The sequence below is a fragment of the Pseudomonas sp. LSJ-87 genome, from assembly GCF_032971465.1.
Taxonomy (GTDB): Bacteria; Pseudomonadota; Gammaproteobacteria; order Pseudomonadales; family Pseudomonadaceae; genus Aquipseudomonas; species Aquipseudomonas putida_Z.
Genome location: NZ_JAWJYQ010000021.1, coordinates 56,091 through 170,126 on the forward strand (window position 1 = coordinate 56,091; position 114,036 = coordinate 170,126).

A 114,036-nucleotide genomic window follows, 5' to 3' on the forward strand; every position below is an offset into this window, starting at 1 on the left:
TTACGGGACCCAGCCGCGGGTGGTGCGGCGGGTGACCCTGGCGGGTGAGGTGCCGGTCGGGGTGGATGGGCAACTCAGCCGCACTACGCGTAAAGGCTGATATCGCCGGGGCCGCTTTGCGGCCCTATCGCCGGCAAGCCAGCTCCCACAGGTACATCACAGGCCAGAAGGCAGCGGTGATCTTGTGGGAGCTGGCTTGCCGGCGATTCGGGGGCAAAGCCCCCGCCAGCTACAACTCGGTATCGCAGGCAATCAACTGCCTGACCAGCCCCTGAGCCAACGGCGATAGCCCATACCCCACCCGGCTCACCACCCCATAACGGGTATAGAACGCTTCTTCCTGCTCCACCGTCAGGTCGGCCAGCTGCAATGCCACCAATCCCCCGTCACGCTGATACGGCCGCAAGTTGGCATTGCAGGCAATGCCGATGGTGTCCGAATGCATCACCACATTCAGCAGTGCATAGCCATGCTCACACTCCACCGTCGGCAGAAAATCCTGCCGCCCGCTGAGGTCGCTGAGGATCTTGCGGATGTTCGGCGGGCGGAAGGTGGTGGCCAGGGGGTAGTCGAACAGGTCGCGCGCCCGCACGCTCTCGCGCTCGGTCAACGGGTGCCCGACGCGGCAGCAGAAATGCCAGCGCTGCGGCGTCAGCTTGTGCACCTGGTAGTCCGGGTCGGACTCGAACTGGCGGGTGTCAGCGACGAAGAACTCGATCTCCTCGGCAACCAGCTTGCGGTTCAGCGCCTGCCAGTTATCCACCTGGAAGCAGGTACGCGCCGCGGGGTATTCGGCGACGAAGCGTGCCACCGCCCGCGGTACCAAACCCCCTGCCGGCGCCGGGCCGGAGCCGAAACGTACCACGCCGGTAGTGGCACCGTTGAACTGGTGGATCTCGTTGACCAGGTTGTGCGCCCCATGCACCAGCCGCCGCGAATGCTCCAGCACCAGCAGGCCCTGGCGAGTCGGCGCCAGCTCCTTGCTGGCGCGGTCCACCAGGCGGCAGCCGATGTTGTGCTCGAGGGTCTGGATGCTGCGGCTGAACGCTGATTGCGACAGGTTCACCGCAGCCGCCGCAGCAACGAAGCTGCGGTGCTCGACAAGGGCAATGTAGTGGCGCAGCTGACGGAGATCGATATGCATTTTTTACATTGAAACTTTCGGTCGAATGCAATTGCTGACAAGGGTTAGCCCCCTTATAAAGGGAGTCACTTATTCCACAAAATATGAATTACAAATATTTATATCACCTAAAAGAATATAAGCCCGACTGACCGCGATTCGGTTCCGCCAACGGAAATGCTCGCCAGGGCCCATGCCTCAAGGAGCATTTGCATGTCCGGAGTTTCCCGTTGGCCTGCGCGCGCGTCGCGTTTCACCTTGCAACCCTTGGCTGCCGGCGTGCTGCTGGCGGCGTCCTCTGCCAGCTTCGCCGAAGAGCCAGTCAGCGCCACCCCGGCGGTGGAGCAGGAAGCCAAGCTCGGCACTGTCACGGTCAATGCCCGCCGCCGCGAAGAAACCGCGCAAAGCGTGCCCACGCCGATCAGCGTGCTCGACAGCGAAACCCTGGAAAGCCAACGCATCTACCGCGTGCAGGACCTGCAGCAATTAGTACCCAGCACCAACGTCGCCTACGTTCATGCCCGGCAGTCGAGCATTTCGATCCGTGGCCTGGGCAACAACCCCGCCAGTGATGGCCTGGAAGGCAGCGTCGGCATCTACCTGGACAACGTCTACCTCGGCCGACCCGGCATGGCGGTGTTCGACCTGCTGGATGTGGAGCAACTGGAGGTGCTGCGCGGCCCGCAAGGTACGCTGTTCGGCAAGAACACCACCGCTGGCGTGCTCAACATCACCACGCGCAAGCCCACCTTCCACCGCGAGGGCAGCATCCAGCAGTCGTTTGGTGAAGACGGTTACCTGCAAACCCAAGGCAGCTTCTCGGGGCCGATCAGCGACACACTGGCCGGGCGCATCAGCGCCTATCGCACCGAAGACGACGGCTATGTGAAGAACATCCACAACGGCGACGACCTCAACGGCGGCAAGCGCCAAGGTTTTCGTACCCAGCTGCTGTTCAAACCGAGCGAAACCTTCAACCTGCGCTGGATCGGCGAATACAACGAAGAAGACTCCGACAACGGCATCCTCAGCCTGTACAGCACCGGCCCTACCATCAATGGCGTCAACCGCTATGAAAGCCTGGCCGCCCAGGCCGGCGCGACGTTGGTGTCGGGCAAGCACCGCAAGGTGAACTTCGACGCCGACCAGCAGGTGACGGTGTTCCAGGGCGGTACCTCGGTGGAGGCCAACTGGACCCTGCCCAACGACTTCACCCTGACCTCGATCACCGCCTACCGCTGGTGGGACTTCACTCCACGCAACGACGACGGCCTCAACGTGCCGGTGTTCTACAGCGCCGGGGTGTCGGTGCGCGACAAGCAGTACTCGCAGGAAATCCGCCTGGCTTCGCCCACCGGTGGTGCCTTCGACTACGTGCTTGGCGCGTACTACTTCAAGCAGGACCTGGACAACAAATCCTTCACTTTCTACGGGCCGCAGGCGGACATCTGGAACCTCACCCCGGCCGGCGCCCTGGCCAACGTCGACACCATTGGCAACGGGCACATCGACACGGACAGCTACGCGCTGTTCGCCCAAGGCACCTGGCACATCACCGACCGCCTGGACCTCACCGCCGGCGTTCGCGGCACCTATGAAGAAAAGAGCGCCTGGGTGACCCGCGATGCACCAACCGGCGGTGCGGCAGTAACCGGGGCCGCCGCAGCAGCACGCCAGGGCCGGGTAGGCGCCTACGATTCAGGCGACCTTAACCAGTACAGCTTCAGCCCCTCTGGCCTGCTGGGCCTGAGCTACCGCTTCAACGAGCAATTGCTGGGCTACGCCACCCTGACCCACGGCGAGAAGTCTGGCGGCATCAACCTTACCGTTGGCGCTGCGCCAAGGCTGGGCACCGACTCGCTGCTGGTCGGCACCGAGCGGGTCAACAACGCCGAACTCGGCTTGAAAAGCTCGCTGTTCGACGACCGCCTGCAGCTCAATACCAACCTGTTCTGGGCCGAAGTGCATGGCTACCAGGCCAACGTCTACGACCAGATCAACCGCGTGCAGTACCTGGCCAACGCCGGCCGCGTGCGCTCGCGTGGCCTGGAGTTCGAAGCCACGGCGCTGCCGCTGCGCGGCCTCACGGTCAACTTCAACGGCTCGTGGAACGACGTGCGCTACACCGAGTACAAGGACGCCCCATGCCCGCCGGAAGTGAGCCTGGCCAATGCCACCGCCACCTGCGATTTGTCCGGCCACCAGGTGGTCGGCGCCTCCAAGTACATCGCCAACCTCAACACCCAGTACAAGTGGCAGGCCAGCGAGCACATCGAACCCTACGTCACCGCCAGCTACGCCTTCCGCTCCAAGGCGGTGGGCACCATCGACGATTCCGATTTCGGCCAGATCCCCAGCTACGCGCTGGTCAACCTTTCCGCCGGTGTGCGCCTGGACCAGGGCGACGGCGTGGTCGACCTGTCGCTGTGGGTGAAGAACGCCGGTGACAAGACCTACTTCACCAGCCTGTGGAACTCCGCCAACGGTGGCTATGCCGGCGTGCTCGGTACCCCGCGCACTTTCGGCGCCACCGCCCGTTACGACTTCTGAGCACAAGGAGCTATGCCATGAATGCCAAGACCGAAACCCCTGCATTGCCTGAAGGCGCCTGCCTGACCGCCAAGGTTCCCGAGCGTGACGAGGCGCTGCTCGGCGACGTGGTGGTCAACCCGTATCGCCTGGCGCCGCTGACCGCGATCATTCGCGACGGTGGGCGCAGCCTGAGTGCCGCGCACGTGCGCGTGCTGGGGCGGGGCGAGCGCGGTGTGGACATCGCCTACGAGGTGTCCGACCGTTCGTTGTGGACCTATGGCGGCATCCCGGTATTCGGCCTGTACCCGGATCACGTCAACCAGGTGGAAGTGACCTACAAGCTCGACGGCGAGCGCATCCGCGAGCAGTACCAGATCTACGCCCCGGCCGTGCGCCTGCCGGTGGTGGCCAGGCAGACCGCCGCCTTGCCTGAAGTGCAGCCAGTCAAGGTAGCACCAGGTTTTGAACAGCGCCTGTACCTGTTCAACCACCTGCAGGGGGACATCCCGGGCGGGCGCGCCTTCAAGTGGAATGCCCTGGGCGGCGCGGCGGAATGGGACCAGGTGGGCAACAACTGGATCGCCGACAGCAATGGCGACGTGCGCTGGTACCTGGACATCGAGCAGATCCACGACTCCAACCGCCGCGATGGCCTGGGCGGCACCATGGGCTTCCAGCAGACCCGCGACGGCAAGCTGATCTGGGGCCAGGGCCAGACCTACTCCAAGTACGACCTGCTTGGCCGGCGCATCTGGCAGCGCAGCCTGCCCGACAAGTTTGCCGACTTCTCCCATGAAATCCGCGAGACCGCCAATGGCACCTACCTGCTGCGGGTGGGCACCAGCGACTATCGCCGGCCCGACGGCAAGCGCGTGCGCTCGATCCGCGACCACATCATCGAGGTCGACGAGGCCGGTGATGTGCTGGACTTCTGGGACCTCAACCAGATCCTCGACCCGTACCGTGGCGACCTGCTGGAAACCCTGGGCAAGGCAGCCATCCAGTTGCCGGCCGGGGTGCAGAAACAGGAAGAGCGGCTGGCCAACGAACTGGCCGAGGGTGACCTGCCCTTTGGTGACACCCCGGGGGTGGGCACCGGGCGTAACTGGGCGCATGTCAATGCCATCGACTACGACGCAGATGACGACAGCATCATCGTTTCAGCACGGCACCAGGGCGTGGTGAAGATCGGCCGCGACAAGCAGGTGAAGTGGATTCTCGCCTCGCCCCAAGGCTGGCCTGAGCGTCTGCGCGAGAAAGTGCTGAAGCCGGTGGCGAGCGAAGGCTTCGACTGGTCCTGGACCCAGCACACCGCCTGGCTGACCGGCAAAGGCACACTGACCGTGTTCGACAACGGCTGGGGCCGCGACTTTGCGCCGACCAGACTGACCGGCAACTACAGCCGGGCGGTGGAGTACCGCATCGACGAGGCCAAGGGCACGGTCGAACAGGTGTGGGAATATGGCAAAGAGCGCGGCGACGAGTGGTACAGCCCGGTGACCTCGGTGGTGGCCTACCGGCCGGAGACCGACACCCAGTTCATCTACTCGGCGTCGGTGAACTTCCTGACCCCGGAGAAACTGACCACCACCGTGCTCAACGAGGTACGGCGCGGGACCCAGGAGGTGCTGGTGGAGCTGAAGGTGCACAGCCGACAGCCGGGCAGCGTGGGTTACCGAGCCCTGGTGATCGACCTGGCCAAGGCCTTCTGACCCATCCCTTCCGGGAGGGCCGTCGGTCCTCCCATCACATTTCCTTCAGCTCGTTCGTCTAACCTTTACTGACCCTATCGCCGGCAAGCCAGCTCCCACAGGGACCCCACAGATGCTGAATTTTGTGGGGTCCCTGTGGGAGCTGGCTTGCCGGCGATAGGGCCGGTTGCTACGGCACAGAAATGTGAAATTTCCGCCAGGGTGTTCAACCATTCGTTCTTTTTTTCGAACAGCCTATTGTCCAACACCCCAGCAGCCGCTTAGCATTCGTTTGAGATTTCAAACGCTCGATGCCCTGCCTTGGGCGCTTTTCAACAATCAACAATTCGGGAAGCCGACATGCAGCTCAAAGACGCTCAGTTGTTCCGCCAGCAAGCCTACATCAATGGTGAGTGGCTGGATGCGGACAACGGCCAGACCATCAAGGTCACCAACCCGGCCACTGGTGAAGTCATCGGTACCGTGCCGAAGATGGGCACCGCGGAAACCCGCCGCGCCATCGAAGCCGCCGACAAGGCCCTGCCGGCCTGGCGTGCCCTGACCGCCAAGGAGCGTTCGGCCAAGCTGCGTCGCTGGTTCGAACTGATGATCGAGAACCAGGACGACCTGGCTCGCCTGATGACCACCGAACAAGGCAAGCCGCTGGCCGAAGCCAAGGGCGAAATCGCCTACGCTGCCTCGTTCATCGAGTGGTTCGCCGAAGAAGCCAAGCGCGTCTACGGCGACACCATCCCGGGCCACCAGCCAGACAAGCGCCTGATCGTCATCAAGCAGCCAATCGGCGTTACCGCGGCCATCACCCCGTGGAACTTCCCGGCCGCCATGATCACCCGTAAAGCCGGCCCGGCCCTGGCCGCTGGCTGCACCATGGTGCTCAAGCCTGCCTCGCAGACCCCGTACTCCGCCCTGGCCCTGGTCGAGCTGGCCCACCGTGCCGGCATCCCGGCTGGCGTGCTGAGCGTGGTTACCGGCAGCGCTGGCGAAGTTGGCGGTGAACTGACCGGCAACTCCCTGGTCCGCAAGCTGTCCTTCACCGGCTCGACCGAAATCGGTCGCCAGCTGATGGAAGAATGCGCCAAGGACATCAAGAAGGTTTCCCTGGAGCTGGGTGGCAACGCCCCGTTCATCGTGTTCGACGACGCCGACCTGGACAAGGCGGTCGAGGGCGCGATCATCTCCAAGTACCGCAACAACGGCCAGACCTGCGTCTGCGCCAACCGTATCTACGTGCAGGACGGCGTCTACGACGCGTTCGCCCAGAAGCTGGCCGCCGCTGTTGCCAAGCTGAAGATCGGTAACGGCCTGGAAGAAGGCACCACCACTGGCCCGCTGATCGACGGCAAGGCTGTCGCCAAGGTTCAGGAACACATTGAAGACGCCGTTGGCAAAGGCGCCAAGGTACTGTCCGGTGGCAAGATCATCGAAGGCAACTTCTTCGAGCCGACCATTCTGGTCGACGTACCGAAGACCGCTGCCGTCGCCAAGGAAGAGACCTTCGGCCCGCTGGCGCCGCTGTTCCGCTTCAAGGACGAGGCCGAAGTCATCGCCATGTCCAACGACACCGAGTTCGGCCTGGCCTCGTACTTCTACGCCCGCGACATGAGCCGTGTGTTCCGTGTTGCCGAAGCCCTGGAATACGGCATGGTAGGTATCAACACCGGCCTGATCTCCAACGAAGTGGCACCGTTCGGTGGCATCAAGGCTTCGGGCCTGGGCCGCGAAGGTTCCAAGTACGGTATCGAGGACTACCTCGAAATCAAATACCTGTGCATCAGCGTCTGATAGCACGGTAACGGCTTTACCTCTGCCAGCGGGGCGCGAGAGCGACGTCTCGCTGGCCTTTTTTACATCGCAGTACCTGGTGGCCAGGGCGTTCACGGCAGTCGATCAACGAATACTGTTCGCGAGCACTCCCAGCCACCCCCGAATAAAAGCGCCACTCCAAACCGGCGCAATGAGGGCATTATGAGCAAGACCAACGAATCCTTGATGCAACGTCGTGTCGCCGCCGTCCCACGTGGCGTTGGCCAGATCCACCCGATCTTCGTCGATACCGCGAAGAACTCGACCGTGATCGACGTTGAAGGCCGCGAACTGATCGACTTCGCCGGCGGCATCGCAGTACTGAACACCGGCCACCTGCACCCGAAAGTGGTTGCGGCCGTGCAAGAGCAGCTGACCAAGGTCAGCCACACCTGCTTCCAGGTGCTGGCCTACGAACCTTATGTAGAGCTGTGCGAAAAGATCAACAAGCTGGTCCCAGGCGACTTCGACAAGAAGACCCTGCTGGTCACCACCGGCTCCGAAGCCGTTGAAAACGCCGTCAAGATCGCCCGTGCCGCCACTGGCCGCGCTGGCGTCATCGCCTTCACCGGCGGCTACCACGGCCGTACCATGATGACCCTGGGCCTGACCGGCAAGGTCGTGCCGTACTCCGCTGGCATGGGCCTGATGCCAGGTGGCATCTTCCGCGCCCTGTTCCCGAGCGAACTGCACGGCATCAGCGTTGACGACGCCATCGCCTCGGTCGAGCGCATCTTCAAGAACGACGCCGAGCCGCGCGACATCGCCGCGATCATCCTCGAGCCGGTACAAGGCGAAGGCGGCTTCCTGCCAGCGCCGAAAGAGCTGATGAAGCGCCTGCGCGCCCTGTGCGACCAGCACGGCATCCTGCTGATCGCCGACGAAGTACAGACCGGCGCTGGCCGTACCGGCACCTTCTTCGCCATGGAACAGATGGGCGTTGCGCCTGACCTGACCACCTTCGCCAAATCCATCGCTGGCGGCTTCCCGCTGGCCGGTGTGTGCGGCAAGGCCGAGTACATGGACGCCATCGCTCCTGGCGGCCTGGGCGGCACCTACGCCGGTTCGCCGATCGCTTGCGCCGCGGCCCTGGCCGTGATCGAAGTGTTCGAAGAAGAGAAACTGCTGGATCGCAGCAAAGCTGTGGGTGAGCGCCTGACCGCTGGCCTGCGCGAAATCCAGAAGAAGTACCCGATCATCGGCGACGTCCGTGGTCTGGGCTCGATGATCGCTGTCGAAGTCTTCGAGAAAGGCACTCACACCCCGAACGCTGCTGCCGTTGGCCAGGTTGTCGCCAAGGCGCGCGAGAAGGGCCTGATCCTGCTGTCCTGCGGCACCTACGGCAACGTCCTGCGTATCCTGGTTCCGCTGACCGCCGAAGACGCTCTGCTGGACAAAGGCCTGGCCATCATCGAAGAGTGCTTCGCTGAAATCGCCTGATGTGACGTGCTTCAGAAAAAACCCGCTTCGGCGGGTTTTTTTTGTGCCCAGGAAAGCCGTGGGGCGCTATCGTTGTCGGAGGATTTGCTCAGGAAGCTGCGACGGACTGTGTGTCAGGGCTATTCAGGAGTTGGCGATGAACGCTGCAGACCCCACCCCACCAAGCGTACTGATTGTCGAGGGCGACCCCTGGGTACGCGACATGCTCAGCGAAATGCTGCTGAGCGTGCGCTGTGATGCCCGCCTGCAGGTCTGCGCCGATGGCTCGCAGGCCTTGAGCGCGCTGTCCAGCAAACCCGACCTGATCATCGCCGCGCGCGAACTGGCCGGTGTCGATGGCCTCGACTTGTTGCGCAAGGTGCGCGCCAAAGGTCCGGGGTTGCCGTTCATTCTCATGAGCAACCGCAGCGACAGTGCCAGTGTGCGCGAAGCACTGCCCTTGCACCCCACGGCCTACCTGAGCAAGCCGCTGAACCTGGACACCCTGCGCAAGCGCCTGGAAGAGCTGCTGCTGGCGGTTGGCGAAGAGATCGCCTGCCCGGTGCCGGCCTTGCAGGCTGGTGCCAGCCTGCCGGCCTACCTCGAACAGCGTCGCGCTACCGCCGATGGCGGGCCGCTGCTGGCCGATGTGCAGGTGGCGATCAAGCGCGCGCTCAACCCCCAGGGCCTGAACCTGAGAGTGCTCGAAGAGGAAGTGCAGGGCGACCCGCAGATCACCGCCGTGCTGATCGCTGCGGCCAACAGCGCAGCGCTGCACCGCGAAGCACCGGTGCAAACGTTGCTGCAGGCCTTGAACAAGCTTGGCAGCACCCAGAGCATGAACCTGATCCTGGGCATGACCCTCAAGCGCAGTGCGCGCCTCAGCGACCCGCTGCTGGCGGAGCATGCGGCCCGTTACTGGGGGTTGTCGCTGCACGCTGCCGAATATGGCCGCACCTTGGCACGCATGCTCGAGCTGGACGAAGGGCGTTGTTATTGCGCGGGGTTGCTGCATTGCCTGGGAGACCTGGCGGTGCTGCGTTGCCTGCAGGAATGGCGGCTGGCCGGGGGCGAGCTGGATGAGGACCAGGTGCAGCTGTCGCTCAACGAGTTCGGGGCGGCGTTCGGCTCGGCGCTGCGTACGCGCTGGCGGTTGCCGCTGGGGTTGCGCGAGTTGATTGCGGCGATCTACCAGCTGGGCGGCGGGGTGTATTCGCGGGAGATCCTGGCCATGAACCTGGCCGGGCAGTTGTCGCGGCTGCCGGCCGAGCAGGGGCTGGAGAAGGTGGCCAGCAGCAAGACCGCGCGGCTGCTCAAGCTTGGCCTGCCGGAACTGAGGCGGTTGCGTAAGGTGGAGAACCCTGAGGTGAAACCCCAGGAAGAGCCGCCGGTAGCTGAGGCCGAGGTTTCCAGCTGAGATTTTGGGGCTAGGTTCGTTGAACCCGGCGCAGATCCTGTGGGAGCGGCCTTGTGTCGCGAAAGGGCTGCGAAGCAGCCCCAGCAATTTGTGCATCTGCGCTGAGATCCAGGGGCTGCTTTGCAGCCCTTTCGCGACACAAGGCCGCTCCCACAGGGACCGTACAGGCCAGCAAGTGGTGTAAAACAGTCAGCCGCGGACGATCTGGTTCTTGCCCTGTCGCTTGGCCTGGTACATCGCCGCATCGGCCCTGGCATACAGGCTGTCCAGCGCCACATCCTCGTCAGTCAGCCCGGTCACCCCCTGGCTCACCGTCACCCCGTAGGTCTGCTCCCCATGGCTGAAGCTCAGCCGCTGGATCTGCCGTTGCAAGCGCTCGGCAATCTGCTCCGCGACCTGGGCACTACAGCCGGGGAACACTGCCGCGAACTCCTCGCCACCAATGCGCCCGAACAGGTCACCTCGGCGTAGCACGGCCTTGCCGCTATCGGCGATCTGCTGCAACACCTGGTCGCCTTCCTGGTGACCGTAGCTGTCGTTGATGCGTTTGAAGTCGTCGATGTCCAGCAGCAGGAAGGCCAGTGGCGTACCGTCTTCGCGGGCGCTGTCGAAGGCTTGCTGGGCGCATTCGAAAAAGTGCCGGCGGTTGCTGCTCTGGGTCAGCACGTCGGTGGTGGCCAAGCGCTGCAGTTCACCTTCGAGCTGCTTCTTCTCGGTGATGTCTTCGGCGATGCCGACGATGATCACCCGGTCACCATCGCGTTGCTGGTTGATGTAGCACTTGTCGCTCAGCCAGCGTAGCTGGCCGTCGGCATTGAGGATGCGGTACTCGCGGTCTTCCACCGAGCCCTTGAGCAGTACCTGGGCCAGGCTGCGCTCGGCGAACTCCAGGTCGTCGGGGTAGATGCTGTCGCGCCACTCGTTGTAGTCGGCCAGCACCAGGCTGGCCGGGCGGCCGAAGATGCGTTCGTAGGCGGGGCTGACGTACAGCACCTGACGGGTTTCCCAGTCGAAGGCCCATAACACCGCGTTGACGCTGTCGAGCAGCGAGCTGAACAGCTGCTCGCGCTCGCTCAGGCGGGCAACCTCGCCCTGGGCGTGGAGCAGCGCAAGCAAGGTCTGGGCGGCTTCGGGAGGCGGGGTGCCGGGCAGTGTCGTTGGAATGTTCTTGGCCATGTGCACGGAGCAGATCTCGGCGTGAAAGCGTGCGGCCAGCATCTGGCCCGCCACGCGGGCGATGTGCCAGATATGAGTGTAAACGAGAGGGCGAAGTTCCGAGCGGCACGCCCCGCCAAAGGGGCGTGCCGATCAACGGCGGTCAGGCGCCGGTCGGGCGCAGGGAGTAGGTCTTGAGCTGTGCCGCGAAGTCGCGCAGGGCATGGATGCCGCTGGTTTCCGCCTCGTGTACCCAGTCCTTCATGGCGGCCAGCATGTCGTGGCCGTTGGCGCTGGTGCGCGCCCAGATCTGCTGCAGTGCCAGGCGTTTTTCGTAGATGGTCTTCAGCGCCTGGCTGTGGGCGAGCATCGACTCGATGCGCACATGGTGGCGGTCTTCCAGCAGGCTGGTCTCGCGCGACAACAGGCGCTTGGCGCGGCGGAAGTGGTGGCGCAGCGAGGCATCGACGCGGGCCAGTTCCTGCTTGACCAGCGGGCCGATCACCAGCTTGCGGTACTGGGCCATGATCTGGAAACGGTTGTTGAGGATGGCCATGGCGGTGTCCATGTCCAGGCTGGCCTTGCCGGCCACCCGGTGGGCGATGGGCGCGACGCGCTGCACCTTGGCCAGGCGCAGCAGGCAGAACAGGCGGATCCACGCCCAACCCATGTCGAACTCCCAGCGCTTGACCGACAGCTTGGCCGAGTTGGGGTAGGTGTGGTGGTTGTTGTGCAGCTCTTCGCCACCGATGACGATGCCCCACGGCACCAGGTTGGTGGCGGCGTCGCGGCACTCGAAGTTGCGGTAGCCGAGGGCATGCCCCAGGCCGTTGACCACGCCGGCGGCCCAGAACGGAATCCACATCATCTGCACTGCCCAGATGGTGATGCCGATGGTGCCGAACAGCAGCAGGTCGATTACCGCCATCAGCGCGATGCCACCCAGCTTGTAGCGCGAGTAGAGGTTGCGCTCGATCCAGTCGTCCGGGCAGTTCTTGCCGTAGATGCGCAGGGTTTCGGGGTTGCGCGCCTCTTCCCGGTAAAGCTCGGCACCCTTGCGCAGCACCGTGCCCAGGCCCTTGTACAGCGGGCTGTGCGGGTCGTCGGGGGTTTCGCACTTGGCGTGGTGCTTGCGGTGGACGGCAGTCCATTCGCGGGTGTTCTGCGCCGTGGTCAGCCACAGCCAGAAACGGAAGAAGTGCTTGAGCGCGCCATTGAGCTCCAGGGCCCGGTGCGCGGAATAGCGGTGCAGGTAGACCGTGACGCTGACGATGGTCACGTGGGTCATCAGCAGTGTGATGCCGACCAGTTGCCAGGCCGACAAGTCGAGCAGGCCGTTGTACCACATAGGTGTAAATACCCTCGGAATGCAGGAGGAGGGGCTGATTATCCCTTGGGCAGGAAATAAATACAGTCACCCGTTCAGATAGGAAGTCACGACATGTTTCAGCCTTTATAATGCCCCATCATTTTTTATGGGCAATTGCACCCGACATGTCTGTTTCCGTTCGCGACGCCTTGCGCATGGCTGCGCTGTATGTGGTGCTCTCGATCCTCTGGCTGACGCTGGCCGAGGTGGTGTTGCACAGCATGACCGAGGATCCCCTGGCACTGACCGTGGGCCGGCAGATCAACGTGGTGGTCTGGGTGCTGCTGAGCGCCTTGCTGATCTATGTGTCGCGGGTGCGGCTGCTCGACTTCATCGGCGTTGGCGCGCGTATGCGTGGTGAAGACCGTGAACGCCTGCGCATGGCTGCGGCAGTGTTCGACAGCACCCTCGAAGGCGTGCTGGTGACCGACCGCCATGGCCTGATCGTGCACGTCAACCGTGCCTTCATGCGCATCACCGGCTACCAGCAGGACGAGGTCATCGGCCAGCGCCCGAACAAGTTCAAGTCGGGCCGCCATGGCCTGGCGTTCTACCAGCAGATATTCGCCACCTTGGCGGAAAAGGGCGAGTGGAGCGGCGAAATCTGGAACCGGCGCAAGAGTGGTGAAATCTACCCGCAGTGGCAGACCATTTGCGCCATCCGCGACGATGAAGGCGAGCTCAGCCATTACGTGGCGGTGTTCAGCGACATCAGCGCGATCAAGCATTCGGAACAGGAACTGGCCTACCTGGCCCACCACGACCCGCTGACCGACCTGCCCAACCGCCTGCTGTTCAACGACCGGGTCGAGCAGGCCCTGGCGGCAGCCCAGGCCAACAAGCGTGGTTGTGCCCTGCTGTTGCTGGACCTGGACCACTTCCAGAGCATCAACGACGGCCTTGGTCACACCATTGGCGACCAGTTGCTGAAACTGGTGGGCGAGCGCCTGGGTGAGGTGCTGGGCAGCGGCGTGACCCTGGCGCGCCTTGGGGGCGACGAATTTGGCGTGCTGGCGGAAAACTGCCATGAGGTCGGCCAGGCGGGCAAGCTGGCGCAGGGCATCATCGAGCGTATGCGCGAGCCGTTCCTGTTCGACGGTCACCGCCTGTTCATCAGTGTCAGCGTGGGCATCAGCCTGTTCCCCAGCGATGCCTTGAGTGCCGAGCAGTTGCTGCGCAATGCCGACTCGGCGTTGTACAAGGCCAAGAGCAACGGGCGGGCCTGCTATGCGCTGTACACCGAAGAGCTGACCGCCCACGCCCAGCAGCGGGTTGAAACCGCCGGCGAACTGCGCCGGGCCCTGGAGCAGGACGAGCTGCGGGTGTTCTACCAGCCGGTGCACGACCTGGCGAGCGGCCGCCAGGTCGGCGTCGAGGCCCTGGTGCGTTGGCAGCACCCCCAGCGGGGCCTGGTGCCGCCGGGCGAGTTCATCCCGATTGCCGAGCGTACCGGGCTGATTGCCGAGATCGACGCCTGGGTACTGCGCCAGGCGTGTCGGCAGATGGTGCGATGGCAGGGTGAAGGGCGGCAGTTGGCATTCGTGGCGGTGAACATTTCCAGCCGCCTGTTTGGCCAGCACGAGCTGTACCAGCAGGTGGCCGAGGTGCTGCACGACACCGGTCTGGACCCGGCCTTGCTGGAGCTGGAGGTGACCGAGAGCGCGGTGATGGAGGACCCGGAGGTGGCCCTGGAGCAGTTGCATCGCCTGCGCGAGCTGGGGGTGACCCTGGCCATCGACGACTTTGGCACCGGTTATTCATCGCTGCTGCGGCTAAAGCGCTTGCCGGTGCAGAAGCTGAAGATCGACCAGGGCTTCGTTGCCGGGTTGCCGCTGGATGAGGACGACATCGCGATCGTCCGGGTGATCATCGCCCTGGCCCGCAGCATGGGCATGCAGGTGCATGCCGAGGGCATCGAGCAGGCAGAGCAGGCCAGTTTCCTGCTGCATGAGCTGTGTCAGCTGGGGCAGGGGTACTGGTTCGGGCGGCCGGTGCCTGCCGGGGATTTGCGCTGGGGTTGAGATCGCCGGGGCCGCTTTGCGGCCCTTTCGCCGGCAAGCCAGCTCCCACAAGTACTCACAAGGCTGGAGGGCAGCGCTGCCCCTGTGGGAGCTGGCTTGCCGGCGATGGGGCGCGCAGCGGCCCCCGAACTATCGCTTGTTCAAGCCTTTCGCCAACCGGTCTCCACCCAGCTGGATCAACGCCACCAACGCCACCAGCATGGCAATCACGGTCAGCATGATCTGGCTGTCGAAGCGCTGGTAGCCATAGCGGTAGGCGATGTCCCCCAGTCCCCCGGCACCGATCGCTCCGGCCATGGCGGAGGAGTTGATCAGGGTCACCAAGGTAATGGTGAAGCCCCCGACAATCCCCGGCAGCGCCTCTGGCAGCAGCACGTGCCAGACAATGTGCCAGCGTCGGCAGCCCATGGCCTGCGCAGCCTCCACCAGGCCGTGGTCGACTTCGCGCAGGCTGACCTCGGCAATCCGCGCGAAGAACGGCGTGGCGGCAATGGTCAGCGGCACCACCGCCGCCCACACGCCATAGGTGGTACCCACCACCAGGCGGGTGAAGGGGATCAGCGCGACCATCAGGATCAGGAACGGGATCGAGCGGAACAGGTTGACGAAGGCACCCAGAACCCGGTTCAGCAGCGGCGCCTCGAAGATCCCGCCCTTGTCGCTGGTGACCAGCAGCACCGCCATCGGTACCCCCACCAGCAGGGCGATCAGCGACGACACGCCAACCATCAGCAGGGTATCGAGCAAGCCTTCCAGCAGGCGATCAAACCACATGGCCCAGTACCTCCACGTCCTCGGCCCAGCGGCGGGCGCGTTCCAGCAATTGATGGGTATCGTGCGGCGAGTGCTGCACCGACAGGATCAGCTGCCCCAGGGCATGCTCGCCAATGGTTTCCACACCGCCCTGCAGCAGGCGCACGCGGCCGCCAAGGTCGTTGAACAGGGCAGACAGTTCGGGCTCGCCGAGCAGGGTCAGCCTCAGCACCACGGCACTGTCGCGGGTTGCCGGGCTGGCCCGCAGGCTGGCTTGCAGCGCGGCTGGCAACCGGGCTTGCAACGGTGCCAGCAGGGTGCGGGTGACTTCGTGGCGTGGTGAGCCAAACACCCGCCAGACCTCACCCTGCTCGACCACTTCTCCACGTTCCAGCACCACCACCCGGTGGCAGATATCGCGGATTACCGCCATTTCGTGGGTGATCAGCACGATGGTCAGGCCCAGGCGCTGGTTGATGTCGCGCAACAGTTCGAGAATGGAAGCGGTGGTCTCCGGGTCCAGCGCCGAGGTGGCCTCGTCGCACAGCAGGATCTCGGGGTCATGCACCAGCGCCCGGGCAATGCCCACGCGCTGCTTCTGCCCGCCGGACAACTGCGCCGGGTACACGTGGTGCTTTTCCTGCAGGCCGACCAGCTCAAGCAGTTCGCGTACCTTGCGCTGGCGTTCGGCCTTGGCTACGCCGGCCACCTTCAGGGGCAGTTCGACGTTCTGCCACACGGTCTTGGCCGACATCAGGTTGAAGTGCTGGAAGATCATGCCGATACGCCGGCGCAGGGCTACCAGGTGGTCCTCGTCGAAGGGCGCGATGTCCACCTGGTCGATCAGCACCCGGCCCTGGCTGGGTTGCTCCAGACGGTTGATGGTACGCAGCAGCGATGACTTGCCGGCGCCGCTGCGGCCGATGATGCCGAAGATCTCGCCATGGCGGATGTTCAGGTCGATGCCTTGCAAGGCCGGTTGCGCCTGGCCCGGGTAGGTCTTGCCCAGGCCGATGAAGCGCACATGGGCTTCATTGACCTCCGGGCGCAAGGCCTGCTCCCTGGCCGTTGGCGGCAGTGGTTGTGCGGTGGGCGCCCGGAGCGCGCTGGCCTGGCTCATGTCAGCCCTCCCAACCGGCCTGGTAGAGCTTGCCGTGGGCTTTGTCCAAGGCTGCGCGCACCACTGGCGAGTGCTGGTAGATGTCGACGAACCTGGCCAGGCGTGGGTCGTCCTTGCTTTGCGGTCGAATGACGAACTGGATCACGTACTCCTTGTTCTCCAGGCCGTCGAACAGCAGTGCGGAGCTGGCGTCGAAGCTGTTGGCCAGGCGGATGTAGGCCGGGTAGCCCTGCACCAGGTCGGCGTCGTCATAGGCGCGTACCAGCTGTACGGCCTCGACCTGAAGGATCTTCAGTTTCTTCGGGTTGGCGACGATGTCGTCCTCGGTGGCCTTGTAGCCTACCCCCGGCTTGAGGGTGATCAGCCCGGCCTTGGCCAGCAGCTGCAGGCCACGGCCGCTGTTGATCGGGTCGTTGGCGATGGCCACGCTGGCACCTTCGGGCAGGTCGGCGAAGCTCTTGTACTTTTTCGAGTACAGGCCGACGTTGTTGATGATGCCCGGGGCGTAGGGCACCAGGTTGAAGCCCGCGGCCGCCTTGGCGTTTTCCAGGAACGGGATGTGCTGGAAGTAGTTCACATCGATGTCGCCGCTGTTGAGGCTGACATTGGGTGCGATCCAGTCGCTGAACTCGACCAGCTTCACTTCCAGGCCTTGCTTGTGCGCTTCTTCCACTGCGGCTTCCAGCGGGATGGCAAAGGCCGAGGTGGTGCCGATCTTCAGCGGTTCGGCAGCCAGCGCGCTGGCGGACAGGCCGAGGGTGAGGGCAATGGCCGCGACGGGCCGGAACAGTTTATCAAGCATGGTGCAGGGCTCCAGTCGGGGCAGGGGTAGAGGTAAAGCGGTAAGCCGAGCCAGGGTGGTCGGCGGGCAAATGCGGGTGGTCGGCCTGGAACAGTTTTTCGCGCAGGGTGCCTTCGGCGTAGGCGGTCTTGTAGCGGCCACGCTGTTGCAACTGCGGAATGACCAGGTCGATGAAGTCCTCGAAGCTTTCCGGGGTTACGGTGCGGGTCAGGTTGAAACCGTCCAGGCCGGTTTCATCGATCCAGGCGATCAGCTGCTCGGCCACCTGCTCGGGCGCGCCGACCAGGGTCACGTAACGGCCACCCAGGGCGTGCTGCTGCAGCAGGCGCCGGCGGGTCCAGGCGTTGTCCTGCAACTGGCGCGTGGCCGACTGGATGGCGTTGCCCTGGCTGAAGGCAATCGGCTCGTCCAGGGCGTAGGCGGCGAAGTCGATGCCGGTGGACGCTGCGAAGTGCGCGACCCCGGCCTCGGCGCTGGCATGGCGCAGGTACTCGGCATGCTTGGCCTGGGCCTGCTGCTCGGTGGCGGCGACGATCACCGTGATGCCCATGAACACCTTGACCGCTTGCGGGTCGCGGCCAGCGGCCTGGGCGGCGGCGCGCACCTTGTCGACCTGGGCGCGGGTGGCGGCCTTGTCCTGGCCACTGATGAACACGCATTCGGCATGGTTGCCGGCGAAGGCCAGGCCACGCTGCGAGCTGCCGGCCTGGAACAGTACCGGTGTGCGTTGCGGCGAGGGCTCGCACAGGTGGTAGCCGTCGACCTTGTAGAACTCGCCCTGGTGGTTGACCTTGCGCACCTTGTCGGGCCTGGCATAGACGCGCTGCTGGCGGTCGGCGACCACGGCATCGTCGGCCCAGCTGCCTTCCAGCAGCTTGTACAGCACCTGTAGGTACTCGTCGGCCTGGTCGTAGCGGCGGTCATGCTCGGGTTGCTGCGTCAGGCCCATGGCCCGGGCAGCGCTGTCGAGGTAGCCGGTGACGATGTTCCAGCCCACCCGGCCATTGCTCAGATGGTCCAGGGTGGAAAGGCGCCGGGCGAACAGGTACGGCGCTTCGTAGGTGAGGTTGGCGGTAAGGCCGAAGCCCAGGTGACGGGTGACGGCGGCCATGGCCGAGACCAGCAGCAGCGGGTCGTTGACCGGCAGCTGGATCGACTCCTTGAGGGTGACGTCCAGCGACTGGCCGTAGATGTCGTAGGTGCCGACGATGTCGGCGATGAACATCCCGTCGAACAAGCCGCGCTCCAGCAGGCGCGCCAGGCTGGTCCAGTAATCCAGGGTCTTGTACTGGGTCGAGGTGTCCCGTGGGTGGGTCCACAGGCCGTGGTTGATGTGCCCGATGCAGTTCATGTTGAAGGCATTGAGCAGGATCTGTTTGGCCATCAGATGGTCCCCCGGCGTGGTGGGTTGGCATCGTTGAGGTAGTAGTTGCCGATGGCGTGGTACTTCCAGCGCACCGGGTCGTGCAGGGTGTGCACGCGGGCGTTGCGCCAGTGGCGGTCGAGGTTGTGTTCGGCCAGGGTGGCCTGGCTACCGCCCAGTTCGAACAGGGTGGTGCCGGCCGCGAGGGAAATCTCGGTGCTGATGGCACGGGCCTCGGCCACCGCGATGGAAGCGGCGGCCACGTTGTCGGCAGTGCTGTCGTCGCGGGCGCGGTCCAGGTATTCGCCGGCGCGTTCCAGCAAGGCTTCTGCGGCGTGCAGGCGGATCGCCAGGTGGCCGAAACTCTTCAGCGTCAGCGGGTCATCGCTGGCCTTGTCCAGGCCGGAGTCGACCCAGGGGCGGCTGCGGGTGCGCACGAAGTGCAGGGCATCTTCGTATGCGGCGCGGGCGATGCCGGTGTCGATGGCGGCATGAAGGATCTGCGCCAGCGGGCCGACCGGGGTGGGGCGTTCGAAGGCGCTCTGGAACGGCACCACGTCGGCGGCGCTGACGTACACATTGTCGAACACCACCGAGCCGCTGCCGGTGGTGCGCTGGCCGAAGCCGCTCCAGTCGTCGATCACCTGCAGGCCCTGGCTGTCGGCCGGGACGAAGGCCAGGTGCTGCACGCCCTGTTCATCGACCACCGAGGTGGGAATGCGCTGGGCGTAGATGGCGCCGGTGGAGTAGAACTTGCGGCCGTTGATGCGAAAGCCATCGCCGTCGCGGGTCAGGCGAGTGGTGCGCTCGTTGGCGGTCTTGGTGCCCAGTTCGGCCAGGGCGTTGCCGAAGCGGCTGCCGGCCAGTACTTCGGCGTACAGGCGCTGTTGCTGTTCGGGTGTGCCGTTTACCCGCAGCACTTCCAGGCCATAGAAATGGTTTTGCGGGATTTGCCCGAGCGAGCCGTCAGCCTGGGCGATGCGGGCGATGACCTTGGCCAGGGTGACGTTGGACACGCCGGCGCCGCCGAAGGCCTTGGGCACGCTGATGGCCCACAGGCCGGAGCGGGTGAACAGTTCCAGTTCGGCGTGCGGCAGACGGCGCTCGCGGTCGCGCAGGGCGCTGTCGCGGCGCAGGTGTCGGGCGATGTCTTCGGCGACACTCAGGGCCTGGGTGTCGCTGGTGATGATTGTTGTAGTCATGTTGTTCTCCGGGGCCCTAGGGGCCGCTTCGCGCCCCAATCGCCGGCAAGCCAGCTCCCACAGGGACCGCACAGGTCTTGAAGGCAGTGCAGAACCTGTGGGAGCTGGCTTGCCGGCGATTGGGCTGCAAAGCAGCCCCAAGGCCCACAAATCAGATCCAGGAATGCCGTGCAGGCAAGGTTCCGTTGAGGTGGTAAGCGCCAACCGCGTGGTACTTCCAGCGCACCGGGTCATGCAGGGTGTGCACCCGGGCATTGCGCCAGTGGCGGTCGAGGTTGAACTCGGCGAGGGTGGCGCGGCTGCCGGCCAGCTCGAACAGCTTTTCGCTAGCCTGCAGGGCAATCTCGGTAGTCAGCACCTTGGCCTCGGCCACCGCGATCGAAGCCCGCGCCGCGCTTGCAGCATCGACCGGCGCGGCGTTGACCTCGTCGAGGACCCGCGCGGCCTTGCGCAGCAGCGCTTCGGCGGCGTGCAGCTCGAGCTTCAGGCGGCCGATGTCGGCGATTACATAGGGGTCGTCGCTGGCGCGGTCGACCTTGGCCTCGATCCATGGCCGGGCCTTTTCGCGCACGAAGCTGATGGCGTCTTCGATCGCTGCTTCGGCAATGCCGGCATCGATCGCCGCCTGGATCAGCTGCGAGGCAGCGCCCTGGATGTTGGGAATGTCGCGCTGGCGCCAGTTGTCGATCACCAGGTCGGCATCCACCGGTACCTGGTCGAGCAGCACGGTGCCGCTGGCAGTGGTGCGCTGGCCGAACCCGGACCAGTCATCGACGATGCGCAGCCCCGGGCTGCCTCGGCGCACGAATGCCAGGCGCTGGCGGCCTTCGTCGTCCAGTGCCTTGACCGCCACCCAGTGGGCGAACAGGGCGCCGGTGGAATAGAACTTCTCACCGCTGATGCGATAGCTGTCGCCGACGCGGGTGATCCTGGCCTTGAGGGTCAGGGTGTCCTTGGTGCCGCGTTCGGGGCCGGCATTGCCGATGCGCCAGCCATCGAGCACGCTGCGGAAGATCACCGCCTGTTGCGCCTCGGTGGCAGTCAGGCGCAGCAGTTGCAGCATGCCGAACTGGTTCTGCGGGATCTGCCCCAGGGCCGGGTCGGCGGCGCTGATCAGGCGGAACACTTCGGCCACGGTCTCGAATGACACATCGGGGCCGCCATGGGCCTTGGGTACGCTGATGCTGCCCAGGCCGCTGCGGGTGAACAGTTCGATCTCGGCCCATGGCAGTTTGCGTTGCTGGTCGCGGCGGGCGGCCTGCTCGCGGGCGACCTCGGCCAGTTCGCGGGCCGCTTGCAGGGCTTCGGCGTCGTTGCGCAGTACCTTGGCCGGCAGCAGCAGGGGCGAGCTGTCGAGATCGCTGTGGAATTGGGTATTGGGTTGGCTGGACATCAGTACCGCTCCTTGGCTGCACTCAATGCCCTGGCGTTACGCACTGGGGTGATTGTGATCCTGACCATTCCTGACCTCACAAAAAAGTAATGCCGCTACAGCTGATCGCGACAGATGTGTGCTGGTCCGGTGGTCCGGTTTATATACCCTAATGCTTTATAAAAAGTTTATGAACTAACTATTTGGAATATGTATAGAAGGGGGATTTTGCTGCGGATGTGCTGGCCTCTTCGCGGGCACGCCCGCTCCCACAGGTACAGCACAGATCTTGAAATCGGTGCCACACCTGTGGGAGCGGGCGTGCCCGCGAAGAGGCCGCAACAGGTTTACTCGGAGGCAGCAGTCCCCAGGAACTTGCGCAAGAACTGCCGGGTACGCTCTTCCTTCGGCGCCGCAAACAGCGCCTTGGCCTCGCCCTGTTCCACGATCACGCCCTTGTCGAAGAAGATCACCCGGTTCGCCACATCGCGGGCAAAGCTCATCTCGTGGGTAACGATGATCATGGTGCGCTTCTCCTCGGCCAGGCCGCGGATGGTCGCCAGCACTTCACCCACCAGTTCGGGGTCCAGCGCCGAGGTCGGCTCGTCGAACAGGATCACCTCCGGTTCCATGGCCAGGGCGCGGGCGATGGCCACCCGTTGCTGCTGGCCACCGGAAAGGCGCCGCGGGTAGGCATCTTCCTTGCCCGCCAGGCCAACCTTGGCCAGCAGGCGCCGGCCCAGTTCGATGGCCTGCTCGCGGGGCGTCTTCTTGACGATCACCGGCCCCTCGATCACGTTTTCCAGGGCGGTGCGATGAGGGAACAGGTTGAAGTTCTGGAACACGAACCCGGCCTGCTGGCGCAAGCGGCGAATCGCACTTTGCTGCCCACCCAGCGGGCGGTTGGCATCGATGCTGATGTCGCCAATCTGGATCTGCCCGGCATCGGGTGTTTCCAGCAGGTTGAGGCAACGCAGGAAGGTGGTCTTGCCCGAGCCGCTGGGGCCGATGATGGCCACCACTTCGCCGGGCTGCACGGTCAGGTCGATACCGTTGAGCACGGTCTGGCCCTTGAACCGCTTGGTCAGGCCTTTGACTTCAATCATGCTCAATGCTCCTGGTCATGCTGGTTGACTCGCGCTTCCATGCGGTTCTGGAAGTGCGCGAGGATGCTGCACAGCACCCAGTAGATGACCGCCACCGCCACGTACATGGTGAACACTTCGAAGGTGCGCGCGGTAATCAGCTGGGCCTGGCGGAACAGCTCGGGCACCTGGATGGTCGCCGCCAGGGCGGTGTCCTTGACCAGCGAGATGAAGCTGTTGCCCAACGGCGGCAGTGCGGTGCGCAAGGCCTGGGGCAGGATCGCCCGGCGCATGGCCTGGACGCGGGTCATGCCGATACTGGCGGCGGCTTCCCACTGGCCACGGTCGATCGAGGAAATCGCCGCGCGCAGGATTTCGCAGATGTAGGCGGCCATGTTCAGCGACAGGCCGATCAGCGAGGCCGGGATCGGGTCGAGCTCGATGCCGATCTGCGGCATGCCGAAGTAGATGACGAACAGCTGCACCAGCAGCGGCGTGCCGCGGAAGAACGACACGTAGACCCGCGCCAGCCAGTTCAGCGGCAAGATCTTCGACAACCGCATCAGTGCCAGGGCAAAGCCCAGCAGCAGGCCGAAGAACATGCCGCCAACACTGAGCAGCACTGTATAACCCGCGCCCTTCAGCAGGAAGGGCGCGGAGTCGACAACGAGTTGCAGGCTTTCAGCAATCATTTGGTGACATCGGCACCGAAGTATTTCTCGGACAGCTTGGCCAGCGTGCCGTCAGCCTTGAGCTTGTCCAGCGCCTTGTTGATCGCTGCCAGCAGTTCCGGCTCGCCCTTGCGCAGGGCCACGCCGCTTTCCAGGCGCGAGAAGGCATCGCCGGCCAGTTCGGTGTCCTTGGCTTTTTGCGCGTATTCCAGCGCGGCCAGGCGGTCGATCAGGATGGCGTCGATACGGCCGTTGCGCAGGTCGGCGAACTTGCTCGGGTCGTCTTCATAGGTGCGCACATCGGCTTGCGGCACGTCCTTCTTGACCCATTGCTCGTAGTTGGTGCCCAGGCCCACGCCGACCTTCTTGCCGGCCAGGTCTGCGGCCTTGTGGATGTTCAGCTGCTCGGCCTTCTTCTTCAGGATCAGCGCCTGGATGCCGGAGATGGTGTAAGGCTCGGAGAAGTCATACTTCTTCTTGCGCTCTTCGGAAATGGTCACCTGGTTGATCACCACGTCCAGGCGCTTGGACTCCAGTGCGGCGAGGATGCCGTCCCACTTGGTCGGCTGCACCTTGGCCTTTACCCCCAGCTCCTTGGCCAGCAGTTCGGACAGTTCCACTTCGAAGCCGGTCAGCTTGCCGTTTTCGTCCTGGAAGCTGAACGGTGGGTAGGTGCCTTCGAGGCCGACGTTGATCACCCCTTTTTCCTGGATGGTCTTCAGCTGCTCGCCGGCGAAGGCCTGGCCGAGCAGGCCGGCACCCAGCAGGAGTGCCAGGCTGGCGTTGAGTAGCGGTTTGGCGAATTTCGACATTTCAAAGCCCCGCGCTTGTTGTGTAAGTGGTGGGTGGCGACTATAGGGTCGGCTGCTTAGGCCAGGAAATACTAAAAAATTATTTTGTTATTCCCTTTTTGGTTTTTGCCAGGTGCTGGCTGCTTTGAGGGTAGGCGAGGTTGCCTGCTCCGTCATCGCGGCTTATGCCTGACTTAGCGCAGGATGGAATAAAGCGTTGTTTTTTCCAAGGGATGGATTTGCCGTAGAGTGGATTGCATGTAGGCAGGTTCGGCCCTTTCGCGGGTAAACCCGCTCCCACAGAGACCGCACAGGCATCGAAACCGGTGCAGTCCCTGTGGGAGCGGGCGAGCCCGCGAAGAGGCCGGACCTGCAAATAAAAATGAGTTTGGCCTACTCAGGCAGGAGAAAACCGTGAGCGAACAACCTTCACCCGGGCACTGGCAGTTGCAGAGCATCGTCACCGGCCTGCGCGGTGCCCGTGAACAATGGCGTACCCGCAATGGCCGCAGCAGCGGCGAGCAGGGCGGGCGTGAGCTGCCTTCGCGCGAAGCGATGCGGCACATCCTGGAGCAACTGTGCGGCGCACTGTTCCCCATGCGCCTTGGCCCGGTCGACCTGCGCGAAGAAAGCGAAGACTTCTACGTCGGCCATACCCTGGATGCCGCGCTGACCGCCTTGCTGGCCCAGGCCCGCCTGGAGTTGCGCTACGCCGCACGGCAAAGCAAGGGCGAGCTGGCCGGCGTCGATGCCCATGCGCTGAGCCTGGTGCAGGGCTTCGCCGCCGCCCTGCCGGGCCTGCGCGTGCTGCTCGACACCGATGTGCTGGCCGCCTACCACGGCGACCCGGCGGCGCGCAGTGTCGATGAAGTGCTGCTGTGCTACCCAGGCATCCTGGCGATCATCCACCACCGCCTGGCGCACCACCTGTACCAGGCCGGCCTGCCGCTGCTGGCGCGGATCAGCTCGGAGTTGGCGCATTCGGCCACGGGGATCGACATTCACCCCGGGGCGCAGATCGGCCCGAGCTTCTTCATCGACCACGGTACCGGCGTGGTGATCGGCGAAACCGCGATCATCGGCGAGCGCGTGCGGATCTACCAGGCAGTGACCCTGGGCGCCAAGCGCTTCCCCAGCGATGAATCGGGCACCCTGCACAAGGGCCTGCCACGCCACCCGATCGTCGAGGACGATGTGGTGATCTATGCCGGGGCAACGGTGCTGGGGCGGATCACCATCGGCAAAGGCTCGACCATTGGCGGCAATGTGTGGCTGACCCGCAGTGTGCCGGCCGAGAGCAACATTACCCAGGCCAACCTGCAGCTGGATTGCCAGGACAAGAACTGATCTGGCATTTCCTTGGCCTGTACCGGCCTCTTCGCGGGTAAACCCGCTCCCACAGGACCCCCACAGATTTTGAATCCTGTGCAGTACCTGTGGGAGCGGGTTTACCCGCGAAAGGGCCGGAACAGGAGGGCACCAATCAGCGCCCCAATTCGCATTGAAATCCGATCCATGTTTAACTTGAACGCTTGTTCAATGAAAAAACGCTGGTCCGCTGCCGGTGTTCAACAGGAGGATTCCTTTGCTGAACCCGTTCATTCCGAGCCTTACGTCATTCGACGAGGTGCGCCCCCAATGAGTGCACCGACGCCTTCCCTTGCCAATGGCAAGATCCGCATGAACCCCCCGGTGTTCTATTTCGCGGCAAGTTTCATCCTCATCTTCGGCCTGGTGGTCATTTCCTATCCGCAAGCAGCAGGCGACTGGTTGCTGGCGGCGCAGAACTGGGCGGCCAACACGGTCGGTTGGTACTACATGCTGGCGATGACGCTGTACCTGGTCTTCGTGGTGGTCACCGCCTTGTCCGGCTACGGCAAGATCAAGCTCGGTGCCGACCACGACGAGCCCGAGTTCAGTTACCTGTCGTGGGCCGGCATGCTGTTTGCCGCCGGCATCAGCATCACCTTGTTCTTCTTCTGCGTGTCCGAACCCCTGACCCACATGCTGCAGCCGCCCCAGGGCGAAGCGGGCACGGCCGAGGCCGGGCGCCAGGCGATGCAGATCCTGTTCCTGCACTGGGGCCTGCATGGCTGGGGCGTGTTCGCCTTCGTCGGCATGGCCCTGGCCTACTTCGCCTACCGGCACAACCTGCCACTGGCCTTGCGTTCGGCGCTGTACCCGCTGATCGGCAAGCGCATCAACGGGCCGATCGGTTATGCGGTGGACGGCTTCGGCATCATCGCCACGGTGTTCGGCCTGGGCGCCGACATGGGTTTTGGCGTGCTGCACCTGAACGCCGGCCTCGACTACCTGTTCGGCATCGACCACAGCCAGTGGGTGCAGGTGCTGCTCATCACCCTGATGATGGGCGCGGCGGTGGCCGTGGCCGTCGCCGGGGTGGAGAAGGGCGTGCGGGTGATGAGCGACATCAACCTGTTCCTGGCCTGCGCGCTGTTGCTGTTCGTGTTGTTCGCCGGGCCTACCCAGCACCTCTTCAACACGCTGATCCAGAACCTCGGCGATTACCTGGGTGCCTTGCCGCGCAAGAGCTTCGACGTTTATGCCTACGGCGAGAACCGCGACTGGCTGGGCGGCTGGACGGTGTTCTACTGGGCCTGGTGGATTGCCTGGGCGCCGTTCGTGGGCCTGTTCATCGCCCGCATCTCTCGTGGCCGCACCATACGCGAGTTCGTCTTTGGTGTGCTGTTGATTCCGCTGGGCTTCACCCTGGCGTGGATGTCGATCTTCGGCAACAGCGCCCTGGACCAGGTCATCAACCACGGCATGACCGCGCTGGGCCAGTCGGCGCTGGATAACCCGTCGATGAGCCTGTACCTGCTGCTGGAGACCTACCCCTGGAGCAAGACGGTGATCGCCATGACGGTGTTCATCAGTTTCGTGTTCTTCGTCACCTCGGCCGACTCGGGCACCGTGGTGCTGTCGACCTTGTCGGCCAAGGGTGGTGATGCCGACGAGGATGGGCCGAACTGGCTGCGCATCTTCTGGGGCGCGATGACGGCGCTGATCACCAGTGCGCTGTTGTTCGCCGGCAGCATCGATTCGTTGAAGTCGGCGGTGGTGCTGACCTCGCTGCCGTTCTCGCTGATCCTGTTGTGCATGATGTGGGGGCTGCACAAGGCGTTCTACCTGGAGTCGCAACGGCAGATCGCGCAGATGCATTCGCTGGCCCCGTTCGCCCAGTCACGCCGCGGCCGTGGCGGCTGGCGCCAGCGCCTGAGCCAGGCGGTGCACTTCCCGTCGCGTGATGAGGTGTACCGCTTCATGGACGACGTGGTGCGCCCGGCAATTGCCGATGTGCGTGAAGTGTTCGAGCAGAAGGGCCTGGTACTGATTACCCAGGACGACCCGAGCCACGACAACGTCAGCTTGAAGATTGGCCATGGCGAGGAACAGCCGTTCATTTACCAGGTGCAGATGCGTGGCTACTTCACGCCATCGTTCGCCCTGGGTGGGCTGGGTACGCAAGAGTTGAAGAACCGCCGTTACTACCGGGCGGAGGTGCACCTGAGCGAAGGCAGCCAGAACTATGACCTGGTGGGCTACAGCAAGGAGCAGATCATCAACGACATCCTCGACCAGTACGAACGGCACATGCAGTACCTGCATCTGGTCAGGTAATAACCTGTACCGGCCTCTTCGCGGGTAAACCCGCTCCCACAGATATAACACTGGCTCAATACCGGTGCGGTACCTGTGGGAGCGGGTTTACCCGCGAAGAGGCCGGCACTGCTGATGCATCTCTATCAGAAGGGCGCATCCCCGAGGATGGTCGCCCGATGCATCACCCGCCGGTTCGGCCGGTAGTCATCCACGGCAAAATGCTGGGTCACGCGGTTGTCCCAGAAAGCCACGTCATTCTCCTGCCACCGCCAGCGAATGCTGAACTCCGGCCGCGTCGCATGGGCAAACAGCAGCTTCAACAGTGCCTCGCTTTCCAGTTCGCTCAGCTCATTGATGCGCGTGGTGAACCCCTCATTGACGAACAACGCCTTGCGCCCGCTCACCGGATGCGTGCGCACCACCGGGTGCGACAGCGGCGGGTTGTTGCGCCGGGTTGCTTCCCAGCGCGCCAGGTCTTCCGGCGTGGTACCAAAGCGCTCCAGCGGGAACGACTTGGTGAAGTCATGGGTGGCGGTCAGCCCGTCGAGCAGCTCGCGCAGCGGCGCCGACAAGGCTTCGAAGGCCGCGATGCCGCTGGCCCACAGGGTGTCGCCGCCGTAGGCCGGCAACTGCTTGGCGCTGAGCACCGCGCCCAGGGCCGGGGTCGGCAAGAAGGTCACGTCGGTGTGCCACACGGCGTTGTCGCGCACATCGGTAACTGCCGTATCGAGGATCAGCACCTGCGGGGTTTCCGGCACATTGGGGTAGATCGGGTGGATGTGCAGGTCGCCGAAGCGGGCGGCAAAACGTGCCTGCTGCTGCGGGTTGATCGGCTGGTCGCGGAAGAACAGCACCTGGTGTTGCAGCAGCGCCTGCTCGATGGCGTCACGTTCTTCGACGGTGATATCGCGGCTGATGTCCACGCCGCTGATCTGGGCGCCAAGCGCCGGGCTGAGGGGGGTGATGGTCAGGCTCATGTCGGTCTCTTCAATCAGGCGCCAGGCTGCTGGCGTGGTCAACAGGATTCAGTGGCTCTGCCCGTGCCAAGGCACCAGTTTGCGTTGCAGGGCACGCAGGCTCATTTCCAGGGCGAAGGCGATCAGCGCGATCAGCAGGATCCCCAGCACCACCACATCGGTAACCAGGAACTGCGCCGCCGACTGCACCATGAAGCCCAGGCCACTGGTGGCGGCGATCAGCTCGGCGGCCACCAGGGTCGACCAGCCGACCCCCAGGCCAATGCGGATGCCGGTGAGGATGTCGGGCAGGGCGCTGGGCAGGATCACGTGGCGGATCAGCTGGGCTTTGGTCGCGCCGAGCGACTGCGCGGCACGCAGCTTGGCCGGGTCGACCGTGCGCACGCCGGTGGCGGTGGCAATGGCGATGGGGGCGAAGATTGCCAGGTAGATCAGCAGCACCTTGGACAGCTCGCCGATGCCGCACCAGATGACGATCAGCGGCAGGTAGGCCAGCGGTGGGATCGGCCGGTAGAACTCGATCAGCGGGTCGAGAATGCCGCGGGCCACGCGGTTGTAGCCGATGGCGATACCCACCGGGATGGCGGTGAGGGTGGCGGCAAGCAGGGCCACGCCGATGCGCCCCAGGCTGGCACCCAGGTGCTGCCACAGGCTGGCATCCATGTAGCCTTGGGTCAGCAGGGTCCCGGCCTTGGCCAGGATGTCGGCGGGCGAGGGCAGGAACAGCGGCTCGATCCAGCCGGCCGCGGTCACCAGCCACCAGGCCAACAGCAGGCTGGCCAGGGTCAGGGTGCTGATCCAGCGGGTGGGCAGGGGGCGGCGCAGCTTGGTGGCTGGCCGGGGTTGGGTGTTGCGTTTGCCGGCGACCGGCAGGTCCAGGCTGCTCATGCGCGCTCCTGCAGGCTTTGACGTTGGGAGAACACCCGCGCCAGTACGTGCTCGCGGGTTTCGATGAAGGCCGGGTCGGACTTGATCGCCCGCGCCGGTTCACCGGCTGCGTAGCGTTGGCCGAAGTCCAGTTGCAGGCGCTCCACCACGCGCCCCGGGTTGGGCGCCAGCAGCACCAGCTCGCTGGCGAGGAACACTGCTTCTTCGATGTCGTGGGTAATCAGGAACACCGGCTTGGCGGTGCGTTGCCATACCTGCAGCAACAACTCCTGCATCTGTTCGCGGGTGAAGGCATCCAGTGCGCCGAACGGCTCGTCCATCAGCAACACCCGTGGGTCGGCTGCCAACGCCCGGGCCAGGCCCACGCGCTGCTTCTGGCCACCGGACAATTGCCAGATACGCCGCTCGCCAAAGCCGTCGAGGTCGACCAGTGCCAGCATTTCGCGGGCCTTGGCTTCACGCTCGGCGCGTGGCACGCCGGCCAGTTCCAGGCCGAATGCGACGTTGCCCAGCACGTTCTGCCAGGGCAGCAGCGCATCGTCCTGGAACACTACGCCGCGCTCGGCGCCGGGGCCCTGGACGGGCACGCCGTCCAGGGTGATGCGCCCGCCGCTGGGGGCGACGAAGCCGGCGATCAGGTTGAGCAGCGAGGTCTTGCCGCTGCCGGAAGGCCCCAGGGCCACCAGCAGTTGGCGTGGCCCCAGGCTCAGGTTGATGTCGGCCAGTACCGGGGTTTCGGCACCGGGGTACTGTGCGCTGATGCGCTCCAGTTCGAGCAAGGCCATGGCAGGCTCCGGTCGGTTTTCTACAGGCTTAGTTGGGGAGGTACTGGGCGCTGACGTACGGCGAGTAGTCCGGCAGCACCGCGTCGACCTTGCCTTGCTGCTTGAGGAAGGTGGCCGTGTCGGTCAGCGCCTGGGTGGTCGGTGCGCCCAGTGCATTGGCCTGGTCGGCGGCCAGCGGGTAGACGTTGCCCTGCAGCAGCACCGGGATGTCAGCAGGCTTGGCGCCAGACAGTTTGGCCAGTTTGCTCACGTTGTCGGGGTTGGCCAGCCAGGCTTGCGGGTTCTTGCGGTAGTCGGCGTAGGCGTCGAGGGTGACCTTGGCAAAGGCCTTGACCACGTCGGGGTGCTTGGCGGCAAAGTCCTTGCGCACGATCCATGCGTCGAAGGTCGGTGCGCCTTTCTCGGCCAGCTCGCCGGAGGTGATCAGCACCTTGCCGTTTTCCTTGGCCACGCCCAGGGCCGGGTCCCAGACGTAGGTGGCGTCGATGTCGCCGCGCTTCCAGGCGGCAATGATCGCCGGCGGCGCCAGGTTGAGGATCTGCACCTTGGACGGGTCGATGTTCCAGCTCTTCAGCGCGGCCAGCAGGCTGTAGTGGCCGGTGGAGACGAACGGCACGGCGACTTTCTTGCCGACCAGGTCTTGTGGCGTCTTGATGCTGTCGCGGGCGACCAGTGCTTCACCGGCGCCAATCTGGGTGGCGATCAGGAAGGTCTCGACCGGCAGCTTGCGGGTGGCTGCGGCGGCCAGCGGGCTGGAGCCCAGGTAGCCGATCTGTACATCGCCGCTGGCTACGGCGGTGATCACGTCGGCACCGTTGTCGAATTTGCGCCAGTCGATGCTGGCCTTGCTGGCTTTTTCGTAGTTGCCATCGACCTGCGCCACCTTGGCCGGGTCGACGGTGGTCTGGTAGGCCACGGTCAGGTCGGCAGCCTGGGCCAACCAGCTGGCGCTGGCGAGGGTCAGGGCGGCGAACAGGCGCAGCGGAGCGTGCGGGATCATGGTGAACCTCTCGTCAGGCAATCGATGTGATGGATGGCGAGAAGGCTAAATGATCTAAGAAAAGTAAAATAAATAACTTTTTTGCATTAGCTTAGGAGCCAATTGCTTTAACCACGCTGTCTTTACGCGATCCCCTGTGGGAGCGGGCGTGCCCGCGAAGCAAGCGAGGCCGTGGATGGCACCGGCGTAGCCGGTGTTCGCGGGCATGCCCGCTCCCACATCGAGCGCACGAAGGCCGCAACATAGGTAATCCTGGGCAATGGCGAAATCGCAGACGGCTGCTAGGCTTTTTCGTCCCAATAGAACGATACGGAATTAGGTTATGAGCAAACGTTTGCAAATAACCAAAGGTTATGAAAAGCGATCTGCTGCTAACGAATCGCAGTAACAGTTCCTAACATATTCCTTAAAAATCTTACCAATTCATAAAACGGTCATTTTGGATTTATAGGATTGTCATTATCCTGTAGCGCAGGTGGCGTCTTAGACCAAAGTCGCGAAACGTTTAGAAACGATTGACTAAACGGTCACGCTTTGGGACTAAATCGCCAATCCACGGTGAGCGGGGCAGCAGATCCCACCGCCAGAGATACACAAGAATTAGAACGTAGAGGAGCAAAACATGTACAAGTCCAGCCTGGCCCTGGCCGTGGCACTGGGGGTTCTCGCCCAACAAGCAGGCGCTGCCGGTTTCGTTGAAGACAGCAAACTGTCGCTCAGCTCGCGCACCATGTACTTCAACAACGACAATCGTGAAGCTCACGGAGATGTTCGTCCGGATCAGCGTGAATCCGGCCAGGGCTTCAAGCTCGACTACATCTCGGGCTTCACTGAAGGTACCGTTGGCTTTGGTGTTGATGCCCAAGCGCTATGGGGTATTCACCTGGATGGTGGCCAGGGTTACCACAAGGGTGGTTTCTTCCCGGATGACGGCAAGGGTTCTGCAGCCCAGTGGGCCCGTTTTGGTGCCAACGCCAAGGCTCGCTTCTCGAAGACCGAAGCGCATTTCGGTAGCGCGCTCGCGCCAAACCTGCCGATCCTGGTCTCCAACGATGGCCGTCTGCTGCCGCAAACCTTCGAGGGTGGCACCATCACCTCGAAGGAAATCGACAACCTGACCATCAACGCCGGTCAGCTGACCCATGCCATGGGGCGTGCCTCGAGCAACCGTACCGGTCTGTCCGTTGCGGGCGCTACCGCTGAAAGCAACAAGTTCCGCTACGGCGGCCTGGACTACAAACTCACTCCAGACCTGACCCTGCAGTACTACTACTCGAATCTGGAAGACTTCTACAAGCAGCACTTCCTGGGTGCTACCCATGTCTTCAAGATCGCTGACGACCAGTCGTTCAAGACCGATCTGCGCTACTTCGATAGCAGCGCCGACGGCAAGAACAAGAAAGGTGGCCCAGGCGAGTACAACTTCAATAACAACGGCGGTTACGAGAAGACCGACGGCAAGATCGACAACAAGACCTGGTCCGCCATGTTCACCTACACCCTGGGTGGCCATGCGCTGATGCTCGGTCACCAGCAGGTCGGTGACGACGGCGGCTTCGTATGGCTCAACCAGGGCAGCCTGGTCAACGACAGCGGCACCTCGGAAGGCGCTGGTGGTTCCAGCTTCTACCTGTTCACCGACAGCATGATCAACCAGTTCGCTCGCGCCGGTGAGAACACCACCTTCGGTCAGTACTCCTATGACTTCGCGTCCCTGGGCGTTCCAGGCCTGAAGGCTTCGGTGGCCTACCTGCGTGGTGACGATATCCGCAACAAGTCGGGCGACGGCAGCTACAACGAATGGGAACGTGACGCGCGCGTCGACTACACCATTCAGCAGGGTACCCTCAAAGGCTTGGGCTTCAGCCTGCGTCAGGGTGTCTACCGTGGTAGCGGCGAAAGCAGCGCTGACCAGGATCAGACTCGCTTCATCGTGAACTACACTTACGCCTTCATGTAAGTTCGTGGTGTAACCAAAAGAGCCTCGCCTAGTGCGAGGCTTTTTTGTGTCTGCGATTTCGTATGCCTTATGGTTATAAACAAATCAGTATTTATTCTTTTTGTTTTTAATCGAATGCAGGCACATTGAACCCACACGGTACAGAACCCAGCACAGGAGCCGCAGCCCATGAGCCTAAAACTCGGCGATATCGCCCCCGATTTCGAACAGGATTCCAGCGAAGGCAAGATCCGCTTCCACGAGTGGCTGGGCAACAGCTGGGGGGTATTGTTCTCCCACCCTGCCGACTTCACCCCGGTGTGCACCACCGAACTGGGCCTTACCGCCAAGCTTAAGGACGATTTCGCCAAACGCGGGGTCAAGGCCATCGCCCTGTCGGTGGACCCGGTCGATTCGCACCACCGCTGGATCGATGACATCAACGAAACCCAGAATACCGTGGTCAACTTCCCGATCATTGCCGACGCCGACCGCAAGGTGTCCGACCTGTACGACCTGATCCACCCGAACGCCAGCGACACCCTGACCGTGCGCTCGCTGTTCGTCATCGACCCGAACAAGAAGGTGCGCCTGACCATCACCTACCCGGCCAGTACCGGGCGCAACTTCAACGAAATCTTGCGGGTGATCGACTCGCTGCAGCTGACCGACAACCACAAGGTCGCCACGCCAGGTAACTGGCAGGACGGTGACGACGTGGTGATCGTGCCCTCGCTGAAGGACGAGGAAGAGATCAAGCAGCGCTTCCCCAAAGGTTACCGGGCGGTCAAACCCTATCTGCGGCTGACCCCGCAGCCCAATCGTTAAAGGATTCCTCGTTGCATTGCTCTTAGCCAAAGCAGGGATATTCGGGCCGTTTCGACGGCCCTTTTTTTTTGCCTGCTGAAACTGCGTGGGCTTCTTCGCGGGTAAACCCGCTCCCACAGGGATAGCGCAAGTCTCAGTCCTTGTGCGGTCCCTGTGGGAGCGGGTTTACCCGCGAAAGGGCCAAAACAGGAGATAGATAAAAAATGGAATAAACAAATGAAAAAATATGATTTCTAGATATATGCGGCGACTGTTAATGTCACCTCCAACAGAACACAAGGAAGCGCTGCAATGCTGGTCGTCTCAATCGGTGGTAGCCCCAGTACCCGTTCACGCTCCGGCGTGCTGCTGGAGCGTTCTCGCCAGTGGCTGCAGGACCGTGGCGTCGAGGTAGTGACATTCCAGGTACGTGACTTTCCCGCCGAAGACCTGCTGCACGCCCGATTCGACAGCCCGCAGGTGCAGCATTTCCAGCAGCTGGTGGCCCAGGCCGATGGCCTGATCGTCGCCACGCCGGTGTACAAGGCCTCGTTCGCCGGTGCCCTGAAAACCTTGCTCGACCTGCTGCCCGAACGCGCCCTGGCACACAAGATCGTGTTGCCGATCGCCACCGGCGGCAGCATCGCCCACATGCTGGCGGTGGATTACGCACTGAAACCCGTGCTGTCGGCACTCAAGGCGCTAGAGACCCTGCAAGGGATCTTCGCCGACGACAGCCAGGTCGCCTACGCAGAAGGCTCCAGGCCCGCGCAGCTGGTAGCGGCGCTGGAAGAACGCCTGCAGGACGCGCTGGAAACCTTCCACGTTGCACTGGCCCGTCGGCCGCGCCCCGTGGCCCCCGGCGTATTGAACGAACGCCTGATCAGTGCTCGCTGGAGCATCTGACCGGCCCAACCCGCTTTACCACCTTACTCGCCCGACAACGAGGCAAGCAGGTGCAACCCGAACCCACTCGCACAGGAGAGCGCCATGCGCACAGTCTTCTTGCGTCGCGGTCTGGTCGCCCTGTTTGCGGCGGCTGTGTCCTTCGGCGCCATCACCCAAGCCCAGGCCGAGAGCCTGCGTATCGGTTACCAGAAATACGGCACCCTGGTGCTGCTCAAGGCCAAGGGCACGCTGGAAAAGCGCCTGGCCGAGCAGGGCGTGCAGGTGCAATGGACCGAGTTCCCCGGCGGCCCGCAGCTGCTTGAGGGGCTGAACGTCGGCTCCATCGATTTTGGCGTCACCGGTGAAACCCCGCCGGTGTTCGCCCAGGCCGCCGGTGCCGACCTGCTGTACGTCGCCTACGAGCCGCCAGCGCCGCACAGCGAGGCGATCCTGGTGCCGAAGGGCTCGCCGATCCAGTCGGTCAAAGACCTCAAGGGCAAGAAAGTCGCTCTCAACAAAGGCTCCAACGTTCACTACCTGCTGGTTCGCGCCCTGGAAGACGCAGGCCTGAAATACAGCGACATCCAGCCGGTGTACTTGCCCCCGGCCGACGCCCGCGCCGCCTTCGAGCGCGGCAGCGTGGACGCCTGGGTGATCTGGGACCCGTACCAGGCTGCCGCCGAGAAACAGCTGCAGGCTCATACCCTGCGTGACGGCAAGGGCCTGGTCGACAACCATCAGTTCTACCTGGCCACCCGCAATTACGCGACCCAGCACCCGGCGGTGATCAACACACTGATCGAAGAAGTGCGTGCCGTGGGTGAATGGTCCCAGGCCAACCCGCAGGAAGTGACCGACCAGGTCGCGCCGCTGCTCGGCCTGCCTGCCGACATCACCCTGACCTCGGTCAAGCGCCAAGGCTACGGGGCCGCGCCGCTCACCCCGGAAGTGGTGGCCGCGCAACAGAAGATCGCCGACACGTTCCAGGCACTGAAGCTGATTCCCAAGCCGCTGAGCATCAAGGACGTGATCTGGACACCCCCGGCCAAGGTCGCCAGTGCGCCTTGATTGATTTGCCTGCGCCGGGGCGCCGCCCTGGCTGAGCCCCCCTTGAGGAGACAACTCCAATGAGCCTTAACATCTTCTGGTTCCTTCCTACCCACGGTGACGGCAAGTACCTGGGCACCTCCGATGGCGCGCGCGCCGTCGACCATGGCTACCTGCAGCAGATCGCCCAGGCGGCCGACCGGCTCGGCTTTGGTGGCGTGCTGATCCCTACCGGGCGCTCCTGCGAGGACTCCTGGCTGGTCGCGGCATCGCTGATCCCGGTGACCCAGCGCCTGAAGTTCCTGGTTGCCCTGCGCCCAGGGATCATTTCGCCGACCGTGGCGGCACGCCAGGCAGCAACCCTTGATCGCCTGTCCAACGGCCGCGCGCTGTTCAACCTGGTGACCGGTGGCGACCCGGACGAGTTGGCCGGTGACGGCCTGCACCTGAACCATCAGGAACGTTATGAAGCCTCTGTAGAGTTCACCCGTATCTGGCGCAAGGTGCTGGAAGGCGAGGTGGTCGACTACGACGGCAAGCACATCCAGGTGAAGGGCGCCAAGCTGCTCTACCCGCCGATCCAGCAACCACGCCCGCCACTGTATTTCGGCGGTTCCTCGGAAGCTGCGCAGGACCTGGCCGCCGAGCAGGTCGAGCTGTACCTGACCTGGGGCGAGCCGCCGAGTGCGGTCGCTGAAAAAATTGCCCAGGTGCGTGAGAAAGCCGCCGCCCAGGGCCGCGAAGTGCGCTTCGGTATCCGCCTGCACGTGATCGTGCGGGAAACCAACGAAGAAGCCTGGACCGCTGCCGACAAGCTGATCTCGCACCTGGACGACGACACCATCGCTCGCGCCCAGGCCTCGCTGGCGCGCTTCGACTCGGTCGGCCAGCAACGCATGGCCGCCCTGCACAACGGCAACCGTGACAAGCTGGAAGTCAGCCCCAACCTATGGGCCGGTGTCGGCCTGGTGCGTGGTGGTGCCGGTACCGCGTTGGTGGGGGATGGCCCGACCGTCGCGGCGCGGGTCAAGGAATATGCCGAGCTGGGCATCGATACCTTCATCTTCTCCGGCTACCCGCACCTGGAAGAGTCGTACCGGGTGGCCGAGTTGCTGTTCCCGCACCTGGATGTGCAACGCCCGGAGCAAGCCAAGACCGGTGGTTATGTGAGCCCGTTTGGCGAAATGGTGGCCAACGACATCCTGCCCAAGTCCGTTGCGCAGAGCTGAGGGCCAGGCCATGAGTCGTGCAACTTCCAACAACCTTGGCCAGCGCCTGGCGCCATGGGCGCTGCCGGTACTGCTGCTGGCTGCCTGGCAGCTGGCGGTCAGCGCCGGCTGGCTGTCGACGCGTATCCTGCCGGCGCCCAGCGCCGTGGTCAGCGCCGGCGTCGAGCTGGTGCGCAGCGGCGAGATCTGGACCCACCTGGCCATCAGTGGCTGGCGTGCCGGGCTGGGCTTCGTCATCGGTGGCAGCATCGGCCTGGTGCTGGGCTTCATCACCGGCCTGTCGAACTGGGGCGAACGCCTGCTCGACAGCTCGGTGCAGATGATCCGCAACGTGCCGCACCTGGCGCTGATCCCGCTGGTGATCCTGTGGTTCGGTATCGACGAGTCGGCAAAGATCTTCCTGGTCGCGCTGGGCACGCTGTTCCCGATCTACCTGAACACCTATCACGGCATCCGCAACGTCGACCCGGCGCTGGTGGAGATGGCGCGCAGCTATGGCTTGTCCGGCTTCAGCCTGTTCCGCCAGGTGATCCTCCCCGGGGCATTGCCTTCGATCCTGGTGGGCGTGCGCTTTGCCCTGGGCTTCATGTGGCTGACCCTGATCGTTGCCGAAACCATTTCGGCCAATGCCGGCATCGGTTATCTGGCGATGAACGCCCGTGAATTCCTGCAGACCGACGTGGTGGTGCTGGCCATCGTCCTGTATGCCGTGCTCGGCAAGCTTGCCGACCTCGCCGCCCGCGGCCTGGAGCGTGTGTGGCTGCGCTGGCACCCGGCCTATCAAGTGGCTAAGAAGGAGGGCGCATGACCGTACTCAAGGAACAGCCGCCACGCCTGCTGCGTGGCATCCCGCTGGCTTCCAGCGGCCTGCGCAAGACCTTTGGCCAGCGCGAGGTACTGAAGGGTATCGAGCTGCATATTCCTGCCGGCCAGTTCGTCGCCATCGTCGGCCGTAGTGGCTGCGGCAAGAGCACCTTGCTGCGCCTGCTGGCCGGTCTCGACCAGCCCACTGCAGGCCAGTTGCTGGCCGGTGCCGCGCCGTTGGAGCAGGCCCGCGAAGAAACCCGCCTGATGTTCCAGGACGCGCGCCTGCTGCCATGGAAGAAGGTGATCGACAACGTTGGCCTGGGCCTGTCTGGCGACTGGCGCCCGCGTGCGCTGGAAGCGTTGGAGTCGGTTGGCCTGGCCGACCGCGCCAATGAATGGCCGGCGGCTTTGTCGGGCGGCCAGAAGCAGCGTGTGGCCCTGGCCCGGGCGCTGATTCACCAGCCGCGCCTGCTGCTGCTGGACGAGCCGCTCGGTGCGCTGGATGCATTGACCCGTATCGAGATGCAGCAACTGATCGAACGCCTGTGGCGTCAGCACGGCTTCACCGTGTTGCTGGTTACCCACGATGTCAGCGAGGCAGTCGCCGTGGCTGACCGGGTGATCCTGATCGAGGACGGCGAGGTCGGGCTCGACCTCACTGTCGACCTGGCACGGCCTCGGGCGCGTGGTTCGCACCGTCTGGCCGCGCTGGAAAGCGAAGTGCTCAACCGTGTTCTGTCGGCCCCGGGCGCTGCGCCCGAGCCGGATCCTGTAGCCCCTTTGCCCACGCAACTGCGTTGGGCGCACTGACTCACTTACCAGACTGAAGCCATAGAGAAGGAATCAAATCATGACCATCAAAGCCATCAACGTTCGCAACCAGTTCAAAGGCACCGTGAAGGAAATCCTGGAAGGCCCGGTACTGTCGGAAATCGACGTGCAGACCGCCTCGGGCATCGTCACTTCGGTCATCACCACCCGCTCCGTGCGTGAGCTGGAGCTGCAGGTGGGCAGTGAAGTGATTGCCTTCGTGAAGTCGACTGAAGTGTCCATCGCCAAGCTGTGATGGGTGTGGGCCATGGGGCTGCTTTGCAGCCCAATCGCCGGCAAGCCAGCTCCCACAGGTGCCCACAAGCTTCAGGCGTTGTGCTGTACCTGTGGGAGCTGGCTTGCCGGCGATGAGGCCATCAAATTTAACGCTTGGCCAGAAATGGCGGCAGATACAACCCCAGATACGCCTCGAACACTCGCTTGCCTTCCTCGGCCATGCGCGGGGTAATCGCCTCATGCAGCTGCACCGACCGCGCATACACCCGGTCGCTCAATTCCATGGCCAGGGCAAACACGTCCACATCCGCCGGCATCACTGGCAGATGAAAGTGCTGGTCGAACAACTTGTGCATCAAGTCGCCCAGTTCCATGTCGTGCTGCCGGTCGGCCTGCACCACTTCGCTCAGGCCATGCTGGGCCAGGATCAGTTGCCGCGCCGCGGCGTCCTCGTTGTAGATATCCAGCATGCGCTGCTCGATCAGCCGTGACAGTTCGTGCCAGGTGTTGAACGCACTGCTGTCGATCGGCGCGCTCAGCGCTTCACGAAAGGCCCGGTGTACATCGGCCGTCAACGCCTCCAGCAGCGCCGGCACGCTGGCGAAGAAGTGGTACACCGACGACGGTGGAATCTGCGCGCGCTCGGCCACGCTGTAGATCGACAGGCTCGCCACCCCCAGCTCGGCCAGCAACTCGCGTGCAGCCGCCAGGATCGCCTCGATCCTGGCCTGGCTGCTGGCGCGCGGCTTGCGCGGGGTGGCAGTGCGGGTCATCAGTTGCTGATCGCCAGGATGCTGGCCTGGTAGGCGCCGACGAACAGGTCGAAGTCGCCGACTTCCTGCTGTTCCAGGCGCGACTGCTCGGCCAGCGAGTCGCGGGCGAGGGTTTCGAAGGCCTGCTGGCGCTCGACCGGCAGTGGCTGTTCGCGGAAGGTTTCGGCGTGGATGCGGCTCTGGCGCAGGGAGAACTTGACGAAGCTTTCGTCATGCTCGGTCATGCGCGCCAGTACCTGGGCCGACGGGGTCAGCGAGGCGTCGTCGACCTTGGCCTGCTGGGCATCCAGGGCCTTGCCGTGTTCTGCGCCATCTTGCGCCTGGTCGAGCAGCTCGGCCAGTGGCCGAATACGCTCGATCAGTTCGCTGGCCCAGGCCTTCAGGCCGATTGGCTGGCCATTGCGGTGCAGTTCCAGGCCCGGGCGCCGGCCTTCCTTGACCACGGTCAGGAAGTTGTTGGTGCACTGGCCGCATTCGCCGTTGTCCAGCTGCGGGCTGTCTTCCAGCGCGCAGAACAGCAGGAACGCGTCGAGGAAGCGCGCCTCGGTCAGGTCGATGCCCACCGGCAGGAACGGGTTGATGTCCAGGCAACGCACTTCCACGTACTGCACGCCGCGCGAGGTCAGGGCCTGGATCGGCCGCTCGCCGGTGTAGGTGACGCGCTTGGGGCGAATGTTCGAGTAGTACTCGTTTTCGATCTGCAGGATGTTGGTGTTCAGCTGTACCCACTCGCCATCCACGTGCGTGCCGACTTCGACGTAAGGCGGGTAGGGCGTGCCCACCGCCTTGCGCAGGCTGTCGGTGTAGCTGGCCAGGTTGTTGTAGCACGGCGTGAGGCCGGCCTGGGCGTTGCTCTGGTAACCCAGGTCGCTCATGCGCAGGCTGGTGGCGTAGGGCAGGTACAGGGTTTCGGCGTCCAGCTCTTCGAGCTGGTGCGGGCGGCCACGCAGGAAGCCTTTGTCCAGGGCCGGCGAGGCGCCGAACAGGTACATCAGCAGCCAGCTGTAGCGGCGGAAATTGCGGATCAGCGCGATATAGGCCGACGACTGGTAGTCGCGGTCGCTCTCACTGCCGCCTTCTGCGGCGCGCAGCAACGGCCACAGCGCTTCGGGCAGCGAGAAGTTGTAATGGATACCGGCGATGCACTGCATGGTGCGGCCGTAGCGCAGGGCCAGGCCCTTGCGGTAGACGTGCTTGAGCTTGCCGATGTTCGAGCTGCCGTACTCGGCGATCGGGATGTCCTCCTCGGCCGGCAGCGTGCAGGGCATCGACGGGCTCCACAGGTATTCGTCGCCCAGCTTGCTGTAGACGAAACGGTGGGTCTCTTCGAGGCTTTCCAGCACCTTGGCCGGGTCGGGCAGGGCCGGGGTGATGAACTCCAGCAGCGACTCGGAATAATCGGTGGTGATCTGCTCGTTGGTCAGCGCCGATCCCAGGGCTTGCGGATGCGGGGTCTGGGCCAGGCGACCTTCGTCGGTCACGCGCAGGCATTCGCGCTCAATACCGTGCAGGCACTGCTTGAGCAGGGGGAGATTGGCGCCGAGCAGGCTCAGGCGGCGGTTGAGGAGGTCGCTCAAGATGTATTCCTTCACGCGTCAGTCGCCCCAATATGGGGGTAGAAAAGACGGTCTACAAGGGTAGTGGGAAAAGGAACTGGCGTTGTCGCCTGGTTTACGCGGTTCCGGCATTGCGCAGCGCCGACTTCGGGGGCCGCTTCGCAGCCCATCGCCGGCAAGCCGGGCTCCCACAGGTAAACCACGATATTCAGGCTTGTGGATTACCTGTGGGAGCCCTGCTTGCCGGCGATGGGGCGCGAAGCGGCCCCCGGCTGTTGCCGAAAATACCGCAGATACCGCTTGGTGAGCTAGAGAACCGCGAAGGTTCCTTGCGCTTTCGCCACCAGCTTGTCGCCCTGAACTACGTCGGCGTCGACCACCAGGGTGCGCCGCCCGGCGTGCAGCACACGGGCGGTGCACAGCACCTCGCCGTCACTGACGGCGCGCATGTAGTTGATCTTGCACTCGATGGTGACGCTTTGCTGGTCGAAGCCATGGCTGGCCGAGCAGGCCAGGCCCATGGCAATGTCCACCAGGCTGAAGATCGCCCCGCCGTGCAGCTTCTGGCCACGGTTGCGCAAGTGTGGCTCGAGCGCCAGGGCTACCTCGGCAACACCTGTTTCCAGGCGTTGCAGGCGGCAGCCGAGGAGCTGGCTGAAGGCGCTTTCGACGTATTCGCGTGGAACGTCCATCACTTCTTCTTCAGCTGCTTGGCGTTGGCGAACAGGGCGGCCATGGCGTTGTTGGCCGGTGCCGCAGTGGCGGTTTCGCGCTGGCGCGGCGCCTGCTGCTGGCGGTTGCCGCCATTGCCACGGTTACCACCGCGGTTGCCGTCTACCTTCTCGCCCGGGGTGTCGCTCATGCGCATGGACAGGCCGACGCGTTTGCGCGGGATGTCCACTTCCATGACCTTGACCTTGACCACGTCGCCGGCCTTGACCGCTTCACGTGGGTCCTTGATGAACTTCTCCGACAGCGCCGAGATGTGCACCAGGCCGTCCTGGTGCACGCCGATGTCGACGAAGGCACCGAAGTTGGTGACGTTGGTCACCACGCCTTCGAGGATCATGCCCGGTTCCAGGTCCTTGAGGTCCTCGACGCCGTCCTGGAAGGTGGCGGTCTTGAACTCGGGGCGTGGGTCGCGGCCTGGCTTGTCCAGTTCCTGCAGGATGTCGGTGACGGTCGGCAGGCCGAAGGTTTCATCGGTGAATTTCTTCGGGTCCAGGCGCTTGAGGAAGCTGCTGTCACCGATCAGCGAGCGGATGTCGCGGTCGGTGTCGGCGGCAATGCGCTGCACCAGCGGGTAGGCCTCGGGGTGAACCGCGGAGGCGTCCAGCGGGTTGTCGCCGTTCATCACGCGCAGGAAGCCGGCGGCCTGTTCGAAGGTTTTCTCACCCAGGCGGCTGACCTTTTTCAGCGCAGCACGAGTGGCGAACGGGCCGTTGGCATCGCGATGGGCGACGATGTTCTGCGCCAGGGTGGCGTTGAGGCCGGAGATGCGCGTCAGCAGCGCCACCGAGGCGGTGTTGACGTCCACGCCCACGGCGTTCACGCAGTCCTCGACCACGGCGTCCAGGCCGCGCGCCAGTTTCAGCTGGGACACGTCGTGCTGGTACTGGCCGACACCGATGGATTTCGGGTCGATCTTCACCAGCTCGGCCAGCGGGTCCTGCAGGCGGCGGGCAATCGACACGGCGCCACGGATCGACACGTCCAGGTCCGGGAATTCGCGGGCGGCCAGTTCCGATGCGGAATACACCGAAGCGCCGGCCTCGGAGACCATGATCTTGGTGATCTTCAGCGCCGGGTACTTCTTGACCAGCTCCGCCACCAGCTTGTCGCTTTCGCGGCTGGCGGTGCCGTTGCCGATGGCAATCAGCTCCACCGAGTGCTTGGCGCACAGTGCAGCCATGATCGAAATGGTGCGGTCCCAGTCGTTCTTCGGTGCGTGCGGGTAGACCGTGGTGTGGTCCAGCAGCTTGCCGGTGGCATCGACCACGGCGATCTTGCAGCCGGTGCGCAGGCCCGGGTCGAAGCCCAAGGTGGCACGCGGGCCGGCCGGGGCGGCCAGCAGCAGGTCGTGCAGGTTGTGGGCGAACACATTGATCGCCTCGCCTTCGGCGTTGTCGCGCAGCTCGCCGAACAGGTCGGTTTCCAGGTGGGTGTAGAGCTTGACCTTCCAGGTCCAGCGCACCACTTCGCCCAGCCACTTGTCGGCCGGGCGGTTGCGGTTCTCGATGCCGACGTGGTTGCCGATCATCAGTTCGCACGGGTGCAGGGTGCCGGGCAGTTCTTCGCCGACTTTCAGCGAGGCGCTCAGCACGCCTTCGTTACGCCCGCGGAAAATTGCCAGGGCGCGGTGCGACGGAGCGTTGCGCAGCAGTTCGTCATGGGCGAAGTAGTCGCGGAACTTGGCGCCTTCTTCTTCCTTGCCAGGCACGACGCGGGCGCTGAGCACCGACTCCTGCTTGAGGAAGCTGCGCAGCTTGTCGAGCAGGGCGGCGTCTTCGGCGAAGCGCTCCATGAGGATGTACTTGGCGCCTTCCAGCGCGGCCTTGACGTCGGCCACGCCCTTGTCGGCGTTGACGAAGCGTGCGGCTTCGCTTTCCGGGGCGAGGTCTGGGTTGTTGAACAGGCCGTCGGCCAGCTCGCCGAGGCCGGCTTCCAGGGCGATCTGGCCCTTGGTGCGGCGCTTCTGCTTGTACGGCAGGTACAGGTCTTCGAGGCGGGTCTTGGTATCGGCCAGCTTGATCTCGCGGGCCAGTTCCGGGGTCAGCTTGCCCTGCTCCTCGATGCTGGCGAGGATGCTGGCGCGGCGCTCGTCGAGTTCGCGCAGATAGCGCAGGCGCTCTTCCAGATGGCGCAGCTGGGTGTCGTCCAGGCTACCGGTCACTTCCTTGCGGTAGCGGGCGATGAAGGGCACGGTCGAGCCTTCGTCCAACAGGCCCACGGCCGCCTCGACCTGCTGGGGGCGTACGCCCAGTTCCTCGGCGATACGGCTGTTGATGCTGTCCATGTAAACCACCTGACATTTGTGAATACGGGGGTCGCCTGTGGGCCTGTCGCCCGGCGGCGCTGGATGAAAGCCGCGCATTATACCCATCGCAAACGGCTTGCGGTGATGGCGCCCGGCCAGCCGGAACTGGCGCCGGGGGAAAAATCTGCTAACAATGCTCACGCAACGTGCAGCAATGGCTACGCCATAATGCGCGGCGATATCAGAGGAGTTATTCATGACCGGCACGCCAAACACCGCTGAAGGTGACAAGATTCTCATCGTCGACGACGACCCGGGGCTGAGCAGCCTGCTGGAACGTTTCTTCACCAGCAAGGGCTACCGTGCCCGTGCGGTGCCCAACACCGAGCAGATGGACCGCCTGCTGCAGCGTGAGGTGTTCAACCTGGTGGTGCTCGACCTGATGCTGCCCGGCGAGGATGGCCTGTCGGCGTGCAAGCGCCTGCGCCAGCAGAACAACCAGATCCCGATCATCATGCTTACCGCCAAGGGCGACGAGCTCAGCCGTATCAAGGGCCTGGAGCTGGGCGCCGACGACTACCTGGGCAAGCCGTTCAACCCGGACGAGCTGATGGCCCGGGTCAAGGCCGTGCTGCGTCGCCAGGCACCGAGCGTGCCGGGTGCGCCTGGAAGCGAAGACGAGTCGGTCACCTTCGGCGACTACGAGCTGTCGCTGGCCACCCGCGAACTCAAGCGTGGCGACGAAGTGCACATGCTCACCACCGGCGAGTTCGCCGTGCTCAAGGCGCTGGTGATGCACGCACGCGAGCCGCTGACCCGCGACAAGCTGATGAACCTGGCGCGTGGCCGCGAATGGGATGCGCTGGAACGCTCCATCGACGTGCAGATTTCGCGTCTGCGCCGCATGATCGAGCCGGACCCGTCCAAGCCGCGTTATATCCAGACCGTGTGGGGCGTGGGCTACGTGTTCGTGCCGGACGGAAACGCCGGTAAATGATGCCGCGCCGTCGATGAAAACACCGCTCTGGTTTCCGCAAAGTTTCTTCGCCCGCACCCTGTGGCTGGTGTTGATCGTCGTCCTGTTCTCCAAGGCCTTGACCCTGGTCTACCTGTTGATGAACGAGGACGTGCTGGTCGACCGTCAGTACAGCCACGGTGTTGCGCTGACCCTGCGCGCCTATTGGGCGGCCGACGAAGAAAACCGCGACAAGATCGCCGAAGCGGCAGGCCTTATCCGGGTCACCGGCTCGGGCGTGCCCGAGGGTGAGCAGCACTGGCCCTACAGCGAAATCTACCAACGGCAGATGCAGGCCGAGTTGGGCGAAGACACCGAGGTACGGCTGCGCATTCATGCGCCGCCGGCGTTGTGGGTCAATGCGCCGAGCCTGGGCCCGGGCTGGTTGAAGGTACCGCTGTACCCGCATCCGCTGCGTGGGCAGAAGATCTGGAACGTGCTGGGTTGGTTCCTGGCCATCGGCCTGTTGTCCACAGCTTCGGCCTGGATCTTCGTGCGCCAGCTGAACCAGCCGCTCAAACGCCTGGTGTTCGCCGCCCGGCAGTTGGGCCAGGGTCGCAGCGTGCGCCTGCCGATCAGCGACACGCCCAGCGAGATGACCGAGGTGTACAAGGCCTTCAACCAGATGGCCGAGGATGTCGAGCAAGCCGGGCGCGAGCGCGAGCTGATGCTGGCCGGGGTTTCCCACGACCTGCGCACACCGCTGACGCGCCTGCGCCTGTCATTGTCGTTGCTGGACAGCGACAGCGAACTGAGTGACGACATGGTCCGCGATATCGAGGACATGGACGCGATCCTGGACCAGTTCCTGGCCTTTATCCGCGATGGCCGTGACGAGCCGGTTGAGGAGGTCGACCTGGCCGACCTGGTGCGCGAAGTGGTGGCGCCGTACAACCAGCCGGAAGAACGGGTGCGGCTGTGCCTGGAGCCGATCCCACCGTTCCCGCTGCGCCGGGTTTCGCTCAAGCGCATGCTGGGCAACCTGATCGGCAATGCCCTGCACCACGCCGGCAAGGGGGTCGAGGTGGCCGCCTATGTGTCGGGCGACGAGAGTGCGCCGTATGTGGTGCTGAGCGTGCTGGACCGCGGGACGGGGATCGACGAGTCGGAGCTGGAGACCATCTTCAACCCGTTCATTCGTGGTGACCGGGCCCGGGGTGGCAAGGGCACCGGGCTGGGGCTGGCGATCGTCAAGCGGATTGCAGCGCAGCATGGTGGGAATGTGGAACTGCGCAACCGCTCTGGTGGCGGGATCGAGGCGCGGGTACGGTTGCCTTTGGGGCTGTTGCTGCCGCGTAATGCTGTATGAATCTGGTTGGCCGCACCGGCCCTATCGCCGGCAAGCCAGCTCCCACAGGTAATCCACAAGCCTGAAGGTCGTGGTAATCCTGTGGGAGCTGGCTTGCCGGCGATAGGGCCGGTACAGGCTTGAATCAGCCCTTACCCTTGGTCCGAGTCTGATTAGGCCCACCATTCTTCTCCAGATGCTCGATGATCATGGCGGCCACGTTCTTGCCGGTGGTCACTTCAATCCCCTCCAGCCCCGGCGACGAGTTCACCTCCATCACCAGCGGCCCGTGGTTGGAGCGCAGGATATCCACACCCGCCACACTCAAGCCCATCACCTTGGCCGCGCGAATGGCGGTCATGCGTTCTTCCGGGGTGATCTTGATCAGGCTGGCCACCCCACCGCGGTGCAGGTTGGAGCGGAATTCCCCCGGCTTGGCCTGGCGCTTCATCGACGCGATGACCTTGTCGCCGACCACGAAGCAGCGGATATCCGCGCCACCCGCTTCCTTGATGTATTCCTGCACCATGATGTTCTGCTTCAACCCCATGAACGCCTCGATCACCGATTCGGCGGCCTTGGTGGTTTCGCACAGCACCACGCCGATGCCCTGTGTGCCTTCCAGCACCTTGATCACCAGCGGGGCGCCGTTGACCATCTGGATCAGGTCGGGGATGTCGTCCGGCGAGTGGGCGAAGCCGGTAATCGGCAGGCCGATGCCGCGCCGCGACAGCAGTTGCAGCGAGCGCAGCTTGTCACGGGAGCGGGCTATCGCTACCGACTCGTTGAGCGGATACACGCCCATCATCTCGAACTGGCGCAGCACCGCGCAGCCATAGAAGGTCACCGAGGCACCGATGCGCGGGATCACTGCGTCGAAGCCTTCCAGCGGCTTGCCGCGGTAGTGGATCTGCGGCTTGTGGCTGGCAATGTTCATGTAGGCCCGCAGGGTATCGATCACCACCATTTCGTGGCCCCGCTGGGTACCGGCTTCGACCAGGCGGCGGGTGGAATACAGACGCGGATTGCGCGACAGCACAGCGATCTTCATGCAGCACCTGTGGCAGTAGAAAGGGTGGCCGGGAAGGCCGGTTTGTCTTGTACGTATTTGAGGCCAGGGTTGACCACCAGCTGGCCATGGATCAGGGCCTTGGAACCCAGCAACAGGCGATAACGCATGTTCTTGCGGCAGGCCAGGGTGAACTCCACCTCCCACACACCATCGCCCAGGGCCAGTGACGTGCGGATGACATAGCGGGTCTGGGCCTGGCCATTGGAGCTCTTGATGGTTTTCATGGTCACCAGCGGTGCCTCGCAGCGGCGGTGGCGCAACTGCACCACCGAGCCCAGGTGTGCGGTGAAACGGACCCAGGGCTGGCCGTCGCGCTCGAACGGTTCCACCTCGGTGGCGTGCAGGCTGGAGGTGCTGGCGCCAGTGTCGATCTTGGCGCGCAGCCCGGCCACGCCAAGGTCGGGCAGGGCGACCCACTCGCGCAGGCCGATCACAGTCAAATGGTCAAATGTCTTCACGGAACGCACCCTGCGGATGAGGTGGTGAACTGTAAGCACGGCGGGGATTTTTTGCATCCGATCGTTACGGTAGTACAGTTCGATGAAACACAGCGTTCGAGGTAACGGGATGGCACAAAAAGCCGAAGACGACGACAAGGTCCGCCTGGACAAATGGCTGTGGGCGGCACGCTTCTACAAGACCCGCGCGCTGGCCAAGGCGGCGATCGAGAGCGGCAAGGTGCATTGCCGGGGTGAGCGCTGCAAGCCGGGCAAGGAGCCGCGGGTGGGTGACGAGTTCGTGCTGCGCACCGGGTTCGACGAGCGCACCGTGGTGGTGAAGGCTCTGTCGGTAGTGCGGCGTGGGGCGCCAGAGGCGCAGACGTTGTACGAAGAGACCGAGGACAGCGTGCGCCGGCGTGAGCAGGCGGCGGAACTGCGCAAGGCCGGGGCGATGGGCGTGACCACCGATGGGCGGCCGACCAAGAAGCAGCGGCGGCAGATTCACCAGTTGCATGGGAGCTTCGAATAGCCGGGGCCGCTTTGCGGCCCATCGCCGGCAAGCCAGCTCCCACAGGTACTGCGCAAGCCTTGAAACTTGTGCAAACCCTGTGGGAGCCGGCTTGCCGGCGATGAGGCCACGGCAGCCAGCACAAGCCCTGAGGCCTGCGCCCCCCTGTAGGAGCGGCCTTGTGTCGCGATGGGCTACGCAGTAGCCCCAAGGATCTAGCGGGTCACCGCCAAGCGCCCGACCAACGGTAACTTGGCCGCTATCGCGAACAACGGCGCCGTCCAGCGCATCAGAACCGCACTCCCCTTGGCCGCCAGCGGCGTGTAGCAGCTCCAGCCCAACGCCAGCACTGCCATCAGCAGCCCGCCGATGTAGTCATCCTGCCCCCAGTGGGCACCGGCCACCAGGCGCGGCAACATGAACAACACCGCCAGCCCCCAGACCACCAGATACTGCACCAGGCGGCGGCTGAACACGCTCATGAACAGCGCCCAGACCAGCAGCACCGAGGCATGATCCCCCGGGAAACTCTTGCTGGAACGGTCCTTGAGCTCCCAGGCCGCCTCCAGGTTCGGATAGTAGTCGCTGAGGTGCACCACCTCGTCGAACATCATCGACGGGCTCTTGTGCTGCCAGCCGGCTGCATCCACCCACTTGGAAAACAGCGCGCGAATCACCACTAAGAGGATTAGCGTGACCAGGAAGCCGAAAAAGGCCTGGCGCACCTGGGTTGCCTTGAACACCCAGTCGCCACGGATAAGCACTGCCAGAAGGATCAGGCCGACGACGATGTCGAATGGGCGCAGGCTACCGACGGTCCAGATGTAGCGCCAGGTGGTGTTGTCGGCCAGCGGCGCATTCAGGCTGTGGAACAGCCACTCGTCGAAAGTCAGGCACAAGATCTGGCCAATGGGCCATAACCAGAAACACAGTAGAGCGATAGGAAGCAGCGTACAGGCTGCCAATGGCCCCCAGGACCACCTTGCTTGGAACAGTGGTCGATTGTCCATAAAATACCTCTATTGCAAACAGGAATCGGAGCGCCTTGTGAGCGCTCTGTCACGGGGTTCTCGGATGTTTTTCGACAACCCTTGTAACCATTTTGTCATCATTTTCAGATAGCCAAAACCTATGAGCGACTTGCCTGATACCGATTTCACCCAACGTTTCATCTTCGACGAGCGCGATGTGCGCGGCGAGTGGGTGTCTCTCGATGACAGCTACGCCGCGGTGCTGGCGCGTCATGAGTACCCGCAGCCGGTGCAGGCACTGCTGGGCGAGCTGATGGCCGCCACCGCATTGCTGGTGGGGGCGCTGAAGTTCGACGGCCTGCTGATTCTGCAGGCGCGTTCCGCAGGGCCGATCCCGCTGTTGATGGTCGAATGTTCTGGTGACCGGGACATCCGTGGCATGGCCCGCTACGAAGCGGACCAGATCCCGGCGGATGCGACCCTGTCGCAGCTGATGCCCGACGGCCACCTGACCCTGACCATCGATCCGGTCAAGGGCCAGCGCTACCAGGGCACTGTCGACCTCGACGGCGCCACCCTGTCGGAGTGCTTCACCAACTACTTCGTCCAGTCGCAACAGCTCAACACGCGCTTCTGGCTCAACGCCGAAGGCGGCAAGGCCCGTGGCCTGCTGCTGCAGCAACTGCCGCGCGATCGCCAGCCGGACGATGAAGAGCGTGAAGAAAGCTGGCAGCACGTTGTGGCATTGGCCACCACGCTCAAGGCTGATGAGTGGGCGCTGGACAACGAAACCCTGCTGCACCGCCTGTACCACGAAGATGCCGTGCGCCTGTTCGATATCCAGCCGCTGCGCTTCAATTGCAGCTGCTCTCGCGAACGTTCCGGCAATGCGCTGGTCAGTTTGGGCGAGCACGATGCCAAGGCGCTGGTGGAAGAATGCGGCGGGCAGGTGGAGATCGATTGCCAGTTCTGCAACGAGCGCTATTTCTTCGACGCCAGCGATGTGGCGCAACTGTTTGCCGGTGGCGGCACTGACGTAGCCTCAGAAACTCGTCACTGAAACGTTTAACTACAGGACAATCTCCTGTCGAATTGCGCAAAAGCGCAGTTCTGACAGGAGGGGCCTACTTTTTTTGGGCGTTTCTGGCATAATCCGGCCACTTTTTTCGCTGTAGTAGTTTTTTCAAGACAACTACAAAACGTTTGGAGCACTCGGCCTCGGGCCGGATGGGGTATCTCATGACGCAAGCCAACAACACCGTGTACACCGACCTGAGCGTCGATGAGCTGGTAAAAGAAGCGCTGCAACGCGGTGAAGGCGTACTAGCCGATACTGGCGCACTGGTCGTGGAGACCGGTCACCGTACTGGCCGTTCGCCGGCTGACCGTTTCATCGTCGAAGAGCCTTCCACCCAGGACGCCATTTCCTGGGGCCCGATCAACCGCAAGTTCCCGGCCGACAAGTTCGATGCCCTGTGGGACCGCGTCGAGGCGTTCAACAACGCCCAGGATCACTTCGTTTCCTACGTTCACGTAGGGGCTGCCGCCGAGCACTACCTGCCGGTGAAGATGACCACCCAGACTGCCTGGCAGAACCTGTTCGGCCGTTGCCTGTTCATCAACCCGGAGCAGTACAACCCGGCAGGCCGTGGCGAGTGGCAGGTCCTCAACGTCGCCAACTTCGTGTGCGAGCCTGAGCGTGACGGCACCAACTCCGATGGTTGCGTGATCATCAACTTCGCCCAGAAGAAGGTGTTGATCGCTGGCATGCGCTACGCCGGCGAAATGAAGAAAGCCATGTTCTCGGTGCAGAACTTCCTGCTGCCGGCTGCCGACGTGCTGCCAATGCACTGCGCGGCAAACATCGGCGAACAAGGCGATGTGACCCTGTTCTTCGGCCTGTCCGGCACCGGCAAGACCACCCTGTCGGCCGACGAAAGCCGTTACCTGATCGGTGACGACGAGCACGGCTGGGGCGAGGGCGTGGTCTTCAACATCGAAGGCGGCTGCTACGCCAAGTGCATCGACTTGTCCGAGAAGAACGAGCCGGTCATCTGGAAAGCCATCAAGCATGGCGCCGTGCTGGAAAACGTCGTACTCGACGCCAACAAGCACGCCGACTACACCGATGTCAGCCTGACCCAGAACAGCCGTGCGGCCTACCCGCTGGAGCACGTTGCCAAGCGTTCCGAAGCGAACCTGGGCGGCGAGCCGAACGCAGTCATCTTCCTGACCTGCGACCTGACTGGTGTTCTGCCTCCGGTTTCGATCCTGAACAACGAGCAGGCGGCCTACCACTTCCTGTCCGGCTACACCGCGCTGGTCGGTTCCACCGAAATGGGATCGGGCAGCGGCATCAAGTCGACCTTCTCCACCTGCTTCGGCGCACCGTTCTTCCCGCGCCCGGCTGGCGAGTACGCCGAGCTGCTGATCAAGCGTATCAAGGGCTTCGACTCGAAGGTCTACCTGGTCAACACCGGCTGGACCGGCGGTGGCTACGGCGTTGGCAAGCGCTTCAGCATCCCGACCACCCGTGCCGTGATCGCTGCGATCCAGAGCGGCGCGCTGATCGGTGCCGAAACCGAGCACCTGGACATCATCAACCTGGACGTGCCGAAGGCCGTTCCGGGCGTTGATACCGAGCTGCTCAACCCGCGCACCAACTGGGCTGACAAGGCTGCCTACGACGAGGCCGCCAAAGGCCTGGCCAAGCTGTTCATCGAAAACTTCAAGAAGTTCGAAGTTTCCGACGCCATCAAGGCCGCTGGCCCACAGCTGTAAGCTGAGCTTACCTGTAACGAAAGGCCGCCCCAACGGGCGGCCTTTTCATTTTCTACTGCCTGTACCGGCCTCTTCGCGGCTAAAGCCGCTCCCACAGGTACACCACCAACGTTGAATGCAGTGCAGTACCTGTGGGAGCGGCTTTAGCCGCGAAGAGGCCGGCACAAGCAGCGGAAATCCGGTTTTTCTGTTTCACTGTCAGCATCCATTGCGAAGACAAGAGCCAGCCAGATGACCGAATCCCCTCAGCGCACTGCCTTCTCCCACTTCCACCCCATCCTCACCCGCCCCCAGGACAATGACCTGAACGGCCACATCGCCGGTGCCACCGTGCATGGCTTCTTCGAAACCGCCATCCAGGCGTTCCTCGTCGAACAGGCCGACCTGGACCTGCGTGACGGCGAGCTGGCGGCCTTCGTGGTCAGTTCGGCGGCGGATTTCTACGCGCTGCCAGGCTTCCCGGACGTGCTGGAAGTGGGGCTGGGGGTGGCACGCCTGGTGGGCAGTACGGTGGAGTACCGCCTGGCCCTGTTCCGCCCAGGCGAGCCGGAGGCGTGTGCGGCAGGCACGGTGGTGCAGGTGTTCATCGAACGCGCCAGTGGCCGGCCAGTGGCATTGCCAGAAGCGCTGCAGGTGATCCTGTCTGGTTTGCTGCTGGAACAGCAGGCATAAAAAAGCCCCGCTGGCAGGGGCGGGGCTTTTGTTGCCGGGGCAAGGCCCTCAGGCGTTAGTCGCGCCAGTGGCGCTTGTGCTTGCGATGGCCGTAGTGGTGGCCACGGTCCCAGTGGCGGCGGTCGTCGTCATAACCACGACGGTAGCGGCGGCCTTCGTGGTAATCGTCTCTGTCGGCCTCTTTACCCATGTAGTTACCCAGTGCGCCACCGGCACCACCGCCGGCTGCTGCGCCAATGTAGCTACCGGTAGTGCCGCCCACGGAGCGGCCGACCACGTTACCGCCTGCTGCGCCCAGCGCGCCGCCGATAGCGGCTTCCCCACGTTGACGCTTGTCGGCACCCAGGGCACCGCCAGCCGCGCCGCCCAGACCGGCACCAATGGCGCCGCCGGTGCTACCACCGATGGAGTTGCCCACCACGGAGCCCAGTACCCCACCCAATGCGCCGCCAATGCCGGCCTCGGTGGTGCCGCCTGCCATGGCAACGCCGCTGAGCAAGCTGAAAGACAACAACAGTATCGAGGAGTACTTCTTCATCAAGAGAGCCTCATAAGGATGACGAGGCGATTTTTGAGCCTTGCAGGCACGCCTGGCAACGGAAATCCGACGAGTAACACGAGTTGTACACAATTCTCTAACTTACTGTATTTACTGTGAAACTTTATCGTTTTTTCGCTGTCTGAGACCTTTATGACGAAGCCCTGAACCGCTATGGAACAGGGCTTTTTTATTTTTGCGCAGGGGCTTCCGGCCTCTTCGCGGGTAAACCCGCTCCCACAGGGATACCACCGCTCTCAGTCCTTGAGTTGCCTCTGTGGGAGCGGGTTTACCCGCGAAGAGGCCAACACCGTTCCTACAGGATGCGCCCGTCGTCCCGCGCCCGCTCCAGCTTGATGGCGATGAACTTCGACGTCGGCGTATGGCTGCCGTCGCCAATGCTTTCCAGTGGCACCAGCGGGTTCACCTCCGGGTAGTACGCCGCCGCCTGCCCGGCCGGGATGTCGAAGGCCAGCAGGGTGAAGCCGTGCACACGGCGCACATGCTCATCCCCCCACAACGACACGATGTCGACCTGCTGCCCCGGCTGGAAGCCCAGGCGGATGATGTCGGCTTCGTTGGCGAACAGCACCTCGCGCTGGCCACGCACGCCGCGGTAGCGGTCGTCCAGGCCGTAGATGGTGGTGTTGTACTGATCGTGCGAGCGCATCGATTGCATGATCAGGTCAGGTACCTGGCCGCTGGCGCGTACACGCTCGTCGAGCAGCGTGTCGGGCAGCAGGTTGGCCTTGAAGTTGGCGCGGCCGGTGCTGGTATTCCATTCGCGGCTGGCAGCGCTGTTGCCCAGGTAGAAACCGCCCGGCTCGCGCAGGCGCTGGTTGAAGCCGCTGAAGCCAGCGATGGTGTCGCCGATCAGCTCGCGGATACGGTCGTAGTCAGCCACCAGCCAGTGCCAGTCCACGGGCTTCTTGCCCAAGGTGGCGGCGGCGATACCGGCGATGACCGCCGGCTCCGAGCGCATCTGCGTCGACAGCGGCTTCAGCTGGCCATTGGAGGCGTGGACCATGCTGAACGAGTCCTCTACCGTTACCGCCTGTGGCCCTTCTGCCTGCAGGTCGATGTCGGTGCGCCCCAGGCACGGCAGGATCAGTGCCTGCTTGCCGTGCACCAGGTGGCTGCGGTTGAGCTTGGTGCTGATGTGCACGGTCAGCTCGCAGTTGCGCAGTGCCTGGGCGGTGCGCTCGGTGTCTGGCGTTGCCTGGGCGAAGTTGCCGCCCAGGCCGATGAACACCTTGGCCCGGCCGTCGAGCATGGCGTGGATCGCCTCGACAGTGTTGTGGCCGTTGTGCCGGGGCACGGGGAAGCCGAAGCGCTGCTCGATGGCGTCCAGCAGGGCCACCGGCGGGCGCTCGTTGATGCCCATGGTTCGGTCACCCTGCACGTTGCTGTGACCACGCACCGGGCACAAGCCTGCGCCTGGCACGCCGATATTGCCGCGCAGCATCTGCAGGTTGACGATTTCCTGGATGGTCGGCACCGAGTGGCGGTGCTGGGTAATGCCCATCGCCCAGCACATGATCACCCGCTTGCCACGGCAGTACATGCGCGCGGCCAGTTCGATGTCGGCCAGCGCCAGGCCGGACTGGGCCTGGATGTGCTCCCACGGGGTGGCATCCACTACCGCCAGGTAGTCGTCGACGCCATGGCCATGTTCGGCGATGAAGGCGTGGTCGAAGACTGCCGGTTCGCCGTTGGCCTGGGCTTCGCGTTCCCATTGCAGGACGAACTTGGCCATGCCGCGCAGCAGCGCCATGTCGCCGCCCAGGGCCGGGCGGAAGAATGCGGTGTTGGTCGGCCGGTCGCTGTTGGTCAGCATTTCCAGCGGGTTCTGCGGGTGCTGGAAGCGCTCCAGGCCACGCTCCTTGAGCGGGTTGATGCACACCACCTGGGCGCCGCGCTTTACCGCATCGCGCAGCGGGTCGAGCATGCGCGGGTGGTTGGTACCGGGGTTCTGGCCCCAGACGAAAATCGCGTCGGCGTGCTCGAAGTCGTCGAAGGTGACGGTGCCCTTGCCGACCCCGACGCTTTGCCCCAGGGCCACGCCGCTGGCCTCGTGGCACATGTTCGAGCAGTCGGGGAAGTTGTTGGTGCCGTAGGCCCGCACGAACAGTTGGTACAGGTACGCTGCTTCGTTGCTGGCGCGCCCCGAAGTGTAGAACTCGGCCTGGTCAGGGCTGGCCAGCTTGTTCAGTTCGCGGGCGATCAGGGTGAAGGCGGCGTCCCAGCTGATCGGCTGGTAGCGGTCGCTGGGCGCGTCGTAGACCATCGGCTCGGTCAGGCGCCCCTGGTACTCCAGCCAGTAGTCGCTCTGCTGCAGTAGCGAAGTGACGCTGTAGCGGGCGAAAAAGGCGGCATCGACGCGGCGCTTGGTCGCCTCCCAGTTCACTGCCTTGGCACCGTTCTCGCAGAACTTGACCATGCCGCTTTCCGGCGAGTCGCCCCAGGCGCAGCCGGGGCAATCGAAGCCGCCGTTCTGGTTGGTCTTGAGCAGCGCGCGAATGTTCTTCAGCGCGTTATCGCTGCCAACCCAGGCCTTGGCCACGCTGCGCAGCGCGCCCCAGCCACCGGCGGGGCCGTGGTAGGGCTTGTAGCGAGGGGAGGAGGCTGGGGCGTTGTCCGGGAGGTGTTGGTACGAGGTCACGACTGTTACGACTCCGCCGCTGGGCTGTAGACCCGCGGTGCGCTGTGCTTGGGCAGATGGATAAGGTTGAGGTTGTGCTTGCGCGCCCATTGCAGGGCAAGGCCGGTGGGCGCCGACAGGCTGACCAGGGTCTGGATACCGGCCCGCAGCACCTTCTGGATCAGCTCCAGGCTGCATCGGCTGGTGACGATGGCCAGGCCACCCTGGCTGTCGATGCCTTGGCGCAGCAAAGCGCCGATCAGCTTGTCGAGGGCGTTGTGCCGGCCGATGTCTTCGCGGCCGAGCAGCAGTTCGCCGTGGCGGTCCATGAACAGCGCCGCATGCACCGCGCCGCAGTGCTGGCCGAGGGGCTGGAAGGCATCGATACGCTCACGCAGGCCGACCAGCCATTGCGCCGGTGGCAAGGGTGCGCCAGGCAACTTGGCCAGCTCTGGCAGTGCCTGCTCCAGCGCTTCGACCCCGCACAGGCCGCAACCACTGGTGCCGGCCAGCTGGCGGCGCTGGTTTTTCAGGTTCCAGAACGCACGGCTGGAAATCTCCAGGTCGGCATACATTGCCGAGCCGCTGCCGGAGAGTTTCAGGTCGTAGATTTCCGTGGTGCCTTCCACTATGCCGCTGCCGACACTGAAGCCGACGGCGAAGTCTTCCAGGTCGGTTGGGCTGACCAGCATCACCGCCTGGTTCAGGCCGTTGTAGACAATGGCCAGGGCCACTTCTTCGGCCAGGGGCGTGCTGTCGCGTCTGGCGTCATTGAGCTGGACGTAATCGTAGGTGTTGCTGGCGGCGGGCATGGTCAAGGGCGATGAGGCCGCGCAGACCGGAGGTTTGCTGTTCATCGGGGCTGACTTTTCATCGGGGCTATCGGCAGCTTTCAGATAGCACAAGCCTAGGCGTGCGGGCCGGCGGCGTCTAATCGCTAGGGTCTATGCCTTGATAGACCGCGTCGATTGGTCGCATGGGGGCGGTAGGGGAAAAGCTGGCCTAGACTGCTGTGTCCGAGGTTTCGTCAACAAGGAGAGCGCTATGAGCTTGTTCAGTTTCGTCAAGGAAGCGGGCGAGAAGTTGATCGACCTGCTGACCCCCGGCAATGCCAATGCCGAAGAGCAGCTGAAGAAACACGTGGAAAGTGTCGGCCTGGGCAACCCGAATATCACGGCCACTGTAGAGGGAGACACGATCATCCTCAAGGGTGAGGTGGCCAGCCAGGAGGAGAAGGAGAAGATCATCCTGGCGGCGGGCAACGTCGCTGGCGTGGCCAGTGTCGATGACCAGATCACCGTGACCGGACCGGTGGCCCAGGCCGCGCGGTTCGTGACGGTGGAGAAGGGTGATACGTTGAGCGCCATTTCGAAGAAGGTGTATGGCGACCCCAACAAGTATCAGAAGATCTTCGAGGCCAACAAACCGATGCTCAAGCACCCGGACAAGATCTATCCGGGGCAGGTGTTGCGTATTCCTGACTGATCTCTGCAGCCTGTACCGGCCCTATCGCCGGCAAGCCAGCTCCCACAGGATTACCACAGGCCTGAGGACCTGCGAGGTATCTGTGGGAGCTGGCTTGCCGGCGATAGGGCCCTCACAGGCCTACCAATAATTCCCGGTAATCCTCCACCGCCGCAAACTCCTCGGTATCCCGCGGCCCTGCCTGGCTATCCGGCTGGCGCACCGCCAGCAGATGCCCCACGCCAAACCGTCGCGCACTACGCAGAATCGCCAGGGTGTCATCGATGAACAGGCTGCGCTCCGGTTCAAAGCCGATGTCCGCCTGCAACGCGTCCCAAAACTGCGGGCTTTCCTTCGGGTAGCCATAGTCATGCGAGCTGATCAGCCGTTCGAAATACGGCGCCAGCTCCACCCGCTCCAGCTTCAGCGACAGCGAATCCCGGTGCGCATTGGTGATCATCACCACGCGCTTGCCCGCGTCGCGGATCGCGGCAAGGAAAGTATCGGCATCCGGGCGCAGGGCGATCAGGTCGGCGATTTCCTGTTTCAGCTCGCGGATCGGCAGCCGCAGTTCGCGGCTCCAGAAGTCCAGGCAATACCAGTTCAGCGTGCCGGCATTGCGTTCGAACAGCGGCTGCAGCTCCATTTCTGCCATGGCCCGGCTCACCCCGTGCAGCTCGGCATAGCGCTGGGGCAGGTGGTCCAGCCAGAAGCGGTTGTCGTAATGCAGGTCAAGCAGGGTGCCATCCATGTCCAGCAGGACGGTATCGATGGCAGACCAGGGAAGAACAGGCATGGGAAACTCTCGATCAGTCGGCAAGCCACGGTATAGTAACCCGTTCACGCCAAGGAGCCGCCCCATGCGCCAGAAACCCACCGTCCTCAGCCGCGAAATCGTCGCCAGCAGCCGTCTGTTTCGCGTCGAAGCCGTGCAATTGCGCTTCAGCAATGGCAACGAACGCACCTACGAGCGGCTGGTGGGCCGGGGCAATGGCTACGGGGCGGTGATGATCGTGGCCATGCTCGACGCCGAGCACGCGGTGCTGGTGGAGGAATACTGCGGCGGCACCGACGAATACGAGCTGTCGTTGCCCAAGGGCCTGATCGAGCCGGGCGAGGACGTGCTGGCGGCAGCCGACCGGGAGCTCAAGGAAGAGGCCGGTTTTGGCGCGCGCCAGCTGGAGCACCTGACCGAGCTGTCGCTGTCGCCGGGCTACATGAGCCAGAAGATCCAGGTGGTGCTGGCCAGCGATCTCTACGAGGAGCGCCTGGAGGGCGACGAGCCGGAGCCGATGCGGGTCGACAAGGTCAACCTGCGCGAACTCTCGGCCCTGGCCATGCACCCGCAGTTCACCGAGGGGCGTGCCCTGGCGGCGCTGTACCTGGCGCGTGACCTGCTGATTCAGCGGGGGCTGCTGGAAGCATGAACGACCTGCAATTGATGCACGAAGTGGTCAAGCTGGCCCTGTTGGCGGGCGAAGCGATCTTGCCGTTCTGGCGCGCCGATGTGGCCGTGACCAACAAGGCCGACGATTCGCCGGTCACCGCCGCCGACCTGGCAGCACACCGGGTGATTGCCGATGGCCTGCTGGCGCTGGCGCCGCAGATCCCGGTGCTGTCTGAAGAGGACTGCAACATTCCGCTGGCCGAACGTCAGGGTTGGAGCCGCTGGTGGCTGGTCGATCCGCTGGACGGCACCAAGGAATTCATTGCCGGCAGCGAAGAGTTCACGGTCAACATCGCCCTGGTCGAAAACGGCGAGGTGGTGTTTGGCGTGGTGTCGATGCCGACCAACGGGCGCTGCTACTTCGGTGGTCGCGGGTTGGGCGCCTGGCGTGCGGAAGCGGGTGAGGCCGCCCAGGCGATCCAGGTACGCAACGCGCCGCCGGCGGGTGGGCGTTTCACCGTGGTTGCCAGCCGTCGCCATTCCAGCCCGGAACAGGAAGCCTTGTTGGCCGGGTTGGGGGCTGCGGTGGGTGAGCTGGAGCTGGCCAATATCGGCAGTTCGCTGAAGTTCTGCCTGTTGGCCGAGGGCAGCGCCGATTGCTATCCGCGCCTGGCACCGACTTCGCAGTGGGATACCGCGGCGGCGCAGGGCGTGGTGGAAGGGGCTGGTGGGGAGGTAATCGGGCTGGATGGCTTGCCGTTCCGGTACCCGGCGCGGGAGTCGTTGCTCAACCCGCATTTCCTGGCGTTGCCGGCAAATGCTGCTTGGCGCCAAGCCTTCCTGAGCCTGATCTGACGGGTATCATCACACTCTGTTGGAGCTCAGGATTTCAGCTTCGCCGCCTATATCGCCGGGGCCGCTTTGCGGCCCATCGCCGGCAAGCCAGCTCCCACAAGTACTGCGCAGACCTTCAGCATGGCGCTGCACCTGTGGGAGCTGGCTTGCCGGCGATGGGCTGCGCAGCAGACCCAACAGCACTAACTGACTGGCATCAGTACTTGCCCGCGGTCAGCGGTGCAGCACGTACTGGCCGCTGAAGGTAACAGCAGGCTCGTCACTACCGGCATTGCTCACCGTGGTCTCCAGCGTCAACCGTGCCCGCCCGCGGCGCTGGTACATGGTCAAGAACCGCTCCCAGGTCTTTTCATCCGGCGCCGCACACCGCGCCACCGCCGCTCCGGTCACCGGCAGCGGATAACTGATCTGCCCTTCCTGGATGACGATATGCCCGTCATCAATCCCCAACTCGCGCAGGCGCAGGTGCAGCCAGCCCCAACCCACCAGCACCGCGGCGCAGTACAGGCTGCCGCCGAACATGGTGCTCTTGTGGTTGACGTTGGCCGCCAGCGGCAATTGCAGGCGCAGGGTGTGCTGCTGCCAATCGAGCACTTCCAGGCCCATTTCGCGGGTCAGGGGGATGTCGCCGTGCAGGACGGACTGCAAGTACTGGCTATCGGTGTTCATTAACGGTTGTCCTCTTGATCGTCATGCCCGCCGCTACCGCCGTCGAAGCTCAAGCCATGCTTGCGCAGCTTGTCGTGCAGGGTCTTGCGGGGGATACCCAGCGCCTCGGCCAGGCTGCGCATGGAGCTGTGTGGCTGGGCCAGTTCGGCAGCGATCAGCGAGCGTTCGAACTGCTCGACCTGTTCGCTGAGGTTGCCGCTCGGCATCGGTACCGCAGGCATTGCCGCAGGTGGCGCCTGGCCGTCCAGGGCCAGTTCCAGGCCAAGGGCGAAACGTTCGGCGGCGTTCTGCAGCTCGCGTACGTTACCGGGCCAGTCGTGACGCAGCAGCATGGCGCGCTGGGCCGGCTGCAAGGCGTGTGGCGGCAGGCCATGGCGCTGGCTGGCGGCGTCGGCGAAGTGCTGGAACAGCACCAGGATGTCATCGCCGCGTTCGCGCAGCGGTGGAATACGCAGCGGCGCCACGTTCAGGCGGTAATACAGGTCGGCGCGGAAACGCCCCTGGTCGGCTGACTGGCGCAGGTCCTCCTTGGTCGCGGCGATGATGCGGATGTCCAGTGGGATCAGCTGGTTGCCACCCAGGCGCTCGACCACCCGTTCCTGCAACATGCGCAGCAGTTTCACCTGCACATCCAGGCTCATGCTCTCGATTTCATCGAGGAACAGCGTGCCACCGTTGGCGAACTCGAACTTGCCGATGCGGCGTTTCTGCGCGCCGGTGAACGCCCCGGGTTCATGGCCGAACAGCTCGCTTTCGACCACCGACTCGGCCAGTGCGCCGGCGTTGATCGCCACGAATGGCCCATCGCGGCGGCTGGACAGGTCGTGCAGGGCGCGGGCCACCACCTCTTTGCCGGCACCGGTCTCACCCAGGATCAGCACATCGGCGCGGGTGCCGGCCAGGGCGCCGATCTGCTCGCGCAGGCGCTGCATGGACGGCGACTGGCCCACCAGGCGGGTGGCCAGTTGCTGGCGATCGCTCAGGGCCAGGCGCAAGCTGCGGTTGTCCAGCACCAGGCGGCGCAGGGCCAGGGCGCGGCGCACGCTGTCCAGCAGGGCGTCGCTGGCAAAGGGTTTTTCCAGGAAGTCGTAGGCGCCGGCGCGCATCGCCTGCACCGCCAGCGGTACATCGCCGTGGCCGGTGATCAGCAGCACCGGCAGTTCATTGTCACGGCCGTGCAGTTGTTCCAGCAGTTGCAGGCCATCGATGCCCGGCATGCGGATGTCGCTGACCACCACCCCGGGCCAGTCGGCCTCGATGCGTTCGGCCAGGCCCTGGGCATCGGCCAGGGCGACCACCTTGAGGCCGGCCAGGTCCAGGGTCTGGCTCAGGGCCTGGCGCAGGTGCGGGTCATCATCGACCAGGATGACCTGGGCTCGGCTGTCGATCAGTGTCTCGGTGGTCATGCCGAGGGGTCCTCCGAATTGGGCAAAGTAGCGCCAGGCGCGGCCATACGCAGCTGCAGGGTCAGCAGTGCGCCACCCTCCGGGTGGTTGGCCAGCAGCAGTTCACCGCCCAGGGCGCGCATCAGGCTTTCGCAGATGGCCAGGCCCAGGCCCAGGCCCTGGGTGCGGGTCTTGGTGGTGAAGAACGGCTCCTTGGCGTGCTCCAGGGCCTGGCGGCTGAAACCGGGGCCGTTGTCGCGAATGTACAGGTAGACGCAGTCATCGCGCTGCTCGGCACTTAGCCACAGGCGGCGCGGGTTGGCCTTTTCGGTCAGGGCGTCGAGGGCATTGGCCAGCAGGTTGCCGAGCACCTGGCGCAGGCGGGTCTCGCCGGCCTGTACCCACAAGGTGGCTTCCGGCAGGTCGCGGATCAGCTCGACGGCCATTGCCCGGCGGCGCTTGGCCAGCAGCGCCAGGGCATCGTCCAGGGCCGGCTGCAGGGCCACGCTCTCCGGGGCATGGCGGTCACGACGGGCGAAGGCGCGCAGGTGGGCGATGATCGAGGCCATGCGCCCGGTCAGCTCGCCGATCAGCTTGAGGTTGCCGCGGGCGTCTTCGGTACGCTGGTGGTCGAGCAGGATCTCGGCGTTTTCCGCGTAGCTGCGGATGGCGGCCAGCGGCTGGTTGAGTTCGTGGCTGATGCTGGCCGACATGGTGCCGAGCACCGACAGCTTGCCGGCCTGCACCAGTTCGTCCTGGGCGCGCACGGCCTCCTGCTGGGCGTTCTCGCGCTCCAGCACGGCGCTCTTGAGCCGGGTGTTCAGGCCTTCGAGGTCGGCGGTGCGCTCGGCCACGCGTTTTTCCAGTTCCTGGCGGCCACGTGCCTCGAAGTCGATGCGGTCGATGTAGTGACGGCGCCGTTGCATCACCAGGCCGGCCAGCAGCATCAGCACCAGCAGGGTGCCAGCGCCGATGGCCATCACGGTTTGCACCGAACGGTCGACCAGCATGCGCGGGGCGAGGATGCTGACCTGCCAGCCGGTTTCCTTGATGTCGCGGGTCTGGCTGATCCAGGCGTCCTGGTTTAGCACCAGCGGTTGCGGGGCCTGGGTCGGGTAGGGCTGGATGGCGATGATGGCCTGGCGCTCGGCTTCGGTCAGCGCGCGGGTCGCCCGGAAGCGCCAGTCGGGCCGCGAGGTCAGGATGACCACGCCATTGTGGTCGGTCAGCAACAGCTGCTCGGGGGTGCGGCCCCACAAGGTTTCGGTGTGGTCGAGGTCGACCTTGACCACCAGTACGCCAACGATGCGTTCACGGTCTCGCACGGCGGCGGCGAAGAAGTAACCGCGCTTGGCCGATGTGGTGCCCTGGCCAAAGAAGCGCCCCAGGCGGCCGGCCATGGCTTCGTTGAAGTAGGGGCGGAAGGCGAAGTTGCGGCCGACGAAGCTGTCGCGCTTGTCCCAGTTGGAGGCGGCCAGGGTGTTGCCGCTGACGTCCATCAGGTACATCACCTCGGCGCCAGTCTGCTGGACGATGTCCTTGAGCAGGCGGTTGGCGTTTGTCACCGCTTCCAGGCGGAACGGGTCGGCCAGCACCCCGCGCAGCGCCGGCAGGTCGCCGAGTATCTGCGGCAAGGTTTCGTAGCGGTGCAGGGTACCGAGCAGGTTGGCGACGTACAGGTCGAGGGTCTGGCGGTTCTGCGAGGCCAGTTCTTCCTGGTAGTAACGTTCGGCCAGGTGATGCAGGGGCCACAGTAACGGGGCCAGGCACAGGGCCAACAGGGCCAGGCTGCGCCAGCGGGGACGGCGTGGGGGCGTGGGTTTTGCAATCATCACGTAAAGGCGCCAGAAAAGTCTGCCGCAATTATGCGCTAGTTAAGGCAGCAGTTCCGCCTCTGCCAGTGGCAGGCCGAGCTTGTCCTTGTCCGACAGCACCGGTGGCTGCTGCAGCCCCCAGTCGATGGCCAGCGTCGGGTCATCCCAGCGAATGCAGCGGTCGGCGCCCGGGTTGTAGTAGTCGGTGGTCTTGTAGAGAAACTCGGCCGACTCGCTTATCACCGCAAAGCCATGGGCGAAGCCGGGCGGAATCCACAACTGGCGATGATTGTCGGCCGACAGCTGCACCGCGACCCATTGGCCGAAGGTTGGCGAGCTCTTGCGCACGTCCACGGCAATATCACGGATTTCCCCCTGCACCACGCGCACCAGCTTGCCTTGGGTGTTTGCCACCTGGTAGTGCAGGCCACGCAGCACACCCTTGATGGAGCGCGAATGGTTGTCCTGGACGAACTCGACATTCACGCCGGTTTGCCGGGCGAACTCACGGGCGTTGAACGCCTCGAAGAAAAAACCACGGCCGTCACTAAAAATCTTTGGCTCGATGATCAGTACTTCAGGGATCGCGGTAGGGATGATGTTCATGGCGGTTCGCTGGCCCGTTCTGCTCATGTATTGACCCTAGCCGGTCTGGCCGTTTTTTCCGCCTTGGGCTTCAACGGCATTCACAAGGGCTGTCTATGGTAGAGGTCGTGCCGCTTTGGTTCTCGGCCAAGGTTGGGTATGTGTCGATTGTTATCGATTTAATGTCCCTGATCGTTCATGATTTTCCCGATTATCGGGCTTCAAATATCGATATATATCGGTTATAAATTGACAAACGCCCCAGCACAGTCCGGCTCAGGGCCATCACAGAGGTCAACCATGAAAACCCTCAACTCCACTCCCCGTGCCGATGGTTTCCACATGCCCGCCGAGTGGGCCCCGCAAACCCAGGTGTGGATGGTCTGGCCGGAGCGCCCGGACAACTGGCGCCTGGGCGGCAAGCCGGCGCAGGCTGCCCATGTGACCCTGGCCAAGGCCATTGCCCGCTTCGAGCCAGTTACCGTCGCGGTTTCCGCTGGCCAGTACGAAAATGCCCGTCGTCAGCTCGACCAGCCGAACATCCGCGTGGTCGAGATCAGCAACGACGACGCCTGGGTGCGTGACACCGGCCCGACCTTCGTCATCAACGACCAGGGTGAAGTGCGTGGCGTGGACTGGGGCTTCAATGCCTGGGGCGGCTTTGACGGCGGCCTGTACGCACCGTGGAACCGCGACGAGGAGCTGGCGGCCAAGGTCCTGGAAATGGAGCGCTGCCAGCGCTACCACACCGACGGCTTCGTGCTCGAGGGCGGCTCGATCCACGTGGACGGCGAAGGCACGGTGATTACTACCGAAGAATGCCTGCTCAATCGCAACCGCAACCCGCACCTGAACCGCGAGCAGATCGAAGCGGTGCTGCGCGACCAGCTGGCGGTGGACACCGTGGTCTGGCTGCCAGATGGCCTGTACAACGACGAGACCGATGGCCACGTCGACAACTTCTGCTGTTACGTGCGCCCGGGCGAAGTGTTACTGGCCTGGACCGATGATTCCAACGACCCCAACTATGCACGCTGCCATGCCGCCATGGAGGTGCTGAAGAACACCCGCGATGCCAAGGGCCGTGAATTCATCGTGCACAAGATGCCGATCCCGGGCCCGCTGTTCGCCACCGCCGAAGAGTGTGCCGGTGTCGATCAGGTGGCCGGCAGCCAGGAGCGTGACCCGTCGGTGCGCCTGGCTGGCTCGTACGTGAACTTCCTGATCGTCAACGGCGGCATCATCGCGCCAAGCTTCGACGACCCGGCAGATGCCGAGGCCAGAGCGATTCTGGCGAAGATCTTCCCCGACCACGAGGTGGTGATGATCCCAGGTCGCGAGTTGTTGTTGGGCGGTGGCAACATCCACTGCCTGACCCAGCAGCAGCCGGCACCGGTCAAGCGTTGAGCGCACGGTGAATGAAGGGGCCCGTCAGATGACGGGCCTTTTTTGTTTCCGGGGCCGTCCGCAGGCCTGTGCTGGCATATGTTTTGTATTGTTTTCAGTCAGATAGCTCGGCCATGCCGAGCTCTCGGATCTGTAACAATCCTTACGTAGATTAGCCGCTCACGGGCCAGGGAGTACGTGTAGAAATGAACGCAGCAAGTGAGTCGGCTTTGCGCCCATCGGCAGTGAATCACCAATCGCTCAGGCTTGTGGCGAAGTGGTTGAAACACCATGGATGCATCAGGGTCAGGACGACCGACCCACAACGTCTGCTTGCCGGACGATACCCCCAAGGGCTGATCAGCGAAGCAGAAATGCAGGCGCTGATGGCGGTGTGGCACTGATCGATTGCTTAAACCTGTGCTGGCCCCTTCGCGGCTAAAGCCGCTCCCACAGGTACCCCACTGGGCTCGATACATGTGGGGTACCTGTGGGAGCGGCTTTAGCCGCGAAGAGGCCGGCACAGGCAATAAAGATCAGAAGCTGTAGCTGCCAGTCACCACCAGGCTACGCGGGTCACCCACCTGGATCTGCGCCGCACTGGTCGCAGAGCTGTAGTAGGTCTTGTCGGCAATGTTGCTCAGCGCCGCCCGCACATCCCAGTCCTGCGTGCGGTACCCCGCCAATGCATCCCAGCGGCCATACCCCGGCAGCACCGTGGTGTTCTGGTTGTCCGCATATCGCTCGCCCACCAGCGTCAGGCCGGTTTCGGCGTACCAGCCCAGTTCCGGTTTCCAGGTCACGAACAGGCTGCCGTTGCGCTTGGCCACATCATTGATGCGGTTGCCTTCCTGGCCGTTGTTGTCCTTGACGATGGTCGCGTCCTGCAGGCCGATGCCACCGCGCACGTACCAGTTGCCAATGATGTTGCCGGTGGCGGTCAGCTCGATACCGCGCGAACGCTGCATGCCGCTGAGCAAGATGTTTTCCGGGACAAGCGGGTCGCGAGTGCGGCGGTTGTACAGTTCCAGCTCGTAGATGGCCAGGGTGGTGGTCAGGCGCTGGTCGAGCCAGTCGCTCTTCACGCCGATTTCTTTCTGGCGGGTTTCTTCCGGCTTGGCGTCGTTACCGTTGCCCTTTGCGCCTGGGGTGATGCCGATCAGACCGCCACCTACAGGCGAGAAGGTCTTGCTCCACGAAGCGTAGAACGAATGGTCGCGCCACGGTGTGTAGACCACACCCAGGCGTGGGCTGGTGCTGTTGCTGTCCTGTGTTTCGCTCAGGCCATCCTTGTTGGTGGTCTGCACGTCGAACTGGTCGAAGCGTACGCCGGCAAGTACCTGCCACTGATCGTTCAGGCGGATCTGGTCTTGCAGATAAAGGCCGCGGCTATCGACCACGGTATGGTTGTCACTAAACAACGTCATTGGGCCATTGAGTTGCTGGTTGCGGCCGGGCTTGCCCAGGCCCTGCAGTTTCTGGTCGACCGCTTTGTACAGCACCGGGTCGCGCTTCTGGTTGCCGAACTCCAGGCCCAGCAACAGCTTGTGCTCCAGGCCCAGGGTGTCGAAGTCGCCCTCGGCCTCGAGGGTGTTGAACAGGTTGCGGGTGTTCAGGTCCTGCTGCCAGCGCTGGCGGGTCAAGGTGTCGGTGCTGGCGTCGTAGCCCGTGACGTAGGTGTTGTCGAACTCACTGTCGAGCTTGAACAGGCCCAGGGTATGGCGCAGCTGCCAGGTTTCGTTCAGCTGGTAGTTCAGGCGCGAGCGCAGCGACTGGGCGCGGTCATCGATGTAGTCGCGCTGGGTGTCGCCATAGGTGGTGCTGCGGCTGACATCTGCCGGGCGGCCGTTGACCCCGGGGATGCCACGGTCCGGGGTGCGGTTGTAGCGGCTGTATTCGTATTGCACCAGCCAGTTCAGGTCGGGGGTGACCTGCCAGCTGATCGACGGGGCGAACAGCTGGCGGCTGCCGTCGATGCCGTCGCGGAAGCTGTTGTTGTCCTGGTTGCCCATGTTCAGGCGCAGGCTGACGGTGTCGCTGGGGTCGGCACTGAGGTCGGCATACAGGCTGCGCAGGTCTTCGCTGCCGGCCTGCGCCTCGATGCTCGAACGGCGGCCGTGCTCCGGCGCCTTGCTTACCCGGTTGACGATACCGCCCTGGCTGCCACGGCCATAAAGCACCGCTGCCGGCCCTTTGAGCACTTCGACCCGCTCGATGTTATGCAGGTCGCGGATGTACTGGCTGTCGTCGCGAATGCCGTCCAGGTAGAAGTCGTTGCTGGCCTCGAAGCCGCGGATGCGCACGCTGTCGAAGCGGGTGTCGGCACCACTGCTGACGTTGGGGATGCCTTCCAGCGCCTTGCCCAGGGTGTTGCTGCCGTAATCCAGCACGTTGACGGTCTTCACCGTGTCGATGGCCTGCGGCACATAGCGTACCGGCGTCGAGGTGCGGGTCGCGGTGCTTACCTCCTTGACCCGCGGGTTGTCCTCTTCGCGCTCGCTGTCGGCGGTTACCGACAGTTCCGGCAGGGTGGTGGTGGCGGCACTGGCCAGGCTGGCGCCGAACAGCAGCGACAGGCCAAGCGTCAGGGGTGAAAGACGGCAGGGTACAAGCATGGGCACATCCGGATCGAGCAGGTGAAAAAGAGATGCGGATGGTAATGCTTGTTATTTGCTATTGCTTGAGTATTTGTAAAGGGTTGTCATTACAACTGTGTCTGTTTGTTACGGCTCCTGCCGCGCCGCCTTTCCCTGCAGGAGCAGCCTTGCGCTGCGAAGGCGCCCTGACAGGAAAATTGTCCGTTCGATCAAAAGGCTATTTCCCACACAAGATAAATTGTCCGCTGATAGCGCAAACCTGCATGGAAATGCACCAGACCCGCAGGCGATTTTGGTTATATCAACCTGCATTTCACGACTTTTTGACATTTGTAATCGCACACGGCTAGGATTCGGCCAACGCCTGCTGGCCATGATCTTGGCCATGCTGCTGCCAGAGGCCGCCGTGTGATTACCGGCAGGCCTTCCAGTCTGGATCCGCATAGCGTCGAACCTACGAAGGGGCGTTGGTTCCTGGCGTCATATTGCAGAGCGTTTTTGATTAAGAAATAAGGAAAACAACATGTTGAAAACCAGGATCAGCCTGGTCGCCCTGGCGATGATCGCCGCGACCCAGGCACAGGCCAATGATCAGGCCGACAGCAAAGGCTTCATCGAGGACAGCCACGCCAACGTCCTGCTGCGTAACGCTTACATCAATCGTGACAAGAAGCACGGCACCGACGACCAGATCGAATGGGGCCAGGGCGTCATCGCCAACTTCTCCTCCGGCTTCACCCAGGGCACCGTCGGTGTCGGTGTCGATGCATTCGGCCTGTACGCCGTGCGTCTGGACGGCGGCAAGGGCCACAACGGTGGCGCCGGTGTCGACTTCTTCAAGCCTTCGGACTTCAAGGACGAGAACGGCAACGCCAACTCGCCGCACAACCTGGCCCGTGGTGGCGCTGCAGTGAAGTTCCGCATCTCCAACACCGTGCTCAAGTACGGTGACCAGATGCCGGCACTGCCAGTATTGCAGTACGACGACGCCCGTCTGCTGCCAGAAAGCTTCACCGGTACCCTGATCACCTCCAAAGAGATCCAGGGCCTGGAACTGAACGCCGGCCGCTTCACCCAGGAAGCGCGCAAGAGCGCCGAGCGCCGTGACGGTGGTGGCCTGAAGTCGATCAACGTCCTTGGTGGTAGCTACAAGTTCACCGACAACTTCACCGCTTCGCTGTACACCGCCGACAACGAAGACGTGATGAAGAAGCACTACCTGGGCCTGAACTACGTCTTCCCGATCGCCAACGACCAGTCCCTGACCCTGGACTTCAACGGCTACAAGTCGGACATCGACAACAAGTTCGTCAAGAGCGCCAAACTCAACGGCGACTCCAACACCATCTGGAGCCTGGCAGCTACCTACGCGTTCGGTGCGCACTCGTTCACCATCGCCCACCAGCGCAGCACCGGCAGCACCGGCTACAACTACGGCTGGTACCAGAACGAGGGTGGCGTGGGTGACGGTGGTTCGACCATCTACCTGGCCAACTCGTACTGGTCCGACTTCAACGCCGAAGACGAGCGCTCCTGGCAGCTGGGCTACGGCCTGGACTTCGGTGCCTACGGCATCCCTGGCCTGACCTACAAGCTGGCCTACGTGGTGGGTGACAACATCAACACCCGCAACGTCGACAACCCGCAGGGCTTCGGTGAAGGTAAAGAACGCGAGATCTTCAACCAGATCCGTTACGTGGTGCAGGACGGCCCGGCCAAGGACCTGTCGATCAAGCTGCGTAGCTCGTTCGTGCGTACCAACAACGCCGTGCAGCAGAACGGTTACAACGACGACGGCAACGAAGTCCGCGTATTCGTCGAGTACCCGATCAGCATCTTCTGATCCTGATCTGATGGCCTAGGGGCTGCTTTGCAGCCCATCGCGACACAAGGCCGCTCCTACATGAGATGGCGTACTCCTGTAGGAGCGGCCTTGTGTCGCGAAAGGGCCGCAAAGCGGCCCCGGCTTTCACGCCGTCTCCACCACTTCCCTGCGCCGCACCCCAGCAACCTTCATCTCTCCCTCCCCAGTCTCCGGCGCAAAGCTGTCACTACGCGCCATCCGCCACATCCGCGCATAAAACTCGCTTTCAATCGAGCCACTGAGCAATTCGCCCGGCTTGAGGAACGTGTGCAGGTCCGAGAACAGCCCGATTTCGCTAGGGCTGATACGCCGCGCCAGGTGCTTGGGCTTGAGCTCCGAAGGGTGTTCCAGGCCTGCGGCAGCCAACATTTCGGCCAACGTATGCAGCGTGTTGCGGTGGAAGCTTGCCACCCGCTCGGCCTTGTCCGGCACCACCAGGGCGCGCTGGCGCAGCGGGTCTTGCGTGGCCACGCCAGTCGGGCATTTGTTGGTATGGCAGCTCTGCGACTGGATGCAGCCAATGGCGAACATGAAGCCGCGCGCGGAGTTGACCCAGTCCGCCCCGATGGCCAGCACGCTGGCGATGTCGAAGGCGCTGACGATCTTGCCTGCCGCGCCAATGCGGATACTGGCGCGCAGGTTCAGGCCGACCAGGGTGTTGTGCACGAACATCAGGCCCTCGCGCATCGGCACGCCCATGTTGTCGCTGAACTCGCGTGGCGCCGCACCGGTGCCGCCTTCCTTGCCATCGACGACGATGAAGTCCGGAGTGATGCCAGTGGCCAGCATGGCCTTGGCAATGCCCATGAACTCCCAAGGGTGGCCCAGGCAGAATTTGAACCCCACCGGCTTGCCGCCCGACAGCTCACGCAGGCTGGCAACGAACTGCAGCAACTCGACCGGGGTACGGAAGGCACTGTGCGCCGCCGGCGAGATGCAATCCTCGCCCACGCGCACGCCACGGGTTGCGGCAATTTCGGGGCTGACCTTGTGCCCCGGCAGGATGCCGCCGTGGCCCGGCTTGGCGCCCTGGCTGAGCTTGATCTCGATCATCTTCACCTGCGGCGAGCGCGCCTGCTCGGCGAAGCGCTGCGGGTCGAAGCGGCCGTCCTCGGTGCGGCAGCCGAAGTAGCCACTGCCGATTTCCCAGATCAGGTCACCGCCATGTTCGCGGTGGTACGGGCTGATGCTGCCTTCGCCGGTGTCATGGGCAAAACGGCCCATGCGTGCACCGCGGTTCAGGGCAGCGATGGCGTTGGCACTGAGGGCGCCGAAGCTCATGGCCGAGATATTGAAGATCGATGCCGAGTAGGGCAGGCGGCATTGCGGCCCGCCAATGGCGATGCGGAACGATGCCGGGTCTGGCGTGGCCACTGGCAGCATGGAATGGCTGATGAACTCGAAGCCGGGCTTGTAGGCATCGTTGAGGGTGCCGAAGGCCTTCTCGGCGCTTTCGTTCTTGGCCCGGGCGTAGACCAGCGAACGCTGCGAGCGGGAGAACGGCAGCTTGTCGTCGTCGCCCTCGATCAGGTACTGGCGGATTTCCGGGCGGATGGTTTCGATCAGGTAGCGGATGTTGCCCAGGATCGGGTAGTTGCGGCGCACGGCGTGGTGGCTTTGCCGCAGGTCGTTCAGGCCGACCAGGCTGAGCAGCGCGGTGATCAATATGAACGGCCACAGCCAGGCATGCTGGGGTAGCAGCGGCAGGCTGGCGAAGTTGAACAGCAGGCAGAGGGCGAGGCAGGCGTAGCGGCTGGGTAGAGAGTGTTTCATGGGTCCATCGCAGGCAGGATGACCGGGCATAGGATAGGCAAAGGCGGGGAGGGGAAAACCTGGGTAAACGGTAAAAGACTGTTACCTGAATGTTGTTGTGTTGCCTGTGCTGGCCTCATCGCCGGCAAGCCGGCTCCCACCTCGACCGCACCGATTTCAAGCCATGCGCAGTACCTGTGGGAGCTGGCTTGCCGGCGATGAGGCCCGTACAGGCGGTACAGTTCCTCCCCCGCAAAAGTGTTAGCGAGGCAACAACACGCTGACCCGCAACCCACCCCCCTCGCGGTTCGCCAGCAGCAACTCGCCCCCATGGCTGGCAGCAATCCGCTGGGCGATGCTCAACCCCAGCCCATACCCCCCGGACGCCTGGTTGCGCGACCCTTCACCACGCACGAACGGGTCGATGATGGTCGCCAGCAGGCCCGGCGCAATCCCCGGGCCGCGGTCATCGATATGGATGAGCACCCCCGTGGTCGCCTGCTCCAGCGTGACCGAAACCTCCTTGGCGTAACGCAACGCATTGACCAGCAGGTTCTGCAGGCAGCGCTGCAGCAGCAGGGCATCGACCCGCAGGCTACCCGCCTGGCCATGCACCGGCAGTGGCTCTTCGGCGGTGGCCAACTCCGCGCACTGGCGCACCACCAGCCGGTCCAGGTCTACCTGCTGCAAGTTCTGCTGCTCCCCCGCGCGCAGGTAATCGAGCACCTGGCCGATCATGTTGTCCATCTGCGCGATGTTCTGCCGCAGGCGTTGCCGGTTTTCGTCGTCCGGCAGGCGCTCCAGGCGCAGGCGCATGCGCGTCAGCGGGGTGCGCAGGTCGTGGGATACGGCGGCCAGGAAGTAGGCCTTGTCGTTGACCATCGCGATCAGCCGCTGCTGCATGGCGTTGAAGGCCTGGGCCGCCTGGCGCACTTCCTCCGGGCCATCCAGCGCCAAGGGTGGCTGCTCGAGGTTGCTACCCAGGCCGCGCGCGGCATCGGCCAGGCGCCGCAGCGGGCGCAGGCACAGGCGCACGGCTATCAGGCACACCAGCAAAACCGCGACGATGCGCAGCGCGTACACCCGCAACAGGTAATCGCTGATCAGCACCCAGGCCGACTCGCCGCTCCAGCCTTGCAGTTCCTGGCCCTCGATGGTCAGCCAGTGCCCATCGGCCAACGGCACCGCGAACTGCAGATGCGCCTGGGCCGTGCGCAGGCCGAACAGGCTGCGCCAGACGATCGGCTGGCCCTGTTCGTCGGTCAATTGCACCTTCATCAGGCGCACGTCCTGGGCATGCCCCAATTCGTACTCGAGGGCCTGGTGCAGCAACAGCTCGACACGCCTGCGCCCGCGGCGCTCGTCCTGCACCGGCGTGGGCAGGGCTTCACTGCAACGCAGTTGGTAATGCGCAGGCGCCTGCAGTGCACCGGCACCGCAGTCGGCCTGAGCGATCAACGGCGCGCTGCGTGCGGCAATCAGCCGGACAGGGGCCTCGAGAACCTGGGCGAAACGCACATCGAACCAGATGCTGCTGGACATCAACTGGATCAGCACGGTGCCGCTGACCATTATCAGCAGCAACTGGCCGAACAACGTGCGTGGCCACAGCCGGCGCAGCCAGCGCATGTCAGGTATCGGCCCCGTTGGCGGCGATGCTCAGCAAATAGCCTTCGTTGCGGATAGTGAGAATTTGCGCGGCACCCGCCGGCGCGTGGCGCAGATGCTGGCGTAGGCGGCTGACGCACATGTCCACCGAACGGTCGTCGGGCAGGTGGTCGCGGCCGAACGCACTGCGCGTCAGCTGGTCGCGGGACACCACGCGGTTGTTGGCTTCCAGCAGTTCGCGCAGTACGCGGTAGTCGGAGCGGGGCAGGGTCAGGGTCTCTCCATCGGGGCGGGTGAGCAGGCGCTTCACGTGTTCCAGGCGGAAGCCGGCGAACAGCTGGGCATCTTCTACCGGCTCTTCGGCGGGGGCATCCAGGCGTTGCGGACGACGCAGCACGGCCTTGATCCGAGCGATCAGCTCGCGTGGCTCGAAGGGCTTGGCCAGGTAGTCATCGGCACCCACCTCCAGGCCGATGATGCGGTCCAGCGTGCTGCCCTTGGCCGACAGCATGATCACCGCCAGCCCCGGCGTGGCTTGCAGCTGGCGGCACAGGCTCAGGCCGTCTTCGCCCGGCAGCATCAGGTCCAGCACCACCAGCTCCACCTTGTGCCGGGCCAGTTGTTCGCGCATCTGCTCGCCGTCAGCCGCTGCCAGCACGTTATAGCCGGCATCTGTCAGGTAATCACAAAGAAGTTCGCGGATCTCGTCGTCATCGTCGACAACAAGCAAAGTTGTGCTCATGCAGATAAACACCTGTTCGGTGAGGGCCGGTGGCGCTCGTTACGTTCGATTACATCCCCGTACAAGCCGGGTCTGGAGCCCGGGGGGCCGATCCCTAGAATCCTAACAAAAAATCATCTGCAAATACGAAGCCTTCCCAAATGAACTCCGAGAGCACACCGAACGCCTTCCCCTCCATCAGCCGAGGCGGCACGCGCCTCAAACCGCTGGCCCTGTTCATTGCCGTGGCCGTCAGCGGTGGCGCGATGGCTGCCGACAGCAAGCCCCTGGAACTGGAGGCCACGCAGATCGAAGACAGCGCCCTGCTGCCTGCCGACGAAGCTGGTCAGCTGGGTTACACCGTCGAAAGCACCCGCAGCTCCACCGGCCTGGCCCTGACGCCGCGCCAGACGCCGCAGTCGGTCACCACCATTACCCGCCAGCAGATGGATGACCGCGACATCCACACCATCGAGCAAGCGCTGGAAACCACCCCGGGTGTGACCGCGAGCAAGTCCGAAGTGGGCGGGCGTACCGACTACCGTGCCCGTGGTTACTCGATCAGCAACTGGAAGGTCGATGGCCTGCAGTTTCAGGGCGGCTCGGACTTCAGTGGCGGCGGCAACGCACTGAACATGGACCTGTACGAGCGCATCGACATCGTGCGCGGCGCCAACGGCCTGCTGGGCGGTACCGGCGACCCGTCGGCCACCGTCAACCTGATCCGCAAGGCACCGACCAGGACGTTCGGCGGTAGCGCCTATGCCACCTACGGCAGCTGGGACAAGCGCCGCCTGGGCGCCGACCTCAACCTGCCGCTGTCCGAAGACGGCCGCCTGCGTTCGCGCTTCGTGATGACCCAGCAGGACGCCAACTCATTCCGCGACAACCAGTCCGAGCGCTCCCGCGCCGCGCTGGCCAATTTCGAGTTCGACCTGGACGACGCCACCACCCTTGGTGCCGGCTACCAGTACGAGTACAACAAGATTGTTGGCGGTGGCTGGGGTGCGAACATCCCGATCTGGTACAGCGATGGCAGCAAGACCGACCTGCCGCGCAGCACCAACGTGGTACCCAGCTGGAGCTTTGGCGAGTACACCACCCGCACCGCGTTCGGCTCGCTGGAGCACCGCTTCGACAACGACTGGACGCTGAACCTGAAAGCCGCCCAGAGCACCGCCGAAACCCTCAACCACCGCGGCCTGGCCAAGGTCAACTCGGCGGGCCGTGGCAGCTACGGCGGCTACTGGGACCAGGATGGCAGCGGCGCCGTGCTCAACGGTCTGCACAGCTCCACCGACACCACCCAGCAGTCGGCGCAGATCGACCTGTCCGGCCCGTTCCAGCTGTTCGGCCGTACCCACCAGGCGATGGTTGGCTACAACGACAGCCGCACCGTGGCCTGGTCGCCGGAATACACCTGCACCATGGTTGGCGACGGCATGGCCAGTGCGCCTGCGCTGGGTTGCCAGTTCCGCGCCAACAACGGCTTCCCGCTGACCGACTGGCGCAATGGCGTCGATGACGACTACAACATCATCGCCTCGCGCACCGGCCGCCACAGCAAGACCACCACCCGCCTGCAGGGCATGTACGCGGCAACCCGCCTGAGCATCACCGACCCACTGTCGGTCATCCTCGGCGTGCGCACCAGCAACTACTCGGCCACCACCCGCAGCGTGACTGGCGCACGTACCAGCCAGGAAGAGAACGGCATCGTCACCCCGTACCTGGGCGCCGTGTACGACCTCAACGACAACTACTCACTGTATGCTAGCTACACCGACATCTTCACCCCGCAAACCGCTGAAACCAGCAGCGGCAGCAAGGTCGAGCCGATTCGCGGGCAAAGCTACGAGACGGGTATCAAGGGAGAGTGGTTCGATGGCCGCCTGAATGCTTCGGCGGCGTACTTCCGCACCAAGCAGGAAAACAAGGCAGTGCTCGACGGCGACCTGACCACCCCGACCGGTGGCGACGCCTACAAAGCCGGTTCCGGCCAGGAAACCGACGGTATCGACCTGGAAATCGCCGGCGCCCTGACCCCCAGCTGGAACCTGTATGCCGGCTACACCTACCTGCACTTCCGCCGCGTCGACAGCGACGGCCGCAGCGACCCATCGCACCTGTTCAAGGCCTCGACCACCTACCGCCTTTCCGGCCCGCTCGACCGCCTGACCCTGGGCGCCGGGGTTACTGCCCAGAGCAACATCCGCGCAGTCTCCAGCCCGGCAGGCCAGCCGAGCAATGGTGTGAGCACCGGTGCCACTGACGTGAATTGGTCCGGTTATGCCATCTGGAATGCCATGGCCAAGTACCAGCTGACCGACGACACCAGCGTCAGCCTCAACGCCAACAACCTGTTCGACAAGCACTACTACACCCGCTACGGGTTCTATGCCGGGGCGATTTATGGTGACCCACGCAACCTGTCGCTGACGGTCAGCACAGCGTTCTGATCAACCGCACCTGGGGCTGTTGCGCAGCCCATCGCCGGCAAACCGGGCTCCCACAGGTACAGCGCACACCTTGAGCCCGGCGCTCCCCGTTGGTAGCAACTGCCTTGCTCAATTTCTAACAGGTGGCGCGATCCCTGTGGGAGCGGGCGCGCCCGCGAACACGGGCGAAGCCCGTGCCATCCACCGCAGCACCTGATTCGCTGGGTCGGCGCCAGGCTCAAACCATGCGCTGTACCTGTGGTAGATGGCCCAGCCCTTTGGGCTACGCTGTCGCGTAGATAACTGAAATTGCAAGCAATCCGCGTACCCTGTGGGAGCGGCTTTAGCCGCGAAGAATCCAACGCGGTGTATGGCACCGGCTGCGCCGGTGTTCGCGGCTAAAGCCCACAGGGCCCCTGCTAATTCAATGAGTTATCTGCAGTTCTATGAGAGCCCGGCTTGCCGGCTATGGGCCACAAAGCTGCCCTATTTTACCTAGGGCCAGTCTCTTGCTGGCGATCAACCGACTTCTCCAGCCGGTCTTCGAAACTATCCCAGTCCTCACCAAACAGTTCCACCGGGTGCATGGTCCGGCTCGCGCCATTGCCACAGGCCAACGCCTTGGCCGGGCAATACAGGTCGCAGCCCCAGCAGATGCGCTCCGGGTGGCTGGGGTTTGTGGGGAATTTCTTGGCCATGGTTTCCTTCCCTCAAGTGCTGACGGATCTCAGGCTATGCTGCGTGCCTGCGTCAGGCTTGATTGAGATCAATCTTGGGGAGGAGTACAGCCACTACAAACCTCAACTGACCCAACATTACCGTATCAGTGGTGAGGGGGACGCGTTGCCAATTGGGCATAGCCGTTCGGCAGATGGTGGGCATCTACAAAGTGCCGGGTTTGCAGTTCTAGCACCATGTTCATCAGACTGGATACGGGCTCAGCCACGCCCCAGGTAGCAGCAACCTTGTCGTAACGGTTTACCGCTTGCGCCTTTTCTACCTGTTTGCCATTCAGATCTTGAGCCAGGTCCTTCCAGCGGGTGACCAGCTTCTTCATCTGCTCGGCTTGTTCCGGCTTCATGCATGGAAAACGGCGAAGCCGGTCAACCAGATACATCAGGCGCCGCTTCCTTACGGGGGCGAGCCTTGGCATGTTCAAGCGATTTTCCAGTGCTTCGCGCATATCCTCGTTTCTGTACCAGAAGAGGAGAGCGAAGGTCTCGGCAACGGCCTTGTCGAGCTTGTCCAGCGAGGTTTTTGTAGCTTGAACGACCAGGTGCTCGAGTGCCTGACGGGCATGTTGATCAGAGGGGGGCATGTCAGAGGACACAAGCGCCCAGAGTTTTTCTAGCGAGTAATCGAGCGGGGAGGTGTCGCAATGCCGGGCCCCATGCGCCGTATTCGAGGGCACAGTCATCGCCTTACTGGTACTACTGGCCCCACTCTCGCGCTTCATCGAGAATCAACCTCAGGCAGCTGGTTACGGTGCTTCTATCACAGGGGTAATAGTCGATTGCCTCCTTGGCAAGCCTATCAAATTCCTTGAGATTCAGCTTGCCTGACCTGATAAGCAGATTGATGTCATCCTGGTCGCGTTCGGTGAATCTCCCGAGTTTTGAAATGGCGAGGTCGATCGGGTGAGCTATGAAAACCTGTAAAGGAGAGCACTCCTGGCCGGGAAGGAGGATTGCCCGCGCATCGTAGTCTTCATGCAAGGGGCATAGCGAGTTGTTGAATTGCTGGTCGAACACGACGGACAGGTCCAGACCATCCTGCTCGTAGTCTTCCGGCGCGGCATAAACTGCCCTTATTTCGTCCCTGAGCAGGTGTTCGCTGGCCTGAATCTCCGCATCGATATCCGCACTACCGCGGGCATTCGTCAGCATGTGCAAGGCGCACCCGCCAAAGACATAGATCTTGACTGTTCCCGAACGCCGCCCAGACAGTAGAGGCAAGGCTCTGTCGAAGAGCTGGCGCACGGCCTGCGCCAAAGGGGTTTGCAGGTGCAGCATGAGGCAGGGCTCCAGAGGTTGGCAGGGCACTTTACTCACGGATGGCGCAAAAGTTGTTTCGTTGAAACATCGCTTTGCAAAAAGCAGAGTTGTGGCCCTTTAGCACGCTGTGCGTAGGCCCTGCGCTACGTCTTTATTGCTCAAACACGAGCTGCAAGAAATGGGGTACAGGGTTTAGCTGCCAGGCGCTTGAGTGATCACGATCTGCGGCGGTGAACCGGCATCGTTCGAGGGCAGGGTGAGGCTTGTGCGAAAGCCGAGCTTGTCGAGCATGTCAATCATGGCATCGAGGGTGAACTTCTCGATCTTGCCATTTGCAAGCTCGGATATTCGGGATTGGGTTACGTTCAGCCTGATCGCAGCATCATGCTGCTTGAGGCCCATTTTTTTGATGCAGTCCGTGATGAAAATGGACAGGTCCATTTTCAAGGCCATTTTGCTGGCCGTGTCTGCATCGTGGGTGGCGTGGGAAGGGCTTTCGTGGAATTGAAGCGCCATCGGCTTGCCTCAGCAGGAATACCTAAAATTTACGATAAATCGTGGCGGGGCCAGGTGGGCGAGTCAAAGCGCTTATGTTGGAAGACGTGTCTGGTCTCTGGCTGCGCTCTTCTTTGGGATCGTTGGGGGCCGCTGCGCAGCCCATCGCAGGCAAGCCAGCTCCTACACCGACCGCATCGACCTCAAGGCCAAGGCTGATGTGGTTGGGCGATCCTGAAAACAAAAAAGGCCCACCTTTCGGTGAGCCTTTTTTGATACTGCGTATGGTGCGGCACCAGGAGTCGAAGTAAATCATAATTTTTTGATTCTTATGGAATTTATTCCTGAGAGTTTTTTTCTCTATCTCTTAAACTACCCTTTGATGCCAAATTAAGCTGTCTCTTGTCTAGGCCGGCTGTTGGATTCTGAATTTTTTCCAGCGATATCTTGATTGGTTTTTGTGTTGTATCTGAAATGGCTTATTGCTTTCAAGCACCCCGAAAAATTCAGGGGCTGTAGTTGATGCCTTGCTTGTTTTGTTTGCCTATAACTTTAGTTTCGATGCTGCGATGCTTAACTGTTTCGTCGGGATGTACTCATTTCTTGTAGTGGTGTAAATGCCTTTTTCGGAGAATAAATACAGAGCGGACTTGGCTCTCGAAGATATCACGTACAACAGTCGTCTTGCCATGTAAGCGGAGTAGCTCGGGCTCTTGCGAATTATTTCATCCCAGTGAGGTATTTTGCCTTCTAATAGGCCGGCGCATATAACAACTTCGTATTCGTCACCCTTGGTTGAATGGCATGTGGTTATTTTAATGCCTGTAGATTCGTTGAAGTATTTAGAAATATTACTTGGGTCTCTGTCTATGCCGTCTTTATTTATACGTTTTTCAGTCGCTTTCACTAGTGACTCATATTGCTCAAGAAGTCCCCTGTGGTTTTCTATCGATATGTTCAGGGCTGAGCAGAAAGCTTTGGTTAGCGATTGGATGTGCCCAATGATGTCGGGCTCGTTGATAATAATTTTGTTAGAGGATTTGAGCAGTGACCGGGCATTAAGGTTTTCGTTCATGGTTACCGATATTTCTTGCAGGTCCAGAAGTATCTCACTGGCAAGTCGGGCTCTCCTGTTATAGTTTTTGTTGCTTGTATTTATGTTGTGCAATCTGATTAATTTATACCATATGTTTTCATGGCAGTGCGGTATTGGAGATAATCCCGGTGCGTCAAAGGGAATGTTTGGAAGGATCTTAGAAATTGCTCTACCTAGAGAAGTTACCTCGTACCATTGGGGGTGTAGTATTGCAATTTCGCTTGGTGAGACTCCAAGTGATAGGTGCTTTTGTACAATTTTGCTAATTGAGTTCGGCAAGTCGTCTCTAGTGGTGATTCTGTCATATGACAATGTTTCCAGCGGGAAATTATTATTTTGGAGGGATCTAATGATGATGCTGTTATCTTGGAACTCAGAGTAAAAGTCTATAATTTGCTGTTTTGATCTGAAACATCCCGAGAGCGTCATTTCCTTTATGGTTTTTAGGGAGAACTCTTTGCATATCTCAATGCCATTTTTTACTACTGCACCTAGCCCTGTGTAAATTGCTTGGTCTACGTCTCCGATCAAACATACTTTAGTATTTCCGTGTTTTAGAATTTCCCGCATTATGTCATATTGAGTTTGGTTTGTGTCCTGATACTCGTCGATGAATATTGAGTCAAACAGGTACGACAATCTGTGGCCTATTGAAGGATGACTGTTCAAAATTTCTGCAGCTGTGCTAAGTATCAGATCGAAATCAATCAGCTTGTATGTTGAAAGATGGCTGTGGTACAACTCAGCTGCGCGAATGGATTCGGGACTTAGTCCGATAGTTTGAATTGTTCCATCAGGGTTTAATTTTGTATTTATTTTGTCGTAACTTTTGAGATTTAGCTTTGCTCTAATAGAATCAAGTATGTCTTGGCATTCATACTGATCGAGTAACCTATACCCCTTGCAAGTTCGGGCTGAGTGGCCCCGGTATGGCTTTATTATCCACTCTAGACAAAACGAGTGGATAGTTCCTACCCAGAGATTATCTGATGGGATTGAAAATGCGTCCAGCCGATCAATGATTGTGTCTGCAGCTATGTTCGTATATGTAATGGCGACGAGTATTTTCTTGCGAAGATCATAAGTCTGTAATTTGTGGGCAATTTTTGCTACTAAAGTCTTGGTTTTTCCGCTTCCTGGACATGCAGTAAGCAAAAGGTTGTCGTCGTATGTGGCGGCAGTATACTGCTCTTTTGTGAGGTTTCTGAGAGGCATAGTTTACCCTCGAATCAAAACTGCGACTGGGTCATATGTAAAGTGGTTTGCAAATGTGGAAGAGGTGCCATTTTGGCTTAAGTCTCCCACAGATGTACGGTGCTTCTCATAGTTCTTCAATGTGTCGCCAGACTTATAGAATTCAAGCCTGTAAGAGATCATTTTTTGCCATATTTCTTCGGTGGCGTGACCCCGCAAAACATGGTGTAGAGCGTTAAGTATATATGTCGGCAGATAAAGGCAAGGATGAGATTTTTCAGATAAAAGCAGGGCGAACCACCCTTTGCCGACTTTATTAGCAAGCTTTAATATGTAGTGATTTCGTATAGACTCATCAGAGGATGTTAGATGCTTCTCGTAAGCAGTTATGAATGCCTTTCGTTCGTAAATTAAGGGCAGTACTGAGGTGAAAAGAGCCATGTTGTTAGGGTAAATTGCCGCCGCGTTTATTAATTCTGTCTCGAAAGTATTTTTTGCATAGAATGCGCGCGTGTATAAATTCCCTGCTAAGGACGAGTTTAGCTCGTTCTGCCTTTGCAGGCCGTCTCTGTCAGCAGCAATCAAGTGATCTATATCTTTCTTGTTTGCATATGAGTTCGGCGTTGTTAAGTATGCCTCATCCCTGTCAGTCAATATCGCGCAGTATGTGCGTAGTCGATCTTGATGAAAGAGATGTGAGACGTGCTTGAAAACCGTGCCGCCCATACTTACTAAGCTAATCCCAAGTTCATCAAGTGATATGCCAGTGATTTTCTTGATTAAAGTTGGTATTAGTATTTGCTCTGCTTCGCCTTCTACTAGGATAACTCCCTTGGCAAAAAGCAGAGTGCTCCTGATAGCGTCTAGGTAACGTTCAATTCGCGAAATATCACGCGGCTCTAGGCCATTCGATGGCTGATACACTTCGGATTTTGATTGCTTCCTCGATAATACGTTGACAGCAGAAATTTTCGAAACGGAACTTATCTGTGAAGAGTGGGTAGAGATGAATACTTGAGTGTTTATATGGCTGACGTTTGAGAATAATGTTTTTTTGATATGGGTATGAATATGTGCTTCTGGTTCTTCAATGAGTAAGAAGTGAGCTATTTTGTTATTTGAATCAACTTGTGCCTCGTATTCGTATAGCTTTAGTGCAAGATAGATTAAGTTGGCACCTCCCAAGCTTAGATCCTCTAACTTCCCAGAGCCTAAGTACCCGCTGCTATCTTCGACCAACAGTCCAAGAGATTTTATTAGCTCTTCAAAGTCTTCAGGTAGATTAGAAGATATCTCTAGTGTAGGAGAGTAAGTATGGCCCACTGCGCCAAGCAAGGTTTTTCGAATTTTCGCACTTAAAGACTGTATTTCGGCTAAGCCTGAAATAGTGGTGTTAACATCTTTGACTTTTGCAGTTATTAAGTGAGAGTTGGCAATTGTTTTGCTTTGTTTTGATAGGAGCTTTACAAGTGGGTTGCTGTTTGTGTACTTCATATCCGCAACAACGTTGCGTAATGCCTTGACATATGTACATGAGATTTCCCGTATCAGGGAAAAGTGTGGTGGTCTAATGTTCCCTATTATTGAGGAGTCTTCACTCTCAGGATCTGGGAAGATATAATTTGTAAAGTCTCCAGCGGTGGAGTTATAGACTGCGTCAGAAATTAAATCAGCTGCGGTTCTCGTGAATGCTGTGATCTCGTAATATTCCCGGTCAATACTGATGGTGCTCAAATACTCTGTAATAGCTTGTTTTCGGCTATTAAAATCAGTGATGGCTGATGTAATGTCGAAGAGCTTTTGGCGAATATGCTTTTTTGGTCTGTATACAAAAGTATATGTCCCCTTTGTGTTCTCGCCTCCAGGTAGCAGACTATGATTGGCGAGTACAAGGTCTTCATCAGAATCACCCAGGCCAGCAAATTGCAAAGCAATTATTATCCAGTGGCCAGCGGGTGATCCTAGCCCTCTATAAAAATCTGAGCTAGTCAACTGGCGCGCATTCATCGGCAAGTTTTCATCAAGTACTAAGCGCATTGCATAGAATAAATTAGTTTTGCCTGCCGCATTTTCTCCTATTAAAGTATTGACTTCGTCTTTTATGAACTTAAATTTAGCTGATTCGAAGTTTCTGAAATTTTTAATTCCTATTTCTGTTATGTGCATCTTTAGTCCTTTATATGCGTTGAATGTGCTGCTTTAACTATGTAGGCGCTAGCTTATCATTTGATTTAGTGACAATTGTGCGTTTGATAAGCGGCTGATGTCATGGTGACACTATTTCCTATTCTGCCTTTGGTCAAGCTCTTGTTGCGGCTGAGCCTTACCCAGCTTCTTCCCGAGCCGCCACGATTTTGGTTTTAAGGCATAGCGCTAGTTGACCTTGATGGTGCCTAACCCAACTGCTTTGACCAGTGGTCTCATGCAGCTGTGCGGGATGAGGGGGGAAGCGGATGCACCGATTAATACCGATCATAGCGACGGACAAATCTACTCGGTTATCAATTTAATACCCATGACCTCCCCAGTCGACGAACGATGATTTTTACTGTGAGCAGGTAAAAGTACCTCGTACGTTCACTACGGCCAGCGAGACGATGCTTAAGAAACCAAGTTATATGCTTTTTCTGCCATCTCCAGGGTGTCTCCCGCTGCCAGCGCTCTGCGATAGCTGCCTGAATGATCTCCGCCTGTTTTAAATGACGCCGTCGCGTTGCGTGCGCCCCCGTGAGTGCTGCAACTAAAAATAGCTCCATATCGAAAATTTTAGTCACGGCCACCCCCGATGTAGGCTGCTACTACATCGATCCGACCGTGCCCCAACTCATAGCTGATTTGTCGTCGGGCCTCTCGATCAAGGTTCCTGTCTACCTGGCAACATTGGCCGCCGTTTATAGGCGCACGGTGCTGGGTGATTTGCTCATAGCGCTCACATGCGTACGCCGCTCGTAGCTCATGAAATCCTTTGAGGTTGTGCGCATGGAGGACGTCTCGTGCTGGTCGGATGATTTCTTGCTGAAGACTCAGGTAGCTTTCGTGTGGAGCAATCAGGTTGCGGCTACCCACAGGTGACACCTGCGCTGCAAATTTAAGCGCATCTCGAACTTGGTCATCCATCGCAATCCAACGTGGCGCCGAGGCGCCAGCGCGGCCGCCTTTAGTACCATCCTGAATGTTAATCCTGCCTAGGTCGTTAGCCTCACGGCTTAGCCGTGGCAGGTCAGCCAAAATGGCCTCACGCAAGCGCATGCCGGTGGCTCGCGCTAGCAGAACGATCGCGGCGGCGCGTTGTTGATGTTGGCGGCAAAGTGCATCGACGATCTGCATAACCTGCTTGCGGTCCTGGCCCTGTGGCACAGACTGTCGAACCCCAGTGCGCTGCATACCCAACGCCTTGCTCGGACTTGGCACCTTCACGCACTGATCACCGCGGAGCGCCGCCATGGTCCTGTTAACGCTGGATAGCCGGTTCTGTGCGGTGCTGACGGCGAGGTTACCGTGCCGAACCAGGTCGCGCAGATACGCCGCGTAGTCTGCCAACACTTTTCGATCAATTTGCCGCGCATCATTGAGACCAGGTCCTTGTCCGGAGCGGCACCATTTCACGAACGCCAACCACCGGTCACAGTGCGCTTTGACCGTTCCGTAATGGCCACCGCCGAACATGTCTTTCAGTGCCTGCGGCCCTGCGTAGCTCAGTTGCCTGCCGTAGCCGAAATTGCGGCCGTCGCGCCTACCCACCAATGCCATGTCGGTCACCTCATCGTTCGCTCTCCGATCCTCGCCCCCACGTCATCCCGCCAAGAATGTTTAGTGTTATCAGGGATCAAGGCCCCTGCGACCTGTGGGGAATGTCCACTACGCGGGACTGGCGGCTCCTTACAACCGGGAGCAAGGGCATCTCATGATCTGGCCTCCTGAGCACCGTTACCGGTGGGCGGGTGGAGGCAGCATTGGTTGACGACACCAGTGCCTGAAGATCCTGAGCCTGGTGCAAGCAGCAATGCGATGACCGGGGCGTGCCTGACTGTCAGTCAGGTGCAGTCCATCCCTTAGTCTGCGGCACCATCATCTACAGCGCTGTTGCTGGTGACATCGGCGTTTATCACGCCGATTGTCACGAGGGGGAATGCCGCAAAGCCTTGTGCGATCAGGGCTGCAGCAGTGGTAGAAGTGCCCGTCTCTTTCCAGAAGAAAGAGACGGGCACAGGTTGGCGCAACATTCGGCCAAGCGGATAGGTTGCTGCAGGGCAGCGAGGTACTGTGTAACTGGCGCACGAGCGCTATGTGTGTAAGAGCATCCATCACATGGGTAGTGACCGGGCGAGCTGCCGGATGCGAATCGCCCTTGGGGAGAACCACCGCCAGAGCGGCGTGACCTTTAAGGTTCGGGTCACCTAGGGTGCTGTCATCGACAGCGCTTGCAACTCCCGGTCTACGCCTGTGGACAATATTCGTCAAGCAAAGAGATTTCAGGGATTTAGCGCCTGTGGATAAAACTATCCCCCGGTGGACATCAGTGGTTTTCCACAGACGTGCGCTGTGCCAGCAGTTTTTTTCTTAGGAATGGTCCTTTCAAACGGGGCGGCTTTGCAGCCCCGTTTGAAAGGACCCGCGCGGAGGAACTTCATGGGGTGCTGTGGGTAACTTCACAGCGAGTTTGAGGTGGCGGTGTGGCGGGTTACTCGGTCCTCTTGGCACTGCGCAGGCGCGTGACGTTCTCGCCCGTCTGCTTGGCAAACTCGTGCGGCGTCACATGGTCCTCGCGGTTCGCCTCCAGAAACCGGCTCCACCAGGTCATGATCATCCGGCGCTCTTCGAGGAACTCGGCCTTGTGGGTATAGGCGGCCCGCACGTTGTTGCGTTCCTTGTGGCTCATCTGTCGCTCGATAGCCGTCTCCGACCACAGGCCGGACTCGACCAGCGCACTGCACGCCATGGCTCGGAACCCGTGGCCGCAGATATCCACCTTGGTGTCGTAGCCCATCGTCCTGAGCGCGGCATTCACCGTGTTCTCGGACATCGGTTTCCACGGTTTGGCATCTCCCGCGAACACCAGGTCGAACTTGCCAGTGATCGCGTGGATTTGCTCAAGCAAGGCCACTGCCTGCGGCGATAAGGGTACAACGTGAATGTCTCCGGCCATTTTCGTACCCCTTGTGGAAAACGGTACGCCGTCGAGCGCCGGGCGAGTGTCGGGGATCTCCCAGATGCCGCGCTTGAGGTCGAATTCGTTCCAGCGGGCGAAACGCAGTTCACTGGAGCGTACGAATACATGCAACGACAGCATCACCGTGAGGCGCGTGAGCGGGCGACCTCTGTAGTCCTCGATGCATGCCAATAGCTCTGGGAGTCGCGATAGGGGTAGTGCGGGTCGGTGAGTTACCCGTGGTGTCTTGATCGAGCCATCAAGGTCGTGAGCCGGGTTCGCCGTGATCAGTCGCAGCCGTTTGGCTTCACGCATGATGCTTTGCAGGTAGTTCTTGATCCTGAGCGCCACGTCGATGGTGCCGCGCTTCGTCACGGCTTCCAGGGGCTGCATGAGATCGTGGGTGTCCAGCTCGACGATTGCTCTGGCACCGATTAAAGGGAACACGTGGGTCTTCAATCGGCTGAGTACAGTCTTGGCGTGGCCGGGCGCCCACTTCGGCACCATGCTCGCATGCCAGTCGAGCGCAACGCTTTCGAAGGTGCGGCCGTTTATCACGGCTTGGGTCTTGGTTTGTTGCTTGTACTGGATGGGGTCTATGCCGTTGGCGAGCTGCTGCTTGATCTCGAAGCGCTTGCGGCGTGCGTCGCCCAGCCCGACCACCGGGTAGCTGCCGAGGGCGGTCAGGCCTTCGCGGCCATCGGGTTTCACGTACCTGAGTCGCCAGCCTTTGCGGCCGTTGGGTTGCACAAGCAGGTAAAGACCGTCGCCGTCAAAGAGCTTGTACTCGCGCTCTCTGGGCTTTGCCGTGCGACAGGTGGTGTCTGTGAGCGGGGCAGTGGTGCGTGCCATAAGGGTAGTCTCCGATATCGAAACGGACCTCTATCCTTAAAACTACCCTTATTAGCGCTGGCTACCCTCGGAATCCGACGGAACGCCAAAACGAAAAAACCCGCCAGAAGGCGGGTTTTTCGGGGGTTCCAGAGATTTTGAAAGCCTTCTATGGAACCTTGAATGGTGCCGGCACCAGGAATCGAACCCGGGACCTACTGATTACAAGTCAGTTGCTCTACCATCTGAGCTATACCGGCAATGGGGCGTCATTATAACGATCGGTTGGCGCCTGTAAACCACTTCGTTGCGAATGTTCGCAAATGACCTAAGTCACCGACCTGAAAGAAGAATTTTCCTACCAGCCGCGATGGATGGTGGTGACGCTTGGCTCGGTTTTGCCCGGGTTGAAGAACAGCTTGTCGTTGTCGCAGCCGCGCTTGCGGCAGGGGCTTTCGGTGCGCAGGGGCAGGCCGTTGTCGCCGCCCAGCTGCATGCCGGGGTGGTTCCAGCCCAGGCTGCTGGTGGGGTGGGGAGCGGTGCCGCTGGCGCAGCCGGTCAGGGCCAGGGCGAGGGTCAGCAGGGCGAGGGGCTTGGCTTGAGTCACGATGGTCGGGTCCGTTAGTCCATTGTCGGTTCTGGCGCAACGCCAGAAGGTCGCGGGGCTGGCGGGCAGCGCGCGACGTCACTTTTTAATGATTTGGGGGGCGGATGATACACCGTTGGGCGGGATCAGCGGTGAGGCTTTAGCTTTTTGTTGCCTGTTCTGGCCTCTTCGCGGGTGAACCCGCTCCCACAGAGATATCACTGTTCTCAAGCCTTGTGAGATTCCTGTGGGAGCGGGTTTACCCGCGAAAGGGCCATCAGCCGTACGAAAATTCTGAACTAGGGGGCTAACAGCTTCAGGGTTTGGTGGCTTCGGAACTATCCTACGCGCGCCGCCGAAGTATCGCTGTTGTCGGGGAAATGGCTCACGGATACCGTTTTCGGGTCGCTCTGGCGACCGGGTGTGAGAACCCGATTTTGAACGTATCGGCTGCGTAATGGCGACCGTGCGCGGGCAGACCTTGGTCTGGCCGAGCTTCCTATGTTCACTCGGTTTCTCACCTCGTGCACGGTTGCCGCCTTTGTTCCGTGAGAAAGAATGAACACGGCAACTCCTTTGAACTAGGAGTTTGAAAATTGAAAACGATTGATACTGATCCCCGCAGCCCAAAGCCAATCACCACCGCAGGCGTGGAAACCTTCCTCGCAGCCGGTAACCCATCCCTCAATCTGCTACGCGTCGAGCCTGGCGTCCCCGTCGATGCAGCCTATGAGCATGTCTCGATCCTGATGGGCTACATCAAGCATCTGGTGCGCGAGGGGGATATGGAGGATGACCATAAATTCCTGGGCGCCGCCGATTATCTGTGCGACATGGCCAAGGCGCTGATGAATGATATCGAGATTGCCAAGAATAAGGCGCATTGAGCCCTGATGCGGTCAGTGTGGGAGCGGCCTTGTGTCGCGATGGGCCGCAAGGCGGCCCCCGTTTTTGGCGTATTTGCAGAGATCGCTGGGGCTGCGTTGCAGCCCTTTCGCGACACAAGGCCGCTCCTACAAGGGACCGCGTAATCAAGCCATTCTGGGTAAGGCTTTAGACGCAGTCGCCAACCACAAGAAATGTTTATGCACAAGTGGCATCGGCGACTTGCGCGAAAGGCATGCCGGATCGGTACACCGCCGGTCTTTGCGCAAACGCCTGTTTTTACTGGCCTTGACGCGCAAGTCGGAATAAGCCAAACGCTTGAAATAGCGCTTGGATCCAACAGGTAATCACAAGCTTGTTCACAGAGTTATCCACAGGTTGTGCTGCGGCTAACGGTCGCGTTCGGCAAGGATTAGCAGGTTGCGCGGGGTGAGTGGGTAGTCGCAGAACAGGCCAAGGCGCACGTTGTAGCCTTGTTCTTCGAGGAACAGGGCGCGATCGAGTACCAGCCACAGCTCCAGCGGCCGGCGGAACAGGTTGCGCACGCGCTCCAGGTTGCGGACCTCGGCCAGGCGTTGCCAGCCTGCGGCTTCCAGGGCTGCCCAGTCCGGGTTGCCAGTCAGCTGCAATTGCTTGAGTTCGGCCAGGTCGCGGCAGTACTGCTCGAAGGGCTTCTCCAGCCAGGCCACGGGTAGTGACGGTGTCGGCAGGTACTCGTCGGCCTGGCGCTGCTGGCGTTGCAGCAGGTCGAAGCCCAGGCGCCGGGCCATCGAGGTGTCGCGCTGGCGTCGTACGCGGGCGCCGGCGGTAACGGTTTCGCTCAAGGGCAGGCCCAGGTCGTCCAGTGACAGCCGCAGGCTGGAGGCTTGGGCGGCTGTGGATAACGCCTGGTATTGCTGCGCCGCGATGCGGTTGTAGCAGCAGGGGGCCACGGCCAGTTGCCGGCAACCTTGCTGGCTGGCCAGTTGCATCAGGCGCACATGCAGGTCGCCACAGGCGTGCAGGGCGACCACGCTTTTGTCGCCAGCCAGGTGGCGGGCGCTGTCGTTGGCCATCACATCCTGATGCACATGCTGCGCCGGCAAGTGGTGGTGTGCGCTCAGGGCCTGGCCGGCGGCGACCAGTTCGGCGTCGTATTCCAGGCAGGTCAGGTGTTGGCCGGGTTGCAGCAGGCGGCGGCCCAGGTGGCCTTTGCCGGAGCACCAGTCCAGCCAGTGACGGGGCTGTTCGCGGAAGGCCAGGTGGCTGGCGAAGGCTTCGATCTGCTGCCATTTGCGGCCGGGGACGGCTACGTCGAGGCGATGCGTGGCGGGGGGCAGGTCGGTTTCCGGGAGGTTGCCGAGTGCCGAAAGCTGCCGGGCTTGCTGGGCCAGTTGCGGGAACGGGGCGGGCAACGGGGCAGCGGTGGTGTCGGTTTCGGCGTCTGCCAGGGAGCATTGGCGCAGGTGGGCGGCAAGCTCGGGGTGGGCGGTTTCCCAGGCCAGCTGCAGGCTGGTGAAGGGGCGGGGTTTCCACAGCTGCTGGTGCTCGATCAGGAACTGGTCGAGGGCCTGGAAGCGGGTGCTTAGGTGGGGGCTGTGGAGGTGGTTGGGCATGGGGGAGAGTGTGTTGGGTTTTAGGGCCTCTTCGCGGGTGAACCCGCTCCCACAGGTATAGTGCACAGCTTTAGGGCTGTGGGGACTCTGTGGGAGCGGGTTTACCCGCGAAGAAAGCTAAGTGGTCTCAGCGGCCCTGGCAGGCATCCACGCGCAACCAGCGCTCCAGCAGCTTGAAGCCCTGCACCAGCACGAACGAGATCACCAGGTAGAACACCCCGGCGGCAAAGAAGATCTCTACCGGCAGGTAGGTGCGGGCGATGATGGTACGGGCCATGCCGGTCAGTTCCAGCAGGGTCACGGTACTGGCCAGGGCGCTGGCCTTGAGCATCAGGATCACTTCGTTGCTGTACGCCGGCAGGCCGATGCGCGCGGCGCGTGGCAGCATGATGTAGAACAGCGTCTTGCCCCGCGACATGCCCAGCGCCCGCGCCGCCTCGATCTCACCCTTGGGGATCGACTGCAACGCGCCGCGCAGGATCTCGGCGATGTAGGCAGCAGTGTGCAGGGTCATGGTCAGCACGGTGCACCAGAACGGGTCGCGCAGGTACGGCCACAGCGAACTCGAACGCACCAGGTCGAACTGCGCCAGGCCGTAGTAGACCAGGAACAGCTGCACCAGCAGCGGCGTGCCACGGAAGAAGAAGATGTAGCTGAACGGCACCGCGCGCACATACCAGTGGCGCGAGGAGCGGGCGATGCCCAGCGGGATGGCCAGGATCAACCCGGCAACCACCGCGATGGCCACCAGCTCCAGGGTCAGGGTCGCACCCTGGGCCAGGCGTGGCAGCCATTTGATGATGACTTCCCAATTCATTATTCGGCCCTCGCAAAGCCGCGAGCGGCGCGTTTTTCCATGAAGTGCATGCCGGTCATGGCAATGATGGTCAGGCTCAGGTAGATGCAGGCCGCAACCATGTAGAAGGTGAACGGCTCTTTGGTCACGGTCACGCCGATTTGTGCGTGGCGCATGATTTCTTCCAGGCCGATCACCGACACCAGGGCGGTGTCCTTCATCAGGATCATGAACAGGTTGCCAAGGCCGGGCAGGGCGATGCGCCACATCTGCGGCAGGATGATCCGCGACAGGATGCGGCCCTCGGACAGGCCAAGCGCCAGGCCGGCTTCACGGTGGCCCTTGGGGATCGCCAGGATGGCGCCACGGAACACTTCGGTGGCGTAGGCGCCGAAGCACAGGCCCAGGGCGATCACGCCCGCAGCGAAGGCGCTGAGCTCCAGGCCCGGCATGTTCAGGGCTTCACCGAGGGCGTTCATCAAGCCGACGGTGCCGAAATAGATAAGCAGTACCCACAGCAGTTCGGGCACGCCGCGAACCAGGGTCGAATAGAAGCCACCAAGCCATTGCAGTGGCTTGATCGAGGAAGTCTTGGCCAGGGCGCCGAGCAGGCCCAGGACCAGGCCCAGCAGCAAGGCGCAAAGCGCCAGTTTTACGGTCATCAGGGTGCCGGCCATCATGGCCGGACCGAATCCGTGCAGGTCGATATTCATGGGCAGGTCATTCTAGGGACTGGCGCGCCGCAAGGGCGCGCCGGTCGGGGCGGATCATTCGATGCTGAACGGGAAGTACTTGTCGTTGATCTTCTTGTACGTGCCGTCGGCCTTGATTTCTGCCAGGGCCTTGTTCAGGTCGTCGCGCAGCTTGGTGTCACCCTTGCGCACGGCAATGCCGATCTTGTCGCTGTCCATCACCGGCTCGCCCTTGAACTCGAAGTTCGAGCCGTCTTTGCTCTTCAGCCACTCGTACTGCACGTACTTGTCGGCCAGGATGCCGTCGATGCGGCCGGAAACCAGGTCGAGGTAGGCGTTTTCCTGGGTGTCGTACAGCTTGATCTCTACGTCGTCACCGTAGTTGTCCTCCAGCCAGGTGCCAGCCAGGGTGGCGCGCTGGGTGCCGATCACCTTGCCCTTGAGCGAGGCCTTGTCGGTCTTGAAGTCGACGTTCTTTGGTGCGATGAACTGCAGTTTGTTGGAGTAGTAGGGGTCGGTGAAGTCGACGGCCTGCTTGCGCTCGTCGGTGATCGACAGCGACGACACCAGGAAGTCGAACTTCTTGGCGTTCAGGGCCGGGATGATGCCGTCCCAGTCGGAGGTGACGACCGAGCACTCGACTTTCATCTTGGCGCACAGGGCGTCGCCGATGTCTTTGTCGAAGCCGACCACGTTACCGCTGGCATCCTTGTTGTTGAACGGTGGGTAGGCGGCTTCGATACCCATGCGCAGTTTTTCTGCGGCCAGGGCGTTGGCCGACATCACCAGCGTGGCAGCAGCTGCCAGGAGGAACTTCTTGTAAGTGTGCATGTATTGCTCCGTTAGCGGTGGCTGGACATGAATTGCTTGCAACGCGCCGAGGTCGGGTTCTCGAAGACCTGCTGCGGCGATCCCTGCTCTTCGACCAGGCCCTGGTGCAGGAAGACGACTTCACTGGACACATGGCGGGCAAAGTTCATCTCGTGCGTCACCAGCAGCATGGTACGGCCTTCTTCGGCCAATGCGCGGATAACGTTTAGCACTTCCTGGACCATTTCCGGGTCGAGCGCCGAAGTTGGCTCGTCGAACAGGATGACCTTGGGCTTCATGGCCAGGGTACGGGCAATGGCGGCGCGCTGTTGCTGGCCACCGGAAAGCTGGGCGGGGTAGCTGTGGCGCTTGTCGTAGATGCCCACCTTGTTCAGCAGGGCTTCGGCGGCTTCGATGGCCTCGGCCTTGCTCTGGCCGAGCACGCGGCGTGGCGCCTCGATGATGTTGTCGAGGATCGACATGTGCGGCCACAGGTTGAAGTTCTGGAAGACGAAACCGATCTCGCTGCGCAGGCGGTTGATCTGGCGGTTGTCGGCGGCGACCAGGTCGCCGTTCTTGGCGGCCTTGAGCTTGAGGGCTTCACCGGCGACCAGGATTTCGCCCTGGTGCGGGTTCTCGAGCAGGTTGATGCAGCGCAGCAGGGTGGACTTGCCGGAGCCGGACGACCCCAGGATGGAGATCACGTCACCGTCGCGTGCGGTCAGCGAAATGCCCTTGAGAATTTCCTGCTCGCCGTAGCGTTTGTGCAGATTGCGGATTTCCAGCGCGGGCGTGGCCTGAGCCATGTGCGGTCCTCATGTGTACGGGTGCGTTCCCAGCTGTTGGCGGCCTTCCTGGCGTGCGCCAAGCTAGCATAGCGGCATTATCACGGCCAACAGGGTCGCTGGGGACTCGGGGCGCTGGTGGGGCGGTTTGTCGCATCGTTGCAGCGCAACGTCGCGCGGATGTCCGCGAAGGTGTCGCCCAGCACCAGAGCCTTGATGAAAAAAGGCGCGATGGTGCCAGCTTTGGCCCGCTCATGGAAGCGGTTTTAGACCTTTCGCGGGCTCGCCCGCTCCCACAGGTTCGTTAAAAAGCTCAAATGGTTGCACCTGACCTGTGGGAGCGGGCATGCCCCCGAGCGGGTGCGGTCAGGTCTTCAGGTTGTACCTCTAGGTTGCACTTTTTTGCATTGCAGCGGTGCACAGGTGTTACCGGGGAGCACCTTTGGTGCGTTTGTAAGTGGGTATTTCAGTAATCCAATGATTTGGCGGCCTTTCGGTCAGCCGTTGGCCGAAAGCCCTCCAAACCGCATGCTAAAAGGCCTGCCGACTTTTCTGACGAATGCATTCAGCACATGGCGCGCTTATTGCCAGTAGGAAACCGCCGATTGCAGCGACGCCCAGGTCAACCCCGGGCGCGCTCCGTAACCGCAGTCGGAGTGGTCCACTCCTTACAAAGGTAGTTTTAATGAGCGGTAACAATTCCAATGACCTCGCTCAGGGGCTCAAACAACGGCATGTGACCATGCTGTCCATCGCTGGCGTCATCGGTGCCGGCCTGTTCGTTGGCTCCGGCCACGCCATCGCTGCTGCCGGCCCTGCCGTGCTGCTGGCTTATGCTGCCGCCGGTACGCTGGTCGTGCTGGTGATGCGCATGTTGGGTGAAATGGCTGTCGCCTCGCCTGACACCGGTTCGTTCTCTACATATGCCGACCGCGCCATCGGGCGCTGGGCCGGTTTCACCATTGGCTGGCTGTACTGGTGGTTCTGGGTACTGGTAATTCCGCTGGAGGCCAACGCCGCCGCGGCCATCCTGCATGCCTGGTTCCCTGCGGTCGACCTGTGGGCGTTCTCCCTGGTCATCACCCTGGCGCTGACCCTGACCAACCTGTGCAGCGTGAAGAACTACGGCGAGTTCGAGTTCTGGTTCGCCCTGCTCAAGGTGCTGGCGATCATCGGCTTCATCGCTGTGGGTTGTGCTGCCATGTTCGGCTTTGTGCCGAGCAGCCAGGTAAGCGGTGCCAGCCACCTGTTTGACACCCAGGGCTTCATGCCTAACGGCCTGGGCGCGGTGCTGGCAGCCATGCTGACCACCATGTTCTCGTTCATGGGTACCGAAATCGTTACCATTGCCGCTGCCGAGTCGAAGGACCCGGGCAAGCAGATCAGCCGCGCCACCAACTCGGTGATCTGGCGTATCTGCCTGTTCTACCTGGTGTCGATCTTCCTGGTCGTGGCCCTGGTGCCGTGGAACGACCCGGCCCTGGCCGAGACCGGTTCCTACCAGACCGTGCTGAGCCGCATCGGCGTGCCGAATGCCAAGCTGATCGTCGACATCGTCGTGCTGATTGCCGTGACCAGCTGCCTGAACTCGGCGCTGTACACCTCGTCGCGCATGCTGTTCTCGCTGAGCAAGCGTGGTGACGCCCCGGCCATTGCCCAGCGCACCACCAAGTCGGCTACCCCGCATGTGGCGGTTCTGCTGTCCACTGCAGCGGCGTTCCTCTGTGTGTTCGCCAACTTCGTGGCCCCGGCCCAGGTGTTCGAGTTCCTGCTGGCCAGCTCTGGTGCCATTGCGCTGCTGGTGTACCTGGTGATTGCCGTGTCGCAGCTGCGCATGCGTGCCCAGCGTGAGGCCCGCGGCGAGAAGATCACCTTCAAGATGTGGCTGTTCCCGGGCCTGACCTGGGCGACCATTGCCTTCATCATTGCCATTCTGGTGGTAATGGCGCTGCGTGAGGACCACCGTGCCGAAATCATCGCGACCGCACTGCTGAGCATTGGTGTGGTGGCGGCTGGCTTGCTGGTGCACCGCAAGCGTGAAGCTGCCGGGCGGGTGGCGCTGGATAACTGATCCGCGCTGGCTGAAATGAAAAGGCCGCGTCCTGTGAAGGGCGCGGCCTTTTTTGTTGCCTGTTCCGGCCCTTTCGCGGGCTTGCCCGCTCCCACAGGGACGGCATTGCCTTCGGGCCTGTGGTGTTCATGTGGGAGCCGGCTTGCCGGCGATAGGGCCCGGGCAGGTTATCCAGCCCTGTCAGCCAAACTGCTTCTGCTGCTGTTGCTGCTTGGCAACCAGCTCCGAAGCCGCCACATAGGCTGCCTGGAACTCATCGCTCTCCAGCCAGGCCATGGTGGCCTCTTCGTCGGCCCCGTCCAGCCATTTGCGGTAGGCATTGAACACCAGCACGATGTAGTCGGTGGCGTGTTCTTCCTTGTGCCCCTTGAGCACCAGGGCCAGCAGCGGGTCTACCAGGAACACCGAAATCATCGGTACCAGGCCGCCTTCCTGGGCCTCCTTCATTTTCTTGAACAGCGGGTCGTAGCTGCCCGATTCCATGGCCTTGTTGTACACCTGCTCGATGCTGGCGCTGTCGCCTGCGCTGGCCTTGACTGCCTGGCCGCTGCGTACCATGCGGTTCTGCTTGGCCTTGCTGGCGGCGCGCTTGGCGCGTTTCTGTTGCTTGGTGGGGGTGGCCATGGGGAATCCTTGGGCGTGTCTGAAAAGTGCGCGTATTGAAGCGCAATTACCAGAGAAACCCAAGCTGTGCCCCTTTTCGGCATAGGCTGCCAGATGTGCCAGGGATTCGTGTCCCGATTATGGTGACTGCGCAATGTCAGTAGCTTCTCTCCTGCTGTCACTCACGCCAGGCGACAGCCAATTTCGACAATGGATCGGCGCTTTGAGCATGCGTATGTCTGCGCAAAAGGAGAGAACCATGAAGCATTTCTATCTTGTTACTCTATACGGCTATACCGACGACGGACGCCTTGTCTTTCCGACCGGCTTCGCCCCCTGCGATGGGCCGCGGATCACTCAGGAAGACTTGAATGTAGTTATTGACGAAATTAATGAGAACGATGATCGTTTCAAAGATGGAGTTGCCTTGCATAGCGTCTCCTACCTGGGCTCCATGACCGAGGACGCTTTCGAGCATCTTCGCTCGATGCCCGAAGTGGGAGCTGACGAGGACTAAGGTTCGATCCGCAACCCTTCTTGGGTTGCGGATGGCTGGCGTTGGCGTGAACCTTCAAACTATGGTTGCGCCAACTCGTCTTCTTCGAACCCCCGCGACGCCCGCCCGACCAACAACTCATCCGGCGCATGCGTCACGCTGTGGTTCTTGCCCGGATAATCCAGCGAATGCAGAAAGTGCCGGATGCAATTGATCCGCGCACGCTTCTTGTCATCGGACTTGATCACCGTCCACGGCGCATCGGCAGTATCGGTATGGAAGAACATCGCCTCCTTGGCTGCAGTGTAGTCTTCCCACTTGTCCAGCGACTTGATGTCGATGGGCGACAGCTTCCAGTGCTTGAGCGGGTCGTCCCGGCGCGAGATGAAGCGGCGCAGCTGCTCTTCGCGGTTCACCGAGAACCAGTACTTGAACAGCAGGATGCCGCTGTTGCACAACATCCGCTCCAGCTCCGGGGCCTGGCGCATGAATTCCAGGTACTGCAGCGGCGTGCAGAAGTCCATCACCTTTTCGACGCCGGCGCGGTTGTACCAGGAGCGGTCGAAGAACACCATTTCACCTGCCGTGGGCAGATGCTGGATGTAGCGCTGAAAGTACCACTGGCCTTTTTCCTGCTCGGAAGGCTTTTCCAGGGCAACGATGCGCGCACCACGAGGGTTGAGGTGCTCCATGAAACGCTTGATGGTGCCGCCCTTGCCTGCGGCATCGCGCCCTTCGAACAGGATCACCACGCGCTGGCCGGTTTCCTTCACCCAGCTCTGTACCTTCAACAGCTCGATCTGCAGCGCGTGCTTGGCCTTTTCGTAGTCCTGGCGACGCATGCGGGTGCGGTAGGGGTAGCTGGCCGGCAGGTGGGCCGAGGTGCTGTCTTCGTTGCTGCCCTTGGGGGCGGTGGCGACTTCCAGTGCAGCAGGTTGCTGGCTGATGCTGGTGATCGTCGGCTCCGGCTTGCGCTGGCGTGGGCGACGCGTGCGGGCTGGGGTGATGGCGGGCTCGCTGGGGGCGGGGAGCAGGAGGGGGGATTCTTCGCTCATGGAGGTCCTTGCGGGTCGGGTCGGATGTCCATCTGGCATTTTAAGTCGAGCGATTGGCGGCACTTTGATATCGGTCAACGGCGCGTCCACAAACAGTTTGAAACAGCTAAAAATTGAATGTAGTGTGAACTGTGGTTCACATTTTTTCATGCGCACACCCTCCTGGCGGGTGGCGATAAAACCAGCCAGGCCAGAGATATCAAATCTGCCCTCAAGCTGGCACGCGACCTTTAGGAGGCCGCCATGACAAATATCAAGCTGACCAAATGGGACGCTGTAGACCATTTGAAGACAGAGGAAGACATGGCCCTCTACCTTGAGGCCTGTCTTGAAGAAAACGATCCGGCACTGCTTGCTGCTGCCCTGGGTGATATCGCTCGTGCCCGGGGTATGGCTCAGTTGGCGCGTGATACCGGCCTGACACGAGAAGGGCTGTATAAGGCGTTGTCTGCGGAGGGTAACCCGAGTTTGGCGACCATCATGAAAGTGATGGCGGCCCTCGGGGTCAGACTTCATGCCGAGGTGCTGCCGCGCGCGGCGGGGTAAGGTTTAGCGATCAGGAGGGGCAGTAACGGCAGGTAACTGCCAAGCCTCCAGCAAAAATGACAGACAACAAAAAACCCGCACTAGGCGGGTTTCTTGTTGTCGCTTCGGGTAACTTTGCAACCACCAGAAGCTTGAAGGTGGTGCCCAGAGACGGAGTCGAACCGCCGACACGAGGATTTTCAATCCTCTGCTCTACCGACTGAGCTATCTGGGCGACGAGGTGAATTAAATAGACTTTCAGACCGCTCGTCAACGACTTTTTGAAAAAATTTTAAATTAATTCCGTCGCTTACGTTCCGTGGGGTCATTCCGAGGGTGGAACGTAGCCTTCCGCCTGGGCGTATTCTTCGCCGGCGAAAAACTTGTCCATCTCGCCCTGGAGGAATTTGCGGTCCTCGGCGTTCATCATGTTCAGGCGCTTTTCGTTGATCAGCATGGTCTGGTGCTTCTGCCAGTCGGCCCAGGCTTTCTGCGAGATGTGTTCGAAGATGTCCTGGCCCTTGGCGCCGGGGTAGGGCGGGCGCTCCAGGCCTGGCAGTTCTTCTTTGTACTTGCGGCACATCACGGTGCGGGTCATCGGGCGTCTCCTGCAATCAGTTCGTCGGCCGCGCGTTTGAGCAGCTTTTTCACCGGGGCAGCGAGGCCCAGGCGCGGCGGGGTGGCGAGGTTATACCAGAGCCAGTCGGCCTCGGCCACGTGCTGGCCGACCGGGTCGACGCGCACCAGCCAGGGCTCGATCGCCAGCTGGAAGTGGCTGAAGGTATGGGTCAGGCCGTCCATGGCGCGGCTGTCAGCCAGGCGCAGGCCGTGCTGGTAGGCCAGATCGTCGAGCTGGGCGATGTCGTCAAGCTCCGGCAGGCTCCACAAACCACCCCACAGGCCGCTGGACGGGCGGCGGTAAAGCAGGATGGCGCCTTCGTGGTTGGCCAGCAGTGGCATCAGTGTGCGGCGTTGCGGCAGTGCCTTGCGCGGCTTGGGCTCGGGGTAGCGGGTTTCTTCACCGTGCAGGTGCGCTTCGCAGCCGCGCTGCAGCGGGCAGATCAGGCAACTGGGCTTGCTGCGGGTGCACAGCGTTGCGCCCATGTCCATCATCGCCTGGGTGTAGTGGTTGGCTCGCTGCTGCGGGGTAAAGCGTTCGGCCGTGGCCCACAGCTGGTTGGCTACCTTGGGTTCGCCGGGGTAGCCGGCCTGGGCGGTGTAGCGGGCCAGCACGCGCTTGACGTTGCCGTCGAGGATCGGTGCGCGGATGCCCATGCTGATGCTGGCGATGGCGCCGGCGGTGGAGCGGCCGATGCCGGGCAGCTCGGTGAGCTGCTCGACACTGCGCGGGAATTCGCCGCCATGCTGTTCGACCACGATCTTCGCGGCCTTTTGCAGGTTGCGTGCCCGGGTGTAGTAGCCCAGGCCCGTCCACAGGTGCAGCACCTCGTCCTCCGGCGCCTCGGCCAGGGCCTGCACGGTCGGCAGGGCCTGCATGAAGCGGTCGAAGTAGTTGAGCACGGTGCTGACCTGGGTCTGCTGCAACATGATTTCCGACACCCACACCCGGTACGGGTTGATGCCCTGTTGCCAGGGCAGGTCGTGCCGGCCGTGTTCGTCATACCAATCCAGCACTGCGCTGGAGAACTGCTCGGGGCTCATCGCTTGAACAGCCCCTTGAGCGCGTCTTTCAGTTCCGGGCTCACTTTGTCTCCGAGTTTTTCATCGATCTTGTCTTGCAGGCGGTTGCCGGCCACCTTGGCGGCAACCTTGCCCAGGCCGTCCTGGTCCAGGCGGCAGGCTTTGGCGCCCAGCTCCAGAGGGCCACGGCAGCGCAGCGGTATTTCGACACCCACATAGCGTTCGTTGACCTGGCAGGCCGGGTCCGGCATGGCGCGCTGGTCGCCTTCGACGACCACGCCAACGTTGTAGTCCATGCCCAGTACACGCAGGTCGAGGTCACCATGGCCATTGACGGTCAGGCCTGGAATGCGAGCCTTGAGGTCCGAGTTGTTGGCGACGCCATTGCGTACTACCAGGCTGCCACGCAGTTCCTGGAACGGGGTGTCCTTGCCGCGAGGCTCGCCGGTGAGCGATTTGCGGTTCAGCGTGGCGATGGCCTTGCACAGCTGCTGTTCCAGGTTGGCATTGACCAGCACGCCGTCGTTGATGACGAAGTTGGCGTTGCCGTTGAGGGTGTCGACCAGGGCCTTCTGGCTGTTGCCGGTGGCGGTCAGGTCGCTGGTCAGGGTCAGCAGGCCTTTGACCGGTGGCGTCTGTTCCTTGCCCTCGGTCTTGATGAAGTGTTCCACCGGCACCCGCTGGATGCTGGTGTTGACGCCCAGTTGCGGCACGGCAGGGCGCACGTCGACGGTGCCCTTGGCCTCGAAGGTGCCGTTGTACAGTTCACCGCGCAGGGTTTGCAGGGTCAGCAGGCCGCCCTGGCCGATGGCCTTGAGCTGGGCGTCTTCGATCGGCAGTTTGTCCAGGATCAGCGAGCCGAAGGCCAGGTCGGCCTGCAGGTCGAGGGCGCGCAGGCGGTCGACCGGCAGCAGCTTGTCGTCGCTCCAGGCGACCTGGGTCGGGGCGTTGGGAAGCGGCGTGGTGCCAGGGCCGGCGACCGCGGTGGCTTCCTGTTGCTTGACCTCGGCCTGGCGCGCGGCGGTGGCGCCCTTGGCCTCTTCACTCTTGGCCGGCAGGTAGCGGTCGGCGTTGAAGGTGTCGCCCTTGAGCTGCAGGCGCAGGGCCTGTTTGGCGAAGTCTTCGACGGCCACGCGGCCACTGAAGGTGCTGTCGTCCAGCTTCACCGCCAGGTCTTCCAGGGCCAGGCTGTTCGGCGTGCCCTGCAGGCGGGTGACCAGTTCCAGCTTGGCGAAGGCCGCCGGGTCGTTGGTGGCCGGCAGCGGGCGGCCGATGCTGTCGAGGAAGGTGCGCAGGTCGAACTGGGCGATGGACAGGCCGCCGCTCAGCTGTGGCGCCTTGTCCAGGTCTCGCAGGTTCAGCTCGCCCAGGGCGCGCAGCTGGTTGGCCGAGACTTTCAGGCCGTTCCACGAGGCGACATTGGCGGCCAGGTCGACCAGCAACTGGCCTTGGGCGGCGAAAGTCACGGTCTTGCCGCCGGTGGGCTCACCCGAGGTTTCGCCCGACAGGCGCATGTCTTCGAAGTTGTAGCGCTTGAGCTTGCGGTCGAAGCGCAGCTCGCCGGCCAGTTCGGTGCGGGCCTTGATGTTCGGCTGGCTGGCACTGAGGAAGGCGCTGGCCTTGAGCGGAATGTTCGCCCCTTCGTGGACCGGGCCGGTGCTCAGCTGGATGCTTTCGGCGCTGTAGCTCTGGCCGGTCTTGGCATCGGTGTATTGCACGCGGGCGTTGTTCACGGTCAGGCTGTCGATGTCCAGCTTGACGGCGCGTTCGTTGCTGGCGACCGGTGCCGACGCCTGTTCGGTCGGTGCCTGGGCCGGAGCACTGGCCTGCGCATCGGCACTGGCGCCGTTCTGCGCGGGCAGCGGCTTGCCGATGTCTTCCCAGTTGCCATGGCCCTGTTCGTCACGGGCCAGGGTCAGGTTCAGGCCCTCGACGCGTACGTCGCTCATCTGCACTTCGCGGCGCAGCAGTGGCAGCACACGTACAGAAAGCCCGAGCATCTGCAGGTCGGCGAACGGTTCCTTGGGTTTGTTCAAGGTGGCGATGCTCGCTTCGTGCAACTCCAGGCCCAGCCACGGGAACAGGCTCCAGCCAATGTCACCGTTGAGGGTCAGCTCGACGTGAGCCTTGTCACGTGCCAGCTGGCGAATCTCGTCTTTGTAGTCGTTGGGATCGAAGAGGTGGGTCAGGGCGAAGCCCAGCGCCACGATGATCAGCAGCAACCCGAGAAGCCCAAGTCCCAGGATTTTGCCGAACGCTTTCATGGGCGAGTCCTTGTAGTCCGTTTTTGAAATTCAAGCGCCAGAGTATAGCGCCGCAGTGGTTGCCCCTGCGTATTCGACTAGAGATACAGGGCATTTCCTACGCGTACAGCAGATGGTACGGCTTTCGACAGCCATGATTTTGTCAGTTCCGAATGTGTGGCCTGTACTGGCCCTATCGCCGGCAAGCCAGCTCCCACAGGGATCCCGCTGTCCCCGAGGTCGGTGGGATCCCTGTGGGAGCTGGCTTGCCGGCGATAGGGCCGGTATAGGCAACATGACCGTTTCAGCCGAGCAAAAATTAACGATATCAGATTGCTTTCACGCTACTTGATGCTGCTACCCTTGCGCCGCTTTGCCTGCACCCTACCTATAAGAAGGATCTGATCCATGAGCAGTACCGTCGCGGCGGGGACCTTGGCCAGTGCGCCAGGCTTCCTGTCGAAGGAGCGCATCATCGCCCGTCCGGGCTTCAACCGCTGGCTGGTCCCGCCGGCCGCCCTGGCCATCCACCTGTGCATCGGCATGGCCTATGGCTTCTCGGTGTTCTGGCTGCCGCTGTCGCAAGCCCTCGGCATCACCGCTCCAGTTGCCTGCGCAGCGGACATGGGCTTCATGGCCCGTATGTTCAGCGCCGAATGCGATTGGCCGATTTCCATGCTGAGCTGGATCTACACCCTGTTCTTCGTCTTCCTCGGTTGCTCGGCGGCTGTGCTGGGTGGTTGGCTGGAACACGCCGGCCCGCGCAAGGCCGGCCTGGTGTCGGCGCTGTGCTGGTGCGGCGGCATGCTGATTTCGGCGATTGGCGTGAAAACCCATCAGCTGTGGCTGATGTGGCTGGGGTCCGGCGTAATCGGTGGTATCGGCCTGGGCCTGGGCTACATCTCGCCGGTGTCGACCCTTATCAAGTGGTTCCCGGACAAGCGCGGCATGGCCACCGGCATGGCGATCATGGGCTTTGGTGGCGGGGCCATGGTCGGTGCACCGCTGGCCACCGCGCTGATGGGCCATTTCGGCAATGCGCAGGAAGTGGGCGTGTGGCAGAGCTTCGTCGTCATGGCAGCGATCTACTTCGTGTTCATGACCGCCGGTGCCCTGGCGTATCGCATACCGCCGACCGGCTGGAAGCCAGAAGGCTGGAGCGCTCCAGTGAAGAAAGCTGGCAACACCATGGTCACCGACCGCCACGTGCACGTCAGCGTGGCCTGGAGGACCCCGCAGTTCGCCTTGATCTGGTTGGTGCTGTGCCTGAACGTGTCGGCGGGTATCGGCATCCTCGGCATGGCTTCGCCGTTGCTGCAGGAAGTGTTCGCCGGCAAGCTGCTGGGCAACGGGCTGAGCTTCAGCGAGCTGAACAGCGCCCAGTTGGCGCAGATTGCCGCGATTGCCGCCGGCTTCACCGGCCTGCTGAGCCTGTTCAACATCGGCGGGCGGTTCTTCTGGGCGTCGTTCTCGGACTACATTGGCCGCAAGAACACCTATTTCGCCTTCTTCGCCCTGGGCGTGGGCTTGTACAGCCTGGTGCCGAACATGGGGCACCTGGGTAACGTGGCGCTGTTCGTCGCGGCGTTCTGCATCATTCTGTCGATGTACGGTGGTGGTTTTGCCACGGTACCGGCCTACCTGGCCGACCTGTTCGGCACGCAGATGGTCGGCGCCATTCATGGCCGCCTGCTGACCGCCTGGGCGGCGGCTGGGGTGCTGGGACCGGTGCTTATCACCTACCTGCGCGAGTACCAGTTGGCGGCCGGGGTGGAGCGTGCGGCTGCTTATGACATGACCCTGTACATCCTCGCCGGCCTGCTGGTGCTGGGCTTTGTCTGCAACATGCTGGTGCGACCAGTGGCCGACAAGCATTTCATGAGCGATGCCGAACTGGCTGCCGAACGGGCGTTGAGCCATGACAAGGGCTCCGACGGGGCGCGCTCGCTGGAGTGGAAAGCGGCGCCGGGTAGCCTGCCGCTGGTGTTGCTGGCCTGGGCGGTGGTGGTCGTGCCGTTGGCCTGGGGCGTTTGGATTACCCTGCAGAAGACGGCTGTGCTGTTCCATTGATTGGGGGCGCTTTGCGCCCCTTTCGCGACACAAGGCCGCTCCCACAGGTGACCGCATGCCTCTGTGGGAGCGGCCTTGTGTCGCGATGGGCTGCAAAGCAGCCCCAGGCCCCCGGTTGTATAGACCTGTAACGGTATCCGGCCTGCTTAATTCCTCGTTCTGCCATATGTCATCCGCGTTTCAAGCCGGCGCGTTCTAGGCCTATAATGAAGCCCTTTTCGCCTAATGATTTTGCGGAGCTGGTGATGGTCGAACGTAAGGCTTCCGTCGAGCGCAATACCCTGGAAACCCAGGTCAAGTGCTCGATCAACCTCGATGGCAGTGGCAAGGCCCGATTCGATATCGGTGTGCCTTTCCTTGAACACATGCTGGACCAGATTGCCCGCCATGGGCTGATCGATCTGGATATCGAGTGCAAGGGTGACACGCATATCGACGATCACCATACCGTCGAAGACGTCGGCATCACCCTGGGCATGGCATTTGCCCAGGCCATCGGTGACAAGAAGGGCATCTTCCGCTACGGCCATGCCTATGTGCCGCTGGACGAAGCGCTGTCGCGCGTGGTCATCGACTTCTCCGGTCGCCCGGGCCTGCAGATGCACGTGCCGTACACCCGCGCCAGCGTCGGTGGCTTCGATGTCGACCTGTTCCAGGAGTTCTTCCAGGGCTTCGTCAACCACGCCCTGGTGACCCTGCACATCGACAACCTGCGTGGCCACAACACCCACCATCAGATCGAGACCGTGTTCAAGGCTTTCGGCCGCGCCCTGCGCATGGCCATTACCCTCGACGAGCGCATGGCCGGGCAGATGCCATCCACCAAAGGGTGCCTGTAAATGCAGACGGTAGCCGTAATCGACTATGGCATGGGCAACCTGCACTCGGTGGCCAAGGCGCTCGAGCATGTAGGGGCCGGTAAGGTGCTGGTCACCAGCGATGCCACGGTCATCCGCGAAGCCGACCGCGTGGTATTCCCGGGCGTGGGCGCGATTCGCGACTGCATGGCCGAAATCCGCCGCCTGGGCTTCGACAGCCTGGTGCGCGAAGTCAGCCAGGACCGCCCGTTCCTCGGCATTTGCGTGGGTATGCAGGCACTGCTCGACCACAGCGAAGAAAACGACGGTGTCGACTGCATCGGCATGTTCCCCGGCCAGGTGCGCTTCTTCGGCAAGGACCTGCAAGAAGACGGCGAGCACCTGAAGGTGCCGCACATGGGCTGGAACGAGGTCGGCCAGACCAACGACCACCCGCTGTGGCACGACATCCCCGACCGTGCGCGGTTCTACTTCGTGCACAGCTACTACATCAATGCCGGCAAGCCGGCCCAGGTGGTCGGCCGCGGCCATTACGGTGTCGATTTCGCCGCTGCGCTGGCCGATGGCTCGCGCTTTGCCGTGCAGTTCCACCCGGAGAAGAGCCATACCCATGGCCTGCAGCTGCTGCAGAACTTCGTCGCCTGGGACGGGCGCTGGTAAATGAGCAGGTCGAAGACCAAGGCCCCGGTCATCACCCTGGCCCCCGAGCAGGAGCGCGAAGCGCTGCACACGCTCAAGCGCTTCCTCGAAGACCGTTTCGAGCTGGAGCTGGGGTCGTTCGAAGTGGCCGAAGTCCTCGAGCTGTTCAGCAAAGAAATTGCACCCCATTACTACAACAGGGCGATTGCCGATGTTCAGCTGCACCTCAAGGAGCGGTTCGAGAGCATCGAAAGCGATCTGTGGGCGCTCGAGAAGCCCTGAAACCCCAAGAACAGACAGGTTCCCAAGATGCTGATTATCCCCGCTATCGATCTGAAGGACGGTGCCTGCGTGCGCCTGCGCCAGGGCCGCATGGAAGACTCCACGGTATTTTCCGACGACCCGGTGAGCATGGCCGCCAAGTGGGTCGAGGGTGGCTGCCGCCGCCTGCACCTGGTCGACCTCAACGGCGCCTTCGAAGGCCAGCCGGTCAACGGTGAAGTGGTCACCGCCATTGCCAAGCGCTACCCGACCCTGCCGATCCAGATCGGCGGTGGCATCCGCTCGCTGGAAACCATCGAGCACTACGTCAAGGCTGGCGTCAGCTACGTGATCATCGGCACCAAGGCGGTCAAGCAGCCGGAGTTCGTCGCCGAAGCGTGCAAGGCCTTCCCGGGCAAGGTCATCGTTGGCCTGGACGCCAAGGACGGCTTCGTCGCCACCGACGGCTGGGCTGAAGTGAGCTCGGTGCAGGTCATCGACCTGGCCAAGCGTTTCGAGGCCGATGGCGTCTCGGCGATCGTCTACACCGACATCGCCAAGGACGGCATGATGCAGGGCTGCAACGTGCCGTTCACCAAGGCGCTGGCAGAAGCTACCTCGATCCCGGTGATTGCCTCGGGCGGCATCCACAACCTGGGCGACATCAAGGCCCTGCTGGACGCCAAGGCCCCGGGCATCATCGGCGCCATCACCGGCCGTGCCATCTATGAAGGCACCCTCGATGTCGCCGAGGCCCAGGCCTTCTGCGACAACTACCAAGGCTGAGGACTGAACCATGGCACTGGCCAAGCGCATCATCCCTTGCCTGGACGTGGACAACGGCCGGGTGGTCAAGGGCGTCAAGTTCGAGAACATCCGTGATGCCGGCGACCCGGTGGAAATCGCCCGTCGCTACGATGAGCAAGGTGCCGATGAAATCACCTTCCTCGACATCACCGCCAGCGTCGATGGCCGCGACACTACCCTGCATACCGTCGAGCGCATGGCCAGCCAGGTGTTCATCCCGCTGACCGTGGGCGGTGGCGTGCGCACCGTGCAGGACATCCGCAACCTGCTCAATGCCGGTGCCGACAAGGTCTCGATCAACACGGCCGCGGTGTTCAACCCGGAGTTTGTCGGCGAGGCAGCGGACCGTTTCGGTTCGCAGTGCATCGTTGTCGCCATCGACGCCAAGAAGGTGTCCGGGCCGGGCGAAGAACCACGCTGGGAAATCTTCACCCACGGCGGGCGCAAGCCGACCGGGCTGGATGCCGTTGAATGGGCTAAGAAGATGGAAGGCCTGGGTGCTGGCGAGATCCTGCTGACCAGCATGGACCAGGACGGCATGAAGAACGGCTTCGACCTGGGTGTTACCCGCGCGATCAGTGATGCGCTGGGTATTCCGGTGATTGCCTCGGGCGGGGTGGGTAACCTGCAGCACCTGGCTGACGGCATTCTGGAAGGGCATGCCAGTGCGGTGCTGGCTGCCAGTATCTTCCACTTTGGTGAGTACACGGTGCCGGAAGCCAAGGCCTACATGGCTTCGCGCGGGATCGTCGTTCGCTGATCGATTAATTGGGGCTGCTTTGCAGCCCATCGCCGGCAAGCCAGCTCCCACAGGGACCGCACAAGGCTCAGGGCCTGCGCTGCCAATGTGGGAGCTGGCTTGCCGGCGATGGGCCGCAACGCGGCCCCAATGGCATCAACCGTGGTTCTTGCCGAGCAATGCGTGATACAGCTCGGTATCCCCAAGAATCCCCACCACCTTGTCGTTATCCTGCAACACCAGCTTGTTGCCGGTCTGATAACGAATCTGCAGCGCCTCGCGCATGCCGATATCAGCATTGACCAACGTTGGGCGGCGGCCCAGCAGCTCCACATCCTGCCCCGGCGCCCAGTTCTGCATCTCCAGCCCGTTCTGCCCCTGGCGTGCGCGCTTGATCGAGTTGCCTTCGCCCAGGTCCAGCCACGAATCGCCACCCGGGTCCAGGCACACCGAACCATTCACCCGCTTGCAGTTGTCCAGGCTGCGCATCAGGCTGCGCCCGCACAGCACGTTCAGCGGGTTGGTATGGGCGACGAAGGTGCGCACATACTCGTCGGCCGGGTTGAGCACGATCTCTTCCGGCTTGCTGTACTGGATGATCCGCCCGTCCTTCATGATGGCGATGCGGCTACCCAGCTTGAGCGCTTCGTCCAAGTCATGGCTGACGAACACGATGGTCTTGCTCAGCTTGGCCTGCAGGCCAAGCAACTCGTCTTGCAGGCCCTGGCGGATCAGCGGGTCCAGTGCCGAGAACGGTTCGTCCATCAGCAGGATGTCGGCATCCATCGCCAGCGCCCGGGCCAGGCCCACGCGCTGCTGCATGCCGCCAGACAGTTCGTCCGGCTTCTTGTTGCGCCACTGGGTCAGGCCCACCAGCTCGAGCTTCTCGTCGACCAGCTTGCGCCGTTCCTTCTCGGGGCGGCCCTGCATTTCCAAGCCAAAGCTGATGTTCTCGCGCACCGTCAGCCAGGGCATCAGGGCGAATTTCTGGAACACCATGGCAATGCGCTTGGTGCGCATCATCTTCAGCTCGGCGGGGGTACAGTGGGCAATGTCGATGTGCTTGCCTTCGTGCTCGACGAACAGCTTGCCGCGGCTGACGGTGTTGAGGCCGTTGATGCAGCGCAGCAAGCTCGACTTGCCAGAACCGGACAGGCCCATCAGCACGCAGATCTCGCCCTTCTGGATATCCAGGTTGGCTTTTTCGACACCCACCACCAGGCCGGTCTGCTTGAGGATCTGCTCGCGGGTCTGGCCCTGGTCGAGCAGGGCCAGCGCTTCGCGCGGCTTGTTGGAGAAGATGACGTCGACGTCTTCGAAACGAATGATGCTCATGCTTCACCCCTTACCGGCAGGTCCGGTTGCTTGCAGATACGGTCGAGCATGATCGCCAGCAGCACGATCGCCAGGCCCGCTTCGAAGCCCAGGGAAATATCGGCGGTGTTCAGTGCGTTGACCACAGGTTTGCCCAGGCCGTCAGCGCCGACCAGGGCGGCAATCACCACCATCGACAGCGACAGCATGATGCACTGGGTAACGCCGGCGGCGATGCTTGGCATCGCGTGCGGCAGTTCGATACGGGTGAGCAGCTGGCGCCGCGAGCAGCCAAAGGCCTTGCCGGCGTCCATCAGCTCCTGCGGGACGTCGCAGATGCCCAGGTAGGTGAGACGGATCGGCGCGGCGATGGCGAACACCACCGTCGAGATCAGCCCCGGCACCACACCCAGGCCGAAAAGGGTCAGGGTGGGGATCAGGTAGACGAAGGTAGGTACCGTCTGCATCAGGTCGAGTACCGGGCGCATGGCGGTATAGAACATCGGTTTGTGCGCGGCGACGATGCCCAGTGGCACGCCGATGGCCACGCAAACCACTGTGGCGAAGGTGACCTGCGCCAGGGTTTCCATGGTTTCCTGCCAGTAACCCAGGTTGAGGATCAGCAGGAACGAAAGAGCAACGAATGCGGTCAGCGCCCACTTGCGCTGGATGAAATGCGCCAGGGCGGCGAACAGAGCGATGAGCACGAACGGATTGAAGAAAGTCAGGGCACTGGTTACGCCATGGATCATGAACTCCAGGCCTTGCGCGATGGCGTCGAAGTAATTCGCGCCGTTCTGGGTCAGCCACTCGACGAACGACGCGATGTACTGGCCCAGGGGTATTTTCTGATCGATAAGCATGATAGCGAGCTTCCACCTGCATAGATTGAAATCAACCCGGGGCAGGCACGGGCCTGCCCCGAGGTAGCGCTATTGCGTATTTCGTTATTGCGTCAGCTTGGCCTTGGCCGCCTCAAGGCCGGGTTTGCCATCCACGGTGGTTACGCCGGCCAGCCAGGCATCCAGTTTGCCAGGGTTGTCCTTGAGCCACTTCTTGGCCGCCGCCTCGGGTTTCATCTTGTCGTCCAGGACATAGCCCATCATGGTGCTTTCATCCTTGAGCTCGAACGACAGGTTCTTCAACAGCTGGCCAACGTTGCTGCATTCCTGCACATAACCCTTGCGGGTGTTGGTCAATACGGTCGCCTTGCCGAAGTCGGGGCCGAAGAACTCGTCCCCGCCGGTCAGGTACTGCATCTTGAAGCGGGTGTTCATCGGGTGCGGTTCCCAGCCGAGGAACACCAGCGCATCGCCGCGTTTCTGCGCGCGGTCGACCTGCGACAGCATGCCGGCCTCGCTGGACTGGACGATCTTGAAGCCGGCGTCCTTCAGGCCGAAGGCGTTCTTGTCGATCATGCTCTGGATGGTGCGGTTGCCATCGTTGCCGGGCTCGATGCCGTAGATCTTGCCGTCGAGTTCTTTCTTGAACTTGGGAATGTCGCTGAAATCCTTCAGGCCCTTGTCATACAGCGCCTGGGGCACGGCCAGGGTGTACTTGGCGTTTTCCAGGTTGGCGCGCACTGTTTCTACAGTACCGGCGTCGCGGTACTGCTTGATGTCGTTCTCCATGGTCGGCATCCAGTTGCCGAGAAACACGTCCAGGTCCTTGCCGGTGGCCAGCGACTTGTAGGTCACCGGTACCGAGATCATGGTGGTGTGGGTCTTGTAACCCAGTGCTTCGAGCACAACGCTGGTGGTCGCGGTGGTTACCGTGATGTCGGTCCAGCCGACATCCGAGAACCGTACCGTCTGGCATTGCTCGGGTTCGGCGGCCTGGGCCAGCAAAGGCGCGGACAGCAACGCAACCAGCAACAGCGAGGGTGAACCTTTCATGGATGGACTCCTGTGATTTTGTCTTCGGGTTCGCGTGGGTCGCCGGGCTTTCTCAGGGTCCGGTCGACCAGGCCTGCAGAGGGCAGGATGCGTGGCCGTGCTTTACGAGTCGCTTTCGATAATCCTCCAGCGCTGGGCAATCGCCTACTGGTGGGGTCGTAACCAGTACGGAACGGGTCGTATCCAGTATGGGCGATGTCGCTTATGGATTTTTCCACCCCCTCAGCCGCATTTTTACGTCACCAGGCCGCTGGAAAGCGGCGTGGCGAGGGCAGCTCCCCGGTAAAAAACAGCGCGGCGCTGCTGGACAAAAGTACGTCGGTTGCAGACGGCGAGGGGGTTGGTAAAAGCCCGATGATGCGTGCATTCAAGGCGGCCCGCTGCTTCAGCCTAGCAGCTGCCCCGCCCTGCGCATGGCGCGCAGAGACAAGCCCAGCAAGAGGTGATTCGACAATGGCCATCAGCGTGTTCGACCTGTTCAAGATCGGTGTCGGGCCCTCCAGCTCCCACACCGTCGGCCCCATGCGTGCTGGCGCCCTGTTCGTCCAGGGCCTGCGCGAACGCGGCGAGCTGGAACGTGTGAAGCGGATCGAAGTGCGCCTGTATGGCTCGCTGTCGGCCACGGGTGTGGGGCATGGCACCGACAATGCCACCATCATGGGCCTGATGGGTGAATGGCCTGACGCCATCGACCCGACCCAGATCGCACCGCGTATCGCCGACCTGCGCGAAACCAACACCCTGCAGCTGGACAGCCGCCTGCCCATCGAATTCGTCTGGGCCCGCGACATGCTGCTGCTGGACGAGAACCTGCCGTACCACCCCAACGCGATGACCCTGATTGCCGAAGGCGAGCAGGGCGAGCTGCACCGCGACACCTATTACTCGGTGGGTGGCGGCTTCGTGGTCGATGCCGCCCAGGCCGCCAGCGGTGTGCTGGATGCCGACCAGACGGTGCTGCCGTACGACTTCAACAGCGCCGCCGAACTGCTGCGCCTGTGCAAGCAAAACGACCTCAGCGTGTCGCAATTGATGATGGCGAACGAGAAGGTCTGGCGCAGCGAGGAAGAGATCCGCGTTGGCCTGCACAAGCTCTGGGAAGCCATGCAGGAATGCGTCAACAACGGCCTCAAGTACGAAGGCACGCTGCCTGGCGGGTTGAACGTGCGCCGCCGCGCCGCCAAGCTGCACCGCAGCCTGCAGGAAATCGGCAAGCCCAACGTGATCGGCTCGACCATGAGCGCCATGGAGTGGGTCAACCTGTTCGCCCTGGCGGTCAACGAAGAAAACGCCGCCGGCGGGCGCATGGTTACCGCGCCGACCAACGGTGCGGCGGGCATCATCCCGGCGGTGTTGCACTACTACATGCGCTTCAGCGATGCGGTGGACGAGTCCAGCGTGGTCGACTTCTTCCTCGGTGCTGCCGCGGTGGGCATCCTGTGCAAGAAGAACGCGTCGATCTCCGGTGCCGAAGTGGGTTGCCAGGGTGAAGTCGGTTCGGCTTGCGCCATGGCCGCGGCGGGCCTTGCCGAAGTGCTTGGTGCGACCCCGCCACAGGTGGAGAACGCTGCCGAGATCGCCCTGGAGCACAACCTGGGCCTGACCTGCGACCCGGTCGGCGGGTTGGTGCAGGTGCCGTGCATCGAGCGCAATGCGATTGCCGCGGTAAAGGCCATCAACGCGGTGCAGATGGCCCTGCGGGGTGATGGCGAGCACTTCATCTCCCTCGACCAGGTGATCCGCACCATGCGCGATACCGGGGCCGACATGCACGACAAGTACAAAGAGACCTCGCGCGGTGGTTTGGCAGTCAGCGCGATCGAGTGCTGATAGCTTGATCTGACCTCAAGGGCCTCTTCGCGGGCACGCCCGCTCCCACAGGAACTGTGCAATCCCTGTGGGAGCGGGCGTGCCCGCGAAGGGGCCCTTGAGATTGAAACAGGTGCAGTACGGAAGCCAATGCCCCCTTATGGTGCAGAGCGACGCATACCGATCGTCGGGTGTCGTTATCAGTGTGGGCGTTGTCGGTGACACTCAAGAGTGTCGTTTCTGGGCATCCTACACTGCGCATGTCACCAAATTGCTCAGCCGTTACACGCACAGCGCCTAGCACGCCAGTTCCACGAAGATTGGCCAACTCGATCAAAGCACCTGATTTGCCTGACAAAGGCGTCGTTTTCAGGTTTTTTTGGATAGCCGTTCAATTTCAGGCACGGCGTTTGCGTTGAGATTGGCACCAAGGCCCCTGCACATGAACCGGGGCCATACATAACAAGAAATCAGTGCTCGCCTGAGGCACACCCTGCATTTGTGTGAGGAGAAATCGCGATGACGTCGTACACCTCCGGGAACCCAACCCAGAACCGCACAGCCCCCCAGTCCATCGGGTTTCTCCTACTGGACAATTTCACCCTCATTTCCCTGGCATCGGCCGTCGAGCCGCTGCGCATGGCCAACCAGCTGTCCGGCCGCGAGCTGTACCGCTGGCACACCCTCACCGCCGATGGTGGACAGGTGTGGGCCAGCGATGGCTTGCAGATAACCCCTGACGCCGCCATGCACAGTGCGCCCCCCATCGATACCGTGATTGTCTGTGGCGGCGTGGGCATCCAGCGCAGCGTTACCCGCGAGCATGTCACCTGGTTGCAAACCCAGGCCCGTCAGTCGCGCCGTCTGGGCGCGGTATGTACCGGTAGCTGGGCCTTGGCCTGTGCCGGGCTGCTGGATGGTTTCGATTGCAGCGTGCACTGGGAATGCCTGGCGGCCATGCAGGAGGCCTACCCACGGGTCAACATGAGCACCCGCCTGTTCACCCTCGACCGTAACCGCTTCACCAGCTCCGGCGGCACTGCGCCGCTGGACATGATGCTGCACCTGATCAGCCGCGACCATGGCCGTGAACTGTCGGCTGCGATTTCCGAAATGTTCGTCTACGAGCGCATCCGCAACGAGCAGGATCACCAGCGCGTGCCGCTCAAGCACATGCTTGGCACCAACCAGCCGAAGCTGCAGGAAATCGTCGCGCTGATGGAGGCCAACCTCGAAGAGCCGATCGACCTGGATGAACTGGCGGTATACGTGTCGGTATCGCGCCGGCAGCTCGAGCGCCTGTTCCAGAAGTACCTGCACTGTTCGCCGTCGCGTTACTACCTGAAGCTGCGCCTGATCCGCGCCCGGCAGCTGCTGAAGCAGACGCCGATGTCGATCATCGAAGTGGCGTCGGTGTGCGGCTTCGTGTCTACCCCGCACTTCTCCAAGTGCTACCGCGAGTATTTCGGCATTCCGCCGCGTGACGAGCGCGTGGGCTCCAACACCGCACAGCAGGTGGCGATGATGCCGATCCCGCAGGCCATGACCCTGTCGCCGCACAGCGGGCCGATGGCGGCCCTGAGCCAGGCGCGCAACGAGTCGACCTTTGCCAGTGTAAGGCTCTGAAACAGCACTGG

At 62.3% G+C, this 114,036-nt stretch carries 99 protein-coding genes and 2 tRNA genes (1 of these 101 cut by a window edge); 42 read left to right on the forward strand and 59 right to left on the reverse strand.

The window, feature by feature from the left end; translation table 11 throughout:
• Positions 1–100, forward strand: the end of a protein-coding gene (locus tag RYH74_RS13585; RefSeq protein WP_025337303.1) for a TauD/TfdA dioxygenase family protein. 806 nt of this gene lie to the left of the window's left edge; the window shows 100 of its 906 coding nt (coding positions 807–906); its start codon lies beyond the left edge, outside the window; its stop codon occupies positions 98–100.
• A 129-nt stretch (positions 101–229) separates the two neighbouring features.
• Here the strand turns inward: RYH74_RS13585 and RYH74_RS13590 are convergent, their stop codons facing one another.
• Complete coding sequence (locus tag RYH74_RS13590) at positions 230–1,144, reverse strand: LysR family transcriptional regulator (RefSeq protein ID WP_075044302.1); 915 nt, start codon at positions 1,142–1,144, stop codon at positions 230–232.
• Positions 1,145–1,300: 156 nt separating this feature from the next.
• On the opposite strand from RYH74_RS13590, the gene RYH74_RS13595 reads away from it, so the two are divergent.
• The 5 genes from RYH74_RS13595 (at position 1,301) to RYH74_RS13615 (ending at position 10,006) form a co-directional block, all read left to right on the forward strand.
• Positions 1,301–3,673 carry a TonB-dependent receptor gene (locus tag RYH74_RS13595; protein WP_410902913.1) on the forward strand — a complete coding sequence of 791 codons (2,373 nt, stop codon included), beginning with the start codon at positions 1,301–1,303 and terminating at the stop codon, positions 3,671–3,673.
• Positions 3,674–3,690: 17 nt separating this feature from the next.
• Entirely contained in the window at positions 3,691–5,367 is a 1,677-nt protein-coding gene (locus tag RYH74_RS13600) for an aryl-sulfate sulfotransferase (protein WP_075044304.1), read from the forward strand.
• 339 nt (positions 5,368–5,706) lie between these two features.
• Complete coding sequence (gene gabD, locus RYH74_RS13605; RefSeq protein WP_015268576.1) at positions 5,707–7,149, forward strand: NADP-dependent succinate-semialdehyde dehydrogenase; 1,443 nt, start codon at positions 5,707–5,709, stop codon at positions 7,147–7,149.
• Positions 7,150–7,332: 183 nt separating this feature from the next.
• Entirely contained in the window at positions 7,333–8,610 is a 1,278-nt protein-coding gene (gabT, locus tag RYH74_RS13610) for a 4-aminobutyrate--2-oxoglutarate transaminase (protein WP_003255866.1), read from the forward strand.
• Between the two features lie 136 nt (positions 8,611–8,746).
• Complete coding sequence (locus RYH74_RS13615) at positions 8,747–10,006, forward strand: response regulator (RefSeq protein WP_317409558.1); 1,260 nt, start codon at positions 8,747–8,749, stop codon at positions 10,004–10,006.
• Between the two features lie 189 nt (positions 10,007–10,195).
• Here RYH74_RS13615 and RYH74_RS13620 read toward each other — a convergent pair whose 3' ends face one another.
• Positions 10,196–11,224, reverse strand: coding sequence for a GGDEF domain-containing protein (locus RYH74_RS13620; protein WP_039614264.1), 1,029 nt, complete (start codon positions 11,222–11,224; stop codon positions 10,196–10,198).
• Between the two features lie 100 nt (positions 11,225–11,324).
• On the reverse strand, positions 11,325–12,509 hold the full coding sequence (gene desA, locus RYH74_RS13625) for a delta-9 fatty acid desaturase DesA (protein ID WP_039614263.1): 1,185 nt from the start codon (positions 12,507–12,509) through the stop codon (positions 11,325–11,327).
• Positions 12,510–12,655: 146 nt separating this feature from the next.
• Here desA and dibA point away from each other — a divergent pair, with 146 nt between their 5' ends.
• On the forward strand, positions 12,656–14,551 hold the full coding sequence (gene dibA / locus RYH74_RS13630) for a phosphodiesterase DibA (protein WP_317409559.1): 1,896 nt from the start codon (positions 12,656–12,658) through the stop codon (positions 14,549–14,551).
• Positions 14,552–14,680: 129 nt separating this feature from the next.
• Here the strand turns inward: dibA and RYH74_RS13635 are convergent, their stop codons facing one another.
• From RYH74_RS13635 to tcyJ, 9 genes are all read right to left on the reverse strand, one after another.
• The gene (locus RYH74_RS13635) at positions 14,681–15,325 is read right to left on the reverse strand and encodes a methionine ABC transporter permease (RefSeq protein WP_008096606.1); all 645 of its coding nucleotides are present in this window, start codon (positions 15,323–15,325) and stop codon (positions 14,681–14,683) included.
• Positions 15,315–16,424, reverse strand: a complete 1,110-nt coding sequence (locus RYH74_RS13640; RefSeq protein WP_075044308.1) for a methionine ABC transporter ATP-binding protein — start codon at positions 16,422–16,424, stop codon at positions 15,315–15,317. Before RYH74_RS13640 ends, RYH74_RS13635 begins: the two co-directional genes overlap by 11 nt.
• Position 16,425: 1 nt before the next feature.
• The gene (locus RYH74_RS13645; RefSeq protein ID WP_317409560.1) at positions 16,426–17,226 is read right to left on the reverse strand and encodes a MetQ/NlpA family ABC transporter substrate-binding protein; all 801 of its coding nucleotides are present in this window, start codon (positions 17,224–17,226) and stop codon (positions 16,426–16,428) included.
• The gene (locus tag RYH74_RS13650; protein WP_317409562.1) at positions 17,219–18,610 is read right to left on the reverse strand and encodes an LLM class flavin-dependent oxidoreductase; all 1,392 of its coding nucleotides are present in this window, start codon (positions 18,608–18,610) and stop codon (positions 17,219–17,221) included. The genes RYH74_RS13645 and RYH74_RS13650 overlap by 8 nt, the downstream gene beginning before the upstream one ends.
• Positions 18,610–19,791: an SfnB family sulfur acquisition oxidoreductase gene (locus RYH74_RS13655; RefSeq protein ID WP_286100842.1), complete on the reverse strand. Its 1,182-nt coding sequence runs from the start codon at positions 19,789–19,791 to the stop codon at positions 18,610–18,612. Before RYH74_RS13655 ends, RYH74_RS13650 begins: the two co-directional genes overlap by 1 nt.
• 151 nt (positions 19,792–19,942) lie before the next feature.
• A complete protein-coding gene (locus tag RYH74_RS13660; protein ID WP_075044311.1) occupies positions 19,943–21,184 on the reverse strand; it encodes an SfnB family sulfur acquisition oxidoreductase in 1,242 nt (413 codons plus the stop codon).
• 326 nt (positions 21,185–21,510) lie between these two features.
• Entirely contained in the window at positions 21,511–22,269 is a 759-nt protein-coding gene (gene tcyN, locus RYH74_RS13665; protein WP_013970435.1) for an L-cystine ABC transporter ATP-binding protein TcyN, read from the reverse strand.
• Between the two features lie 2 nt (positions 22,270–22,271).
• Positions 22,272–22,940: a cystine ABC transporter permease gene (gene tcyL / locus RYH74_RS13670; protein WP_025337317.1), complete on the reverse strand. Its 669-nt coding sequence runs from the start codon at positions 22,938–22,940 to the stop codon at positions 22,272–22,274.
• Entirely contained in the window at positions 22,937–23,731 is a 795-nt protein-coding gene (tcyJ, locus tag RYH74_RS13675) for a cystine ABC transporter substrate-binding protein (protein ID WP_003257420.1), read from the reverse strand. Before tcyJ ends, tcyL begins: the two co-directional genes overlap by 4 nt.
• A 393-nt stretch (positions 23,732–24,124) precedes the next feature.
• On the opposite strand from tcyJ, the gene epsC reads away from it, so the two are divergent.
• Positions 24,125–25,057, forward strand: a complete 933-nt coding sequence (gene epsC / locus RYH74_RS13680; protein WP_085618358.1) for a serine O-acetyltransferase EpsC — start codon at positions 24,125–24,127, stop codon at positions 25,055–25,057.
• A gap of 333 nt (positions 25,058–25,390) precedes the next feature.
• Entirely contained in the window at positions 25,391–27,352 is a 1,962-nt protein-coding gene (gene betT, locus RYH74_RS13685; protein ID WP_170929293.1) for a choline transporter BetT, read from the forward strand.
• A gap of 125 nt (positions 27,353–27,477) precedes the next feature.
• Here the strand turns inward: betT and tauD are convergent, their stop codons facing one another.
• From tauD to tauA, 4 genes are read right to left on the reverse strand one after another with little or no spacing between them, the layout of a single operon-like run.
• A complete protein-coding gene (gene tauD, locus RYH74_RS13690) occupies positions 27,478–28,311 on the reverse strand; it encodes a taurine dioxygenase (protein ID WP_075046922.1) in 834 nt (277 codons plus the stop codon).
• A gap of 48 nt (positions 28,312–28,359) precedes the next feature.
• Entirely contained in the window at positions 28,360–29,199 is an 840-nt protein-coding gene (gene tauC, locus RYH74_RS13695; RefSeq protein WP_075044313.1) for a taurine ABC transporter permease TauC, read from the reverse strand.
• The gene (tauB, locus tag RYH74_RS13700) at positions 29,196–29,984 is read right to left on the reverse strand and encodes a taurine ABC transporter ATP-binding subunit (RefSeq protein ID WP_075044314.1); all 789 of its coding nucleotides are present in this window, start codon (positions 29,982–29,984) and stop codon (positions 29,196–29,198) included. The genes tauC and tauB overlap by 4 nt, the downstream gene beginning before the upstream one ends.
• Positions 29,985–30,012: 28 nt before the next feature.
• The gene (tauA, locus tag RYH74_RS13705; RefSeq protein ID WP_075044315.1) at positions 30,013–30,984 is read right to left on the reverse strand and encodes a taurine ABC transporter substrate-binding protein; all 972 of its coding nucleotides are present in this window, start codon (positions 30,982–30,984) and stop codon (positions 30,013–30,015) included.
• 622 nt (positions 30,985–31,606) lie between these two features.
• Between tauA and RYH74_RS13710 the strand changes: the two genes are divergently transcribed.
• The 8 genes from RYH74_RS13710 to RYH74_RS13745 all read left to right on the forward strand — a co-directional run bounded on the left by RYH74_RS13710 (position 31,607) and on the right by RYH74_RS13745 (position 38,767).
• Complete coding sequence (locus RYH74_RS13710) at positions 31,607–32,944, forward strand: OprD family porin (protein WP_075044316.1); 1,338 nt, start codon at positions 31,607–31,609, stop codon at positions 32,942–32,944.
• Positions 32,945–33,112: 168 nt separating this feature from the next.
• Positions 33,113–33,751, forward strand: a complete 639-nt coding sequence (locus tag RYH74_RS13715; RefSeq protein ID WP_013970445.1) for a peroxiredoxin — start codon at positions 33,113–33,115, stop codon at positions 33,749–33,751.
• 291 nt (positions 33,752–34,042) lie between these two features.
• Positions 34,043–34,636, forward strand: coding sequence for an NADPH-dependent FMN reductase (gene ssuE / locus RYH74_RS13720; RefSeq protein WP_317409563.1), 594 nt, complete (start codon positions 34,043–34,045; stop codon positions 34,634–34,636).
• An 84-nt stretch (positions 34,637–34,720) separates the two neighbouring features.
• The gene (locus RYH74_RS13725) at positions 34,721–35,686 is read left to right on the forward strand and encodes a sulfonate ABC transporter substrate-binding protein (protein ID WP_085591829.1); all 966 of its coding nucleotides are present in this window, start codon (positions 34,721–34,723) and stop codon (positions 35,684–35,686) included.
• 59 nt (positions 35,687–35,745) lie between these two features.
• Positions 35,746–36,894 (forward strand): FMNH2-dependent alkanesulfonate monooxygenase, encoded by a 1,149-nt coding sequence (gene ssuD / locus RYH74_RS13730; protein ID WP_317409564.1) that lies wholly within the window; start codon positions 35,746–35,748, stop codon positions 36,892–36,894.
• A 10-nt stretch (positions 36,895–36,904) separates the two neighbouring features.
• Positions 36,905–37,702, forward strand: a complete 798-nt coding sequence (gene ssuC / locus RYH74_RS13735; protein ID WP_039614250.1) for an aliphatic sulfonate ABC transporter permease SsuC — start codon at positions 36,905–36,907, stop codon at positions 37,700–37,702.
• A complete protein-coding gene (ssuB, locus tag RYH74_RS13740; protein ID WP_013970450.1) occupies positions 37,699–38,511 on the forward strand; it encodes an aliphatic sulfonates ABC transporter ATP-binding protein in 813 nt (270 codons plus the stop codon). Before ssuC ends, ssuB begins: the two co-directional genes overlap by 4 nt.
• A 40-nt stretch (positions 38,512–38,551) precedes the next feature.
• Entirely contained in the window at positions 38,552–38,767 is a 216-nt protein-coding gene (locus tag RYH74_RS13745) for a molybdopterin-binding protein (protein ID WP_003255829.1), read from the forward strand.
• A 127-nt stretch (positions 38,768–38,894) separates the two neighbouring features.
• Here RYH74_RS13745 and RYH74_RS13750 read toward each other — a convergent pair whose 3' ends face one another.
• The 4 genes from RYH74_RS13750 to RYH74_RS13765 form a co-directional block, all read right to left on the reverse strand.
• A complete protein-coding gene (locus tag RYH74_RS13750; RefSeq protein ID WP_075044318.1) occupies positions 38,895–39,521 on the reverse strand; it encodes a TetR/AcrR family transcriptional regulator in 627 nt (208 codons plus the stop codon).
• Positions 39,521–41,098 carry a glutamate--cysteine ligase gene (gshA, locus tag RYH74_RS13755; RefSeq protein WP_286919857.1) on the reverse strand — a complete coding sequence of 526 codons (1,578 nt, stop codon included), beginning with the start codon at positions 41,096–41,098 and terminating at the stop codon, positions 39,521–39,523. The genes RYH74_RS13750 and gshA overlap by 1 nt, the downstream gene beginning before the upstream one ends.
• A 287-nt stretch (positions 41,099–41,385) precedes the next feature.
• Entirely contained in the window at positions 41,386–41,769 is a 384-nt protein-coding gene (locus RYH74_RS13760; protein ID WP_003257433.1) for a PaaI family thioesterase, read from the reverse strand.
• Positions 41,769–44,093 carry a Tex family protein gene (locus RYH74_RS13765; protein WP_025337330.1) on the reverse strand — a complete coding sequence of 775 codons (2,325 nt, stop codon included), beginning with the start codon at positions 44,091–44,093 and terminating at the stop codon, positions 41,769–41,771. Before RYH74_RS13765 ends, RYH74_RS13760 begins: the two co-directional genes overlap by 1 nt.
• 217 nt (positions 44,094–44,310) lie before the next feature.
• Here RYH74_RS13765 and ompR point away from each other — a divergent pair, with 217 nt between their 5' ends.
• Positions 44,311–45,051, forward strand: coding sequence for a two-component system response regulator OmpR (gene ompR, locus RYH74_RS13770; protein ID WP_012270052.1), 741 nt, complete (start codon positions 44,311–44,313; stop codon positions 45,049–45,051).
• 13 nt (positions 45,052–45,064) lie between these two features.
• Complete coding sequence (locus RYH74_RS13775; protein ID WP_013970454.1) at positions 45,065–46,378, forward strand: ATP-binding protein; 1,314 nt, start codon at positions 45,065–45,067, stop codon at positions 46,376–46,378.
• A gap of 124 nt (positions 46,379–46,502) precedes the next feature.
• Here the strand turns inward: RYH74_RS13775 and rimK are convergent, their stop codons facing one another.
• Both rimK and RYH74_RS13785 read right to left on the reverse strand, forming a co-directional pair.
• Positions 46,503–47,408: a 30S ribosomal protein S6--L-glutamate ligase gene (gene rimK, locus RYH74_RS13780; RefSeq protein ID WP_013970455.1), complete on the reverse strand. Its 906-nt coding sequence runs from the start codon at positions 47,406–47,408 to the stop codon at positions 46,503–46,505.
• Positions 47,405–47,887: an ATP-dependent zinc protease gene (locus RYH74_RS13785; protein ID WP_003257436.1), complete on the reverse strand. Its 483-nt coding sequence runs from the start codon at positions 47,885–47,887 to the stop codon at positions 47,405–47,407. Before RYH74_RS13785 ends, rimK begins: the two co-directional genes overlap by 4 nt.
• A gap of 109 nt (positions 47,888–47,996) precedes the next feature.
• Between RYH74_RS13785 and RYH74_RS13790 the strand changes: the two genes are divergently transcribed.
• A complete protein-coding gene (locus RYH74_RS13790) occupies positions 47,997–48,398 on the forward strand; it encodes an RNA-binding S4 domain-containing protein (protein WP_013970457.1) in 402 nt (133 codons plus the stop codon).
• 194 nt (positions 48,399–48,592) lie between these two features.
• Here the strand turns inward: RYH74_RS13790 and RYH74_RS13795 are convergent, their stop codons facing one another.
• Entirely contained in the window at positions 48,593–49,387 is a 795-nt protein-coding gene (locus tag RYH74_RS13795) for a phosphatase PAP2 family protein (protein WP_075044322.1), read from the reverse strand.
• A 121-nt stretch (positions 49,388–49,508) separates the two neighbouring features.
• Here RYH74_RS13795 and hslO point away from each other — a divergent pair, with 121 nt between their 5' ends.
• From hslO to RYH74_RS13810, 3 genes are all read left to right on the forward strand, one after another.
• Positions 49,509–50,408 (forward strand): Hsp33 family molecular chaperone HslO, encoded by a 900-nt coding sequence (gene hslO, locus RYH74_RS13800; protein WP_015268604.1) that lies wholly within the window; start codon positions 49,509–49,511, stop codon positions 50,406–50,408.
• A 179-nt stretch (positions 50,409–50,587) separates the two neighbouring features.
• Complete coding sequence (locus RYH74_RS13805; RefSeq protein WP_025337333.1) at positions 50,588–52,129, forward strand: phosphoenolpyruvate carboxykinase; 1,542 nt, start codon at positions 50,588–50,590, stop codon at positions 52,127–52,129.
• Between the two features lie 231 nt (positions 52,130–52,360).
• Complete coding sequence (locus tag RYH74_RS13810) at positions 52,361–52,801, forward strand: acyl-CoA thioesterase (RefSeq protein ID WP_317409567.1); 441 nt, start codon at positions 52,361–52,363, stop codon at positions 52,799–52,801.
• A gap of 55 nt (positions 52,802–52,856) precedes the next feature.
• On the opposite strand, the gene RYH74_RS13815 is transcribed toward RYH74_RS13810, so the two are convergent.
• The 3 genes from RYH74_RS13815 to fdhD form a co-directional block, all read right to left on the reverse strand.
• Positions 52,857–53,339, reverse strand: coding sequence for a glycine zipper domain-containing protein (locus RYH74_RS13815; RefSeq protein WP_025337335.1), 483 nt, complete (start codon positions 53,337–53,339; stop codon positions 52,857–52,859).
• Positions 53,340–53,655: 316 nt separating this feature from the next.
• Positions 53,656–56,001 (reverse strand): FdhF/YdeP family oxidoreductase, encoded by a 2,346-nt coding sequence (locus RYH74_RS13820; protein ID WP_075044325.1) that lies wholly within the window; start codon positions 55,999–56,001, stop codon positions 53,656–53,658.
• 5 nt (positions 56,002–56,006) lie between these two features.
• Positions 56,007–56,837 (reverse strand): formate dehydrogenase accessory sulfurtransferase FdhD, encoded by an 831-nt coding sequence (fdhD, locus tag RYH74_RS13825; RefSeq protein ID WP_075044326.1) that lies wholly within the window; start codon positions 56,835–56,837, stop codon positions 56,007–56,009.
• 187 nt (positions 56,838–57,024) lie between these two features.
• Between fdhD and lysM the strand changes: the two genes are divergently transcribed.
• Positions 57,025–57,465, forward strand: a complete 441-nt coding sequence (lysM, locus tag RYH74_RS13830; protein ID WP_023661080.1) for a peptidoglycan-binding protein LysM — start codon at positions 57,025–57,027, stop codon at positions 57,463–57,465.
• Between the two features lie 112 nt (positions 57,466–57,577).
• Here lysM and yrfG read toward each other — a convergent pair whose 3' ends face one another.
• The gene (yrfG, locus tag RYH74_RS13835) at positions 57,578–58,240 is read right to left on the reverse strand and encodes a GMP/IMP nucleotidase (RefSeq protein ID WP_003257447.1); all 663 of its coding nucleotides are present in this window, start codon (positions 58,238–58,240) and stop codon (positions 57,578–57,580) included.
• A 64-nt stretch (positions 58,241–58,304) separates the two neighbouring features.
• Between yrfG and nudE the strand changes: the two genes are divergently transcribed.
• Together nudE and cysQ are read left to right on the forward strand one after the other, a co-directional pair.
• The gene (gene nudE, locus RYH74_RS13840; RefSeq protein ID WP_015268611.1) at positions 58,305–58,871 is read left to right on the forward strand and encodes an ADP compounds hydrolase NudE; all 567 of its coding nucleotides are present in this window, start codon (positions 58,305–58,307) and stop codon (positions 58,869–58,871) included.
• On the forward strand, positions 58,868–59,686 hold the full coding sequence (gene cysQ, locus RYH74_RS13845; RefSeq protein WP_084785110.1) for a 3'(2'),5'-bisphosphate nucleotidase CysQ: 819 nt from the start codon (positions 58,868–58,870) through the stop codon (positions 59,684–59,686). The genes nudE and cysQ overlap by 4 nt, the downstream gene beginning before the upstream one ends.
• A gap of 213 nt (positions 59,687–59,899) precedes the next feature.
• Here cysQ and RYH74_RS13850 read toward each other — a convergent pair whose 3' ends face one another.
• The 4 genes from RYH74_RS13850 to rfbC are packed head-to-tail and all read right to left on the reverse strand — an operon-like array spanning position 59,900 to position 64,160.
• Complete coding sequence (locus RYH74_RS13850) at positions 59,900–60,355, reverse strand: YiiD C-terminal domain-containing protein (RefSeq protein WP_085664163.1); 456 nt, start codon at positions 60,353–60,355, stop codon at positions 59,900–59,902.
• Positions 60,355–61,761, reverse strand: a complete 1,407-nt coding sequence (locus RYH74_RS13855; protein WP_025337340.1) for a sigma-54-dependent transcriptional regulator — start codon at positions 61,759–61,761, stop codon at positions 60,355–60,357. The genes RYH74_RS13850 and RYH74_RS13855 overlap by 1 nt, the downstream gene beginning before the upstream one ends.
• A complete protein-coding gene (locus RYH74_RS13860; protein ID WP_317409572.1) occupies positions 61,758–63,572 on the reverse strand; it encodes an ATP-binding protein in 1,815 nt (604 codons plus the stop codon). Before RYH74_RS13860 ends, RYH74_RS13855 begins: the two co-directional genes overlap by 4 nt.
• Before the next feature lie 42 nt (positions 63,573–63,614).
• The gene (gene rfbC, locus RYH74_RS13865; RefSeq protein WP_317409573.1) at positions 63,615–64,160 is read right to left on the reverse strand and encodes a dTDP-4-dehydrorhamnose 3,5-epimerase; all 546 of its coding nucleotides are present in this window, start codon (positions 64,158–64,160) and stop codon (positions 63,615–63,617) included.
• Positions 64,161–64,439: 279 nt separating this feature from the next.
• On the opposite strand from rfbC, the gene aguA reads away from it, so the two are divergent.
• Together aguA and RYH74_RS13875 are read left to right on the forward strand one after the other, a co-directional pair.
• Positions 64,440–65,546 carry an agmatine deiminase gene (gene aguA, locus RYH74_RS13870; protein ID WP_317409574.1) on the forward strand — a complete coding sequence of 369 codons (1,107 nt, stop codon included), beginning with the start codon at positions 64,440–64,442 and terminating at the stop codon, positions 65,544–65,546.
• A gap of 185 nt (positions 65,547–65,731) precedes the next feature.
• Entirely contained in the window at positions 65,732–65,929 is a 198-nt protein-coding gene (locus RYH74_RS13875; RefSeq protein ID WP_075044327.1) for a hypothetical protein, read from the forward strand.
• Positions 65,930–66,061: 132 nt separating this feature from the next.
• Here the strand turns inward: RYH74_RS13875 and RYH74_RS13880 are convergent, their stop codons facing one another.
• The gene (locus RYH74_RS13880) at positions 66,062–68,140 is read right to left on the reverse strand and encodes a TonB-dependent siderophore receptor (protein WP_317409575.1); all 2,079 of its coding nucleotides are present in this window, start codon (positions 68,138–68,140) and stop codon (positions 66,062–66,064) included.
• 505 nt (positions 68,141–68,645) lie between these two features.
• On the opposite strand from RYH74_RS13880, the gene RYH74_RS13885 reads away from it, so the two are divergent.
• Positions 68,646–69,965 (forward strand): OprD family porin, encoded by a 1,320-nt coding sequence (locus tag RYH74_RS13885; protein WP_015268619.1) that lies wholly within the window; start codon positions 68,646–68,648, stop codon positions 69,963–69,965.
• A gap of 126 nt (positions 69,966–70,091) precedes the next feature.
• Here RYH74_RS13885 and RYH74_RS13890 read toward each other — a convergent pair whose 3' ends face one another.
• From RYH74_RS13890 to RYH74_RS13900, 3 genes are all read right to left on the reverse strand, one after another.
• Entirely contained in the window at positions 70,092–71,759 is a 1,668-nt protein-coding gene (locus tag RYH74_RS13890; RefSeq protein WP_317409576.1) for an FMN-binding glutamate synthase family protein, read from the reverse strand.
• A gap of 240 nt (positions 71,760–71,999) precedes the next feature.
• Positions 72,000–73,367, reverse strand: a complete 1,368-nt coding sequence (locus RYH74_RS13895) for an ATP-binding protein (protein WP_317409577.1) — start codon at positions 73,365–73,367, stop codon at positions 72,000–72,002.
• A 1-nt stretch (position 73,368) separates the two neighbouring features.
• Positions 73,369–74,088 (reverse strand): response regulator, encoded by a 720-nt coding sequence (locus RYH74_RS13900; RefSeq protein WP_025337347.1) that lies wholly within the window; start codon positions 74,086–74,088, stop codon positions 73,369–73,371.
• A 140-nt stretch (positions 74,089–74,228) separates the two neighbouring features.
• Here RYH74_RS13900 and RYH74_RS13905 point away from each other — a divergent pair, with 140 nt between their 5' ends.
• Positions 74,229–76,526 (forward strand): TonB-dependent siderophore receptor, encoded by a 2,298-nt coding sequence (locus tag RYH74_RS13905; protein WP_317409578.1) that lies wholly within the window; start codon positions 74,229–74,231, stop codon positions 76,524–76,526.
• Positions 76,527–76,996: 470 nt separating this feature from the next.
• On the opposite strand, the gene RYH74_RS13910 is transcribed toward RYH74_RS13905, so the two are convergent.
• From RYH74_RS13910 to RYH74_RS13955, 10 genes are all read right to left on the reverse strand, one after another.
• The gene (locus RYH74_RS13910; RefSeq protein ID WP_082810501.1) at positions 76,997–77,203 is read right to left on the reverse strand and encodes a DUF3079 domain-containing protein; all 207 of its coding nucleotides are present in this window, start codon (positions 77,201–77,203) and stop codon (positions 76,997–76,999) included.
• 125 nt (positions 77,204–77,328) lie between these two features.
• The gene (locus tag RYH74_RS13915) at positions 77,329–77,961 is read right to left on the reverse strand and encodes a hypothetical protein (protein ID WP_317409579.1); all 633 of its coding nucleotides are present in this window, start codon (positions 77,959–77,961) and stop codon (positions 77,329–77,331) included.
• Positions 77,936–78,517 (reverse strand): DUF6036 family nucleotidyltransferase, encoded by a 582-nt coding sequence (locus tag RYH74_RS13920; RefSeq protein WP_317409580.1) that lies wholly within the window; start codon positions 78,515–78,517, stop codon positions 77,936–77,938. Before RYH74_RS13920 ends, RYH74_RS13915 begins: the two co-directional genes overlap by 26 nt.
• Positions 78,518–78,691: 174 nt before the next feature.
• Positions 78,692–79,015: a helix-turn-helix transcriptional regulator gene (locus RYH74_RS13925; protein WP_317409582.1), complete on the reverse strand. Its 324-nt coding sequence runs from the start codon at positions 79,013–79,015 to the stop codon at positions 78,692–78,694.
• A gap of 523 nt (positions 79,016–79,538) precedes the next feature.
• Complete coding sequence (locus RYH74_RS13930) at positions 79,539–81,305, reverse strand: ATP-dependent helicase (protein ID WP_317409583.1); 1,767 nt, start codon at positions 81,303–81,305, stop codon at positions 79,539–79,541.
• A gap of 3 nt (positions 81,306–81,308) precedes the next feature.
• The gene (locus tag RYH74_RS13935) at positions 81,309–83,450 is read right to left on the reverse strand and encodes an ATP-dependent nuclease (protein ID WP_202675734.1); all 2,142 of its coding nucleotides are present in this window, start codon (positions 83,448–83,450) and stop codon (positions 81,309–81,311) included.
• A gap of 600 nt (positions 83,451–84,050) precedes the next feature.
• A complete protein-coding gene (locus RYH74_RS13940; protein WP_202675733.1) occupies positions 84,051–85,034 on the reverse strand; it encodes an integrase domain-containing protein in 984 nt (327 codons plus the stop codon).
• 931 nt (positions 85,035–85,965) lie between these two features.
• Positions 85,966–87,285 (reverse strand): tyrosine-type recombinase/integrase, encoded by a 1,320-nt coding sequence (locus RYH74_RS13945; RefSeq protein WP_217851038.1) that lies wholly within the window; start codon positions 87,283–87,285, stop codon positions 85,966–85,968.
• A gap of 163 nt (positions 87,286–87,448) precedes the next feature.
• A tRNA-Thr gene (locus RYH74_RS13950) sits at positions 87,449–87,524 on the reverse strand.
• Positions 87,525–87,622: 98 nt separating this feature from the next.
• Positions 87,623–87,871 (reverse strand): hypothetical protein, encoded by a 249-nt coding sequence (locus tag RYH74_RS13955; RefSeq protein ID WP_015268625.1) that lies wholly within the window; start codon positions 87,869–87,871, stop codon positions 87,623–87,625.
• Positions 87,872–88,446: 575 nt separating this feature from the next.
• Between RYH74_RS13955 and RYH74_RS13960 the strand changes: the two genes are divergently transcribed.
• On the forward strand, positions 88,447–88,737 hold the full coding sequence (locus RYH74_RS13960) for a DUF3077 domain-containing protein (protein ID WP_003257466.1): 291 nt from the start codon (positions 88,447–88,449) through the stop codon (positions 88,735–88,737).
• A gap of 387 nt (positions 88,738–89,124) precedes the next feature.
• Here RYH74_RS13960 and RYH74_RS13965 read toward each other — a convergent pair whose 3' ends face one another.
• The 5 genes from RYH74_RS13965 to RYH74_RS13985 form a co-directional block, all read right to left on the reverse strand.
• Positions 89,125–90,330, reverse strand: a complete 1,206-nt coding sequence (locus RYH74_RS13965) for a methyltransferase (RefSeq protein WP_317409584.1) — start codon at positions 90,328–90,330, stop codon at positions 89,125–89,127.
• 127 nt (positions 90,331–90,457) lie between these two features.
• Entirely contained in the window at positions 90,458–91,147 is a 690-nt protein-coding gene (locus RYH74_RS13970) for an ABC transporter permease (RefSeq protein ID WP_085664142.1), read from the reverse strand.
• Positions 91,147–91,839, reverse strand: a complete 693-nt coding sequence (locus RYH74_RS13975) for an ABC transporter permease (RefSeq protein ID WP_317409585.1) — start codon at positions 91,837–91,839, stop codon at positions 91,147–91,149. The genes RYH74_RS13970 and RYH74_RS13975 overlap by 1 nt, the downstream gene beginning before the upstream one ends.
• A gap of 54 nt (positions 91,840–91,893) precedes the next feature.
• On the reverse strand, positions 91,894–92,649 hold the full coding sequence (locus RYH74_RS13980) for an ABC transporter substrate-binding protein (RefSeq protein ID WP_046614504.1): 756 nt from the start codon (positions 92,647–92,649) through the stop codon (positions 91,894–91,896).
• A gap of 11 nt (positions 92,650–92,660) precedes the next feature.
• Positions 92,661–93,434 carry an ABC transporter ATP-binding protein gene (locus RYH74_RS13985; RefSeq protein ID WP_075044343.1) on the reverse strand — a complete coding sequence of 258 codons (774 nt, stop codon included), beginning with the start codon at positions 93,432–93,434 and terminating at the stop codon, positions 92,661–92,663.
• 664 nt (positions 93,435–94,098) lie between these two features.
• Here RYH74_RS13985 and gabP point away from each other — a divergent pair.
• A complete protein-coding gene (gabP, locus tag RYH74_RS13990) occupies positions 94,099–95,484 on the forward strand; it encodes a GABA permease (RefSeq protein WP_025337364.1) in 1,386 nt (461 codons plus the stop codon).
• Positions 95,485–95,664: 180 nt separating this feature from the next.
• Here the strand turns inward: gabP and RYH74_RS13995 are convergent, their stop codons facing one another.
• Positions 95,665–96,108, reverse strand: a complete 444-nt coding sequence (locus RYH74_RS13995) for a hypothetical protein (RefSeq protein ID WP_013970488.1) — start codon at positions 96,106–96,108, stop codon at positions 95,665–95,667.
• Between the two features lie 238 nt (positions 96,109–96,346).
• Between RYH74_RS13995 and RYH74_RS14000 the strand changes: the two genes are divergently transcribed.
• A complete protein-coding gene (locus RYH74_RS14000; RefSeq protein WP_286100865.1) occupies positions 96,347–96,604 on the forward strand; it encodes a hypothetical protein in 258 nt (85 codons plus the stop codon).
• Between the two features lie 59 nt (positions 96,605–96,663).
• Here RYH74_RS14000 and ppk2 read toward each other — a convergent pair whose 3' ends face one another.
• Positions 96,664–97,638 (reverse strand): polyphosphate kinase 2, encoded by a 975-nt coding sequence (gene ppk2, locus RYH74_RS14005; protein WP_286100866.1) that lies wholly within the window; start codon positions 97,636–97,638, stop codon positions 96,664–96,666.
• 243 nt (positions 97,639–97,881) lie between these two features.
• On the opposite strand from ppk2, the gene RYH74_RS14010 reads away from it, so the two are divergent.
• The gene (locus tag RYH74_RS14010; protein WP_015268632.1) at positions 97,882–98,184 is read left to right on the forward strand and encodes an addiction module antidote protein; all 303 of its coding nucleotides are present in this window, start codon (positions 97,882–97,884) and stop codon (positions 98,182–98,184) included.
• Positions 98,185–98,322: 138 nt separating this feature from the next.
• On the opposite strand, the gene RYH74_RS14015 is transcribed toward RYH74_RS14010, so the two are convergent.
• From RYH74_RS14015 to RYH74_RS14030, 4 genes are all read right to left on the reverse strand, one after another.
• Positions 98,323–98,398: transfer RNA gene (locus RYH74_RS14015), tRNA-Phe, on the reverse strand.
• A 90-nt stretch (positions 98,399–98,488) separates the two neighbouring features.
• A complete protein-coding gene (locus RYH74_RS14020; protein WP_003257478.1) occupies positions 98,489–98,761 on the reverse strand; it encodes an oxidative damage protection protein in 273 nt (90 codons plus the stop codon).
• Entirely contained in the window at positions 98,758–99,825 is a 1,068-nt protein-coding gene (gene mutY, locus RYH74_RS14025; protein ID WP_013970490.1) for an A/G-specific adenine glycosylase, read from the reverse strand. Before mutY ends, RYH74_RS14020 begins: the two co-directional genes overlap by 4 nt.
• Positions 99,822–102,068: an AsmA family protein gene (locus RYH74_RS14030; RefSeq protein ID WP_317409588.1), complete on the reverse strand. Its 2,247-nt coding sequence runs from the start codon at positions 102,066–102,068 to the stop codon at positions 99,822–99,824. The genes mutY and RYH74_RS14030 overlap by 4 nt, the downstream gene beginning before the upstream one ends.
• Positions 102,069–102,455: 387 nt before the next feature.
• Here RYH74_RS14030 and RYH74_RS14035 point away from each other — a divergent pair, with 387 nt between their 5' ends.
• The 6 genes from RYH74_RS14035 (at position 102,456) to hisF (ending at position 107,402) form a co-directional block, all read left to right on the forward strand.
• Entirely contained in the window at positions 102,456–104,117 is a 1,662-nt protein-coding gene (locus RYH74_RS14035) for an OFA family MFS transporter (protein WP_317409589.1), read from the forward strand.
• A 245-nt stretch (positions 104,118–104,362) separates the two neighbouring features.
• A complete protein-coding gene (hisB, locus tag RYH74_RS14040; RefSeq protein ID WP_003255736.1) occupies positions 104,363–104,956 on the forward strand; it encodes an imidazoleglycerol-phosphate dehydratase HisB in 594 nt (197 codons plus the stop codon).
• Complete coding sequence (hisH, locus tag RYH74_RS14045; protein WP_025337371.1) at positions 104,957–105,595, forward strand: imidazole glycerol phosphate synthase subunit HisH; 639 nt, start codon at positions 104,957–104,959, stop codon at positions 105,593–105,595. It begins immediately after the preceding gene.
• Positions 105,596–105,856, forward strand: coding sequence for a DUF2164 domain-containing protein (locus tag RYH74_RS14050; RefSeq protein ID WP_046614499.1), 261 nt, complete (start codon positions 105,596–105,598; stop codon positions 105,854–105,856).
• 27 nt (positions 105,857–105,883) lie between these two features.
• A complete protein-coding gene (gene hisA / locus RYH74_RS14055) occupies positions 105,884–106,621 on the forward strand; it encodes a 1-(5-phosphoribosyl)-5-[(5-phosphoribosylamino)methylideneamino]imidazole-4-carboxamide isomerase (RefSeq protein WP_003257484.1) in 738 nt (245 codons plus the stop codon).
• 10 nt (positions 106,622–106,631) lie between these two features.
• The gene (gene hisF, locus RYH74_RS14060) at positions 106,632–107,402 is read left to right on the forward strand and encodes an imidazole glycerol phosphate synthase subunit HisF (RefSeq protein WP_013970495.1); all 771 of its coding nucleotides are present in this window, start codon (positions 106,632–106,634) and stop codon (positions 107,400–107,402) included.
• Between the two features lie 135 nt (positions 107,403–107,537).
• Here hisF and choV read toward each other — a convergent pair whose 3' ends face one another.
• From choV to choX, 3 genes are all read right to left on the reverse strand, one after another.
• The gene (choV, locus tag RYH74_RS14065) at positions 107,538–108,716 is read right to left on the reverse strand and encodes a choline ABC transporter ATP-binding protein (RefSeq protein WP_075044350.1); all 1,179 of its coding nucleotides are present in this window, start codon (positions 108,714–108,716) and stop codon (positions 107,538–107,540) included.
• Complete coding sequence (gene choW / locus RYH74_RS14070; RefSeq protein WP_169774667.1) at positions 108,713–109,561, reverse strand: choline ABC transporter permease subunit; 849 nt, start codon at positions 109,559–109,561, stop codon at positions 108,713–108,715. Before choW ends, choV begins: the two co-directional genes overlap by 4 nt.
• An 81-nt stretch (positions 109,562–109,642) precedes the next feature.
• Complete coding sequence (gene choX / locus RYH74_RS14075; RefSeq protein WP_025337374.1) at positions 109,643–110,590, reverse strand: choline ABC transporter substrate-binding protein; 948 nt, start codon at positions 110,588–110,590, stop codon at positions 109,643–109,645.
• A gap of 453 nt (positions 110,591–111,043) precedes the next feature.
• On the opposite strand from choX, the gene RYH74_RS14080 reads away from it, so the two are divergent.
• Complete coding sequence (locus RYH74_RS14080) at positions 111,044–112,420, forward strand: L-serine ammonia-lyase (RefSeq protein ID WP_317409592.1); 1,377 nt, start codon at positions 111,044–111,046, stop codon at positions 112,418–112,420.
• Positions 112,421–112,918: 498 nt separating this feature from the next.
• Positions 112,919–114,025, forward strand: coding sequence for a GlxA family transcriptional regulator (locus tag RYH74_RS14085; RefSeq protein WP_025337376.1), 1,107 nt, complete (start codon positions 112,919–112,921; stop codon positions 114,023–114,025).
• Positions 114,026–114,036 lie beyond the last annotated feature (11 nt).

What these genes read in the sequence shown, in the direction of transcription:
- RYH74_RS13590 (WP_075044302.1), bottom strand. Translation starts at nt 1,144, where the DNA reads ATGCATATCGATCTCCGTCAGCTGCGCCACTACATTGCCCTTGTCGAG.
- RYH74_RS13595 (WP_410902913.1), top strand. Translation starts at nt 1,301, where the DNA reads ATGCTCGCCAGGGCCCATGCCTCAAGGAGCATTTGCATGTCCGGAGTT.
- RYH74_RS13600 (WP_075044304.1), top strand. Translation starts at nt 3,691, where the DNA reads ATGAATGCCAAGACCGAAACCCCTGCATTGCCTGAAGGCGCCTGCCTG.
- gabD (WP_015268576.1), top strand. Translation starts at nt 5,707, where the DNA reads ATGCAGCTCAAAGACGCTCAGTTGTTCCGCCAGCAAGCCTACATCAAT.
- gabT (WP_003255866.1), top strand. Translation starts at nt 7,333, where the DNA reads ATGAGCAAGACCAACGAATCCTTGATGCAACGTCGTGTCGCCGCCGTC.
- RYH74_RS13615 (WP_317409558.1), top strand. Translation starts at nt 8,747, where the DNA reads ATGAACGCTGCAGACCCCACCCCACCAAGCGTACTGATTGTCGAGGGC.
- RYH74_RS13620 (WP_039614264.1), bottom strand. Translation starts at nt 11,224, where the DNA reads ATGCTGGCCGCACGCTTTCACGCCGAGATCTGCTCCGTGCACATGGCC.
- desA (WP_039614263.1), bottom strand. Translation starts at nt 12,509, where the DNA reads ATGTGGTACAACGGCCTGCTCGACTTGTCGGCCTGGCAACTGGTCGGC.
- dibA (WP_317409559.1), top strand. Translation starts at nt 12,656, where the DNA reads ATGTCTGTTTCCGTTCGCGACGCCTTGCGCATGGCTGCGCTGTATGTG.
- RYH74_RS13635 (WP_008096606.1), bottom strand. Translation starts at nt 15,325, where the DNA reads ATGTGGTTTGATCGCCTGCTGGAAGGCTTGCTCGATACCCTGCTGATG.
- RYH74_RS13640 (WP_075044308.1), bottom strand. Translation starts at nt 16,424, where the DNA reads ATGAGCCAGGCCAGCGCGCTCCGGGCGCCCACCGCACAACCACTGCCG.
- RYH74_RS13645 (WP_317409560.1), bottom strand. Translation starts at nt 17,226, where the DNA reads ATGCTTGATAAACTGTTCCGGCCCGTCGCGGCCATTGCCCTCACCCTC.
- RYH74_RS13650 (WP_317409562.1), bottom strand. Translation starts at nt 18,610, where the DNA reads ATGGCCAAACAGATCCTGCTCAATGCCTTCAACATGAACTGCATCGGG.
- RYH74_RS13655 (WP_286100842.1), bottom strand. Translation starts at nt 19,791, where the DNA reads ATGACTACAACAATCATCACCAGCGACACCCAGGCCCTGAGTGTCGCC.
- RYH74_RS13660 (WP_075044311.1), bottom strand. Translation starts at nt 21,184, where the DNA reads ATGTCCAGCCAACCCAATACCCAATTCCACAGCGATCTCGACAGCTCG.
- tcyN (WP_013970435.1), bottom strand. Translation starts at nt 22,269, where the DNA reads ATGATTGAAGTCAAAGGCCTGACCAAGCGGTTCAAGGGCCAGACCGTG.
- tcyL (WP_025337317.1), bottom strand. Translation starts at nt 22,940, where the DNA reads ATGATTGCTGAAAGCCTGCAACTCGTTGTCGACTCCGCGCCCTTCCTG.
- tcyJ (WP_003257420.1), bottom strand. Translation starts at nt 23,731, where the DNA reads ATGTCGAAATTCGCCAAACCGCTACTCAACGCCAGCCTGGCACTCCTG.
- betT (WP_170929293.1), top strand. Translation starts at nt 25,391, where the DNA reads ATGAACCCCCCGGTGTTCTATTTCGCGGCAAGTTTCATCCTCATCTTC.
- tauD (WP_075046922.1), bottom strand. Translation starts at nt 28,311, where the DNA reads ATGAGCCTGACCATCACCCCCCTCAGCCCGGCGCTTGGCGCCCAGATC.
- tauC (WP_075044313.1), bottom strand. Translation starts at nt 29,199, where the DNA reads ATGAGCAGCCTGGACCTGCCGGTCGCCGGCAAACGCAACACCCAACCC.
- tauB (WP_075044314.1), bottom strand. Translation starts at nt 29,984, where the DNA reads ATGGCCTTGCTCGAACTGGAGCGCATCAGCGCACAGTACCCCGGTGCC.
- tauA (WP_075044315.1), bottom strand. Translation starts at nt 30,984, where the DNA reads ATGATCCCGCACGCTCCGCTGCGCCTGTTCGCCGCCCTGACCCTCGCC.
- RYH74_RS13710 (WP_075044316.1), top strand. Translation starts at nt 31,607, where the DNA reads ATGTACAAGTCCAGCCTGGCCCTGGCCGTGGCACTGGGGGTTCTCGCC.
- RYH74_RS13715 (WP_013970445.1), top strand. Translation starts at nt 33,113, where the DNA reads ATGAGCCTAAAACTCGGCGATATCGCCCCCGATTTCGAACAGGATTCC.
- ssuE (WP_317409563.1), top strand. Translation starts at nt 34,043, where the DNA reads ATGCTGGTCGTCTCAATCGGTGGTAGCCCCAGTACCCGTTCACGCTCC.
- RYH74_RS13725 (WP_085591829.1), top strand. Translation starts at nt 34,721, where the DNA reads ATGCGCACAGTCTTCTTGCGTCGCGGTCTGGTCGCCCTGTTTGCGGCG.
- ssuD (WP_317409564.1), top strand. Translation starts at nt 35,746, where the DNA reads ATGAGCCTTAACATCTTCTGGTTCCTTCCTACCCACGGTGACGGCAAG.
- ssuC (WP_039614250.1), top strand. Translation starts at nt 36,905, where the DNA reads ATGAGTCGTGCAACTTCCAACAACCTTGGCCAGCGCCTGGCGCCATGG.
- ssuB (WP_013970450.1), top strand. Translation starts at nt 37,699, where the DNA reads ATGACCGTACTCAAGGAACAGCCGCCACGCCTGCTGCGTGGCATCCCG.
- RYH74_RS13745 (WP_003255829.1), top strand. Translation starts at nt 38,552, where the DNA reads ATGACCATCAAAGCCATCAACGTTCGCAACCAGTTCAAAGGCACCGTG.
- RYH74_RS13750 (WP_075044318.1), bottom strand. Translation starts at nt 39,521, where the DNA reads ATGACCCGCACTGCCACCCCGCGCAAGCCGCGCGCCAGCAGCCAGGCC.
- RYH74_RS13760 (WP_003257433.1), bottom strand. Translation starts at nt 41,769, where the DNA reads ATGGACGTTCCACGCGAATACGTCGAAAGCGCCTTCAGCCAGCTCCTC.
- RYH74_RS13765 (WP_025337330.1), bottom strand. Translation starts at nt 44,093, where the DNA reads ATGGACAGCATCAACAGCCGTATCGCCGAGGAACTGGGCGTACGCCCC.
- ompR (WP_012270052.1), top strand. Translation starts at nt 44,311, where the DNA reads ATGACCGGCACGCCAAACACCGCTGAAGGTGACAAGATTCTCATCGTC.
- RYH74_RS13775 (WP_013970454.1), top strand. Translation starts at nt 45,065, where the DNA reads ATGAAAACACCGCTCTGGTTTCCGCAAAGTTTCTTCGCCCGCACCCTG.
- rimK (WP_013970455.1), bottom strand. Translation starts at nt 47,408, where the DNA reads ATGAAGATCGCTGTGCTGTCGCGCAATCCGCGTCTGTATTCCACCCGC.
- RYH74_RS13790 (WP_013970457.1), top strand. Translation starts at nt 47,997, where the DNA reads ATGGCACAAAAAGCCGAAGACGACGACAAGGTCCGCCTGGACAAATGG.
- RYH74_RS13795 (WP_075044322.1), bottom strand. Translation starts at nt 49,387, where the DNA reads ATGGACAATCGACCACTGTTCCAAGCAAGGTGGTCCTGGGGGCCATTG.
- hslO (WP_015268604.1), top strand. Translation starts at nt 49,509, where the DNA reads ATGAGCGACTTGCCTGATACCGATTTCACCCAACGTTTCATCTTCGAC.
- RYH74_RS13805 (WP_025337333.1), top strand. Translation starts at nt 50,588, where the DNA reads ATGACGCAAGCCAACAACACCGTGTACACCGACCTGAGCGTCGATGAG.
- RYH74_RS13810 (WP_317409567.1), top strand. Translation starts at nt 52,361, where the DNA reads ATGACCGAATCCCCTCAGCGCACTGCCTTCTCCCACTTCCACCCCATC.
- RYH74_RS13815 (WP_025337335.1), bottom strand. Translation starts at nt 53,339, where the DNA reads ATGAAGAAGTACTCCTCGATACTGTTGTTGTCTTTCAGCTTGCTCAGC.
- fdhD (WP_075044326.1), bottom strand. Translation starts at nt 56,837, where the DNA reads ATGAACAGCAAACCTCCGGTCTGCGCGGCCTCATCGCCCTTGACCATG.
- lysM (WP_023661080.1), top strand. Translation starts at nt 57,025, where the DNA reads ATGAGCTTGTTCAGTTTCGTCAAGGAAGCGGGCGAGAAGTTGATCGAC.
- yrfG (WP_003257447.1), bottom strand. Translation starts at nt 58,240, where the DNA reads ATGCCTGTTCTTCCCTGGTCTGCCATCGATACCGTCCTGCTGGACATG.
- nudE (WP_015268611.1), top strand. Translation starts at nt 58,305, where the DNA reads ATGCGCCAGAAACCCACCGTCCTCAGCCGCGAAATCGTCGCCAGCAGC.
- cysQ (WP_084785110.1), top strand. Translation starts at nt 58,868, where the DNA reads ATGAACGACCTGCAATTGATGCACGAAGTGGTCAAGCTGGCCCTGTTG.
- RYH74_RS13850 (WP_085664163.1), bottom strand. Translation starts at nt 60,355, where the DNA reads ATGAACACCGATAGCCAGTACTTGCAGTCCGTCCTGCACGGCGACATC.
- RYH74_RS13855 (WP_025337340.1), bottom strand. Translation starts at nt 61,761, where the DNA reads ATGACCACCGAGACACTGATCGACAGCCGAGCCCAGGTCATCCTGGTC.
- RYH74_RS13860 (WP_317409572.1), bottom strand. Translation starts at nt 63,572, where the DNA reads ATGATTGCAAAACCCACGCCCCCACGCCGTCCCCGCTGGCGCAGCCTG.
- rfbC (WP_317409573.1), bottom strand. Translation starts at nt 64,160, where the DNA reads ATGAACATCATCCCTACCGCGATCCCTGAAGTACTGATCATCGAGCCA.
- aguA (WP_317409574.1), top strand. Translation starts at nt 64,440, where the DNA reads ATGAAAACCCTCAACTCCACTCCCCGTGCCGATGGTTTCCACATGCCC.
- RYH74_RS13875 (WP_075044327.1), top strand. Translation starts at nt 65,732, where the DNA reads ATGAACGCAGCAAGTGAGTCGGCTTTGCGCCCATCGGCAGTGAATCAC.
- RYH74_RS13880 (WP_317409575.1), bottom strand. Translation starts at nt 68,140, where the DNA reads ATGCTTGTACCCTGCCGTCTTTCACCCCTGACGCTTGGCCTGTCGCTG.
- RYH74_RS13885 (WP_015268619.1), top strand. Translation starts at nt 68,646, where the DNA reads ATGTTGAAAACCAGGATCAGCCTGGTCGCCCTGGCGATGATCGCCGCG.
- RYH74_RS13890 (WP_317409576.1), bottom strand. Translation starts at nt 71,759, where the DNA reads ATGAAACACTCTCTACCCAGCCGCTACGCCTGCCTCGCCCTCTGCCTG.
- RYH74_RS13895 (WP_317409577.1), bottom strand. Translation starts at nt 73,367, where the DNA reads ATGCGCTGGCTGCGCCGGCTGTGGCCACGCACGTTGTTCGGCCAGTTG.
- RYH74_RS13900 (WP_025337347.1), bottom strand. Translation starts at nt 74,088, where the DNA reads ATGAGCACAACTTTGCTTGTTGTCGACGATGACGACGAGATCCGCGAA.
- RYH74_RS13905 (WP_317409578.1), top strand. Translation starts at nt 74,229, where the DNA reads ATGAACTCCGAGAGCACACCGAACGCCTTCCCCTCCATCAGCCGAGGC.
- RYH74_RS13910 (WP_082810501.1), bottom strand. Translation starts at nt 77,203, where the DNA reads ATGGCCAAGAAATTCCCCACAAACCCCAGCCACCCGGAGCGCATCTGC.
- RYH74_RS13915 (WP_317409579.1), bottom strand. Translation starts at nt 77,961, where the DNA reads ATGAAGCGCGAGAGTGGGGCCAGTAGTACCAGTAAGGCGATGACTGTG.
- RYH74_RS13920 (WP_317409580.1), bottom strand. Translation starts at nt 78,517, where the DNA reads ATGCTGCACCTGCAAACCCCTTTGGCGCAGGCCGTGCGCCAGCTCTTC.
- RYH74_RS13925 (WP_317409582.1), bottom strand. Translation starts at nt 79,015, where the DNA reads ATGGCGCTTCAATTCCACGAAAGCCCTTCCCACGCCACCCACGATGCA.
- RYH74_RS13930 (WP_317409583.1), bottom strand. Translation starts at nt 81,305, where the DNA reads ATGCCTCTCAGAAACCTCACAAAAGAGCAGTATACTGCCGCCACATAC.
- RYH74_RS13935 (WP_202675734.1), bottom strand. Translation starts at nt 83,450, where the DNA reads ATGCACATAACAGAAATAGGAATTAAAAATTTCAGAAACTTCGAATCA.
- RYH74_RS13940 (WP_202675733.1), bottom strand. Translation starts at nt 85,034, where the DNA reads ATGGCATTGGTGGGTAGGCGCGACGGCCGCAATTTCGGCTACGGCAGG.
- RYH74_RS13945 (WP_217851038.1), bottom strand. Translation starts at nt 87,285, where the DNA reads ATGGCACGCACCACTGCCCCGCTCACAGACACCACCTGTCGCACGGCA.
- RYH74_RS13965 (WP_317409584.1), bottom strand. Translation starts at nt 90,330, where the DNA reads ATGCCCAACCACCTCCACAGCCCCCACCTAAGCACCCGCTTCCAGGCC.
- RYH74_RS13970 (WP_085664142.1), bottom strand. Translation starts at nt 91,147, where the DNA reads ATGAATTGGGAAGTCATCATCAAATGGCTGCCACGCCTGGCCCAGGGT.
- RYH74_RS13975 (WP_317409585.1), bottom strand. Translation starts at nt 91,839, where the DNA reads ATGAATATCGACCTGCACGGATTCGGTCCGGCCATGATGGCCGGCACC.
- RYH74_RS13980 (WP_046614504.1), bottom strand. Translation starts at nt 92,649, where the DNA reads ATGCACACTTACAAGAAGTTCCTCCTGGCAGCTGCTGCCACGCTGGTG.
- RYH74_RS13985 (WP_075044343.1), bottom strand. Translation starts at nt 93,434, where the DNA reads ATGGCTCAGGCCACGCCCGCGCTGGAAATCCGCAATCTGCACAAACGC.
- gabP (WP_025337364.1), top strand. Translation starts at nt 94,099, where the DNA reads ATGAGCGGTAACAATTCCAATGACCTCGCTCAGGGGCTCAAACAACGG.
- RYH74_RS13995 (WP_013970488.1), bottom strand. Translation starts at nt 96,108, where the DNA reads ATGGCCACCCCCACCAAGCAACAGAAACGCGCCAAGCGCGCCGCCAGC.
- RYH74_RS14000 (WP_286100865.1), top strand. Translation starts at nt 96,347, where the DNA reads ATGAAGCATTTCTATCTTGTTACTCTATACGGCTATACCGACGACGGA.
- ppk2 (WP_286100866.1), bottom strand. Translation starts at nt 97,638, where the DNA reads ATGAGCGAAGAATCCCCCCTCCTGCTCCCCGCCCCCAGCGAGCCCGCC.
- RYH74_RS14010 (WP_015268632.1), top strand. Translation starts at nt 97,882, where the DNA reads ATGACAAATATCAAGCTGACCAAATGGGACGCTGTAGACCATTTGAAG.
- RYH74_RS14020 (WP_003257478.1), bottom strand. Translation starts at nt 98,761, where the DNA reads ATGACCCGCACCGTGATGTGCCGCAAGTACAAAGAAGAACTGCCAGGC.
- mutY (WP_013970490.1), bottom strand. Translation starts at nt 99,825, where the DNA reads ATGAGCCCCGAGCAGTTCTCCAGCGCAGTGCTGGATTGGTATGACGAA.
- RYH74_RS14030 (WP_317409588.1), bottom strand. Translation starts at nt 102,068, where the DNA reads ATGAAAGCGTTCGGCAAAATCCTGGGACTTGGGCTTCTCGGGTTGCTG.
- RYH74_RS14035 (WP_317409589.1), top strand. Translation starts at nt 102,456, where the DNA reads ATGAGCAGTACCGTCGCGGCGGGGACCTTGGCCAGTGCGCCAGGCTTC.
- hisB (WP_003255736.1), top strand. Translation starts at nt 104,363, where the DNA reads ATGGTCGAACGTAAGGCTTCCGTCGAGCGCAATACCCTGGAAACCCAG.
- hisH (WP_025337371.1), top strand. Translation starts at nt 104,957, where the DNA reads ATGCAGACGGTAGCCGTAATCGACTATGGCATGGGCAACCTGCACTCG.
- RYH74_RS14050 (WP_046614499.1), top strand. Translation starts at nt 105,596, where the DNA reads ATGAGCAGGTCGAAGACCAAGGCCCCGGTCATCACCCTGGCCCCCGAG.
- hisA (WP_003257484.1), top strand. Translation starts at nt 105,884, where the DNA reads ATGCTGATTATCCCCGCTATCGATCTGAAGGACGGTGCCTGCGTGCGC.
- hisF (WP_013970495.1), top strand. Translation starts at nt 106,632, where the DNA reads ATGGCACTGGCCAAGCGCATCATCCCTTGCCTGGACGTGGACAACGGC.
- choV (WP_075044350.1), bottom strand. Translation starts at nt 108,716, where the DNA reads ATGAGCATCATTCGTTTCGAAGACGTCGACGTCATCTTCTCCAACAAG.
- choX (WP_025337374.1), bottom strand. Translation starts at nt 110,590, where the DNA reads ATGAAAGGTTCACCCTCGCTGTTGCTGGTTGCGTTGCTGTCCGCGCCT.
- RYH74_RS14080 (WP_317409592.1), top strand. Translation starts at nt 111,044, where the DNA reads ATGGCCATCAGCGTGTTCGACCTGTTCAAGATCGGTGTCGGGCCCTCC.
- RYH74_RS14085 (WP_025337376.1), top strand. Translation starts at nt 112,919, where the DNA reads ATGACGTCGTACACCTCCGGGAACCCAACCCAGAACCGCACAGCCCCC.